Annotated in this window: 112 protein-coding genes, 1 tRNA gene and 2 pseudogenes (2 of these 115 only partly in view); 61 read left to right on the top strand and 54 right to left on the bottom strand. The window is 62.8% G+C overall.

All coding sequences use genetic code 11. The features are described 5' to 3' along the window. A protein-coding gene (locus tag AC1ROT_RS05520; RefSeq protein WP_492969665.1) for a hypothetical protein crosses the window boundary here: on the top strand, positions 1-770 show its 3' portion. 118 nt of this gene lie to the left of the window's left edge; only the last 770 of its 888 coding nucleotides appear in the window; its start codon lies off the left edge, out of view; it ends in the stop codon at positions 768-770. Between the two features lie 120 nt (positions 771-890). On the opposite strand, the gene AC1ROT_RS05515 is transcribed toward AC1ROT_RS05520, so the two are convergent. Beyond that, positions 891-1247 carry a response regulator gene (locus tag AC1ROT_RS05515; protein ID WP_492969666.1) on the bottom strand — a complete coding sequence of 119 codons (357 nt, stop codon included), beginning with the start codon at positions 1245-1247 and terminating at the stop codon, positions 891-893. Positions 1248-1529: 282 nt separating this feature from the next. Next, complete coding sequence (locus tag AC1ROT_RS05510) at positions 1530-2750, bottom strand: histidine kinase dimerization/phosphoacceptor domain -containing protein (RefSeq protein WP_492969667.1); 1221 nt, start codon at positions 2748-2750, stop codon at positions 1530-1532. A gap of 217 nt (positions 2751-2967) precedes the next feature. Here AC1ROT_RS05510 and AC1ROT_RS05505 point away from each other — a divergent pair, with 217 nt between their 5' ends. From AC1ROT_RS05505 to AC1ROT_RS05480, 6 genes are all read left to right on the top strand, one after another. Next, positions 2968-3564, top strand: a complete 597-nt coding sequence (locus tag AC1ROT_RS05505) for a hypothetical protein (RefSeq protein WP_492997657.1) — start codon at positions 2968-2970, stop codon at positions 3562-3564. Between the two features lie 347 nt (positions 3565-3911). Next, positions 3912-3988 (top strand) — tRNA-Arg (locus AC1ROT_RS05500). Between the two features lie 88 nt (positions 3989-4076). Next, the gene (locus AC1ROT_RS05495; RefSeq protein WP_492997655.1) at positions 4077-5162 is read left to right on the top strand and encodes a hypothetical protein; all 1086 of its coding nucleotides are present in this window, start codon (positions 4077-4079) and stop codon (positions 5160-5162) included. Positions 5163-5252: 90 nt separating this feature from the next. Beyond that, a complete protein-coding gene (rfbC, locus tag AC1ROT_RS05490) occupies positions 5253-5843 on the top strand; it encodes a dTDP-4-dehydrorhamnose 3,5-epimerase (protein ID WP_492969670.1) in 591 nt (196 codons plus the stop codon). Further along, the gene (rfbD, locus tag AC1ROT_RS05485) at positions 5827-6756 is read left to right on the top strand and encodes a dTDP-4-dehydrorhamnose reductase (RefSeq protein ID WP_492997654.1); all 930 of its coding nucleotides are present in this window, start codon (positions 5827-5829) and stop codon (positions 6754-6756) included. The genes rfbC and rfbD overlap by 17 nt, the downstream gene beginning before the upstream one ends. 20 nt (positions 6757-6776) lie before the next feature. Then, positions 6777-8279, top strand: a complete 1503-nt coding sequence (locus AC1ROT_RS05480; protein ID WP_492997652.1) for a class I SAM-dependent methyltransferase — start codon at positions 6777-6779, stop codon at positions 8277-8279. A 4-nt stretch (positions 8280-8283) separates the two neighbouring features. Here AC1ROT_RS05480 and AC1ROT_RS05475 read toward each other — a convergent pair whose 3' ends face one another. Together AC1ROT_RS05475 and AC1ROT_RS05470 are read right to left on the bottom strand one after the other, a co-directional pair. Next, positions 8284-9024 carry an acylneuraminate cytidylyltransferase family protein gene (locus tag AC1ROT_RS05475; protein WP_492997648.1) on the bottom strand — a complete coding sequence of 247 codons (741 nt, stop codon included), beginning with the start codon at positions 9022-9024 and terminating at the stop codon, positions 8284-8286. Next, positions 9021-10322 (bottom strand): surface carbohydrate biosynthesis protein, encoded by a 1302-nt coding sequence (locus AC1ROT_RS05470; protein ID WP_492969674.1) that lies wholly within the window; start codon positions 10320-10322, stop codon positions 9021-9023. Before AC1ROT_RS05470 ends, AC1ROT_RS05475 begins: the two co-directional genes overlap by 4 nt. 97 nt (positions 10323-10419) lie before the next feature. Between AC1ROT_RS05470 and AC1ROT_RS05465 the strand changes: the two genes are divergently transcribed. Further along, entirely contained in the window at positions 10420-11514 is a 1095-nt protein-coding gene (locus AC1ROT_RS05465) for a nucleotidyltransferase family protein (protein WP_492997646.1), read from the top strand. Between the two features lie 17 nt (positions 11515-11531). Here AC1ROT_RS05465 and AC1ROT_RS05460 read toward each other — a convergent pair whose 3' ends face one another. Next, positions 11532-13442: a methyl-accepting chemotaxis protein gene (locus tag AC1ROT_RS05460; protein ID WP_492997645.1), complete on the bottom strand. Its 1911-nt coding sequence runs from the start codon at positions 13440-13442 to the stop codon at positions 11532-11534. Between the two features lie 183 nt (positions 13443-13625). Between AC1ROT_RS05460 and AC1ROT_RS05455 the strand changes: the two genes are divergently transcribed. After that, on the top strand, positions 13626-14801 hold the full coding sequence (locus tag AC1ROT_RS05455) for a 3-hydroxybenzoate 6-monooxygenase (RefSeq protein ID WP_492997643.1): 1176 nt from the start codon (positions 13626-13628) through the stop codon (positions 14799-14801). Here the strand turns inward: AC1ROT_RS05455 and AC1ROT_RS05450 are convergent. The 3 genes from AC1ROT_RS05450 to AC1ROT_RS05440 all read right to left on the bottom strand — a co-directional run bounded on the left by AC1ROT_RS05450 (position 14798) and on the right by AC1ROT_RS05440 (position 17832). Beyond that, positions 14798-15661, bottom strand: a complete 864-nt coding sequence (locus tag AC1ROT_RS05450; RefSeq protein ID WP_492997641.1) for an MBL fold metallo-hydrolase — start codon at positions 15659-15661, stop codon at positions 14798-14800. The genes AC1ROT_RS05455 and AC1ROT_RS05450 overlap by 4 nt on opposite strands. A 37-nt stretch (positions 15662-15698) precedes the next feature. Next, positions 15699-16865: a YbfB/YjiJ family MFS transporter gene (locus AC1ROT_RS05445; RefSeq protein WP_492997640.1), complete on the bottom strand. Its 1167-nt coding sequence runs from the start codon at positions 16863-16865 to the stop codon at positions 15699-15701. Positions 16866-17007: 142 nt separating this feature from the next. Next, positions 17008-17832: an AsmA family protein gene (locus tag AC1ROT_RS05440; protein ID WP_492969680.1), complete on the bottom strand. Its 825-nt coding sequence runs from the start codon at positions 17830-17832 to the stop codon at positions 17008-17010. 158 nt (positions 17833-17990) lie between these two features. Here AC1ROT_RS05440 and AC1ROT_RS05435 point away from each other — a divergent pair, with 158 nt between their 5' ends. The 5 genes from AC1ROT_RS05435 to AC1ROT_RS05415 are packed head-to-tail and all read left to right on the top strand — an operon-like array spanning position 17991 to position 21801. Continuing rightward, positions 17991-18656, top strand: a complete 666-nt coding sequence (locus AC1ROT_RS05435) for an RraA family protein (protein ID WP_492997638.1) — start codon at positions 17991-17993, stop codon at positions 18654-18656. Continuing rightward, entirely contained in the window at positions 18643-18951 is a 309-nt protein-coding gene (locus tag AC1ROT_RS05430; protein WP_492969682.1) for a UxaA family hydrolase, read from the top strand. The genes AC1ROT_RS05435 and AC1ROT_RS05430 overlap by 14 nt, the downstream gene beginning before the upstream one ends. Then, positions 18948-20156 (top strand): UxaA family hydrolase, encoded by a 1209-nt coding sequence (locus AC1ROT_RS05425; RefSeq protein ID WP_492969683.1) that lies wholly within the window; start codon positions 18948-18950, stop codon positions 20154-20156. Before AC1ROT_RS05430 ends, AC1ROT_RS05425 begins: the two co-directional genes overlap by 4 nt. 22 nt (positions 20157-20178) lie before the next feature. Next, complete coding sequence (locus AC1ROT_RS05420; protein WP_492997636.1) at positions 20179-20928, top strand: SDR family oxidoreductase; 750 nt, start codon at positions 20179-20181, stop codon at positions 20926-20928. A gap of 24 nt (positions 20929-20952) precedes the next feature. Next, on the top strand, positions 20953-21801 hold the full coding sequence (locus AC1ROT_RS05415) for a fumarylacetoacetate hydrolase family protein (RefSeq protein WP_492969685.1): 849 nt from the start codon (positions 20953-20955) through the stop codon (positions 21799-21801). Here AC1ROT_RS05415 and AC1ROT_RS05410 read toward each other — a convergent pair whose 3' ends face one another. Next, positions 21802-22749 (bottom strand): sugar kinase, encoded by a 948-nt coding sequence (locus tag AC1ROT_RS05410; protein WP_492997634.1) that lies wholly within the window; start codon positions 22747-22749, stop codon positions 21802-21804. It abuts the gene before it with no gap. Positions 22750-22886: 137 nt separating this feature from the next. Here AC1ROT_RS05410 and AC1ROT_RS05405 point away from each other — a divergent pair, with 137 nt between their 5' ends. From AC1ROT_RS05405 to AC1ROT_RS05365, 9 genes are all read left to right on the top strand, one after another. Further along, on the top strand, positions 22887-23594 hold the full coding sequence (locus AC1ROT_RS05405) for a GntR family transcriptional regulator (RefSeq protein ID WP_492969687.1): 708 nt from the start codon (positions 22887-22889) through the stop codon (positions 23592-23594). 15 nt (positions 23595-23609) lie between these two features. Then, positions 23610-24509 carry a DMT family transporter gene (locus AC1ROT_RS05400; protein ID WP_492969688.1) on the top strand — a complete coding sequence of 300 codons (900 nt, stop codon included), beginning with the start codon at positions 23610-23612 and terminating at the stop codon, positions 24507-24509. 28 nt (positions 24510-24537) lie between these two features. Then, entirely contained in the window at positions 24538-26316 is a 1779-nt protein-coding gene (locus AC1ROT_RS05395; protein WP_492997633.1) for an IlvD/Edd family dehydratase, read from the top strand. A 219-nt stretch (positions 26317-26535) separates the two neighbouring features. Next, positions 26536-27906, top strand: a complete 1371-nt coding sequence (locus AC1ROT_RS05390; protein WP_492969690.1) for an ABC transporter substrate-binding protein — start codon at positions 26536-26538, stop codon at positions 27904-27906. Between the two features lie 101 nt (positions 27907-28007). Beyond that, complete coding sequence (locus AC1ROT_RS05385) at positions 28008-28805, top strand: carbohydrate ABC transporter permease (protein WP_492969691.1); 798 nt, start codon at positions 28008-28010, stop codon at positions 28803-28805. Continuing rightward, positions 28802-29644: a carbohydrate ABC transporter permease gene (locus AC1ROT_RS05380; protein ID WP_492969692.1), complete on the top strand. Its 843-nt coding sequence runs from the start codon at positions 28802-28804 to the stop codon at positions 29642-29644. The genes AC1ROT_RS05385 and AC1ROT_RS05380 overlap by 4 nt, the downstream gene beginning before the upstream one ends. Positions 29645-29684: 40 nt before the next feature. Next, on the top strand, positions 29685-30758 hold the full coding sequence (locus AC1ROT_RS05375; RefSeq protein ID WP_492969693.1) for an ABC transporter ATP-binding protein: 1074 nt from the start codon (positions 29685-29687) through the stop codon (positions 30756-30758). Positions 30759-30764: 6 nt separating this feature from the next. Further along, positions 30765-31661, top strand: a complete 897-nt coding sequence (locus tag AC1ROT_RS05370; protein WP_492997632.1) for a 2-dehydro-3-deoxygalactonokinase — start codon at positions 30765-30767, stop codon at positions 31659-31661. Continuing rightward, a complete protein-coding gene (locus AC1ROT_RS05365) occupies positions 31658-32290 on the top strand; it encodes a 2-dehydro-3-deoxy-6-phosphogalactonate aldolase (RefSeq protein WP_492969695.1) in 633 nt (210 codons plus the stop codon). Before AC1ROT_RS05370 ends, AC1ROT_RS05365 begins: the two co-directional genes overlap by 4 nt. On the opposite strand, the gene AC1ROT_RS05360 is transcribed toward AC1ROT_RS05365, so the two are convergent. Beyond that, the gene (locus AC1ROT_RS05360) at positions 32287-33348 is read right to left on the bottom strand and encodes a patatin-like phospholipase family protein (protein ID WP_492969696.1); all 1062 of its coding nucleotides are present in this window, start codon (positions 33346-33348) and stop codon (positions 32287-32289) included. The two genes, AC1ROT_RS05365 and AC1ROT_RS05360, sit on opposite strands and share 4 nt — an antisense overlap. A 34-nt stretch (positions 33349-33382) precedes the next feature. Here AC1ROT_RS05360 and AC1ROT_RS05355 point away from each other — a divergent pair, with 34 nt between their 5' ends. Further along, on the top strand, positions 33383-34288 hold the full coding sequence (locus tag AC1ROT_RS05355; RefSeq protein WP_492997631.1) for a methyltransferase domain-containing protein: 906 nt from the start codon (positions 33383-33385) through the stop codon (positions 34286-34288). Here the strand turns inward: AC1ROT_RS05355 and AC1ROT_RS05350 are convergent, their stop codons facing one another. Further along, positions 34289-34897 (bottom strand): TetR/AcrR family transcriptional regulator, encoded by a 609-nt coding sequence (locus AC1ROT_RS05350; protein WP_492997629.1) that lies wholly within the window; start codon positions 34895-34897, stop codon positions 34289-34291. Positions 34898-34971: 74 nt separating this feature from the next. Here AC1ROT_RS05350 and AC1ROT_RS05345 point away from each other — a divergent pair, with 74 nt between their 5' ends. Continuing rightward, positions 34972-35406 (top strand): VOC family protein, encoded by a 435-nt coding sequence (locus AC1ROT_RS05345; RefSeq protein ID WP_492997627.1) that lies wholly within the window; start codon positions 34972-34974, stop codon positions 35404-35406. Here AC1ROT_RS05345 and AC1ROT_RS05340 read toward each other — a convergent pair. The 5 genes from AC1ROT_RS05340 to AC1ROT_RS05320 form a co-directional block, all read right to left on the bottom strand. After that, positions 35403-35867, bottom strand: coding sequence for a (deoxy)nucleoside triphosphate pyrophosphohydrolase (locus AC1ROT_RS05340; RefSeq protein ID WP_492997626.1), 465 nt, complete (start codon positions 35865-35867; stop codon positions 35403-35405). The genes AC1ROT_RS05345 and AC1ROT_RS05340 overlap by 4 nt on opposite strands. Beyond that, positions 35848-37083 carry a bifunctional glutamate N-acetyltransferase/amino-acid acetyltransferase ArgJ gene (gene argJ / locus AC1ROT_RS05335; protein ID WP_492997624.1) on the bottom strand — a complete coding sequence of 412 codons (1236 nt, stop codon included), beginning with the start codon at positions 37081-37083 and terminating at the stop codon, positions 35848-35850. Before argJ ends, AC1ROT_RS05340 begins: the two co-directional genes overlap by 20 nt. 21 nt (positions 37084-37104) lie before the next feature. Further along, entirely contained in the window at positions 37105-37989 is an 885-nt protein-coding gene (locus AC1ROT_RS05330; protein WP_492997622.1) for a peptidylprolyl isomerase, read from the bottom strand. A gap of 77 nt (positions 37990-38066) precedes the next feature. Then, on the bottom strand, positions 38067-40544 hold the full coding sequence (locus tag AC1ROT_RS05325; RefSeq protein WP_492997620.1) for a patatin-like protein: 2478 nt from the start codon (positions 40542-40544) through the stop codon (positions 38067-38069). A 78-nt stretch (positions 40545-40622) separates the two neighbouring features. After that, positions 40623-41663 carry an alpha/beta hydrolase gene (locus AC1ROT_RS05320; protein WP_492997619.1) on the bottom strand — a complete coding sequence of 347 codons (1041 nt, stop codon included), beginning with the start codon at positions 41661-41663 and terminating at the stop codon, positions 40623-40625. Between AC1ROT_RS05320 and ribA the strand changes: the two genes are divergently transcribed. The 3 genes from ribA to AC1ROT_RS05305 all read left to right on the top strand — a co-directional run bounded on the left by ribA (position 41662) and on the right by AC1ROT_RS05305 (position 44569). Beyond that, the gene (gene ribA / locus AC1ROT_RS05315) at positions 41662-42774 is read left to right on the top strand and encodes a GTP cyclohydrolase II (protein ID WP_492997618.1); all 1113 of its coding nucleotides are present in this window, start codon (positions 41662-41664) and stop codon (positions 42772-42774) included. The genes AC1ROT_RS05320 and ribA overlap by 2 nt on opposite strands. A gap of 110 nt (positions 42775-42884) precedes the next feature. Continuing rightward, positions 42885-44021, top strand: coding sequence for a hypothetical protein (locus tag AC1ROT_RS05310; RefSeq protein ID WP_492997616.1), 1137 nt, complete (start codon positions 42885-42887; stop codon positions 44019-44021). Between the two features lie 38 nt (positions 44022-44059). Beyond that, positions 44060-44569: a L,D-transpeptidase family protein gene (locus AC1ROT_RS05305; protein WP_492997614.1), complete on the top strand. Its 510-nt coding sequence runs from the start codon at positions 44060-44062 to the stop codon at positions 44567-44569. Here the strand turns inward: AC1ROT_RS05305 and AC1ROT_RS05300 are convergent. Next, positions 44559-45503, bottom strand: coding sequence for an alpha/beta fold hydrolase (locus tag AC1ROT_RS05300; protein ID WP_492969711.1), 945 nt, complete (start codon positions 45501-45503; stop codon positions 44559-44561). The two genes, AC1ROT_RS05305 and AC1ROT_RS05300, sit on opposite strands and share 11 nt — an antisense overlap. Positions 45504-45643: 140 nt before the next feature. Here AC1ROT_RS05300 and AC1ROT_RS05295 point away from each other — a divergent pair, with 140 nt between their 5' ends. From AC1ROT_RS05295 to AC1ROT_RS05270, 6 genes are all read left to right on the top strand, one after another. Beyond that, positions 45644-46630 carry an NAD(P)H-dependent flavin oxidoreductase gene (locus tag AC1ROT_RS05295; RefSeq protein ID WP_492997612.1) on the top strand — a complete coding sequence of 329 codons (987 nt, stop codon included), beginning with the start codon at positions 45644-45646 and terminating at the stop codon, positions 46628-46630. Between the two features lie 70 nt (positions 46631-46700). Continuing rightward, on the top strand, positions 46701-48602 hold the full coding sequence (locus tag AC1ROT_RS05290; protein ID WP_492969713.1) for a propionyl-CoA synthetase: 1902 nt from the start codon (positions 46701-46703) through the stop codon (positions 48600-48602). Between the two features lie 3 nt (positions 48603-48605). Next, positions 48606-49985, top strand: a complete 1380-nt coding sequence (locus AC1ROT_RS05285) for an AmpG family muropeptide MFS transporter (protein WP_492997611.1) — start codon at positions 48606-48608, stop codon at positions 49983-49985. A gap of 176 nt (positions 49986-50161) precedes the next feature. Continuing rightward, entirely contained in the window at positions 50162-51031 is an 870-nt protein-coding gene (gene olsB, locus AC1ROT_RS05280) for a l-ornithine N(alpha)-acyltransferase (protein WP_492969715.1), read from the top strand. 96 nt (positions 51032-51127) lie between these two features. Then, a complete protein-coding gene (locus AC1ROT_RS05275; RefSeq protein WP_492997609.1) occupies positions 51128-52660 on the top strand; it encodes an acyl-CoA synthetase in 1533 nt (510 codons plus the stop codon). A gap of 1 nt (position 52661) precedes the next feature. Further along, complete coding sequence (locus tag AC1ROT_RS05270; RefSeq protein ID WP_492997607.1) at positions 52662-54218, top strand: acyl-CoA synthetase; 1557 nt, start codon at positions 52662-52664, stop codon at positions 54216-54218. Here the strand turns inward: AC1ROT_RS05270 and AC1ROT_RS05265 are convergent. Continuing rightward, positions 54215-55252 carry an NAD(P)/FAD-dependent oxidoreductase gene (locus AC1ROT_RS05265; RefSeq protein WP_492997605.1) on the bottom strand — a complete coding sequence of 346 codons (1038 nt, stop codon included), beginning with the start codon at positions 55250-55252 and terminating at the stop codon, positions 54215-54217. The genes AC1ROT_RS05270 and AC1ROT_RS05265 overlap by 4 nt on opposite strands. Before the next feature lie 345 nt (positions 55253-55597). Here AC1ROT_RS05265 and AC1ROT_RS05260 point away from each other — a divergent pair, with 345 nt between their 5' ends. Together AC1ROT_RS05260 and AC1ROT_RS05255 are read left to right on the top strand one after the other, a co-directional pair. Continuing rightward, complete coding sequence (locus AC1ROT_RS05260; RefSeq protein WP_492969719.1) at positions 55598-56080, top strand: PAS domain-containing protein; 483 nt, start codon at positions 55598-55600, stop codon at positions 56078-56080. A gap of 41 nt (positions 56081-56121) precedes the next feature. Beyond that, a complete protein-coding gene (locus AC1ROT_RS05255) occupies positions 56122-56607 on the top strand; it encodes a PAS domain-containing protein (RefSeq protein WP_492997603.1) in 486 nt (161 codons plus the stop codon). On the opposite strand, the gene AC1ROT_RS05250 is transcribed toward AC1ROT_RS05255, so the two are convergent. Together AC1ROT_RS05250 and AC1ROT_RS05245 are read right to left on the bottom strand one after the other, a co-directional pair. After that, the gene (locus AC1ROT_RS05250) at positions 56604-57524 is read right to left on the bottom strand and encodes a DMT family transporter (RefSeq protein WP_492997602.1); all 921 of its coding nucleotides are present in this window, start codon (positions 57522-57524) and stop codon (positions 56604-56606) included. The genes AC1ROT_RS05255 and AC1ROT_RS05250 overlap by 4 nt on opposite strands. Positions 57525-57740: 216 nt before the next feature. Next, the gene (locus tag AC1ROT_RS05245; protein ID WP_492997601.1) at positions 57741-58730 is read right to left on the bottom strand and encodes a zinc-dependent alcohol dehydrogenase family protein; all 990 of its coding nucleotides are present in this window, start codon (positions 58728-58730) and stop codon (positions 57741-57743) included. A gap of 224 nt (positions 58731-58954) precedes the next feature. Between AC1ROT_RS05245 and AC1ROT_RS05240 the strand changes: the two genes are divergently transcribed. Then, positions 58955-59836 carry a bile acid:sodium symporter family protein gene (locus AC1ROT_RS05240; protein ID WP_492997599.1) on the top strand — a complete coding sequence of 294 codons (882 nt, stop codon included), beginning with the start codon at positions 58955-58957 and terminating at the stop codon, positions 59834-59836. On the opposite strand, the pseudogene AC1ROT_RS05235 reads toward AC1ROT_RS05240, so the two are convergent. Next, a pseudogene (locus AC1ROT_RS05235) lies at positions 59833-60504 on the bottom strand (ATP-binding protein); the annotation flags it as partial. The gene AC1ROT_RS05240 and the pseudogene AC1ROT_RS05235 overlap by 4 nt on opposite strands. A gap of 131 nt (positions 60505-60635) precedes the next feature. Between AC1ROT_RS05235 and AC1ROT_RS05230 the strand changes: the two are divergent. The 5 genes from AC1ROT_RS05230 to AC1ROT_RS05210 all read left to right on the top strand — a co-directional run bounded on the left by AC1ROT_RS05230 (position 60636) and on the right by AC1ROT_RS05210 (position 65885). Continuing rightward, the gene (locus tag AC1ROT_RS05230) at positions 60636-61382 is read left to right on the top strand and encodes a hypothetical protein (RefSeq protein ID WP_492997597.1); all 747 of its coding nucleotides are present in this window, start codon (positions 60636-60638) and stop codon (positions 61380-61382) included. 95 nt (positions 61383-61477) lie between these two features. After that, positions 61478-62101: a TnsA endonuclease N-terminal domain-containing protein gene (locus AC1ROT_RS05225; protein ID WP_492997595.1), complete on the top strand. Its 624-nt coding sequence runs from the start codon at positions 61478-61480 to the stop codon at positions 62099-62101. After that, complete coding sequence (locus tag AC1ROT_RS05220; protein ID WP_492997593.1) at positions 62037-63914, top strand: TnsB C-terminal domain-containing protein; 1878 nt, start codon at positions 62037-62039, stop codon at positions 63912-63914. Before AC1ROT_RS05225 ends, AC1ROT_RS05220 begins: the two co-directional genes overlap by 65 nt. Beyond that, complete coding sequence (locus tag AC1ROT_RS05215; protein ID WP_492997592.1) at positions 63914-64822, top strand: TniB family NTP-binding protein; 909 nt, start codon at positions 63914-63916, stop codon at positions 64820-64822. The genes AC1ROT_RS05220 and AC1ROT_RS05215 overlap by 1 nt, the downstream gene beginning before the upstream one ends. A gap of 1 nt (position 64823) precedes the next feature. Continuing rightward, a complete protein-coding gene (locus AC1ROT_RS05210) occupies positions 64824-65885 on the top strand; it encodes a TniQ family protein (RefSeq protein ID WP_492997591.1) in 1062 nt (353 codons plus the stop codon). Here AC1ROT_RS05210 and AC1ROT_RS05205 read toward each other — a convergent pair. Further along, positions 65882-67642 (bottom strand): hypothetical protein, encoded by a 1761-nt coding sequence (locus tag AC1ROT_RS05205; protein ID WP_492997590.1) that lies wholly within the window; start codon positions 67640-67642, stop codon positions 65882-65884. The genes AC1ROT_RS05210 and AC1ROT_RS05205 overlap by 4 nt on opposite strands. Before the next feature lie 126 nt (positions 67643-67768). Here AC1ROT_RS05205 and AC1ROT_RS05200 point away from each other — a divergent pair, with 126 nt between their 5' ends. Further along, the gene (locus tag AC1ROT_RS05200) at positions 67769-68410 is read left to right on the top strand and encodes a hypothetical protein (protein WP_492997588.1); all 642 of its coding nucleotides are present in this window, start codon (positions 67769-67771) and stop codon (positions 68408-68410) included. 4 nt (positions 68411-68414) lie between these two features. On the opposite strand, the gene AC1ROT_RS05195 is transcribed toward AC1ROT_RS05200, so the two are convergent. From AC1ROT_RS05195 to AC1ROT_RS05160, 8 genes are all read right to left on the bottom strand, one after another. After that, positions 68415-68990: a hypothetical protein gene (locus AC1ROT_RS05195; RefSeq protein WP_492997587.1), complete on the bottom strand. Its 576-nt coding sequence runs from the start codon at positions 68988-68990 to the stop codon at positions 68415-68417. Then, a complete protein-coding gene (locus tag AC1ROT_RS05190; protein WP_492997586.1) occupies positions 68959-70299 on the bottom strand; it encodes a ubiquitin-activating E1 family protein in 1341 nt (446 codons plus the stop codon). Before AC1ROT_RS05190 ends, AC1ROT_RS05195 begins: the two co-directional genes overlap by 32 nt. Beyond that, positions 70296-70817 carry a hypothetical protein gene (locus AC1ROT_RS05185; protein WP_492997584.1) on the bottom strand — a complete coding sequence of 174 codons (522 nt, stop codon included), beginning with the start codon at positions 70815-70817 and terminating at the stop codon, positions 70296-70298. Before AC1ROT_RS05185 ends, AC1ROT_RS05190 begins: the two co-directional genes overlap by 4 nt. Further along, entirely contained in the window at positions 70759-71262 is a 504-nt protein-coding gene (locus AC1ROT_RS05180; RefSeq protein WP_492997583.1) for a DUF7665 family protein, read from the bottom strand. The genes AC1ROT_RS05185 and AC1ROT_RS05180 overlap by 59 nt, the downstream gene beginning before the upstream one ends. Then, on the bottom strand, positions 71255-71725 hold the full coding sequence (locus AC1ROT_RS05175) for a hypothetical protein (RefSeq protein ID WP_492997582.1): 471 nt from the start codon (positions 71723-71725) through the stop codon (positions 71255-71257). Before AC1ROT_RS05175 ends, AC1ROT_RS05180 begins: the two co-directional genes overlap by 8 nt. A gap of 60 nt (positions 71726-71785) precedes the next feature. Next, the gene (locus tag AC1ROT_RS05170) at positions 71786-72013 is read right to left on the bottom strand and encodes a DUF2188 domain-containing protein (protein ID WP_492997580.1); all 228 of its coding nucleotides are present in this window, start codon (positions 72011-72013) and stop codon (positions 71786-71788) included. Positions 72014-72157: 144 nt separating this feature from the next. After that, on the bottom strand, positions 72158-72841 hold the full coding sequence (locus AC1ROT_RS05165; protein ID WP_492997578.1) for an ImmA/IrrE family metallo-endopeptidase: 684 nt from the start codon (positions 72839-72841) through the stop codon (positions 72158-72160). Between the two features lies 1 nt (position 72842). Continuing rightward, positions 72843-73196, bottom strand: a complete 354-nt coding sequence (locus AC1ROT_RS05160) for a helix-turn-helix domain-containing protein (RefSeq protein ID WP_492997576.1) — start codon at positions 73194-73196, stop codon at positions 72843-72845. 140 nt (positions 73197-73336) lie between these two features. Here AC1ROT_RS05160 and AC1ROT_RS05155 point away from each other — a divergent pair, with 140 nt between their 5' ends. Beyond that, positions 73337-73549 carry a hypothetical protein gene (locus AC1ROT_RS05155; protein WP_492997574.1) on the top strand — a complete coding sequence of 71 codons (213 nt, stop codon included), beginning with the start codon at positions 73337-73339 and terminating at the stop codon, positions 73547-73549. Between the two features lie 649 nt (positions 73550-74198). Then, on the top strand, positions 74199-75800 hold the full coding sequence (locus AC1ROT_RS05150; RefSeq protein WP_492997572.1) for a hypothetical protein: 1602 nt from the start codon (positions 74199-74201) through the stop codon (positions 75798-75800). A gap of 127 nt (positions 75801-75927) precedes the next feature. On the opposite strand, the gene AC1ROT_RS05145 is transcribed toward AC1ROT_RS05150, so the two are convergent. The 16 genes from AC1ROT_RS05145 to AC1ROT_RS05070 form a co-directional block, all read right to left on the bottom strand. Beyond that, positions 75928-76212 (bottom strand): hypothetical protein, encoded by a 285-nt coding sequence (locus AC1ROT_RS05145; RefSeq protein WP_492997570.1) that lies wholly within the window; start codon positions 76210-76212, stop codon positions 75928-75930. 29 nt (positions 76213-76241) lie between these two features. Next, entirely contained in the window at positions 76242-76628 is a 387-nt protein-coding gene (locus AC1ROT_RS05140) for a hypothetical protein (RefSeq protein ID WP_492997569.1), read from the bottom strand. 149 nt (positions 76629-76777) lie between these two features. Next, positions 76778-77260 (bottom strand): DUF305 domain-containing protein, encoded by a 483-nt coding sequence (locus AC1ROT_RS05135; protein ID WP_492997568.1) that lies wholly within the window; start codon positions 77258-77260, stop codon positions 76778-76780. 31 nt (positions 77261-77291) lie between these two features. Continuing rightward, a complete protein-coding gene (locus AC1ROT_RS05130) occupies positions 77292-77738 on the bottom strand; it encodes a DUF411 domain-containing protein (RefSeq protein ID WP_492997567.1) in 447 nt (148 codons plus the stop codon). Positions 77739-77749: 11 nt separating this feature from the next. Beyond that, positions 77750-80866 carry an efflux RND transporter permease subunit gene (locus AC1ROT_RS05125; RefSeq protein ID WP_492997565.1) on the bottom strand — a complete coding sequence of 1039 codons (3117 nt, stop codon included), beginning with the start codon at positions 80864-80866 and terminating at the stop codon, positions 77750-77752. Next, complete coding sequence (locus tag AC1ROT_RS05120; RefSeq protein ID WP_492997563.1) at positions 80863-82194, bottom strand: efflux RND transporter periplasmic adaptor subunit; 1332 nt, start codon at positions 82192-82194, stop codon at positions 80863-80865. Before AC1ROT_RS05120 ends, AC1ROT_RS05125 begins: the two co-directional genes overlap by 4 nt. Continuing rightward, complete coding sequence (locus AC1ROT_RS05115) at positions 82191-83471, bottom strand: TolC family protein (RefSeq protein WP_492997561.1); 1281 nt, start codon at positions 83469-83471, stop codon at positions 82191-82193. The genes AC1ROT_RS05120 and AC1ROT_RS05115 overlap by 4 nt, the downstream gene beginning before the upstream one ends. Before the next feature lie 59 nt (positions 83472-83530). Further along, positions 83531-83899: a hypothetical protein gene (locus AC1ROT_RS05110; protein WP_492997559.1), complete on the bottom strand. Its 369-nt coding sequence runs from the start codon at positions 83897-83899 to the stop codon at positions 83531-83533. 75 nt (positions 83900-83974) lie between these two features. Continuing rightward, positions 83975-84493 carry a copper chaperone PCu(A)C domain-containing protein gene (locus tag AC1ROT_RS05105; RefSeq protein WP_492997557.1) on the bottom strand — a complete coding sequence of 173 codons (519 nt, stop codon included), beginning with the start codon at positions 84491-84493 and terminating at the stop codon, positions 83975-83977. Between the two features lie 94 nt (positions 84494-84587). Continuing rightward, entirely contained in the window at positions 84588-84887 is a 300-nt protein-coding gene (locus tag AC1ROT_RS05100) for a copper-binding protein (RefSeq protein WP_492997554.1), read from the bottom strand. 14 nt (positions 84888-84901) lie between these two features. Further along, a complete protein-coding gene (locus AC1ROT_RS05095) occupies positions 84902-85102 on the bottom strand; it encodes a hypothetical protein (RefSeq protein WP_492997553.1) in 201 nt (66 codons plus the stop codon). Between the two features lie 14 nt (positions 85103-85116). Next, positions 85117-85629, bottom strand: coding sequence for a cupredoxin domain-containing protein (locus AC1ROT_RS05090; protein WP_492997551.1), 513 nt, complete (start codon positions 85627-85629; stop codon positions 85117-85119). Positions 85630-85659: 30 nt separating this feature from the next. Further along, positions 85660-86958 (bottom strand): multicopper oxidase family protein, encoded by a 1299-nt coding sequence (locus AC1ROT_RS05085; RefSeq protein ID WP_492997550.1) that lies wholly within the window; start codon positions 86956-86958, stop codon positions 85660-85662. 18 nt (positions 86959-86976) lie between these two features. Then, positions 86977-88395, bottom strand: coding sequence for a TolC family protein (locus AC1ROT_RS05080; RefSeq protein ID WP_492997549.1), 1419 nt, complete (start codon positions 88393-88395; stop codon positions 86977-86979). Positions 88396-88403: 8 nt separating this feature from the next. Then, a complete protein-coding gene (locus AC1ROT_RS05075; RefSeq protein ID WP_492997547.1) occupies positions 88404-88688 on the bottom strand; it encodes a hypothetical protein in 285 nt (94 codons plus the stop codon). A gap of 113 nt (positions 88689-88801) precedes the next feature. Next, the gene (locus AC1ROT_RS05070; RefSeq protein ID WP_492997546.1) at positions 88802-89269 is read right to left on the bottom strand and encodes a hypothetical protein; all 468 of its coding nucleotides are present in this window, start codon (positions 89267-89269) and stop codon (positions 88802-88804) included. Positions 89270-89504: 235 nt separating this feature from the next. On the opposite strand from AC1ROT_RS05070, the gene AC1ROT_RS05065 reads away from it, so the two are divergent. Beyond that, entirely contained in the window at positions 89505-89816 is a 312-nt protein-coding gene (locus AC1ROT_RS05065; RefSeq protein WP_492997544.1) for a hypothetical protein, read from the top strand. Between the two features lie 50 nt (positions 89817-89866). Next, positions 89867-92227, top strand: a complete 2361-nt coding sequence (locus tag AC1ROT_RS05060; protein ID WP_492997542.1) for a heavy metal translocating P-type ATPase — start codon at positions 89867-89869, stop codon at positions 92225-92227. Between the two features lie 18 nt (positions 92228-92245). On the opposite strand, the gene AC1ROT_RS05055 is transcribed toward AC1ROT_RS05060, so the two are convergent. Next, on the bottom strand, positions 92246-92449 hold the full coding sequence (locus AC1ROT_RS05055) for a heavy-metal-associated domain-containing protein (protein WP_492997540.1): 204 nt from the start codon (positions 92447-92449) through the stop codon (positions 92246-92248). Between the two features lie 97 nt (positions 92450-92546). Beyond that, on the bottom strand, positions 92547-93812 hold the full coding sequence (locus AC1ROT_RS05050) for an adenylate/guanylate cyclase domain-containing protein (protein ID WP_492997539.1): 1266 nt from the start codon (positions 93810-93812) through the stop codon (positions 92547-92549). A 143-nt stretch (positions 93813-93955) separates the two neighbouring features. Between AC1ROT_RS05050 and dmeF the strand changes: the two genes are divergently transcribed. Continuing rightward, positions 93956-94900, top strand: coding sequence for a CDF family Co(II)/Ni(II) efflux transporter DmeF (gene dmeF / locus AC1ROT_RS05045; protein ID WP_492997537.1), 945 nt, complete (start codon positions 93956-93958; stop codon positions 94898-94900). A gap of 726 nt (positions 94901-95626) precedes the next feature. Here the strand turns inward: dmeF and AC1ROT_RS05040 are convergent. Further along, the gene (locus AC1ROT_RS05040; protein WP_492997536.1) at positions 95627-96061 is read right to left on the bottom strand and encodes a MerR family transcriptional regulator; all 435 of its coding nucleotides are present in this window, start codon (positions 96059-96061) and stop codon (positions 95627-95629) included. Between the two features lie 98 nt (positions 96062-96159). Here AC1ROT_RS05040 and AC1ROT_RS05035 point away from each other — a divergent pair, with 98 nt between their 5' ends. From AC1ROT_RS05035 to AC1ROT_RS04990, 10 genes are all read left to right on the top strand, one after another. Then, on the top strand, positions 96160-96930 hold the full coding sequence (locus AC1ROT_RS05035; protein ID WP_492997535.1) for a transglutaminase-like domain-containing protein: 771 nt from the start codon (positions 96160-96162) through the stop codon (positions 96928-96930). Between the two features lie 3 nt (positions 96931-96933). Beyond that, positions 96934-97806, top strand: coding sequence for a cation efflux transmembrane domain-containing protein (locus AC1ROT_RS05030; RefSeq protein ID WP_492997534.1), 873 nt, complete (start codon positions 96934-96936; stop codon positions 97804-97806). Then, the gene (gene lspA / locus AC1ROT_RS05025; protein WP_492997533.1) at positions 97803-98276 is read left to right on the top strand and encodes a signal peptidase II; all 474 of its coding nucleotides are present in this window, start codon (positions 97803-97805) and stop codon (positions 98274-98276) included. The genes AC1ROT_RS05030 and lspA overlap by 4 nt, the downstream gene beginning before the upstream one ends. Positions 98277-98381: 105 nt before the next feature. After that, the gene (locus tag AC1ROT_RS05020; protein WP_492997532.1) at positions 98382-98753 is read left to right on the top strand and encodes a hypothetical protein; all 372 of its coding nucleotides are present in this window, start codon (positions 98382-98384) and stop codon (positions 98751-98753) included. Positions 98754-98778: 25 nt separating this feature from the next. Then, positions 98779-99162, top strand: coding sequence for a hypothetical protein (locus AC1ROT_RS05015; RefSeq protein ID WP_492997531.1), 384 nt, complete (start codon positions 98779-98781; stop codon positions 99160-99162). Between the two features lie 65 nt (positions 99163-99227). Continuing rightward, positions 99228-100478: a TolC family protein gene (locus AC1ROT_RS05010; RefSeq protein ID WP_492997530.1), complete on the top strand. Its 1251-nt coding sequence runs from the start codon at positions 99228-99230 to the stop codon at positions 100476-100478. 16 nt (positions 100479-100494) lie between these two features. Further along, on the top strand, positions 100495-101706 hold the full coding sequence (locus AC1ROT_RS05005) for an efflux RND transporter periplasmic adaptor subunit (protein WP_492997528.1): 1212 nt from the start codon (positions 100495-100497) through the stop codon (positions 101704-101706). 23 nt (positions 101707-101729) lie between these two features. After that, positions 101730-104975, top strand: a complete 3246-nt coding sequence (locus tag AC1ROT_RS05000) for an efflux RND transporter permease subunit (RefSeq protein WP_492997526.1) — start codon at positions 101730-101732, stop codon at positions 104973-104975. A 10-nt stretch (positions 104976-104985) separates the two neighbouring features. Continuing rightward, a complete protein-coding gene (locus tag AC1ROT_RS04995) occupies positions 104986-105219 on the top strand; it encodes a hypothetical protein (protein ID WP_492997524.1) in 234 nt (77 codons plus the stop codon). Beyond that, positions 105206-105676, top strand: coding sequence for a copper chaperone PCu(A)C domain-containing protein (locus tag AC1ROT_RS04990; RefSeq protein WP_492997523.1), 471 nt, complete (start codon positions 105206-105208; stop codon positions 105674-105676). Before AC1ROT_RS04995 ends, AC1ROT_RS04990 begins: the two co-directional genes overlap by 14 nt. Before the next feature lie 155 nt (positions 105677-105831). Here the strand turns inward: AC1ROT_RS04990 and AC1ROT_RS04985 are convergent, their stop codons facing one another. From AC1ROT_RS04985 to AC1ROT_RS04970, 4 genes and pseudogenes are all read right to left on the bottom strand, one after another. After that, positions 105832-106590 carry an HAD domain-containing protein gene (locus AC1ROT_RS04985; protein ID WP_492997521.1) on the bottom strand — a complete coding sequence of 253 codons (759 nt, stop codon included), beginning with the start codon at positions 106588-106590 and terminating at the stop codon, positions 105832-105834. Positions 106591-106634: 44 nt separating this feature from the next. Continuing rightward, positions 106635-107213 carry a hypothetical protein gene (locus tag AC1ROT_RS04980; protein WP_492997519.1) on the bottom strand — a complete coding sequence of 193 codons (579 nt, stop codon included), beginning with the start codon at positions 107211-107213 and terminating at the stop codon, positions 106635-106637. 86 nt (positions 107214-107299) lie between these two features. Then, a pseudogene (locus AC1ROT_RS04975) lies at positions 107300-108148 on the bottom strand (YifB family Mg chelatase-like AAA ATPase); the annotation flags it as partial. Between the two features lie 141 nt (positions 108149-108289). Next, positions 108290-109039, bottom strand: coding sequence for a lipoprotein YafT (locus AC1ROT_RS04970; protein ID WP_492997517.1), 750 nt, complete (start codon positions 109037-109039; stop codon positions 108290-108292). A gap of 365 nt (positions 109040-109404) precedes the next feature. Here AC1ROT_RS04970 and AC1ROT_RS04965 point away from each other — a divergent pair, with 365 nt between their 5' ends. From AC1ROT_RS04965 to AC1ROT_RS04955, 3 genes are all read left to right on the top strand, one after another. Continuing rightward, on the top strand, positions 109405-109971 hold the full coding sequence (locus AC1ROT_RS04965) for a TMEM165/GDT1 family protein (protein WP_492997515.1): 567 nt from the start codon (positions 109405-109407) through the stop codon (positions 109969-109971). Positions 109972-110112: 141 nt separating this feature from the next. After that, positions 110113-111120 carry a Bug family tripartite tricarboxylate transporter substrate binding protein gene (locus AC1ROT_RS04960; RefSeq protein WP_492997513.1) on the top strand — a complete coding sequence of 336 codons (1008 nt, stop codon included), beginning with the start codon at positions 110113-110115 and terminating at the stop codon, positions 111118-111120. Positions 111121-111264: 144 nt separating this feature from the next. Further along, positions 111265-111801, top strand: coding sequence for a hypothetical protein (locus AC1ROT_RS04955; protein WP_492997512.1), 537 nt, complete (start codon positions 111265-111267; stop codon positions 111799-111801). A 19-nt stretch (positions 111802-111820) separates the two neighbouring features. Here AC1ROT_RS04955 and AC1ROT_RS04950 read toward each other — a convergent pair whose 3' ends face one another. After that, a protein-coding gene (locus AC1ROT_RS04950; RefSeq protein ID WP_492997510.1) for an LTA synthase family protein crosses the window boundary here: on the bottom strand, positions 111821-111880 show its 3' end. Its footprint extends 1899 nt past the window's final position; only the last 60 of its 1959 coding nucleotides appear in the window; its start codon lies off the right edge, out of view; it ends in the stop codon at positions 111821-111823.

The following is a 111880-nucleotide window of genomic DNA, read 5'->3' as shown; positions in this document are numbered from 1 at the left end:
AGTCCTGGCAGAGATACGCCGACCTCTGTGGCTTCGACCTGATCGTGGTGTCCGGCGCGCTGGACACCGGTACGCGGGCTGCGGCGCGTTCTCCGGCCTGGCAGAAATTGCTGATCCTCAATCAGGCCTGGTCGCAGCAGTATGAGCGCATCATCTGGCTCGACTCAGACATCATCATCGCGCCCAGGGCGATCAACATCATGGAGCAGGCCGGCCCGCCCGAGAAGATCAGCCTCTGTCCGGTCGGCGGCCAGATGTCCGATGCCGCCCGGGCCATTTACATCGAACATTTCCACAAGGTCCGCATCAATCCGGCTTTCGAGCGCGACATGTGGAAATGGGAGATGCACAATCTCTTCCAGGCCCATGGCATCGGTCCGCTGGACACCATGTTCAATACCGGCGTGATGGTGCTCTCGCCGGCGCATCACAATGCACTGTTCCTGGAATGCTACGAGGGTGAACATGTCGGGCGGCTTTACGAGCAGCCGCAGCTCTCGGCCTTCATCACGGCCCGCGACCTGGCGCATCCGATCAGCAGCCGATTCAACTGGGGCATCCAGGAGGCGCTGGTGCTCTATCTGCCCGAAACCATCGGGGTGAAGCAGATAGCCGAGGAAATTCGCGACGATGTGATGAAGCTGACGCGGTTTTTTATCCGGCGCGAACTGGCGAACAGCTATTTCCTGCACTTCTACGGGTCGATGGGCGTCCTGGCGCGGCTGACCCATGACGATGTGTTCGGCGGCGATCTGTACGGGAATGTATGACGCCACAGGGCGGCGTCGGCCTCGCGGGGCCGGTAGCCGACCTGGAAGACCTGTTCCTGGAGCTGACGCGCCGCGCGGCTCAGGCCATGCGGCGGCCTGGCATGCAGGCCGAAACCGCCGCTAAGCGGATTTGCGCAGGGCATTTTGAAAGCGCTGGTGCACGGCGTCCAGGTCATAGGGTTTGCGGATCATCGGATCGAGGCCATGCTCGCAATCCAGCGCGACACCGGAGGTGATGATCACCGGTACGGCTGGGTGATGCATCATGACCCATTGGGCCAGGCCGGCGCCATCCATGCTGCCGGGCATCTGCAGGTCGGTAAAGACCAGATCGATGATCTCGCTCTCGAACCAGAGCACCGCTTCGGCCGCGTCCTCGGCCTGCAGCACGGTATAGCCGCGGCTTTCCAGGTAATCGGCGGTGGTCAGGCGGATCAGCAGATCGTCTTCCACCAGCAGGATGGTTTGTGCGGTCACGGGCGGTGTTTCCACCTGCATGACGCTGAGTCCGCTGGTGGAGGGGAGACCGGTTTTGACAGATGCGGCCTGAGCCTGAGCGCGGTTTGCGACAATGCCCGCAGGCAATACAATACCTGCAGACAGTTTGGCTGTCCGCGCGGCAAAATCCATGATTTCTGGGGAAGTCACTGGCAATACTCCGGTGCCGGCTTCAGTTGCGTATACTGGCACGCATCAGCAACCCATGCACGGCCTTATGGTTCCGGTTTCGGCCAGCCGGGGCTGGTTGGTGGATTTTTGTCACAGGAATGGTGGAAGAGTGACGGAAGCGGGTGGCATTAGCTCGTGGCTGCGCACTTGGGCAAGGTCGCGCGGGAAGGCGATGGTCACCTTGGTGCCGCTGCCATTGTCCTGTGCGCCGAAGCTGATCTGGCCGCGCAGTTGCTTGACCAGCAGTCCGATCACCTTCATGCCGAAGCCACGGCTGGGCTGGTCGATCTGGCCTGCTGGCATGCCGGGGCCTTCATCCGATACCGACAGCGTATAGCCGCTTTGGGTATCGGCGAAATGCACCGCCACATTGCCCCTGCCGTATTTGATCGCATTGGTCACCAGCTCGTTGATGATCAGGCCGATGGCCACGATCCGCGCGGTGGGCAGTCTCACCTCGGCGCCACTGACCGCGATGGCGCCGCGGTTACTGGCCTGCAGCACGTTGGACAGATCGTCGCAGATGCGCTGCAGATACTGCGTCACATCGGCATGCTCGATGCCTTCGTTCAGGTAGATATGCTGATGCACGCGGGCGATGGCCGAGACGCGGCTGGCCGCCTGTTTCAGTTGTGACGACACGTCGTCGTCGCTTTTGCTGCGGCTCTGCATCGACAGCAGTCCGGCAACCAGCTGCAGGCTGTTCATCACCCGGTGGTCGATCTCGTTGGCCATGATGGCGGCCAGGCGCAGGGCCTTTTCCTTGTCGGCTGCCACCTCGGACAGGGCGGCGGCGGCCTGCCGCGCGGTTCTCCGCTGTTCCAGTTGGCTCATGGCGATCGCGGCCAGGCTGCCCAGGTTGGCGATCTGCCGGCGGGTCACGTCGCGCGGCTTGCGGTCCATGACACAGAGCGTGCCGATATTGGAGCCGTCCCCGGCCTGCAGCGGGATGCCGAGATAGAAGCGCAGGCCGAAGTCGCCAGTGACCAGCGGATGCGCCTCGGCGCGGGGGTCGGCGGCGGCATTCGCCACCAGCCAGGGGCGCTTTTGCAGGATGGCCGATACGCACAGGCCGGGATCGCGGCCGATCTCAGGCAGCGCCATGCCATGGCGCGATTTGAACCAGACGCGGCCCTCATCGACGATGCTGATCAGCGCGACCGGGGCGCGCAGCAGGTCGGCAGCCAGATCGGTGATGTGGTCGAACGAACTTTCGGGCGGGGTGTCCAGGATATCGTAATGCCGCACGGTGGCGATGCGGATCGCTTCCGATTGGGGGCTCGCGGTAAGCCGATGGAAAGACGACGTCATTGCATGCGTCTCGTGGCGGCTTGGGTTTTGGTCAAGGCGACACCCTACGCCCGAAACGCGCATCTTCAAAGGTGACTCTCCGTAAAAATTGTAGCGCATTGGAGGTAGTTACAATTTTAAGGTGTATGTGATTTGGGGGCATAGGACTGGACTTGACTATTTGTTCTCTTTTTGTATCATATTGTCTGAATACCGTCTGGGCCCCCTGTCTGCGGCCATGAAAGCCTTCGCCTTCGATCTGTACGCCCGTTACCCGGATGGCCGGCAGCAGCCGCTGCGCGGCCGGATCTCCGGTCCCGCAGCCGATGCCGCGCGCGGTTATGTCTGCGCCTGGACCTGCTCGCTGTTCGGCGGCGGCAGCTTTCATTCCGCCTATCCGGAATGGGCCTATGCGAAAGCCGTGTCCTTCATCCGCATCGAATGCGAGATGCAGCACGCAACGCTCTGCGATACCGAAGGCCGCGAGATCGCGTTGCAGCCGCCGACCGTCGACGGTTACGGCCTGCCCTGTTTCCCGGAGGCGCGCTTTCGTGGCCGCACGTTGCAGAACGGGGTCTGGACCGATTTCACGGCTGGCGTGCGACCGCCGGAACGCCGCCTGCCGCAAACCGGCATGACCGATATCTGGGGCTGTGAGGTCGCGTGTTCCCTGCTGGATATCCGGGGGCCGATTCTGTCCTCCTGGCCCGAGCATGGCTATGAACTGGCGTATCGCTTCCTGCGCCGCCTGCTGGAGCGCGAGGCGCCGGTCACCGCCATGAATGGCGCCGCCCTGCTGCTGCGGGCGCCGGTGCGGCCGCCGCGCCGGCACTGACTGATCGCCCAGGATGTAAAAGGCATCGCCTTGGACAGGGAGAACGCGAGCAACGCAGAATAAGACGGAATAAGCATCGGATAAGACCGGATAAGCCGGAATAAGGCGCAACAGGCGGCGGATAAGCCGGACCACGCCCGTAACAAGACGATATAAGCCCGGATCATGATCGCGCCGCCGGCCGGATCGCCACCCGCCCGGTCCTGCCTGCCCGGCCTTGCCGGGTGGCGGCGCCGCCCGGATTGCCCAAGGATTCCCGCAGGATGCCCGGGCTTATCGGCCCGCCGGCCCGTCTTGCCCGGGGCCGGCGGCTCCTGTATGGTCCGCGCCATCACGCCGGCCCCGGCGCACCCGTAGCTCAGCTGGATAGAGCGCTGCCCTCCGAAGGCAGAGGTCACAAGTTCGAATCTTGTCGGGTGCACCATTCCGCCGGCCTTCCGCACCGCCCCGCATTAACCCGATCGCTACCCGGTACGGGCGATGCTGCGGCAGGATCGCAACAGGACGGCGCCATGCGGGTGGTTTTCGCAGCGAATATCCCGCCCCAGCAGCCGGCGGAGCAGAGCGGCCATCTGGCCAGCGCGCGCTATCGCGGCCTGATCCCGGCGGCGGCCCTGCGCCAGGACGGCGTGCCGGCCACGGTGATCTCCTTCCTCGACCTGTTCAAACCGGATTTCGATCCCGCCATCGATCTGCTGGTGCTGCACCAGCCGAAAGACGACATCGTCCATTTCGCCAAGGTGATCTCGGTCTTCCTCGATCGCATGGAGGCGGTGCGGGCGCGCGGCGGCGTCATCCTGCTCGATGTCTCCGATTTCAAGTTCAGCGCCGAATATGCCGCCCGGCTGACCGAGAAGCTGGGCCGCGAGGGCGCCGAGACCTACCGCCTGATCCTCGACAACATCTTCGCCCGCAGCAGCGCCGTCACCGCGCCCACCGAGGCGCTGGCCGCCATGCTGCGCACCGTGCTGCGCGACAAGCTGCCGGTTTTCGTGGTCGACGATGTGGTGGAGGTGGAACAGCGCGCGCCGCGCTTCGCGCCCGGCCCGGTGCTCAAGCTGCTGTGGTTCGGCATGATGTCGTCGCATGCCGAGGCGATGCAGCGCTTCCTGAAATACGATCTGCCGCGCATCGATGCGCAGCAGTCGGTGCAACTGCAGCTGATCTGCGAACCGCTCAGTGCCGCGCCCGATGGCGTGCTGGTGCTGGAAGAGGGCGGCAAGACCCATCGCGTGACGGTGACGCCCTGGTCGGTGCCGGCTGTGCAGCAGGGGTTGGAGGATTGCGACATCGTGGTGCTGCCCTTCGATGTCGAGTCGCATCTCTCGCGCGGCAAGAGCAACAACCGCGCCCTGCAGGCGCTCTATGCCGGCCGCTACACGGTGGCGCATCCGATCGACAGCTACCTGCCGTTGGGGGAGTATGTCGGTCTCGACCGCGATCTGGCGGCGGCGGTGGCCACGGCGCTGGCCGATCCGGCTGCGGCGCTGGTGCGGATCGGGCGCGGCCAGGCCCATGTGGCGGCGCAGTACAGTCCCCAGGCCATCGGCCGGCGCTGGCTGGCCCTGGTCCGGCAGCTGCTGCCGCCCGCTTCTTAACCGCCGGACTTCTTAACGTATCGTCAGGTTTCGGCCGCTAGTCTGCCGGGGCCGGAACCCGGTCCGGCGCAGAAGGATACAGTCAAGCCGATGCGGATCATCGCCACCGACCTGCCCGATGTGTTCATCATCGAGATGCGCGCCTTCTCGGATGCCCGCGGCTTCATCAAGGAGCTGTGGAACGCACCGCGTTATCTCAACAACGGCCTCGGCGTCCCCTCGGTGCAGACGAATTTCTCCCGCTCCGGCAAGGGCGTGGTGCGCGGCCTGCATTTTCAGGAACCCCATGCCCAGGGCAAGCTGGTCACCGCGCTGGCCGGCGAAGTGTTCGACGTGGCCGTCGACATCCGCAAGGGCTCGCCGCATTTCGGCAAATGGACCGGCACCGTGCTGTCGGGCGACAACCATCGTCAGTTGTGGATTCCGCCGGGCTTCGCCCATGGTTTCGCCGTGCTCAGCGACAGCGCCGATTTCCTCTACCAGTGCACCGCGCCCTATGATCCGAACTGCGAGCATGCGATCCGCTGGGATGATCCCGCCATCGGCATCGACTGGAAGGTGAGCAACCCGGTCATTGCCGACAAGGACCGCGCCGCGCCGCTGCTGCGGGATGTGAAAGTCCTGCCGCCGTATTATCCGCTGCCGCCGCTGATCACGACGCAGAATGGCATCGGGGTCTGACAACACCGGGCGGCTGCGCGTCGCCGTCATCGGGCAGAGCGGCCAGCTCGCCCGTGCCCTGGCCGAGGCTGCAGCGGAGTCCGGCTGCGATGTCGTGTGCCTGGGTCGGCCGCAGCTCGATCTGGCGCATCCGGCCACGATATCGCCAGCGTTGGCGGCTGCCGATATCGTCATCAATACCGCGGCCTATACCGCCGTCGACAAGGCCGAGGCTGAACCCGATCTCGCTTTCCGCATCAACCGCGATGGCGCCGCCGCCGTGGCGCAGGCCTGCGCCGCTGCCGGCCTGCCGCTGATCCACGTCTCCACCGATTATGTCTTCGACGGCATGGCGACGCAGGCCTACCGCGAGAGCGATGCCTGCAACCCGCAGACGGCCTATGGCCGCTCCAAGCTGGCCGGCGAGCAGGCGGTGCTGCAGGCGTATCCCGCCGCGGTGATCGTTCGCACCGCCTGGCTGCACAGTCCCTATGGCAGCAACTTTGTCCGTACCATGCTGCGTCTGGCCGGCGAGCGCGACAGCTTGCGGGTGGTGGCCGACCAGCAGGGTTCGCCCACCTATGCGCCGGATCTCGCCGTGGCGTTGCTTGCCATGGCGCGGATGCGTGCGGTGGCGCCAGACGATCCACGGTTCGCCGGCCTGTTCCATCTGGCCGGCAGCGGCATGGCCAGTTGGCATGCCGTGGCGCAAGCAACCATGGAGGCCGCAGCGGCACTGGGCCAGCGTGCCGTGCCGGTGGCGCCGATCACGACGGCCGACTATCCGACGCCGGCACAGCGGCCGGCCTTCTCGGTTCTCGATACCGCAAAGGTGGCGCAGGTCTATGGCATTCGCCTGCCGCCCTGGCGCGACGGGCTGAATCGTGGCGTCGCCCGCCTGCTGGCGCCGGCTTCTGCCTTGCCTGCCTCATAACTCCATGCGATGAGCATCCGATGTCCGAGATCAAACTCTGCTGTCTGACCGTCACGCCGCTGCCCCGTCACCGGGCCGCCGGCGGCCTGCTGGCACTGACCGGCTTGACCGCGGAACGACTGGCCGCTGCAGCGCCCGCTGTCGTGGTGCTGCCGGCAGCCGTGCAGCCGGCCGTGCTGCAGGCCGCATCCTGGGCGCGACAGCAGGGCGCGCGGGTGCTGATCGATTGCCATGACGGGCAGCTGGAGACGCTGGTCCAGCCGGGCGTGCTGCGGACGCTGGCGGCGTCGGCCGATGGCTTCGCTGCGGCTTCGCCCGGGCTTGCCGCGCTGGTGCACCAGGAAACCGGACGGACGGCGTCTCTGGTCAGTGATCCCTGCAGTCTGCCGGCCCTGCCGCCACGCTTTGCCCCGCAGCCGGGCCAGCCCCTGCAACTGGTGTGGTTCGGTGATGCCGTCGACCTGCCCGAACTAGGCCCGCTGGCCAATGAACTGCTGGCCTATACGTCGCTGCGCCCGCTTGCTCTGACCATCCTCGGCACCTTGCCGGAGCCTCTGGCCGGCACGCTGCGCCGCATGCATGAAGTGACCGGCGGTCGCCTGACCGTGACGGTGCGCGAGGGCGACGACGCAGCCATTGCCGCGGCGCTGGACTCTTGCGACGCGGTGGTGCTGCCGGCATCGCCGGACGAACGCGGCCGTTTGCGCAGCGCAAGCCGCGCGGTGACGGCGATCCGCGCCGGCCGGCTGGTTGTCGCGGTGCCGCAGCCGGCCCTGCAGGCCTTCGATGGGGGTTTGTTGCTGGATGGCTCACTGGCCAATGCGCTGCGTCGGGCCGAGAAGGAGGCGCAGGCCATGGTGGCGCGCATCGCTGCCGGTCAGGCGCTGGTCGAAGCGCAGTGTTCGACTACGGCCGTGGCCGCGCAATGGCAGGCCGCTGCCGCTGCGGCGCTGGCGGCGGAACCGGTTGCCGTGCCGGCCGCGGTGGCGGTCATGTCCGGCGTGAAGCTCAATCTCGGCTGCGGCGACAAGATCCTGCCCGGCTATATCAATTGCGATGCGCTGGCCTCGCGCGGCCAGGGCGGCGCGGTGGATGTCCAGTGCAATATCACCCAGCCGCTGCCCTTTGCCGACAATGTCGCCGGCGAGGTCCTGGCTGTGCATGTGGTGGAGCATATCTGGCGCTGGCAGGTGGCCGATGTGCTGCGCGACTGGCGTCGCGTGCTGCAGCCCGGCGGCAAGATCGTGCTGGAATGCCCGAACCTGCTGAGCGCGGCGATGGAGCTGGTGAAGAACCCGATGCTGGCGGCCGGGCCCGGTCCGGAAGGTCAGCGCAGCATGTGGGTGTTCTACGGCGATCCGCGCTGGCGCGATCCGCTGATGAATCACTGCTGGGGCTATACGCCGCAGAGCCTGGCGGCCCTGCTGGTCGAGACCGGGTTTGTCGAGGTGCGGCAGGAACCGGCGCAGTTCAAGTTGCGCGAGCCGCGCGACATGCGCATCGTGGGCGTGAAGCCGGCGTAAGCCGTCAGGCCGGCCACTCGCCGGGGTCGATCAGGTTCTTGTCGACCAGGTAGCGCGCCAGGTGCAGGTCGATGGGACGGTCGATCGCCACCGAATGCAGATCATCCATGACCAGGCCGTAGCTGTTCGGCGGATCGCCGTAAATCTTGCCGGTGCGCTTGAAGGTCTGCCAGTCGAACAGGTAGAGGCTGCCGTTCATGGTGACTTCGTCCTTGAAGTCCTGGCGGCGCAGCGTGTGCATATTGGCGATACGGTCGACAATGGTGGCGATCGAACCGTCGGGGCCGATCGGCGCGACGAAGATCGATGGCATCGTCACCTGGCGCACACCGACCACCAGCGTCGCCTTGCGCGCCTTGTACAGCGCAATGGCCTTGGCGTAGTCCTCGGCACGGGCGAAGGGCGAAGCCGGCTCAAGCAGCAGGATGGCGTCATAGGAGGTGCCCTCCTCGCGTTCGAACCAGTCGATGGCATGCTGTACCACCTCGACCGCCTGGGTGGTGTCGCTGGCGAGTTCGGCCGGGCGCAGGAACGGGCATTCGACGCCATGACGGCGGGCTTCGGCCTGGATTTCCTCGGACTCAGTAGAGATCACCAGCCGGGTGCATTGGTTGCGCGCCGAGCGGGCCTTGTAGCCGATCAGCGACAGGCCGCCGACTTCCTGCAGGTTCTTGCGCGGCACGCCTTTGGACCCGGCGCGGGCAACAATCAGGCCGAGGATGCGCAGGTCGGGATCGCCGGTCATGCCGGATGCGCCGCCGTGGTTGCGGCCACGACGCTCTGCATGGCCGAGAGCGGCGCAATCAGTGCCATGTTCGGCGCCGGCATCAGCACACCGACGCCCTCAATGCCCAGCATCTTGGCGGCCGCATGCACGAACAGCTTGCATTCACGGTGGTTCAGCAGCGGCCAGCGGCGCTCCATCGACTTGTCAGCGCCAAAATTCTTGACCGAACGCATCGGCGTGAGGGCGAGATCGGCAAAGGTGCAGGCCGGCGGGTCGAGCGCATCGAATGCATCGAGCGTTTCCTGCACCACGAAGTTGTCGACGCCGAAGATATACTTGCGGATGATATCCAGGCTTTCCGGATAGGGCTGCTTGATCTGTTCCAGCGCATTCTCCGGGCCCAGGGCGGGCACCAGCGTGGAGCTGAACATCTGGTCGGCCTCGGCCATGAAGTTGCCGACCTGCTTGTCCAGCAGCAAGGCCTCCAGGCCGGTGGTGCAGTTGCCCTGCAGCACGGCGTCGGCGGCCAGCAGCCACGGCACGATCGGCCCGCTGTCTTCGACGAAAACCTTCGGCAGATGCTGCAGGCGGTCACGCCAGATCTGCGGATTCTCATGCGGGTGCGGTCGCACGATGACCGTTTTGCCTTCCGCCGACAGCTTTTCGCTGAGCAGGACGATGGTGGCGATGCCGATCTGCTCGCGCTCATGCTGTTCGGAGAAGTAGTCCCGCTGCATGTCGCGGGCCAGGCTGTTATAGCCGGCGCGTTCCTGTTCGACCGGGCGGAAGCTGCCACTCAGTCCGAACGAGGAGGTGATCAGGGTGAAGTCGCCGAACTGCTGCTTGATGGCCTGGACCGCCGGCATGTACAGCGCACGCGTATGCGGACGCAACAGCTCGATACGGGCATTGCCGATGGTCAGGACCTTGCCGAAGGGCATGGCCTTGGCCATCCGTGCATCCAGCGAGGTCGACGACAGATAGACGTCGACATGCTGCGCCGTGGCCTCGTTGTAATGAATCTTGGCGTAGTCGGCGCCGTAGTCGTTGTCTGCGATGTTGATGATTTCCTCACAGCTGCCGACGGTGCGGCTGCCGTGCTGATGGGCGAGGGCGTAATAATGCGCGCATTGCCGGCTCACGGTCTTGTGCCAGAAAATGCCGGCCGGCAGGTTGGGCAGATTGGCGCGCATGATCAGCTTCTGGGTGAGCATGCTGGTGTAGCCGCGGGCCGCCGCCGCCACGGCAAAGAACAGCCGCGCGTTCAATTCGCGCCGCTGCACCTCGCACGACATATAAATCGGTCTGATCTTCATCGGTGGGCGCGCGGCCTTTGGCGCTTTGTTAACGAAATCACAGCATTCTCGCGGGTATATATATAACAAGGTGTTAAAAAGACCAGCGGGTTTTGCGATGCGGGACGGTACAGGACAGCGGCGCGAATCCGGCAATGCACGGTCGCTCGACAACTGCCTTGCCGATCTGAGCGCCTCCATTCTCGACGTGATTCGCTGCCTGCATATCAACGGCCTGCGGATCGTGCTGATTCACGAAAATGGCTTCCTGCGCGGCACCGTCACCGACGGCGATATCCGGCGGGCGATCCTGGCCAACATCTCGCTGGAGACCGCCGCCCATACGATCATGAATGCGCAGCCGATGGTGATCGATTCTTCGGTCAACCATGTCCGTGCCCTGGAGACCATGCGGCGAAATGCCATCACGGTCCTACCGGTTGTCGATGGCGAAGGCCGTATCCTCGATCTGCTCGAGATGCGGCAGCTGCTCAGCGAGCAGTCCCATCGCAACTGGGTGGTGCTGATGGCAGGCGGACTGGGCACGCGGCTGCGTCCGCTGACCGAGACGATTCCGAAGCCGATGGTGGTGGTGGGCGGACGGCCGATTCTGGAAACCACCATCATCCAGTTCGCCGGCCAGGGTTTCCACGAACTGTTCGTATCGGTCAACTACAAGGCCGAGATCATCGAATCCTATTTCGGTAACGGACAACGCTACAACGCGGATATCCGATATCTGCGCGAGCCTTCCCGGCTGGGCACCGCCGGCGCCCTGTCGCTGCTGCCGCAGCGTCCGGAGCATCCGGTGATCGTCATGAATGGCGATATCCTGACGACGCTGTGGTTCCCGAGCCTGGTCGAGGCGCATGAGAAATCCGGCGCGCTGGCCACGGTGGCGCTGACCGAGCATACCTATACGGTGCCGTTCGGCGTGGTCTCGGTCGATGGCGCACGGGTCGCACGCATTGAGGAAAAGCCGTCGCAGAAGATGAAGGTCAATTCCGGCATCTATGTGCTGAGCCCGGAAGCCTGGGACTGGATCAAGCCTGGCGAGCTGCTCGACATGCCCAGCCTGCTGGCGCGCATGCTGGAGGCCGGTGCGCCGGTCGGCGCCTGGCAGATCGAGGGCTACTGGACCGATATCGGCCGCTACGAGGATCTCGGCATGGCCAATGCAAAATTCGGCGAAATTTTCGGCGGCATCGGCTGAGTATACTGCAGTCCGGCCTAGCGGTGCCCGGTATCGAAAAAACCGACCAGCTGCGCCAGCTGGTTTGCCTGCGTGGCAAGCTGCTGGGCTGAAGCCGAGGTTTCTTCCACCAGGGCGCCGTTGCGCTGCGTCATCTCGTCCATCTGGCCGACAGCGGTGTTGATCTGGTCCAGGCCGGTGGCCTGCTCGCGGCTGGCCGCCGTGATCTCGGCGACGATGTCGGAAACCTTCTTCACGGATTCCATGATGTCGGTGAGCGAGCGGCCGGCCTGACCGACCAGTTCGGCACCGGTCCTGACCTGGGTGCTGGACGTGCCGATCAGCGTCTTGATGTCCTTCGAGGCGCTGGCGGAACGCTGGGCGAGCCCGCGGACTTCCTGGGCCACCACGGCAAAGCCCTTGCCGGCTTCGCCGGCGCGGGCGGCTTCGACCGAGGCATTGAGCGCCAGCAGGTTGGTCTGGAAGGCGATCTCGTCGATCAGGCCGACGATGTCGGAAATCTTGCGCGCGCTCTCTTCGATGCCGCCCATGGCACCGACCACTTCCGTCATGATATGGCCGCCGCGTTCGGCGGCATTGCGGGCAGCCGAAGCCATCTGGTTGCCGGCCTCGGCATTGTCGGCATTCTGTTTCACCGTGGTGGTGATCTCGTGCATCGAGGCCGCGGTTTCCTCGATTGATGCGGCCTGGGATTCCGTGCGCTGGGCCAGATCCTGACTGGCGGTGGAAATCTCGGCCGAGGCGTTGCGGACCACCTGGGCGGTTTCGGCCAGGCGGGCGGCGAAGTCGCGCAGCTTGCCAGCCATGCTGTTGACGCTGTCCTTGAGCTGACCATAAACACCGCTGTAGCTGCCATCGACCGACCGTGTCAGCGTGCCGTTTGCCATGGCGCCGGTCACATCGGCCAGTTCGCGCGTCATCTGCTGCAGCGTTTCGGTCAGGGTGTTGAGCTGCTGGCTGATGGTCAGCAGGAAGCCATCCTTGCCGGCCTCGTCGAGACGGCCGGCGAGGTCGCCGCCCGCGACGCGCTCGCAAAGGTTCGAAATCTCGGCAATCGCCTGGCGCTCGCGCGCTTCCCGTGCGTTGCGCTCGCGTTCGGTTTCCGCCCGTTGCGCTGCCGCACTCGCCTCGGCGTTGCGTTTGTCGATGGCATTCTGGCGGAACACCAGCAGTGAGCGTCCGATCAGGCCAACCTCGTCGCGGCGGCCGTCATCGGCAATCTCGATGTTCAGGTCATCCTGGGCCAGGCGTTCCATCCCCGAGATCATGCGGCGCAGCGGGCGGCTGATCGCCGCCAGCGTGATCAGGATGGCAAGCCCGAGGCCGATGGCGCCGCCGATGCCCGACTGCACCAGCATGGCGGTGACGGCGCGGTCGCCATCCACGCGCGCCTTGGCGCTGAACTCGGTGATCTCCTTGGAGATCGCATCCTCCATCGGCCGGATGCGATTGCGAATCTCCTCGGCCTGCACCGCGCCGGCGGCGGCAACCTGCCGGCTGGCCTCGGCATTGCCCTGTTCGGCCGCCTGCAGCACGCTGCGATGCACGGCTTCATAGGCCTCGACTGCCTGGACCATAGCGGCCAGCCGCTGCTGCGCGTCCGCGCCATGCAGCAGGCCCTTCAGGTTGTCGATGCGCACGCCAAGCCGGCGCCGTTCATCGGCGGCCCTGGCGGCGACCTCGCTGCGTGCAGCCGGCGTCGTGGCATGTGGGATGCTCTCCACCATGCGGATCCAGCTCAAGGCGTTGGCGGTGCCGCGTCCGGCATTCTCGACCCGCTTGGCCTGCAGTTCCAGTTCAGCGATATCGGTGGAGAGTTCGTGCAGGCCGCGATAGCCGGTCCAGACGCTGGCGGCCATGGCGGCCAGCAGGACCAGGATGACGGTCATGATTTTCCAGAGAATGCCCCAACTCTTGAATGACAGCATGACAGCGCCCCCCATGCAGCAGACCGGTTTCTGGTGCGTATTGAATGCCTAAAGCGGTGGTCGGGGCTACCGGATTCTATTGGGGCTGGTGCTTACACGGTAAAAACCGCTTGACATTTCAATATAATCTGTGTACGGATTAAATGGCTGAGGCAAATATGCCCGGCAGGCAGGGGGGGATTTATGACACAGGTACAGGATCGTCCGGTCATCGTTGTTGGCGGCGGTATTGGCGGACTGGCATCCGCGCTGGCGCTGGCGCTCAAGGGCATCCGCAGCATCCTGCTGGAGCAGTCGGCTGAATTCCGTGAGGTCGGCGCCGGCATCCAGCTCGGTCCGAATGTGTTCAAGCGCTTCGATGCCCTGGGCATCCGCGCCGGCATCGATGCCAAGGCGGTGTTTCCCGACAACCTGATCATGCGCGATGCCCTGACCGGCGACGAGGTGACGCGCATGCCGCTGGGCGAGCAGGTGGTAAAGCGCTGGGGCACGCCTTATGCCGTCACCCATCGTGCCGACCTGCATGCCACGCTGGTGGAGGCCTGCCGCGCCCAGCCGCAGATCGAACTGCGCAACAATGCCAAGGTCGCCGCCTATACGGATACCGGCGAGGGCGTGACCGTAACGCTGGCCGATGGCGAGAGTCTTGCCGGCAGCGCGATGATCGCCTGCGACGGGCTGTGGTCTGCCGTGCGCGAGGATATCGTCGGCGATGGCAAGCCGCGCGTTTCCGGCCATGTCGCCTATCGCGCCGTGCTGCCGGCCGCAGACGTGCCGCAGGGCCAGTTCGAAAACAACGTGGTGCTCTGGGCCGGCCCGAAAACCCATCTGGTGCATTACCCGCTGCGCCGTGGCGAGCTGTACAATCTGGTCGCCGTGTTCCACTCAAACCGCTACGAGGAAGGCTGGAATGCGTTTGGCGATGTGGATGAGCTGAACGAGCGCTTCCAGAACCAGCAGCCGCAGGTGCACAAGCTGCTCGACAAGATTGAGTCCTGGCGCATGTGGGTGCTGTGCGACCGCGAGCCGGTGGCGAACTGGACCAAGGGCCGCATCACGCTGCTGGGCGATGCGGCGCATCCGATGCTGCAGTATCTGGCCCAGGGCGCCTGCATGGCCATCGAGGATGCAGTCTGCCTCGCCGATTGCCTTAGCCAGTCGCGCAGCGATCCGAACGAGGCTTTCCTCGCCTACCAGCAGGCGCGTTACCTGCGCACGGCGCGGGTGCAGGTGATGGCAAGGGTCTATGGCGATTTCTATCATGCGACCGGGCCGGTGCGCGAATTGCGCAACATGGCGCTGTCGGGCCGTACGACGGAGCAGGCCTATGCCGGGAATGACTGGCTGTATGGCGGCTAAAGCGTATCCAGCGGAATTTTAAGATAGCGCCGGCCATTCGTTTCGGGCGGCGGCAGATGGCCGGCGCGCATGTTGACCTGCACGGACGGCAACATCAGCTTCGGCATGTCCAGTTCGGCATCGCGCGCGGTCCGCATGGTCACGAAACTGTCTTCATCCACACCGTCGCGGATATGCACGTTCGACCGGCGCTGCTCGGCCACCGTGGTTTCCCAGCGATAATCGTCGCGGCCCGGCGCCTTGTAGTCATGACAGAGAAACAGCCGTGTCTGTGGCGGCAGCGCCAGGATGCGGCGGATCGAGCGATACAGTTGCCGGGCATCGCCGCCGGGGAAGTCGCAGCGCGCCGTGCCGTAATCGGGCATGAATAGCGTATCGCCGACAAACGCCGCGTCGCCGATCACATATGTGGCGCAGGCCGGTGTGTGGCCGGGCGTGTGCAGCACCTGCACGGGCAGGCTGCCGATCATGAAGGTGTCGCCATCCGCGAACAGGCGGTCGAACTGGCTGCCGTCGCAGGCGAAGTCCGCGCCGGCATTGAAGATGCGGGCAAAGGCGCCCTGGACCTGGGTCACATCGCTGCCGATGCCGAGGCGGCCGCCGCTACGCCGGCGCAGATAGGGCGCCGCCGACAGATGATCGGCATGCACATGGGTTTCCAGCACCCAGTCGGTCTGCAGGCCCTGTGCCGCCACATGCTTCAGGATGGCGTCGGCACTGGTCGTGGCGGTGCGGCCCGACGCGGCATCGAAATCCAGCACGCTGTCGATGATGGCACAGCGTTGCGTCGCGGGATCGGCGACCACGTAGCTGACCGTGTAGGTGGCGGAATCGAAGAAGGCATGAACGAGCGGATGCATGACGATATCCTGCGCGTCCGGGCTGATTCTTACAATCCTATTCTGTGGATTTTATGGGCGGGTTGCGGGCGAAAATCGTCAGCAGCATCGCCGCGAAAATACCGCCAGCCCCCAGGGCGAACAGCAGGTTGTAGGAATGCGTCTGCTCGAACAGGTAGGAAAACAGGTAGCCGACGCCGGCCGAAGCGCCGGCAAACCCGGCGGTGAGCCAGCCCCAGACCTGGCGATGGGCGGCAAAGCCGACCAGTTCGACCACGCGTCCGGACGCCAGCGCCGAGATGCCCGGCGTCATCGCACCGACGGTGACGGCCGAAATGCCCAGCGCGATCGGATGTTGCGACACCAGCGGGATGGCGATGGCGAAGCTCTTGATGGCGAGCACGCCGATGATGCTGCGATAGAAACCGAAGCGCTCGGCCACGAAGCCGACCAAGATCGGACCGCTCAGGGCACCGATGCCGAACAGCACCCAGGAGAGGCCGCCGGCGGCGACGCCGCGGCCAAGCCCGCGTGCCACGTAATCGGCCAGGAAAACCGTGTGCGGCACGAAGCCGGCGGAATCCAGCGTGTAGGCAGCCAGCAGCAGGGCGACCGGCAGGGTGAAGGCGCGCGCCGGCGCATCGCCGAGGGCCGGTGATGGCAGGGTGGCATCGCTGTCCCACTGTTTCCATGTCAGGGCCGCGATGATCAGCGCGAGAAGGCCCATGCCGGCCCAGATCGGCGCGGGGCCGAGGCCGGCCAGCGCCGGCACCAGCGTTCCGGCCGTGATGATGCCGGTGCCGACGCCGGTGAAGATGATGCCATTGGTGCGGCCGCGCTGGGCCAGCGGCGCGCGACTCAGGATCAGCGGAATCGCCGCCACCATCAGCAGGCCGCCGGTGAAGCCGGCGAGAAACCGCCAGGGCGCAAACCAGAAAAAACCCCAGGGCAGGGCGCAGACGATCAGGCTGACAGCCGTCAGCACCATGGAGATGCGCGTCAGGCGCGCCACCGGCACCAGCCGCGCCAAGGTGGCCGCCAGCAGGCTGCCAGCGACATAGCCGAACAGGTTGGTGGCGCCGAGATAACCGGCCTCGCCAGCGCTGAGCCAGTCGTTCTCGATCAGCACCGGCACCAGCGGCGTATAGCCGAAGCGGCCGAGACCTAGACCGAGCAACAGGGCGCCAAAGCCGGCCAGGGCGTTACGCACAACAGGATTGATCATGGGGAAAACACACCGGAAGCTGGCCAGAAAGCCGAAGCCTTATGCTAGCCCAGCGACCGGGTGTCGACGACCATCGCCGCTATAATATTTAGCGATGGCACATATGCATTTTATGGCACGTACGCATTATTGATGCAGCTATCTACTTGCCGAGCAGGCCTTTCAGCTTGTCCGTGGCCGAGCCAGTACCGCCGGTGCTGCCGCCCGTGCCGCTGCCGCCGAGCAGGCCGCCGGCCTGGTTCTTCAGCAGATCGCCCGCCTGCTTCTGCAGTTCGCCGGTGGCGACGCGGCTGGCCTGGGCGGTGATCGCGCCGATCACCTTGTCCGTCACTTCAGCCGGCGTGGCGCCACCCTTGTCCTTGCCGATATCCTTCAACTGGATGGTCGGCAGCGGCGCTGACAGCGTGCGGCCCTGCAGCGCGCTATGGGTAATGGCGATCCTGCCGTCGCGGATGATCAGGTTCTCAATGATGACTTTCTTTTCCGGCTGCTTGCTGGCGGCCTTATCCTTGTCCTCGGCGGCGCCGGCGGTCTTGTCGGGTTCTTTCTTGCCGCCACTGAACTTGGCCGCGTAGGACTGCACGTTCTTCTGCAGGGTTTCCAGATTGCCGCCAGCGGAGGCGTATTCATAGGAGATCGCCGGCTGCAGGATGGTGACATCCTTGATGATGATGGTGTTGGACTGCAGGCTTGCGATATCAAGCGCGATCTTGATGTCGCCCAGCGCAATCGCTTCGGGGCCATTGAAGCCTTTCGGGTTCTTCACCACCAGGCCGCTCAGCTCGCCGCTACCGCTGGTGGGCGCGAGCTTGACGCTTTTCAGGGTGACGCTGGCCTGGGTTGACTCGGTGCCGTAGCGCTCGATCACCGCCTTGACGATGCTGTCGAGGTTGGACGCGAAGTAATAGGCCGCACCGGCAATGGCGATCACGACGATGGCGACGGCGAGAGCGATTTTCTTGATCATGGCCTGTCCTCTTCTGGGCGGTTTCCTGCCGATGGTGATTATCCGCCGGTCGCTGCGGCGCGGCAAGAGATTGCCATGGCGGCCCCGTGCCAGCGACTAGGCAGGTGCCGGGAAAGCCGGTAAAGTCCGGCCAACTGATATATCAGATGGGAGAGAAAATGACCGAGACCCCGTCGACCGGCTCTCTGGCCGATCGTCTGAGCCGGTGCTACGCCTCGGCTGTCCATGATGTGCTGCGCGCCCAGGGCCATGATAACTGCCTGCTGCCGCACGAGATTCGCCCGATCGATCCGGCCCATACCCTGGCCGGTGAAATCTGGACGGTCAGCGGCCATATCGACCGCACCAGATCCGCCCACGAAACCCTGCTGGAATGGACCGGGGTGCTGTCCAAGGCACCCGGCGGCCGGGTGGTGATCTGCCAGCCCAACAACAAGGAAGTCGCGCTGATGGGCGAGCTGTCGGCCTCGGCGCTGCAGCTCAAAGGCGTGCGCGGCTATATCGTCGATGGCGGCTGCCGCGACGTGGCGATGATCGAGGGAATCGGTTTCCCGGTCTGGTGCAGCTTCTTCACGCCCTCCGATATCGTATCGCGCTGGGTGCCCGATCGCTTCGGTGCGCCGATCACCATCGGCACGGTGACGATCAGCAGCGGCGACTATGTGATTGCCGACCGCGATGGCGTGGTGATCGTGCCTGCCGCCATGGCGGAAGCGGTTGTCACCCGCACGGAAGAGGTGATGAGCACCGAAGGCGAAGTGCGTCGCCATATCATGGCCGGCATGGACCCGCAGGAGGCCTACAAGCGCTATGGCAAGTTCTGAGACCGATCCGCGCCTGCTGATCCTGGCATCCGGCGACAACATCGCCGTGGCGCGTCAGGAAATCGCGGCCGACACGGCGGTCGAAGTCGCCGGCCGTCGCGTGATCCTGCAGCGTGCACTCGGCTTCGGCCACAAGATCGCAATACGGGATATCGCCGCCGGCGAGAAGATCGTCAAATACGGCGCCCCGATCGGCCGTGCCACGGCGGCGATTGCACTGGGCGAGTATGTGCATAACCACAATGTCGCCAGCGATTACATGGCCAATACCGTGGCGGTGGAGGCAGCCCCATGACACAGACAGAGATGCGCGGCTGGCGTCGCGCCGACGGCCGCAAGGGTATCCGCAATTATGTCGCGGTAGCCTATCTGGTCGAATGCGCCCATCATGTGTCGAAAGAGATCGCCTGGCCCTATCGCGAGCAGGGCGCCCATGTGATCGGCTTTCCCGGCTGCTATCCCAATGCCTATGCGCTGAAGATGATGCAGCGGCTGTGCACCCATCCCAATGTGGGTGCGGTGCTGCTGATCTCGCTGGGCTGTGAGGGCTTCAACAAGAAACTGCTGGAGCGCACCATCAAGGACAGCGGCCGTCCGGTGGAGCTGCTGGCGATCCAGGAGCATGGCGGCACCCGCTCCACCATTGAAAAGGGTCGCGCCTGGGTCGAAGCGCAGCTCAAAAACCTGGCCGTACAGCCGACCGAACCGATGGATGTCTCCGAACTGGTGGTGGGCACCATCTGCGGCGGTTCCGATGCCACTTCGGGCCTGACCGCCAATCCGGCCATGGGGCGCGCTTTCGATTTCCTGGTTGCGGAAAAGGCGGCAGCGATCTTCGAGGAGACCGGCGAGCTGATCGGCATGGAAGGCTGGATGGCGGAACGTGCCGTCACGCCCGAACTGGGCATCGAGCTCAAGGCCTGCGTCGCCAAGGCGGCGCGCTATTACGAGACGCTGGGATATCCCAGCTTTGCGCCGGGCAATGCCGATGGCGGCCTGACCACCATCGAGGAAAAATCGCTGGGGGCCTATGCCAAGAGCGGTGCCTCGCCGATCAGCGGCATCATCAAGCCGGGCGATATTCCGCCGCGTGGCGGGCTCTATCTTCTGGATGTCGTGCCCGATGGCGAGGTGCGCTTCGGCTTTCCCAATATCAGCGACAATGCCGAGATCGCGGAACTGATTGCCTGCGGTTCGCATGTCATCCTGTTTTCGACCGGACGCGGTTCGGTGGTCGGTTCCGCCCTAGCGCCGGTGATCAAGGTCTGTGCCAATCCGCGGACCTATGCCCGCATGGCCGATGATATGGATGTCAATGCCGGCCGGATTCTCGACGGCACCGCCGATCTCGATACCGTCGGCCGCGAGATATTCGATCTGATCAAGCAGGTGGGCGCCGGTGCCGCCACCAAATCCGAGGGACTCGGGCACCAGGAATTCATCCTCACCTACAAGAGTTTCGAGCCCATCGGTCCGGCCTGCCTGCCGGCGGTGGCCTGATATCTGACAGCAGGAGAAGCGTATGCGTCTGGAAGGGAAAACAGCAGTCATCACGGCAGCGGCGCAAGGGATCGGTCGAGCCTCGGCCATCGCTTTTGCCCAGGAGGGCGCCAGGGTGATCGCTACGGATATCAACGAAGAAAAGCTGAAGCAGCTCGGCGCGCTGCCCAATATCCGCACCCGCAAGCTGGATGTCCTGGATGCCGACGCCATCGCCGCTTTCGCCAAGGAGATCGGCCCAGTCGACGCGCTGTTCAACTGCGCCGGCTTCGTGCATCACGGCACCATCCTGGAGACCGAAGAGAAAGACTGGGATTTCTCCTTCGACCTCAATGTGCGTGCCATGTATCGCATGGTGAAGGCCTTCCTGCCCGGCATGATCGCGGCGGGCAAGGGCGGTTCCATCGTCAACATGTCGTCGGCCTGCTCATCGGTGAAGGGCGCGCCGAACCGCTTTGTCTACGGCACGACCAAAGCGGCCGTGATCGGCCTGACCAAGTCGATTGCCGCCGACTTCATCAAGCAGGGCATCCGTTGCAATGCGATCTGCCCGGGCACCATCCAGACGCCGTCGCTGGACGATCGCATCGCCGCCCAGGCGGCAGCAGTCGGCGGTGTGGAGCAGGCGCGCGCCGGCTTCGTGTCGCGCCAGCCGCTTGGCCGGCTCGGCACGCCGGAGGAAATCGCGGCGCTGGCCGTCTATCTGTCCGCCGATGAGTCCGCCTTCACCACCGGTACGATCCATGTGATCGATGGCGGCTGGTCGATCTGATCGTTCTGCAAGGAGAAACGTGAGATGAAACTGTTGCGTTACGGCCCGGTGGGCCAGGAAAAGCCCGGCCTGCTCGATGCGGCGGGCACCATCCGAGACTTGTCCACCGTGGTGCCCGATATTGCCGGCAGCACATTGAGTCCCGCTGGACTGGACAAGCTCAAGTCGCTCGATCCGAAGGCTTTGCCTGTTGTATCCGGCAACCCGCGCATCGGGCCCTGCGTCAACCGTGTCGGCAAGTTCATCTGCATCGGCCTGAATTATTCCGACCATGCGGCCGAGACCGGCGCCACCGTGCCGCCGGAGCCAATCATTTTCATGAAGGCCACCTCGGCGATCATGGGACCGGATGACGACATCATCATCCCGAAGAACTCGCAGAAGACCGACTGGGAGGTCGAGCTTGGCGTCGTGATCGGTTCGGTGGCGCGCTATGTCAGCGAAGCCGATGCGATGAAGCATGTCGCTGGCTATTGCCTGATCAACGATGTCTCCGAGCGCGCGTTCCAGACCGAGCGGCACGGCCAGTGGACCAAGGGCAAGAGCTGCGACAGCTTCGGCCCGATCGGACCGTGGCTGGTAACGGCCGACGAAGTGCCGGATCCGCAGAACCTGACAATGTTCTGCGATGTGAACGGTAAGCGTTTCCAGAATGGCTCGACCAAAACCATGGTCTATGGCGTGCGTTATCTGGTCAGTTATCTCAGCCAGTTCATGTCGCTGCAGCCCGGCGATATCATCTCGACCGGCACGCCGCCGGGCGTTGGCCTGGGCCAGAAGCCGCCAGTCTATCTGCAAGACGGCGACAAGGTTCATCTCGGCATCCAGGGTCTGGGCGAGCAGCGCCAGACCGCGCGAGACTACAAGGCCTGATCAGAAGGGCTGCGGCACCGTACGGCCGATCGAGGTGAAGAAGGCCTCGACGGCGGTGCGGCGCGGGATCGGCGCCACAGCGCCGTAGCCGATGGTGGTGAGGGCTGCCGCGGCATTGGCGTAAGTTGCGGCCTGCAACGGGTCGGCGCCGCGGACCAGCTCTGCCAGGAAGGCGCCGTCGAAACAGTCGCCGGCGCCGGTGGCATCCACGGTCGATACGCGATGACCGGCCAGTCGCCAGCGACCTTCGGCGCTGGCGACAAGAACGCCATCGGCGCCGCATTTCAGCACCACCAGCGGGATGCCCATGGCGCGGTAGAAATCGAGGATCGCCACCGGATCGCTCAGGCCGCTGAGCGCTGTCGCATCCTCCAGGCTCGGCAAAGCAATATCGCTCAGACGCAACGCGGCATGGATCGCCTCGCGTGCCGTCTCGATCGGCCAGAGTTTGAGCCGCAGGTTGGTGTCGAAGGATACCTTGCGGCCGGCCTTGCGCATGCGCCCGATGGCTGCCATCGCCGTATCGCGCATGCTCTGGCTGACCGCCAGCGTGATGCCCGAGACATGCAGCAGCTTGGCGGCTTCCAGCGCGTCACCGGGCAGGTCGGCCGGTGTCATGCGGCTGGCGGCCGAGCCCTTGCGATAATAAGTGAAGGTATGGCCCTGTTCGCCATGGGTGACGAAATAGATCGCTGTCGGGGCATCGTCGCGCTGTGCAACCGTGCTGGTATCGACGCCCTCGGTACGCCAGAGACCGAGCAGCAGGTCGCCAAACGGATCATGTCCCAGTAAAGTGCAGTAGGCGCTCGCAGCGCCCTGCCGCGCTGCAGCAATCGCACAGTTCGAGGTATCGCCGCCAAAACCGCGCAGATACTGGTCACTGCCAGCGCCACCGGTCTGGTTGAACTCGACCATGGCCTCGCCAAGGCAGAGAATATCGAACGCCATCGCGTCAGCGCCTCCCTGTTGCTCCTTTCCTAGCTGACAGGGGCGACGGGAGCAAGTCATCTGACATATCAGATATTAACTTGAGGCGGTCCAGTGGCGCTGCTACGGTGCGATCTGGCAGGAAACAAGGTCTCGTCATGGCAAAAACCACCGCCGCCCGCACCACGCGGCTTGAGCGTCCGAAATCCCTCACCGAACTGGTCAAGGATCACGTCCGTTCGCGGATCACCAATGGCGAATTAATGATGGGCGAGGCGCTGTCGGAAAACGTGCTGGCGGCACAGCTGGGCATTTCCAAGACACCAGTTCGCGAGGCGCTGCTGCAGCTCAAACTGGAAGGTCTGGTGGATATCCAGCCGCAGCGTGGCAGTTTTGTATTCTCGCTGGCGCCGGAAGAGGCGGCCGAGATGTGCCAGTATCGCGTGATCCTGGAATCGGCGGCCCTGCGCGATGCCTTGGCCAACGATGAGCCCGGGCTGGTCGAGGCGCTGGAGCAGAATGTGCGCCGCATGGCCAAGGCGGTGCAGGATGGCGACATGCCGGCCTATCGCCGGCTGGATACGGAATACCATCTGCATATCCTGGCCCGGGCCAACAACCGCTTCCTGACCCAGGCGCATCAGCAGCTTGAGATGAAAATCCAGGCGTTGCGCGCCCGCGTTACCTCGAAAGAACGCACGGTGGGGGATTCGCTTGCCGAGCATCAGAATATCGTCAAGCTGCTGCGCGCCAAGGAACGCACCAAGGCGCTGAACCTGCTGGGTGTTCATATCCGGGCGGCCTCGCGCGATTACCAGATCATCCTGCAGGAGCAGGCGCGCGGCCGGGAGCGCAAGAGCGGCTGATCATGCGGGTGTATCATGGCTGAGCGCAGCCTGGGCGGAACTGCCGCAGGCATCGAGGCGGCCGGGCACTGGCGCGGCATCGCCTTCATGCTGCTGGGCACGGCGCTCTTCACCTTTAACGATGCTCTGGGCAAATGGATGATCGCCAGCGTGGCGGTCGGCCAGCTGCTGTTCATCCGGTCTGCGGCGGCGCTGGTCGTGCTGCTGCCGATGATTCACAAGGCCGGCTGGCGCGAGACCTTCGTGCTGGCGCAGCCGGGCCGTCAGGTGCTGCGGTTGCTGCTGATCGTGGCCGAGGTGGCCTGTTTCTACATGTCCGTCCGCTATCTGCCTCTGGCGGACGTGATGTCGGTTTACCAGGCCACGCCGCTGATCGTGACCGTTCTTGCCATCCCGTTGCTGGGGGAGACGGTCGGCTGGCGTCGCGGCCTGGCAGTCGGATTCGGGTTCATCGGCGTGCTGCTGGTGCTGCAGCCGGAAGGCGGCGTGTTCACCGCGCCGGCCCTGATCGCACTCGCCGGTTCTACAGCCTATGCGCTGATGATGGTCGTCACCCGGCAGCTTCGTGCCACCGGCGCGCTGTCGATGATCGTCTATCACACGCTGGCGGTCGGGGCCGCCGGCCTGCTGACCCTGCCCTGGGGCTGGGAAGCGATCGACCTGCAGGGTATCGCCTATCTGGTGCTGATCGGCGTGGTGGCGACGGCTGCGCATGCCTGCATCAACCAGGGCCTGCGGCTGACGCCGGCCGCCGTGGTGGTGCCCTACACCTATACCTCTCTGCTCTGGGCGATCCTGCTCGGCTGGATTTTCTTCGCCGACCTGCCCACGCCGCTGATGTTGCTGGGCGCCGCTATTATCGTCGCCAGCGGACTGTTCGTTCTGCATCGCGAGAGGCAGATCAAGAAGACGTAAAGTACGATTTGGTTCGAGGGAGCCCGACATGACCGAGAAGAAACGCCTGCGCAGCCGCGAATGGTTCGACAATCCCCATGATCCGGGCATGACCGCCCTGTATCTGGAGCGGTACCTGAATTTCGGCCTGACGCTGGCCGAGCTGCGTGGCGGCAAGCCGATCATCGGCATCGCCCAGTCAGGCAGCGACCTGTCGCCCTGCAACCGCCACCATATCGAGCTGGCCAAGCGTGTGCGCGAAGGCATCCGCGATGCCGGCGGCATTCCGTTCGAATTCCCGACCCATCCGATCCAGGAAACCGGCAAGCGGCCCACGGCGGCGCTGGACCGCAACCTGCTGTATCTGACGCTGGCCGAGCTGCTGTATTCCTATCCGATCGACGGCGTGGTGCTGACCACCGGCTGCGACAAGACCACGCCGGGCATGCTGATGGCGGCGGCCACCGTGGATATTCCGGCCATTGTGCTCTCGGGCGGTCCGATGCTGGATGGCTGGTACAAGGGCCAGCGCGCCGGTTCGGGCACCGTCGTGTGGTTCGCGCGCCAGGAGCTGGCGGCCGGCCGCATCAACTACGACCAGTTCCTCGAGATGGTGGCGTCCTCGGCGCCCAGCCCGGGTCACTGCAATACCATGGGCACGGCGCTGTCGATGAACAGCATGGCCGAGGCGCTGGGCATGTCGCTGCCCGGCTGCGCCTCGATCCCGGCGCCCTATCGCGAGCGCGCCCAGATGGCCTACGAGACCGGCCGCCGCGCCGTCGAGATCGTGCATGAGGATCTCAAGCCCTCGCAGATCATGACCCGCAAGGCCTTCGAGAATGCCATCGTGGCGGCCAGTGCGCTCGGCGCCTCCACCAACTGCCCGCCGCATCTGAACGCGATCGCCCGCCATATGGGTGTCGAACTGGATGTGACGGACTGGGACAAGGTCGGCTACGACATCCCGCTGCTGGTCAACCTGATGCCGGCCGGCGAGCATCTGGGCGAAGGCTTCCATCATGCCGGCGGTGTGCCGGTGGTGATGCGCGAGCTGCTGGAAGCCGGCAAGCTGCATGCCGATGCCCTGACCGTGAATGGCAAGAGCATGGGCGAGAATGTGAAGGCAGCGATCTGTGAAGACCGCAATGTGATCTGGCCCTATGCCAAGCCGATGCTGCCGGAAGCCGGTTTCGCTGTGCTTTCGGGAAGCCTGTTCGAGTCCGCCGTGATGAAGACCTCGGTGGTCTCGGCGGAATTCCGCAAGAAGTATCTGGAACGGCCTGGCGACCCGAATGCGTTCGAGGGCACCGCTATCGTCTTCGAAGGACCGGAGGATTATCACGCGCGGATCAACGATCCGGTCCTGCCCATCGATGAAAACAGCATTCTGGTGATTCGCAATACCGGTCCGATCGGCTATCCCGGCGCGGCCGAAGTGGTCAACATGCTGCCGCCCGACCGTCTAGTCAAACAGGGGATCAACCTGCTGCCCTGCATCGGGGATGGTCGCCAGAGCGGGACTTCGGGCAGTCCGTCGATTCTCAATGCATCGCCGGAAGCGGCCATTGGCGGCGGCCTCGCCCTGCTGCAGACCGGCGACAAAATCCGCATCGACCTGAACAAGCGCAGTGCCGACATCATGATTTCCAAAGACGAGCTGGATCGTCGGCGCAAGGCCTGGGTGCCGCCCAAACTCGTCAACCAGACGCCGTGGCAGGAGTTGCAGCGCAAGTATGTCGGCCAGTTGTCCACAGGCGGCTGCCTGGACTTCGCCACCGACTACCAGAAGATCGCCGAAACCTTCGGCGTGCCGCGGCATAACCATTGAGCCGCCGTTTGCAGCCCGGACACAGCTTCGCCACAGGTTGAACGTGTCTGGGCGGGACACCAGCCGAAAGTCGCGTGCGGATTTCGCACGAATGACACTTGGCAGGGCCGGGAGGGCTGGCTAAACTGATATATGAGATGCAACGTCGGCTAGCCGACGTTGCATTGAACGGCATAGCAGAACCCACAACGGGTCTGTGGTTCAGGGAGGACCGAGAAGATGCGTAAAGCATTAGGATTGATTCTGGCGACGACTGCTCTGGCCGGTATGGCGTCCTTCGCGACGCCTGCTGCGGCCCAGCAGCAGCTGACGGTTTGGTTTACCAAGGGTTTCTACGAAGCTGAAGACAAGGCGCTGTTCGCCTTCATCGAGCGTTTCGAAAAGAAGCATAATGCCAAGGTGCAGCTCAGCCTGTTCAGCACCGAGGACATGATCACCAAGACGGTCAGCGCCGTCGAAGCCGGCTCGCCGCCGGATGTGGGCTTCGGCACCACCTACGATTTCCGCACCACTGGCAAGTGGGCGAATGACAACAAGATCGAAGATCTGACCGACATCATCACGCCGATCAAGGACAAGTTCCTGCCCGGTACGCTGGAGACGGTGTGGCTGAACAATGCCACCACCAAGAAGCGCGCCTATTACGCCATGCCGGTGCAGCAGCAGACCATTCATACCTTCTACTGGAAGGACATGATCGAGGATGCCGGCTTCAAGGTTACAGACATCCCGACCGACTGGAAGGGCTACTGGGGCTTCTGGTGCGACAAGGTGCAGCCGGCCCTGCGTGCCAAGGGCAAGCGCGTTTACGGCATCGGCCATCCCAGCTCGATCGCCGCCAGCGACACCTTCTACAGCTTCCTGACCTTCGTGAACGCCTATGACGCGTCGCCGGTCGACAAGGACGGCAACCTGACGGTCGATAACCCGAAGGTGAAGCAGGGCCTGGTTAATGCGCTGAAGGATTACGCCGACGTCAACCTCAAGGGTTGCACGCCGCCGTCCTCGGTGACCTGGACCGATACAGACAACAACGTCAACTTCCACAACAAGACGACCGTGATGACGCATAACGCGACCATCTCGATCCCGTCGTCGCACCTGGACAATGCCAACAAGGGCGATGCCCAGGCGAAGATCAACTACGAGACGCTGATCCAGACCGCCGGCTGGCCGAAAAAGCCCGATGGCGGCACGCTGCCGAACCTCGCCGCGGTGAAGACCGCCGTGGTGTTCGCCGATGCCAAGCAGAAGGCGCTGGGCAAGCAGTTCCTCGCCATGCTGCTGGAAGACGAGAACCTCAATCCCTTCGTCGAAGGCGCGCTGGGCCGCTGGTTCACCGTGACCAAGGCGGGTGCGGAGCGTCCGTTCTGGACCGATGGCAAAGACCCGCACCGCAAGCAGGTCTACCAGCAGTTCATCAAGGAAGGCACGATCCCCTTCCAGTTCGTCTATGACTATCACTTCACCACGATCAACGCTGAGAATGTCTGGGGCCGTGCCATTGCGCGCGTCGCCGGCGACAAGATCAGCCCGGAACAGGCGGTCGATGAAATGATCGCCCGTATCAAGGTCCTGGTTAAGAGCTGACGCGTAACGGGAGGGCCGCGACGATGGTATCAATCGCGCAAGACGTCGCGCCCTCCCACCGCTCTGGCCGTTTATCGGCTGAGGCTACCTGGGGGATCATCATGCTGATCCCCTACATCGCCATTTTCCTGACCTTCGTGCTGTTCCCGGTCGGATACGGGATTTATCTTGGCACGGACGCGCGGGCCTATAACCGGATCTTCGACGACCCGATTTTCCTGCGCACGCTCGCCAACACCGTGATTTTCCTCGGGCTGGCAGTGAATATCAAACTGATGCTGGCTCTGCTGCTGTCCGGATTCTTCGTGCACGAGCGCCGCTGGATTCGCTGGATCAGCTTCATCTTCATCCTGCCCTGGGCGATCCCATCCATTCCCACCATCCTGTCCTTCCGCTGGATGCTGAATGCGGAGTGGGGCATGATCAATTCACTGATCTTCCAGTTCACTCTCCAGGATGGACCGGGCTGGCTGCTCGACCGCACCTATGGTCTGGGCTCGATCATCACCATCCATATCTGGAAATACCTGCCGTTCTGGACCCTGATCCTGGTCGCCGCCCGGCTGACCATCTCGAAAGATCTCTATGAATCGGCCGATGTGGATGGCGCCAGTGGCCTGCAGAAATTCCTCTACATCACCTTCCCCGGCGTGCGGAACATGTACATCACCTCCACGCTGCTTTCGACCATCTGGACGCTGGGCGATTTCAACTCGATCTACCTGCTGACCGGCGGCGGCCCGGCCGACTCCACACAGGTTCTGGCCACGCTCGGTATCCGCTATGCTTTCGGCATGAGTGAAATCCGCTCCGGCGTCGCGACCGTGATCGTGGCATTGCCGTTCATGGTGCCGATTGTGGTTCTGATGGTGCGTCGCCTGCGCGGAGACAACCAATGAATATCCGCAAGGCTTTCGATGAGGCGCGGCTGATGCTGGTCGCGGTCCTGATCCTGATCTGGACCCTGATTCCGATTTACCACCTCTTCGTCATGTCGATCACGCCCCAGGCCGAGGCCTTTGCCGGGGCGGTCTGGCCGAAAGCGCCAACACTCGACAATTACAAGACCGTGCTGACTCAGGGGCATTACTTTCTCGGCCATTTCTGGACCCAGCTCTGGAATTCCGCGCTGGTTGCCGTCGCGGTCGCCGTTCTGACCCTGGCGGTTGGCACCTGTGCCAGTTTCGCCATTAGCCGCCTGAAGGTGCGTTTCGGCGAAACCGTGTCGAATATGGCGCTGCTCACTTATCTGATCCCGGCCGCCTTCCTGGCCATCCCGATGTATACGACCATGGGACAGTACGGTCTGCTCGGCAGTCGCTGGTCGCTGATCCTCACCATGGTCACCTTCGCCAGCCCTTACGCGATCTGGATGCTGCGGCAATATGCCGACAAGCTGCCCTATGAGCTGGACGAGGCGGCCCGTATCGACGGCGCCAGTCCGATCCAGATTTTCTGGCTGATCTACCTGCCGCTGATGATGCCTTCGATGGTGGCCATCGGTACTTACGCGTTGCTGCTGGCCTGGAACGAGTATCTCTATGCCTTCCTGCTGCTGTCGGCGGAAACCGAGATCACGCTGTCGGTGGCGCTGGGACACTTCCTGAGCACCGACGACGCACCATGGAATCTGCTGATGGCGACCGGCATCATCTATGCGCTGCCGCCGGCCGCGGTTTATTACGCCTTCCGCCGCTACATGGTGGCGGGGCTCACTGCGGGGGCAGTGAAGTCCTGACGCGGAAGATAAAGACAAGAAGAGTAACAGGGAGTTAGACATGGCGAGTGTGAGTGTTGAGGCTGTGCGCAAGCGCTACGGCGCCCTGGAAGTCATCCACGGTATCGACATCAAGATTCCGGATGGCGAGTTCGTCGTTCTGGTCGGGCCTTCGGGCTGCGGCAAGTCGACGCTACTGCGCATGATTGCCGGGCTGGAAGAAATCACCGGCGGCCATATCCGCATCGGCGACAGGGTGGTCAACGACGTGGCGTCGAAAGACCGCGACATTGCCATGGTGTTTCAGAATTATGCGCTCTATCCGCATATGACAGTGCGCGAGAACATGGGCTTCTCGCTGAAGCTGCGGAAAGCCGAAAAGCCGATCATTGCCGAGCGGGTGGAGCGTGCGGCGCAGATTCTCAGCCTGGGGCAACTGCTGGATCGCTATCCCAAGCAGCTGTCGGGCGGCCAGCGGCAGCGCGTTGCCATGGGGCGCGCCATCGTCCGCAATCCGCAGGTCTTCCTGTTCGACGAACCGCTCAGCAACCTGGATGCCAAGCTGCGGGTGCAGATGCGCACCGAGATCAAGGCGCTGCATCAGCAGCTCCGGACGACGTCGATTTATGTCACCCACGATCAGATCGAAGCCATGACCATGGCCGACCGTATCGTGGTGATGCATGACGGCATCGTCGAGCAGGTCGGCACGCCGCTCGATCTTTACGACCGTCCGAATAACCTCTTTGTGGCCGGCTTTATCGGCTCGCCGGCGATCAATCTGATCCGGGGCACGCTGCGCCGCGATGGCGGCCGCAACTGGGTGGCGACCGAAGCGGGAATCGATCTGCCGCTGGATGGCGCGGCGGCGGGCCAGGATGGGCAGCCGGTGGTCTATGGCATCCGCCCCGAACATCTTTCGCCTTCCGATCACAGCGGCCTGCCGGTGACGATAGGCGTGGTCGAGCCCACGGGCGCCAACACCTTCGTCTATGCCGATCTGAGCGGTGCGCAGGTTTGCGGCGTTTTCAGCGAGCGGCGCAGCTTCAGCCCGGGCAGCACGGTGCATTTTGTGCCGCAGCAGGATCGGGTGCATCTCTTCGATGCCGGAACGGGCAAGCGCCTGGCGGCGTGATCGCCCGTGATCGCGGTCGACTGGGGCAGTAGCGGGTTCCGGGCCTACCGGCTTGGCTCTGACGGCAGCATTCTTGATATCCGCATGGCCGTGTCCGGCATCGCCAGTCTGACACCGACCGACTATGTCGCCGTGCTGCGCGATCAGATCGGCGATTGGCTGGATGCCGAGCCAGATGTACCGGTTCTGCTTTCCGGCATGGTCGGCAGCCGCCAGGGCTGGCGTGAAGCGCCTTACGCTGCCTGCCCGGCCAATCTGACTGATCTCGCTGCCAAGCTCTGCCAGGTCGAACTGGGGCACGGGCGTATGGCGCAGATCGTGCCCGGCCTGTCCTGTCGCACGCCCGCGGGCATTCCCGATGTGATGCGTGGCGAGGAGATGCAGATCTTCGGCCTGGATCATGCACAGGATGCCACCATCTGTTTGCCGGGCACCCATTCCAAGCATGTCCATGTGAAAGACGGTCGTATCGCCGGATTTGCCACGGCGATGACCGGGGAGATTTTCGCCCAGCTCAAAAGCCATGGCCTGATCGCCGCGATGCTGGCTCCTGAACAGACTGCGGACCCTGATACCGCGGCTGCGGCCTTTGCCGATGGCATCGCACGGTCGGGTCAGCCGGGCGGTTTGCTGCACCATCTTTTCGGTGTGCGCACACGGCGGCTGTTCAATGAAGTGTGCGCTGCAGCAGGTGCGGATTACCTGTCCGGCATCCTGATCGGCCACGAATTGCGCGGGACAGACTGGGTCGGTCGTGTGATGATTGTCGGAACCGGCGCTCTGGCGTCGCGTTACCGGAACGCCTTTGCCCTCCTTGGCATTGCAGCCGATATCGCGCCGGACCATGCGGCGGCCCGCGGTCTTTTCCGTCTGGGCCAGCTGCTGCAAGGGAGAATGCCATGATTGATTTCAATACCTGGCTGCGCAGCTGTCCCTTTATCGCCATCCTGCGTGGCGTCAAACCAGAAGAAGTGGTGGATATTGCCGCCGCATTGATCGAAACCGGCATCCGCATCATCGAAGTGCCGATGAATTCGCCCGAGCCGCTGACCAGCATCAAGGCGCTGGCCAAGCGCTATGGCGGCGAAGCGCTGATCGGCGCCGGCACCGTGGTCGATCCGGCCAATGTGAAGCGCATCTGCCAGGCCGGCGGCCAGCTGATCGTGGCGCCGCATGCCTGCGCGGATGTGGTGCACAAGGCCAAGGTGCTCGACATGGTGGCGGTGCCTGGCTTCGCCACGCCGACCGAAGCCTTCGCCATGATCCATGCCGGCGCCGATGCGCTGAAGCTGTTTCCGGCCGAGGCCTTTTCGCCGGCGGTGGTGAAAAGCCTGCGCGCCGTGCTGCCGCCCACCATGCCGATCCTGCCGGTCGGTGGCATCAATGCCGATAACATGGATGCCTGGTTCGAGGCCGGGGCGGCCGGTTTCGGCTTGGGCAGTTCGATTTATAAGCCCGGCTTTACGCCGCAGAAGGTGGCCAAGCGTGCCCGTGCCGTGATGCGCGTTCTGCAGCCGGCGAAGGCCGCCTAGAGGAACCTGGCGGTAATATCGGTGCTGGAGGCTTTGCCGACGACATCGAAATGCTTGCGCAGGAAGGTGCCGCCCTGCCGACGGCCCAGCGTGAACAGGCTTTGCAGGAAATCCCAGTCGACATTGTATTTGCTGGTGGCGCCGTAACGCGCCAGCTGTTCCTCGGCATCCACAGTGTGGATCAGCATGCGTTTGAGGCGGCCGCCATCATCGAACCCTGAGTCGAGCAGCTTGCTGACGAAGGCGATGGCGCGCATTTCGCGCACCAGACTGGAATTGAAGCTGAGGGTGTTGGCGCGATCGAGGATGGTCTGCGGCGTTTTCGGCACCTCGGGAATGCGCATCGGGTTGATCTGGACGATCAGGACATCGCGGCAATCGCAGTTGTAGATGATGGGATAGATCGGTGGATTGCCCATGAAACCGCCATCCCAGTAATAACTGCGGCCGATCTTCACGGCCTGGAACAGTTGCGGCAGACAGGCTGAGGCTAGCAGGGCGTCGAGGCTGAGTTCCTGATTCTGAAAAACCTTGATCTTGCCTTCCAGCACATCGGTGGCGCAGACGAACAGCTTGACCGCCGTGCAGTCCTGCAGCGCCTTGCAGTCTATGGTTGCTTCCAGAATATCGCGCAGCGGATTCTTGTTGTTCGGATTGCTCTGGTAGGGCGAGGCGAGCTTGGTGCTCAGCTCCATGAGCTGATAGCTGGGTGAATAATCGATGCCGCCGAATTTGAACCAGTGGTCGAGCAGGGTCGGACGGAATGGCGACAGGGCGGCGGCATCGGCGACCTGCCGCCAGAAGTCATGCAGGCTCTGGCGTGCCGCTTCCGGTCCGCCTTTCGCCAGTCCATGCGCCATCACGGCCGCATTCATGGCGCCGGCCGAAGTGCCGCTGATGCCCTCGAAGTCGAAGCAGTCTTCTTCAAGCAGTCGATCCAGGACACCCCAGGTGAAGGCGCCATGGGTGCCGCCGCCCTGAAGCGCCAGGTTCAGAGGCTTGCGCTTTACGGTCCGACGCGCTGCCGGTTTCTTGGCAATTTTTTCCGGTGCCGCCATGGCGAGGTCGTCATGCCCGTGTCAAAATGCAGCGATGTCCGACACTATGCAGGTCTTCGATCGCAGCGCCAAGCGGCGTCATCGCCAGCGGGTGGCCCGCAAGGGCGGGGATTACGATTTCCTGCGTGCTGCCGTGGCCGATCGCCTGCTCGATCGCCTGGATGATATCCGCCGCAGCTTTCCGCTGGCCCTTGTTCAGGGCTGCGATGCGGCCTGGCTGGAAGCGCGCCTGCAGGGACGCGGTGGCATCGAAACGCTGGTTGGCATGGATGCGGTCGCCGGCCAGCAAGCGCACCGGGGCCCGCATGTTGTCGGCGATGAGGAATTCCTGCCGTTCGCCGCGCAGAAATTCGACCTCGTGATCGCGCTGCTCAACCTGCACTGGATCAACGATCTGCCGGGTGCGCTGATCCAGATTCGCCGCGTGCTGAAACCCGATGGCCTTTTCCTTGGCGCCATGCTGGGGGGCTCGACTCTCACCGAGTTGCGGCAATCCTGGCTGGCGGCAGAATCCGAGCTGGAAGGGGGCGTCAGTCCGCGTGTTTCGCCGATGGCGGAAACACTGGATGCCGCTGCCCTGCTGCAGCGCGCCGGCTTTGCCCTGCCAGTCGCCGACAGCGAAGTGATCCCCGTGACATACGGCAATGCCTTTCGTCTGATGCAGGACCTGCGCGGCATGGGTGAGACCAATGCCGCGCTCGGCCGGCGCAAGGCCTTCACGCGCCGGGCCACCCTGCTGCGCATGGCAGAACTGTACCAGCAGACTTATGCGGATACCGAAGGCCGCATTCCGGCCAGCTTCGAGATGATCGCGCTGACCGGCTGGTCGCCTCATGACAGCCAGCAGAAGCCGTTGCGGCCGGGGCAGGCGACCACGCGCCTGTCGGATGCGCTCGGCACTGTGGCGCATCCGGTCGGCGGACCGCCCAAAGGCTACTGATCAGCCATCAGGCGTGAAAAGTAGCTCCAGGATGCGCTGCAGAACCGCATCGGCAGCCCTGCGGGCGGCGGCTTCATCCTTGGCTTCGGCCAGCCAGAGCGCGGCCTCGTTCATCGCACCGCTCAGCAGATAGGTGAGGGCTTCCGGCGGCAGCCGCTGACCGCGGGGCAGATCAGCCAGCGCCGCCTCAACGCCCTGCCGCAGAGAGCCCATGCCATGGCGGGCATCGATCTCGCGCCATTTCTGCCAGCCGATCACCGACGGGGCGTCGATCAGGTAGATCTGCCGTGCGCCGGGTTCGAGGCAGGCATCCATGAAGGCATGGCTGCCCTTCACCAGCGCCTCGAGCGGGGATTTCGCCCTGGCAGCGGCGCGTTCGATTTCGACCAGAACCTCCTGCGCCACCTGCTCGACCACCGCGGCAAACAGCGCCTGCTTGTCGGCGAAGTGATAGTACAGCGCGCCACGCGTGACATTGGCCTGCGCCACCACCTCTTCGGTGCCGGTGGCGGCATAGCCCTTCTCGGCAAACAGCGCGCGCGCGGTGGTCAGCAGGGCCGCCCGGGTCGCCGCGTGTTTTTCAGCCTTGCTCTGACGTTTTTCTTGCATACATACAGCCTGTATGTTTATATCCGGCTCGACCGGTCACGTCAACCCCCATTGCCATAACCCGGAGTGTCCTCATGAAACTCACCAGCTATTATCCCGTGATCTGCACGACCAAGCTCGCCCAGACCCGCGCGTTCTATGAAACCCATTTCGGCTTCGCGCCGGCCTTTGAAAGCGACTGGTATGTGCATCTCACCAGCCAGACCGATTCGCGCGTCCATCTTGCCATATTGGACCATACCCATCCGACCATTCCGGAAGGCTATCGCAAACCGGCGCAGGGCCTGCTGCTCAATTTCGAGGTCGAGGATGTGGATGCCGAATATGAACGCGCCCGTGCGGGCGGCCTAGATATCCGCCTGACGCTGCGCGATGAAGACTTCGGCCAGCGGCATTTCATCGTGGCCGACCCGAACGGGGTGCTGGTGGATGTGATCCGACCGATTCCGCCATCGGCTGAATTCGCTGCCCAGTATGCGCCCGACGTGCTGGACCGGATTTCAGGCTAGTCGAGCAGGTCGCGCAGCATGGCGACCAGTGGCAGGTCGGCCGGCGGCATCTCCAGCTCGCGCATCTTGATCGGGCGCAGCCATTTCATGGCCTGGCCCTCGCGCGGCTGCGGCTGGCCGGCCCAGCGCCGGCAGACATAAAGCGGCATCAGCAGGTGGAAGTCGTCATAGGCATGACTGGCGAAGGCGAACGGCGCCAGGCAGGCGGCGCTGATATCCAGATGCAGCTCTTCGTGCAGTTCGCGCACCAGGGCTGCTTCCGGCGTCTCGTTCTTTTCCACCTTGCCGCCGGGAAACTCCCACATGCCGGCCAGTTTCTTGCCGGGCGGGCGCTGGGTCAGCAGAACACGGCCGTCCTGATCGACCAGGGCGGCCGCGACGACCAGAACCACCGGCTTGGGTGCCAGCAACGCCGCAGCGTCGCCGGGGCAGAGCGGGTCGTCAGCTGCGATAGTCGGCATTGATGTCGATGTAGCCGTGCGTCAGGTCACAGGTCCAGACGCGCGCTGCACCCTTGCCGACGGCAACGTCGACATCGATCCGCACATCCTGGCTCTTGAAATGCTTGGTCGCCGCCGCGTCGTCATGATCGGGGCGCACCATGCCGTTCTTGGTCACGGCCTTGCCGCCGATCTTGATCACCAGCTTGTCGCGGTTGGCCGGCTCGGCCGACTTGCCCACCGCCATGATGATGCGGCCCCAGTTGGCGTCGGCGCCGGCAATCGCCGTCTTCACCAGCGGCGAATTGGCAATCGCCCGCGCCATGATGCGGGCGGAGGCATCGCTCTTGGCGCCGGTGACGTTGATGGTCACCAGCTTCTGCGCGCCTTCGCCATCGCGCGCGATCAGCTGCGCCAGCTCGCCCATCACATCGGTGAGCGCACGGCGGAAATCAGCCAGCCGCTTGTCGGACGCCTTGGCATGCGGCGCGTTGCCGGCCTTGCCGGTGGCGAACAGCAGCACAGTATCCGAGGTCGAGGTATCGCCATCGACAGTGAGGCAGTTGAAGCTCTGGTTGTTGGCCCCCTTGAGCAGGGCCTGCAATGTCTCGGCTGGCAGCTTGGCGTCGGTAACCAGGAAGGCCAGCATGGTCGCCATGTCGGGCGCGATCATCCCTGAGCCCTTGCAGAAGCCATTGATGGTCACCGTCTTGCCATCGATCTTGCAGGTGGCGGTGGCCAGCTTGGGGAAGGTGTCGGTGGTCATGATCGCCCGGGCGGCGGCCATCCAGCCATCGGTCTTCAACCCGCTTTTCAGTTTCGGCATCTGTGCCACGATCTTGTCGGCCGGCAGGATCTGGCCAATCACGCCGGTGGAGGCGAGATAGACTTCCGTCGCTTTGCAGCCGACAGCCTTGGCGGCACCGTCAGCCGTGGCTTTCACGGCCTGGGCGCCAGCCTTGCCGGTGAAGACATTGGCGATGCCGGCATTGACCACGAGGGCGCGGGCCGCGCCGTTGGGCAGCACCTTACGGCACCACTCCACCGGAGCGCCCGGCATCGAGGAGCGCGTGAACAGGCCGGCGGCCTGGGTGCCGGCGGCGAATTCGATCAGCAGCAGATCGTCGCGCCCCTTGTAGCGCATGCCCGAGAGGGCGGTGGCAAGCTGTGCACCGGCAATCGCGGGCAGGCTGGGCTGCTTCTGCGGTGCCAGCGGGGAAACCGGATGCGCGGCCATCGATATCGTCCTTACGTCGTCTTACGGTTTTTTCTTCGGTTCGGCCGGAGCGATCGTCGGCAGCTTGCTGCCCGGCGGTACCCAGTCATACTGCTCGACCTTGGCAGTCTTGCGCAGCTCGGCCACCATCTTCTCGACAACCTCGCCGGCCATCATCTCCTGGACCTGCGCGCGCACATCCTCGAATTTCGGCGGGTCGGATTTGCGGCGCGCCTCCACCTTGATGATGTGCCAGCCGAACTGGGTCTTGACCGGCGTCTCGGTCACCTGGCCAGGCTGCAGCTTGAAGGCGGCTTCGGCGAATTCCGGCACCATCTTGTCCTTGGTGAAGAAACCAAGGTCGCCGCCGCTGGCCGCGGTCGGACCGGTGGAGCGCTTCTTCGACACTTCGGTGAAATCGGCACCCTTTTTCACTTCGGCCAGCGCCGCCATGGCATCGGCCTCAGAGGCGGTCAGGATGTGACGGGCGTGAACTTCTTCCTGCGGCGGCTGCTGCTTGATGAGTTCGTCGTAGCGGGCGCGCAGCTTGGCATCGGTCACTTCAGCCTTCACCTTGCGGTCCAGATAGGCCTGCTGCAGCACCTGCTCGCGGGCTGACTGCAACTGCGCCTTCACGGTCGGATCGTCGCCCAGCTTGGCCTTCTCGGCGGCATCACCCAGCAGCTTGCGCGCCGTCAGTTCATTGATGATGCCGGGCAGGATCTGCTCCAGCGGAATCTGGGCCATCTGCGGCGGCAGCTGGCTGTAGAAGTCGATCACGGCCGAACGCATGATCGGCTGGCCGTTGACGCGCGCCACGACCGGATCGTCGGCAGTCTTCTTGGCGGCCGGCTGCGCCAGCACAACGGGGCTCAGCGCCAGCATGGCGGCAGCGATGATGAGGGCAGAACGGATCGAACGGGTCACGGCGAAGCTCGCTTGATGTGAGGAGGCGGCCGAGCATAGCGTTTTTCCATGCCCGGACAAGACGCGGAACCCGCGTTTCAGGCGGCTTTTCCGGCAGCGATGGCATCCAGTTCATGGCGGAGATCCGCGACCAGCGTGCGACTGACCGCCAGGTTGGCGGCCTCGCGATCCAGCACCAGGCGGAAGGCTTTCAGCTTGATATCGGTACGGTCGAAGGTTTCATCCTGATCGTGCCCCCTGCCGGCGTCGTAGACGATGTCGATCAGGCGGTCGACGGCATGCAGGCGGCCCCAGAGATAGTCATTCTCACGGTGCGCCCGGCTGAAGAAGCCGCCGAAACGGCCAAGGTTGACGCCCTTCAGCGTATTGCCCCGGCGGATCGCTACGGCATCCTCCGGGCTGATGCGGTCGATGCGGATTTCGTTGAACTCGCCCAGGTCGCGCCAGTTTGTGATGGTGAAGGTCAGGACGTCCCAGAACGGGAAGCCGATATACCCGACCAGCAGATCGCGTCGTGCCGCCACGCTCCAGTCTTCCGGTGCCAGCTCGGCCAGCAGGGCATCCAGCTGGTCGGTGCGGCGGTTCAGGTCGATATCCGCAGCCATCGCATCGACGATCGCATCGATGGACGAGAGATTTTGCTGCGCGAATTCCAGGGCGCGTTCGTCGATCCTTTCCGCCTGCTGGCGGTCGATGCGGCGAAACAGCAGGGTCTTGATGCGCTCTGTGGTGTCGGCGCTCAGGCAGGCGGCGGTATCGAAATGACGCAGCGTGCCCTGCGCTTCGTAGAGCGCGCGTTTCATCTGGTCGAGCTGGTCGGTCTTCAGGCCCCGATGTTCGGGCTCGTCCAGCTTGCCGTAAAGCTGGTTGAGGCGTTGGATCAGGAAGCTGACGCGGCGCTGGCGGAAGGCGACATCGAAGCGCAGCAGGAATCGCACCCAGCCGGGAAGGGTGTCGATGGAGGCGCCGGGCCGGGCTTTGGCGAAATGCGAGATGGTGTGGCAGACTTCGCGGTCTTCGGCCCAGTGCAGCAGAACCTGCCGTATCCACAGCGCCTCGGCCGAACGTTCGCCGTAGCCGCAGACGGCGCAGACCAGCGTTGTCACGAAATCCAGCACCGACCCGAGCTTGAGCCGCACATAGCCTTCATAGGCAAAGCCGGCCTCGCGTACGGCGCGCTCGCTGGCCTGCATGCGCCACAGCCGCACTTCCATTTCGCTTAAGGGCGCATCCAGATGTTGCGGCGCGCTTTCTTCCACCAGCCGGGCGATCTGCGGCTGGGTGGCATCGATGACGCCGCGCAGATGCCGGACCTGTTCGTTGAACTGGCTCACCCAGATCAACTCGTCGGCAATCGGTTCGTTGCGCGGAATGTCGCTCAGGGCGCCTTTCAAAACGCGGAAAAAACCCGGGAGGCGACCGGTCGGCGGCGGTGCAGGGCGCAGTGGCTGGGGATCGATGTAAACCAGGCGACGGTCGACTTCGCGATAGGCCGGGCGACCGCGGATCGCCTTCATGGCGGCGGCAAAGGGTTTGTTGGCCAGCACGCCGCCATCGACGAAGGAGGTCAGCTCCGGATCCAGCCCGGCTTTCAGGTAATCCTGGAAATTGGCGGCCACGAAAGCCGGCTTGGTTTCCCATTTCCGATTCTGCTGCGCCAGCAAACGGTCGACTTCGGCCAGCTGCGCCGGTGGAAAGGCGCCGGGAAAAGCCGAGGTGGCGCGACCGGCAAAGGCCAGCGCCGGTGCGTTGCTGCTGGTGAAGTCGGACTGCTCCTCGCCGCTGGCCCAGCGGCGATAGCCGAAATGCAGCACATGGCGGTGTTCGCGATCCTGCACATAGGGCGGGTCGTGGATCGGAATATGCTGCAGGAAGCCATAGAAGTCGGTCATGGTCACCGACAGGTCGAGCGCCAGCTGCGCCGGCATCAGCGATTCGCCGGGTTTGGCCGGATCGCCCATCGCCTCCAGGCCTGCGAGCAGCTGCCGCAGCAGATGCTGGTCGTCGAACGGCGGCTGGAACCAGCGCGACCGTGTGAACAGCGAGATTTTCTCGCGGACCTCGCCATCGCCAAGCAGCAACCGGCCAAAGCGCGAGCGGGCCGCCAGCCACAGCAACGGCCGCATGTAGGCCTTGCTGAACCGGCTGGCACGTTTGCTCGGATCGAGCAGGCGCGAGACATCGGCCTCGTGGAGCCAGAGATTGCGGAAATGGTCGATGCGCAGATCATGCGCGAGCGCGCGGCCAAGGATGATGCCGTTGATGGCACCGGCCGATGCGCCGGAGATCACGTCGACGACGACGCGAAGATCGACCTGCTTGCCGATTTCCTGCAGCAGTTCGAAATAGGCATGCTCGCTGTCGTATTCGGTGTCGCTGGGATGCACGTGGTCGGCGAAGCGTGCCGTTTCACGGGCCGGACCCTTGGGCAGGGCGTGATAGGCGCGCGATGCCCGCACGAGCTTGAGGATTTCCTTGGTGACGCCGTGCATGTAGATGGCCAGCGAGACACCGCCGAAGCACACCAATGCGAAGCGCAGTTCTTTTTCCTGCAAGCACAGCTCCCGTCCGGGCGAATCATCCTGTGCGATTCGCTCCTTACGCGTGGAGTCTGGCCTGTGTGGCGGGCCGGCTCAAGCGGCAGCTTCGGTCAGACTGGCGGCGACCGCGCGCAGGCAGGCATCGGCCTCCGGCATCAGGCCGGCGAAATTCGGCCAGGCATGCGGCAGGCCATGCCAGACCGTCAGTTGCACCACGGTGCCCGCCGTCCGGGCCCGTTCGGCCAGATGCAGGGAATCATCGCGCAGCAATTCGGAATCGCTGACATGCAGGATCATCGGCGGCAGACCGGCGAAATCGCCATGCAGGGGGGAGAGACCGGACTGGGCGGAATCGGCACTGGCAGCATAAAGCCCGGCGGCAAAGCGCAGCTGTGCGGCCGTGAACCAGGCGCAACGCCCGGCATTGTCCTGCAGGGCCGGCGCGGTGCAGGTGAGGTCGGTCCAGGGCGAGAAGAGTGCCGCTTTGGCGGGTAATGGCATGCCCTGCCGCCGGCAGGTCTGCATCAGGGCGAGCGCCAGACCGCCGCCGGCGGAGTCGCCAGCCAGCCAGAGCCGGTCGGCACGCAGGCCGAGGCCGAGCAGCCAGCGCCAGGCGGCTTCCGCATCCTGGAGGGCGGCAGGGTAGGGATGCTCCGGTGCCAGACGGTAGTCGGGGACAAAGACGCTGACCTGCAGCAGCAGGGCCAGCCGGGCGGTGATGGCACGATGGGTGGCAGGGCTGCCGGCGATATAGCCGCCGCCATGCAGATACAGCAGCGCCCGGCCGCGTCGGGGCTGGCGTGGATGCAGCCATTCCCCCGGCACCGGGCCGCGGACGCGTTCGGCCCGCACGCCGGGCGGCAGGCGGCTGCGGGTGAAGGCTCCCATCAGGGTGCGGATCAGCGGCAGATCGGCCGGGGTAACCTGACGCGGCTTGACCAGACGTCGCAGGAACCGTGCGATCAGGCGCGCCTGCAGGCTGGGCATGCGCGGGAGCGGGGCGGGCTGTTTCGGCGACACCTTCTCCTTGGGGTAACCGGCGTCACGGTCGGGCCGTTTCGGCCGCCAGGACAGCCCCGGCAGGCTCCGGTGCCTTGCCGGGCTGCGTCCAGAGTCGTACATCGGATCGGTCATGACCACGCTTTCCCATTCTGCTGCCGCCATTGCCGTCGACCGTGCCGGCCATGAACTGCGCCGCGGCCGCCCGGTTCTCCTGACCATGGCGGATGGTGCAGGCGTGCTGGTGCTGGCCGCCGAGACCCTGACCGAGGCCATGCTGGATGCCGTGCTGCCGCTCAGCGGGGAAGCGGCGCTGGTTCTGCCGGCGTCGCGTGCCGCCGTGCTGCATATCGGCCCGACCGGGCATGACATGATTCTGTTACCGCTGCATGACCTGCCGGTGGATGCGGTCGGCCGTGCTGCCCTGGTCCGCGATCTGGCCGATGCCAGCCGCGACCTCGCCGCACCGCTGCGCGGACCGTTCACTCGCATCAAGGCCGCACCCCCGCCCTCGGCGGCTCTGGCGGTCAAGCTGGCCAAGACGGCCTATCTGCTGCCGGCCGCGCTGCATCTGCCGATCGCGGCCAACACCGTGCTGCCGGCCGATATCCTCACGGTGCCCGGGGAGGCCGTGGGGGTTTATGACCTTGCCGCCGCCGAGACGCTTGCCCCGGTCAGCCGGGCGCGTCTGCCGGTCATCGATGCGGAAGACGCGCAGCTTTATGCGTTCCGCCCGGCCGATGGTCGTCAGGAGCATTTTGCCCTGGTGATCGGCGCCCCCGACCCGACCGGGCCGGTGCTGGCGCGCCTGCATTCGGAATGCTTCACCGGCGATCTGCTGGGGTCTTTACGCTGCGACTGCGGCGAGCAGCTGCGTGGTGCGGTGCGCACCATTGCCGAGGCCGGCGGGGGCATCCTGCTCTATCTGGCCCAGGAGGGCCGCGGTATCGGCCTGGTCAACAAGCTGCGCGCCTATCAGCTCCAGGATCAGGGTTTCGACACCGTTGATGCCAACCAGCGGCTGGGTTTCGATGCCGACGAGCGCTGGTTCCTGCCAGCGGCCCGGATGCTGCAGCGACTGGGCTACAACAGCGTGCGGCTGCTGACCAACAACCCGGAAAAAGTGAAGGGGCTGGAAGCCTGCGGCATCGCCGTGGCCGAGCGTGTGCCGCATAAATTCCCCTCCAATGCCCATAACGAGGCCTATCTGGCGGCCAAGCGCAAACGGTCCGGCCACTATCTCTGACGGCCCGGCAGGAATTGCCGGGGCTGGGCGCTGGTCCGGCTAACATATTGATCTGTAAGGGCCTGAATATGGCCCATGGCTTGCAACATGATGTCCGAGAAAGGACTGTCATGCCGAGCCCGATCCCCGCAACCGCCTACAACGCTGCCGCTGCATCCCAGCTCACGGCCCAGAAAGCCGTGTCAGGTGAGGACAAGGGCGGCAGCCCGATGTTTGGCAAGGACGGGTTCACCTTCGGTGACTTCCTCGACATCATCAATCCGCTGCAGCATATCCCGATCGTTTCGACGATTTACCGCGCTGTGACCGGCGACAAGATCGATCCCGGCGCGCGTATCATCGGTGGTGGCGTGTTCGGCGGTCCGATCGGACTGGTCGCGTCGATGATCAGCGGAATCGTTGAGGACGCGACCGGTAAGGATCCGGGCGAGCATGCCCTGGCCGCGCTCGGCATCGATATCGGTCCGAACCACAACAAGGACCTGCCGCAGACCATGCTGGCGGCGGCCCCCTCGACGCAGCCTGACAGCACGGTATCGCCCGATCTGGTGGCGGCCGCGCAGCCGCAGGTGATGGAAGCCCAGGCCGCACAGGCCCAGCCGATCCAGGACAAGAGCCAGGATCTGAAAATCGGCGTCAGAATGGATGAAGGCCGCGCGGCAGAGCGGGCACGCAAGACGACGGATAAAGATGCCGACAAGCCGGATACCCGCTCCGATGCCCCGATTGAACTGCCGGCCGATCTGTTCCAGGCCCTGAAGCAGACCGCCGCGGCCCAGCAGGCCGAAGCCAAATCGGCGGCCAGCAATGCTGCCACCGCCCTGCCGCTTCCCGCCGGTGCCGCCGCCCCGCTGCCGCGTGCTGCCGGACCGATGCAGACGAACACCGTGCCGTCGAACTCTGGGCCGACCAGCGCCATGCCGAACAATGCCATCCAGGCCGCTGACGGTCGCAACTGGTATCCGGCCTCTCCGATGGGCGGCGGCGGTGTGCCGACGCGCGGTGTCGGCACCCAGCCGGTCACCCAGCTCAATGCCACCTCGAAATTCGGTTCGGCGCGCAGCACGCCGTTCCCGGCCTCGCCGCAGGCCGCCACTGCAGCCTCGGCCACGACCATCCAGGCCGGCGACAGCAAGCAGAATGACTGGGCCAACCGCGCCACCGACGCCTATCAGAAGTATTTCGAGATGCAGGAACAGAAGAACCTGCGCAGCGGCATTACCCGCGGCGGCACCCCGGCCTTCTGAGTCTTGCATTGGCGGGTTGATTGCCGCCTGATTGCGGCATGAGCGACATTCTCGTCACCTCCGATGGATTTCTGGCCTATGGCGGCTTGCGGTTCCGCTGCGCCCTGGGCAAGGGCGGCGTGCGGGCGGAAGCCGACAAGCGCGAGGGCGACGGTGCCACGCCACTGGGCCGTTATCCCATTCGCCAGGTGCTGTATCGGGCAGACCGCATGGCGGCGCCGGATACGCGGTTGCCAGTGCAGGCGCTGACGCCGGCCGATGGCTGGTGCGACGATCCGAACGATCCTGACTACAACCGCTTTGTCGCTCTACCGCATGACGCCAGTCATGAAAAACTCTGGCGCGAGGATGCGGTCTACGACGTGATCGTGGTGCTGGGGCATAATGACGATCCGCCCGTACCGGGCCTGGGCAGTGCGATTTTCCTGCATGTGGCGCGGCCCGATTACAGCGGGACCGAAGGCTGCGTCGCCCTGACACTGCCCGATCTGCTGGCGCTGCTCGCGGCGCTGCCGGCGAAAGCCGCCCTGCGGATCGTCAGCGCCTGAGAGCGGCGCGCGCTGCCGCCCGGTCGATGGTATCCAGCACGATCTGCGACCGGGTGAAATGCAGCGGATGGCCGCCGCCTTGCACCTCGATCAGGTCTGCATTCGGCACAGCCGCCGCCAGTGGCCGGCTGTGGATGATGGGCGAGGCGGCATTGTCCTCGTCGCTCACCAGGATGAACAACGGCACGGTCAGGAACGGATAGCGCGGCGCCTGTTCGGCCAGGAAGGGCTTCAGCGTGCGGATGTCTTCCGCATTGGCATGATAGCTGTCGGGCCGCAGGCTTAAGGCGACCGGCGCCCTGGCATAGGCGGGCGCCACGGGTGCGGGCTTGAACACGCCTTCGATGCCACTGTCGACGATCAGATGGCCGGCGGGTGTCACCACGGTGTAGCGCAGCAGCGGGCCGACCAGCGGCACGGCGTCCAGGCGGTAGGAGAGTTCCACCGGCGTCGGCCAGGGATGGCTGGCCGTATTGATCAGCACCACCGCGCCGACATCGTCCGGGTATTGCAGCGCGTAAGACAGCACGACGGCGCCGCCGAAGGAAAACCCGAGCAGCACCGGTTTCCGGACATTCAGCGCCTGCAGGGCCGCATGCAGGTAGCGCGCCTGCTTGTCCGGGGTCACCGGCGCATCCTCGCCACGGTCGCTGTAGCCATGGCCCGGGCGGTCGATGGCGATGCTGCGATAGCGCTGTGCGGTCTGCGGCATGATGCTGATGGCGAAATCCTCGGCTGCCCCGAAGGCGCCATGGACCATCACCAGCGGCGGACCATCGGCCGGGCCCTGTTCGATCACATGCTGGCGGATGCCGCCGGCCTCGATCATGCGGCCGGCCGGCGGGAAATCGCGCTCGGCCTTGTGGCTCAGATGCTGGGTGGTGGCGCCCAGTCCGAACAGGGCGACGCCGGCGAGAATGAGAACTGTGATCATGGTGCCCGCTATATGTATTTCACTGTCTTATACGGGGAATCCGGTATCCCGGATGACTTCCGCAGCGTCAATCTGGCGCGATTGCGCGCCCTGTGCTGCCTGCTAATCTTGGCGGCAACAAATCCTATGGAGAGGAAGCCATGACCGTTCCCGCCGTCCTCAAGGGTCGCCTGTCGCTGCCGGTGATCGGCTCGCCGATGTTCATCGTCTCCGGGCCGGAGTTGGTGATCGCCCAGTGCAAGGCCGGTATCGTCGGATCCTTCCCGGCGCTGAACGCCCGCCCGGCCGAGATGCTGGAAGAATGGCTCAAGCGCATCACCACCGAACTGGACGACTACCGCGCCAAGCATCCGGACAAGCCGGTGGCGCCCTTTGCCGTCAACCAGATCGTGCACCAGTCCAACGACCGCCTGCAGCATGACGTGGAGATGTGCGTCAAGTACAAGGTGCCGATCGTCATCACCTCTCTGCGTGCACCCAACGAGGTGGTCGACGCCATCCATTCCTATGGCGGCATCGTGCTGCATGACGTGATCAACATCCGCCATGCCAAGAAAGCACTGGAAGCTGGTGTCGACGGCCTGATCCTGGTCTGCGCCGGCGCTGGCGGTCATGCCGGCACGCTCAGCCCGTTTGCACTGGTCTCCGAGGTGCGGCAGTTCTTCGATGGGCCGATTGCGCTGTCGGGGTCGATTACGCATGGCAGCCAGGTTCTGGCTGCGCAGGCCATGGGCGCTGATTTCGCCTATATCGGCACGCGCTTCATTGCCACCGAGGAAGCCAATGCCATGCCGGACTACAAGCAGATGCTGATCGATTCCGCTGCCGGCGACATCGTGTATTCCTCGCTGTTCACCGGCGTACACGGCAATTACCTGAAGAAGAGCATTGTCAAGGCCGGCATGGATCCGGATAACCTGCCGGAAGCCGACAAGACCGCGATGAGCTTCGGCTCGGGCGGCAGTTCGAAGTCCAAGGCCTGGCGCGACATCTGGGGCGCTGGCCAGGGCGTCGGTCTGATCGCGGATTCTCCGCCAGTGGGCGAGTTGGTTGCTCGCCTGAAGCGCGAATACGATGCGGCCAGGGCCGGCCTGCTGGGCGGGAGCGCGGCGCTGGCGGCGGAGTAGTAAACGGTTCTCGTCTGCGTTGACCATCTGCTAAGATCGGCGTCATAACAAAAGACGTCGGGAGAAGCAGATGGCCAAGCGCTACGAGGAAGTCTACGCCGCGGCGATGGCCGACCCGGAGGCCTTCTGGGCGCAGGCAGCCGAGGCGCTGCACTGGACCAAGCGCTGGGACAGCGTGTTGGATGCCAGCAACGCACCGTTCTTCCGCTGGTTTTCCGGTGGCGAATGCAACACCTGCTATAACGCGCTGGACCGCCATATCGAGGCCGGGCACGGTGATCGCGTCGCGCTGATCTATGATTCGCCGGTCACCAACACGGTGCGGCAGTTCACCAATACCCAGTTGCGCGACCGCGTGGCCAAACTGGCTGGTGCGCTCAAGGCCCATGGCGTGCAGAAGGGTGACCGCGTCATCATCTATATGGCGATGACGCCCGAAGCGGCCATGGCCATGCTGGCTTGTGCGCGTATCGGCGCCATCCATTCGGTGGTGTTCGGCGGGTTTGCGCCGCGCGAACTGGCAACACGCTTTGACGATGCAAAACCGAAGCTGGTGATTGCCTCATCCTGCGGGCTGGAGCCCGGGCGGGTGGTGGAATACAAACCGCTGCTCGACCAGGCCATCGATCTGGCGGCGCACAAACCCGAAACCTGCCTGATTTTCCAGCGCCCGATGTATCGGGCACCGCTGGTCGAGGGGCGCGATTTCGATTTCGATACGGAAGTCGATAAAGCCGAACCGGCGGATTGCGTGCCGGTCAAGGCGACCGATCCGCTGTACATTCTCTATACCTCGGGCACCACGGGCATCCCCAAGGGCGTCGTACGTCAGAATGGCGGTCATATGGTGGCGCTGCACTGGTCGATGAAAAACGTCTACGGCATGAATCCCGGCGACGTCTATTGGGCTGCGTCGGATGTCGGCTGGGTGGTCGGGCATTCCTATATCGTCTATGCGCCGCTGCTCTATGGCTGCACCACCGTGCTCTACGAGGGCAAGCCGGTCGGCACACCCGATGCCGGCGCCTACTGGCGGGTGATCCAGCAACATAAGGTGGCGGCGCTGTTTACGGCGCCGACAGCCTTCCGGGCGATCAAGAAGGAAGATCCGAAGGCCGCGCTGCTGAAGAACTATGACCTGTCGCATTTCCGCACCCTGTTCCTGGCCGGCGAACGTGCCGATCCCGATACGGTGAAATGGGCGGAAGACAATCTGAAGAAGCCGGTGATCGATCACTGGTGGCAGACCGAAACCGGTTGGCCGGTGGCGTCGAACTGCATGGGCATCGAGGTGCTGCCGGTCAAGCATGGCTCGCCGACGCGGATCGTCCCTGGCTACGACGTGCGCGTGATCGATGACGATGGCCAGCCGGTGAAGGCCGGCGATATCGGCAATATCGTGATCAAGCTGCCGTTGCCGCCGGGTTGCCTGCCGACGCTGTGGAACAACGACGAGGGCTTCCGCAAAAGCTATCTCAACCGCTTTCCGGGTTATTACAATACCGGCGATGCCGGTTTCATCGATGAGGATGGCTACATCTACATCATGAGCCGCACTGACGACATCATCAATGTCGCCGGCCATCGCCTGTCCACCGGTGGCATGGAAGAGGTGCTGGCTTCGCATCCCGATGTGGCGGAATGCGCCGTGGTCGGTGTCGCCGATCCGCTCAAGGGCCAGGTGCCGCTCGGCTTCGTGGTGCTGAAGGCCGGTGTGGTCAAACCGGAAGACCAGATCCAGCGCGAACTGGTTCAGCTGGTGCGCGAGAGAATCGGCCCGGTGGCAGCCTTCAAGCAGGCCGCCGTAGTGAAACGGTTGCCGAAAACCCGTTCGGGCAAGATACTGCGCGCCACGATGCAGAAAATTGCCGACGCGCAGGACTATCGCATGCCCGCCACGATCGACGATCCCGCCATCCTTGGCGAGATCAGCGAGGCCCTGCAGCCGCTCGGCTATGCCAGACGGGACTGACGGGTGAACCCACAGCGTCTGCGTGACGGGCTGGCCGCCTTTGCGGTCTATCGCGACCGCCGGGTCCTGGCCATTGTGGTTCTCGGTCTTGCCTCGGGCCTGCCGCTGGCATTGACCGGGCAGACGCTGCAGGCCTGGCTGAAGGATTCGAATGTCTCGCTGCAGTCGATCGGGCTGTTTGCCCTGGTCGGTGTGCCCTACACCCTGAAATTCCTCTGGGCGCCGCTGGTCGATCGCCTGCCGTTGCCCGGGCTGACGCGCTGGCTCGGGCGCCGGCGCGGCTGGCTGATTTTCGCGCAGGCCCTGCTGATGGCGGCGATTGTCGCCCTGGCGTTCAGCAATCCGGCGCATGCCCTGGCCGTCACGGCGCTCTGCGCTGTCGCGGTGGCCTTCGCCTCTGCCACCCAGGACATCGTGATCGATGCCTGGCGCGTCGAGATTCTGGAGGAGCGCCAGCTTGCCGCCGGCGCTGCCGCCATCGTCTTCGGCTACCGGGTTGGCATGCTGGTCTCGTCGGCCGGCGCGCTCTACCTGGCCGACCGTTTCGCCTGGCCGCTGGTTTATCTGGCGATGGCGGCCATCCTGCTGATCGGTGTCATCACCGTTCTGCTGGTGGCCGAGCCCAAGGCGCAGCCGCGCGGCGATGCCGAGCGCCGTTTCGCCGAGGCCCAGGCCTGGCTGCAGCAGCGTCCGCATCTGTCCGGCGGCACGGCGCGGCTGATGGCCTGGCTCTATGCCAGCGTCGCCGGCCCCTTCCTGCAGTTCATCAGCCGCCGTGGCTGGATCGGCATCCTGCTGTTCGTCATGCTGTTCAAGCTGGGCGACAGCCTGGCTGGCGTGCTGGCCACCAGCTTTTACCTCGATATCGGATTCACCAAGAGCGAGATCGCCGAGATCGGTAAACTCTATGGCTTCGGCGCCACCATGCTCGGGTTGTTCCTCGGTGGCTGGCTGATGCAGGCCGTCGGGCTGTACCGGGCGCTCTGGGTTTGCGGCATCCTGCAGATGGGGTCAAACCTGCTGTTTGCCGTTTTGGCCATGCGCGGCCATGACCTGTGGTTCCTGGCGCTCACCGTCGGCGTCGAAAACCTGGCCAGCGGCATGGGGACGGCAGCCCTGGTCGCCTATCTCTCGGCGCTCTGCGATGTGGCCTATACCGCCACCCAGTATGCCCTGCTGTCCTCCCTGACAGCGGTGGCGCGGACGGTCCTGTCCTCCTATGCCGGCTTCCTGGCCGAGGCCATGGGCTGGCCGGTCTTCTTCCTGCTCACCACCCTGGCGGCCCTGCCCGGGCTGATTCTGCTCGCCTGGCTGACCCGGCAGGGGGCGGCGACTCGGGTGGAGCCGGGACAGGGTAAACCTGCCCTGGCGGCCGAGGACTGATTCCGGCTCGCAAAACCCGCCAATTTTATGTCAGATTTATTTCGCCTATTCCCTACATATGGGCGCCGGCTTTACGCTGGCAGCTAGATGTTTCTCTCGGGAGTGGTTTTTAGTATATGTGTCATATATTTGACACGATTGCGTCATGGTGTGTGGCGATAGTCCGGAGCATGAATATGCAATTGCCTCTCCCCGTTCCATCGGCCCTGACGGCTACACGTCCGGCGCGCAGCGGCTGGCATTGCGTCTCGGCCGACGGACGTTTTGAGGTCCGGCTGACTCGCAGCCAGGACGACATCGCGGCAGCGCAGCGGCTGCGCTATCAGGTTTTTTACGAGGAAATGGCAGCCCAGCCTTCGCCGGAAATGGCGCGCCTCGGCCTCGACTTCGACCAGTTCGACCGGCTCTGCGATCACCTGATGGTTTTCGACCGCAGCCGCCCCGAAGGTGAACAGGTGGTTGGCACTTATCGCCTGCTGCGCCGGACCATGGCCGAAATGCATGGCGGTTTCTATTCGGCCTCGGAATACGATCTGCAGCCGATGCTGGATTACACCGGCCTTGGCGGCGGCCTGCTCGAACTGGGCCGGTCCTGCGTACATCGCGACTACCGCACCAATGCGACGATCCAGCTGCTCTGGCGCGGTATTTCCACCTATGTCGCCGATCATGGCATCAGCTTCATGTTCGGCTGCGCCTCTTTCCCCGGCACCGATCCGCAGCAGCATGCGGTGGCGCTCAGCTATCTGCATCACAACCACCTGCCGCCGCCGGAATGGCGCGTCCGCGCCCTGCCCGAGCGTTTCGTGTCGATGAACATGATGGCGTCCGATCAGGTCAGCCCACGCGCCGCCCTGCATGCGCTGCCGCCGCTGATCAAAGGCTACCTGCGACTCGGCGCCTATATCGGCGATGGCGCGGTGATCGACCATCAGTTCGGCACCACCGACGTGTTCATCCTGCTGCCGGTGGACCGGATCGCGCCGAAATACCAGAACCGCTTTTCGGCCGATGAAGGCCTGGTGCAGACCGAATATCACGCCTGATTTCGAGGCACTCTCGAATCTGACAGAGCGGCACCCATTGTGGGTGCCGCTTTTGTTTGCGTAACATCGCTCCTGAGGAAACAACCCGGGGCGACCATGAATCTGGCGCATCTGCTGCACCGCGCGGCGAAGGTATGGGGCGAGCGGCCGGCTCTCTCTGTCGGCGACACCGTCCGGCACAGCTATGCCGATTTTGGCGCCCGGGTGCCGCGGCTGGCAGCCGGCCTGATCGCTGCCGGCCGCCTGCAGCCGGGCGATCGTGTCGCCTTGGTGCTGAAGAACTGTCCGGAATACTGGGAGCTGATGCTTGCGCTCTGGCATGCCGGCCTCGCCGCCGTGCCGATCAATGCCAAACTGCATGCCCGCGAGGTCGCCTGGATTCTGGACAACAGCCAGGCGAAGCTGGTAGTCGCCTCGGCTGCGTTCGCCGAAGACCTCGCGCCACTTGCCAAAGACATCCCGACGCTGCAGCGGCTGATCGTCGCCGAGGATGCCGAATTCGCAGCACTCTATCGGGCGGAGCCGGTCACCATGGCGCCGGTTTCTCCCGGTGACTTGGCCTGGCTGTTCTATACATCGGGCACCACCGGCCGGCCCAAGGGGGCGATGCTGACCCATGCCAATATCTGGTCGGCGACGATGAACTATTTTGCCGATGTCGATCGTATCGATCCGCAGGACTGCATGATCCATTGCGCGCCGATCAGCCATGGCTCCGGCATGTATGGCGTGCCGCATCTGGCCCGCGGTGCCAACCAGATCGTGCCGGCATCGGGCGGTTTCGATCCGGCCGAGACGCTGGACCTGATCGCACGCTGGCCGGGCGCCAGCTTCTTCTTCGCCCCCACCATGGTGCATCGCCTGATCCATGCGCCGCAGATCGCCTCGGCCAATACGGACAACCTGAAGACCATCGTCTATGGCGGCGGGCCGATGTATGTGGCCGACCTGCAGGCGGCGCTGGCGGCGCTGGGCCCGAAGCTGGCGCAGATCTACGGCCAGGGCGAAGCGCCGATGACCATCACCGGCATGGACAAGCGGATGCATCTGGATGACGGCCATCCGCGCTACCTCCAGCGGCTGGGCTCGGCCGGCGTGGCCCGCACCGATGTGGAGGTGCGCGTGATAGATGCCGACGATAATCCGCTGCCGGCCGGCGAGATCGGTGAAATCATCTGCCGCGGTCCGGTGGTGATGGCTGGCTACTGGCGCAATCCGGATGCCTCCGCGCAGACCCTGCGCAATGGCTGGCTGCATACCGGTGATGTCGGCAGCTTCGATGAAGACGGCTACCTGACCCTGAAGGACCGCTCCAAGGACATGATCATTTCCGGCGGCAGCAACATCTACCCCCGCGAGGTGGAGGAGGTTCTGCTGCAGCATGCTGACGTCAGCGAGGTTTCCGTGGTCGGCAAGCCGCATGCCGATTGGGGCGAGGAGGTGATCGCCTTCGTGGTGCCGCGCGATGGTGCGCAGGTGACGCCCGAGGCGCTGGACCGCCTCTGCCTGGATCATATCGCCCGTTTCAAGCGGCCCAAGCAGTATCGCTTCGTGCCGGCCCTGCCGAAAAACAATTATGGCAAGGTGTTGAAGACCGAGCTGCGCAGCGTTCTGCAAAAGGAAGACTGAGTTGTCCGATCTCATCTACATCACGGAACATGCCCGCAAGACCCCGGAAAAGCCGGCGCTCATCATGGCCGAGACCGGTGCGGTGACCACCTTCGGCCAGCTGGAAGCCGCATCCAACCGCGCCGCCCAGCTGTTCCGCAGGCTGGGGCTTTTACCGCGCAGCCATATGGCGCTGGTGATCGAGAACCGGCCGGAATTCTTCGAGGTCTGTTTCGGCGCCGATCGTGCCGGCTTGTACTACACCCCGATCAGCACGCGGCTCAGTGCGCCCGAGATCGCGCATATCGTGAGCGATTCCGGGGCGCGTGTGCTGGTGATTACCGACGAGTTTCGCGAGATGGCCGCCGAGTTGCATCAGCTTTGCCCGGCTGTCGAGCGGTTCTACATGATCGGGGCCATGGTGGATGGCTATGAGAGCTGGGAAGCGGCCACAGCCGCGATGCCGGCGGTGCCGGTGGCCGACGGGCTGCAGGGCCGCGACATGCTGTATTCCTCGGGCACCACCGGCAAGCCCAAAGGCATCAAGCGCACGATCACCGGCGATCCGGTCGGTGCGCGCAGCTATTTCGTCGACAACGGCTACAGCCTCTACGGCTACGGGCCGGACATGGTCTATCTCTCGCCGGCACCGCTCTATCATGCCGCACCGCTGCGCTACTGCATGCTGGTCTCGAAGGTGGGCGGCACGCTGGTGATTATGGCGGGCTTCGATGCGGAAGCGTCGCTGAAGCTGATCGAGACATACAAGGTCACCCACTCCAACTGGGTGCCGACCATGTTCGTGCGCATGCTCAAGCTCCCGCCGGACGTGCGCATGCGCTACGACCTGTCGTCGCATCGCGTCGCCATTCATGGCGCCGGGCCGGTCTCGCAGGCAACCAAGCAGCAGATCATCGACTGGTGGGGTCCGATCCTGTTCGAATATTATGCCGCTTCCGAAGGCAACGGCATGACCTTCATCACCAGCGAAGAGTGGCTGACCCATAAGGGTTCGGTCGGTCGCGCCACCATCGGCGAGCTGCATATCGTCGATGACGAAAGCGGCGAGGAACTGCCGGCCGGCCAGTCGGGCCTGGTCTATTTCGCCAAGGGCCAGCCCTTCACCTATCACAACGACGACGGCAAGACGCAGCAGGCCTTCAATGACAGGGGCTGGAGCACGCTCGGCGATGTCGGGTATCTCGATGCCGAAGGCTATCTCTACCTGACCGACCGCAAGGCCTTCATGATCATTTCCGGCGGCGTGAATATCTATCCGCAGGAAGCCGAGAATGTGCTTATCGAGCACCCGAAGGTCGCCGATGTGGCGGTGATCGGCGTGCCGAACGAGGATTTCGGCGAAGAAGTGAAGGCGGTGGTGCAGCCGGTCGACATGAAGGATGCCGGGCCGGCGCTGGCGGAAGAACTGCTGGCCTTCTGCCGACAGCATCTGGCCTCGATCAAATGCCCGCGCTCGGTGGATTTCGAGGAAACCCTGCCACGGCACCCGACCGGCAAGCTGTACAAGCGGCTGATCAAGGATCGCTACTGGGGCAACCGCACCAGCCGCATCGTTTAAGGCTTCGCGGCCCCCGGCATGCCCTTCGAGGTCGAATATTCGAAATGCAGCGGCTGGCCATCATGCAGCAACGGGTAGATGGCATGGGCCGCTGAGGCCGCCTCGGCGAAGCCGGTCAGGATCAGCTTGAGCTTGCCGCGATAGGTCGCCACGTCGCCGATGGCGAAAATACCCGGCACCGAGGTCTGGCAGCTGGCCGGATCGACCGGCAGATGGTGACGGTCGAGGTCGATGCCCCAGCCGGCAATCGGGCCGAGATCGCTTTTCAGGCCGAAAAAGGCGAGCAGGGCGTCGGCCGGCAGGCGCTTCTCGTCGCCATCCAGCGACTTGATGCGCACGCCGGTCAGCACGTTGTTGCTGCCCTCCAGCGCATCGAGCTGATAGGGCACCACGATATCCAGGCCATGGCCGTTCAGTGCGCGCAGCTTGGCCACGCTGTCGGGTGCGGCGCGGAACTGGTCGCGGCGATGCACGAACCAGATTTGCTGTGCCACGCCATGCAGTGCCAGCGCCCAGTCGATGGCGGAATCGCCACCACCGGCAATCACGATGCGGCGACCGCGGAAATCGTCGGGCCGGCGCACCAGGTAATGCACGCCACTGCCGCCGGGCTGGCCTTCATATTCTTCGATGTTGCCGAGCGGCGGGCGGTTGGGACCGAAGGCGCCGGCGCCGGCGGCGATGATCACGGCGCCAGCCTCGATCGCGATGCCTTTGGAGGTGGTCAGCCGGAAGCCGCCCTTCTCCAGCCGCGCCAGCGCATCGACCCGCTGGCCCAGATGATAGACGGGGGCGAAGGGCGCGGCTTGCTGCTCCAGCTGCTCGACCAGACCGGCACCGGAAATCTTCGGGAAGCCGGGAATGTCGTAGATCGGCTTGTCGGGATACAGCGCACTGCACTGGCCGCCGATGGCGTCGAGCGCGTCCACCACATGACAGCGCAGACCGACCATGCCGCATTCGAAAATGGCGAACAGGCCGACTGGGCCGGCGCCGATCACGACAACATCAGTCTTGTGCAGCATGGACAGCATGAATCCGGAGAAACAAGGCGGAAATATGTAACGATTTCAGGCGTCCACCGCTAGCCGCCGCGGTCCTGGCCCGGCCTGCCCGGCGCCAAACCGGGCCAAACTTGTCCAAACCGAGCCAAACTTGTCCTGTTTTGGCCAAACCGGTCCAGCCCCAGCCTGGTTCCGCCAGCCCGCCCGGATCGCGGCGGCTGGCGACCTCAGCCCATATAGGGAACGGCGGTGCAGAATCCAGCCCCCCGCGGCCGCCGAGCGGGCCGTGTCATCATATCCACGTAACCGGAAAATCACTGCCCGGCGGCCCGTAAACTCTGTCGTTATGCAGGGTGACAAATACGGAATCCAGTCATGCTCATGCAGTTGAAACACCGGGTGTTCAGTTACGAAGATGCGGGCGGCAGCGCCACGATCGCCCATCCTCGCCTGCGCGCGCTGTTCGATTTGTGGGACGCCCGGCGCGGCACCCGACAGGCACCGCCGCGCAGCGATTTCTCGGTCGAGGACCTGCGTCCCTGGCTGGGGCATCTGATGATTCTCGACTGTCTCGATAACGACGATTTCCGCTACCGACTCTATGGCACCGACCTAACGATCCTGTTCGGCTTCGACCTGACCAACCGCGTGGTCAGCGAAACGGCCGAGATGATTGGCGACAAGCCGCTGCAGGAATACCGCCAGGTCTGCCGCATCGGCGCGCCGGTGCATGCCTCGCGCATCAGCCCCTCGGCGCGCGAGCATCTTCAGGTCGACAAACTGGCCCTGCCGCTGATGGAGGGCGGCGTGGTCACCAAGATTCTCGGTGCTCTCTATCGTTCGGATGATGCGGCGTGAACAGGGATGACTCGCGCAGAGACGGCGGAGGAGCAACCACGGTGTCCGAGATAGGCGGAGCGGATCGCGAGCCGCTGAACAGCGCCATCTGGAATCCGCAGCCCTCGGATTGCCAGGGCGAGGTGGCGCGTGAAATTCTTGATTACTGGCTGCACAAATGCCGCGGGCGCAAGATGCCGGCACGCGCCGATCTCGATCCGCTGGAGATGCGCCGGGCACTGGGCCAGATGGTGATGATCGAAATCCATCGCGAGCCGCTGCGATTCCGCACCCGGCTGGTCGGCACCGAGCAGGCCAAGAAGCGCGGCTTCGACTTCTCGGCCCGCTGGCTCGACGAACTGCCGGAAGATTATCGCGCTGTGGTGCTGCCGCGGGCGGAAGCCGTGGCGCTGCGCGGGGAAGCGGTCTGTTCGCGCATCCGGCGCAAGCTGGACAACCGCTGGATGGATTACGAGGCGCTGTGGCTGCCACTGGGCGCCGATGGCGATACCGCCACCATGATTATGGTCGTGCAGACCTTCTTCTAGAGCGCCGGTTTTTTCCGCGCCGGCAGCGACATCGCCGCCACTCCCACCAATACGAAAACCAGGCCGATCCCTAAGGTGGACGACAGCGTCTCGCCCAGGAACAGCACGCCGATGCCGACGCCGATCGGGATGCGCAGATAGGCCTGCGAGGTGGTCCCCACCGAGCCGAGCGTGCGCACCAGCCGGAAATAGATGGTGAAGGCCAAAGCCGTGGACAGCACCGACAGGCCGAGCAGCGCGCCGATGGAGGCCTCCGAGGGCGTGAGCGTCCAGGGCCGGTCGACGATCAGGCTGAGCGGCACCAGCATGACGGCGCCGCAGAGCATCGAGCCGGTGGCCGGCACCATGGAATCGAGATGCTTGAAGTTATGGCCGTAGATGGCGGCGGCGCCATAGAACAGCGAGGCCAGTAGCATGGCGAACTGGCCCCAGAGGTCGTTGCCGAGCTGGGTGAGCGCGCCGATGCCGATAATGAAGCAGATGCCGAGCATGCCGGTGACCGTGCCGAACAGCTTGCGCGCCGTCACGGCTTCATGGCGGGTGATCGCCCAAGTCAGCAGGAAGGCGAAGATCGGCGTGGTGGAGTTCAGGATCGTCGCCAGGCCGGCATCGATGCGGGTTTCGGCCCAGGCGATCAGTGTGAAGGGCAGCACCGAATTGAGGCAGGCCTGGATCGCCAGGCTGCGCCAGATACGCGGATCGCGCGGCAGCCGGATGCCACGCAGCCGCATCACCAGCAGCAGCACGGCGCCAGCGATCACCGTGCGGGCGGCGATCAGGGTGATCGGCGGAATGGTGGCGACGCCGACCTTGATGAAGGTGAAGGACGCGCCCCAGAGCGTGGCCAGCACCGCCAGCAGCAGGAATTCGATGGCCAGCGAACGGGGCTGGGCAGTGGTGGCAGTGTGGGCGGTCATTCTGGCGACTCGTGGCGGGAGCGAAACTGACAGCACCATGCCATGTCATCATCACCGGGTCAGCCGGCGATCCTACGGTACCGGCCGAAGTATTGTCGGGATGCAATCGGACGTGACTTGTGAGGCCATCGATGTTCAGACCCTCATCCCAACCCTCTCCCACAGGGTGGGAGAGGGAGAGCCCCGACGCGAAGCGGCGGGAGGGTGAGGGCAGCTTCAGCGCTTCGGCGTCACCAGGATCTTGCCCTTGCGGCTGTCACGGCCGGCATGGGCCAGCGCGTCCTTGATCTGCTCCAGCGGATAGGTGGCTTCCACCGCCACTGAGATCGTACCATCGGCGACATAGCCGGCCAGTTCGCCATAGACCTTGGCCATCTCGTCGGGTTTCGCCGTGGCGAACCAGCGCGCCAGCCAGAAGCCGCGCAAAGCGATATCGCGGAATACCACATCGCCCGGCGGCATGGCGCAGGGCTCGCCCGACATCATGCCGTAATTCACCACCGTGCCGCCTTCGGCCAGCGCCCGACCAATACGACCGGTGGCGGCGCCCGCCACTGCATCGATGCCGAGCTTCGGCCTCGCCTCGCCGGTGATCGCCGCCACGCGTTTCGCCAGGTCGGGCCCATCGACCAGGACTTCGTCGCCACCGGCTTTCTTCAGGTCAGCCACCTGATCCGCGCGCCGCACCACGCTGATGCTGCGCAGGCCCATGCGTTTGGCCAGCGCGATGACATTCTGGCCGACGCCGGAATTGCCGGCATTCTGGATCACCCAGTCGCCCGGCTGCAGCGTGACGAAGTTTTTCAGCATCAGCAGGGCGGTGGGCGGATTGACCGTGAGCATGGCGAGTTGCAGCGGATCGGCCTTGGGCAGCGGGAACAGCTTGGCCGCCTTGGCGATCAGGCTGCTGCGCCAGTTGCCGCGGCCGGCGAACAGCAGCAGCACGCGGTCGCCGGCTTTCAGATGCGTCACGCCATCGCCAACCTTGCGCACCAGCCCGACGCCTTCGCCGCCGGCCATCACCGGCAGCGGCGGCGGCGCGGCGCCGTATTTGCCTTCGAACTGCAGCAGATCGGCCGGGTTGATGGCGGAAGCCTCCACATCGATCAGCACCTCGCCCGCAGCCGGTTCGCCCGGATCGGGCAGGTCGATCAGTTCGACGACCTCATGGGCCTTGCCGAAGGTGGAAAAACGGACGGCTTTCATGGCGCGATCTCCCGGGGTTTCATGTCCGGACATTTATGGCGCAGATCGCGCGGGGCAAGCCAGCCCTTGGCGAACTCCGGAGTCCGGCTGACGCAACGTCAACATGGAAAGCTTATGATGGAATCCCCATGATGGAATCCTTGACGGGCATCGCCTAATCTCGGGCACGCGGTCAATCAAGCCGCCCAGGCAATGCCGCGTCAGCCGACAGGAGGAAACGGATCATGGACGGCGATATCGTAACCAGCATTCTGCTGCCGGGCATTCTGGCCTTCATCATGTTCTCGCTCGGCCTCGGCCTCACCGGCGCGGATTTCGTCCGCATCGTGCGGCAGCCGCGCGCGCTGCTGGTCGGCGTGGTCTGTCATTTCGTGCTGCTGCCGCTGATCTGCTTCGCGCTGCTCAAGCTGGTGGGCATGACCGGAACGTTTGCCATCGGCTTCATGATCCTGGCGGCCTGCCCAACCGGCACGACCTCGAACCTGCTCACCTATATCGCGCGCGGCGATGTGGCGCTGGCGGTCAGCTTCACTGCGGTGGCCAGCGTGGCGACGATCTTCACCCTGCCGCCGATCGTGATCTGGTCGATGCAGCATTTCGCCGGCAGCGCCGCCCAGGCGGCGGTCAGCGTGCCGGTCGGCCTGATGATGGGCCAGATTTTCCTGATGTTGGGCGTGCCGGTGGGCCTGGGCATGCTGGTGCGTCAGCGCTGGTCGGGCACTGCGCTCAAATGGGAGCCGCGGGCGACACGCCTTGCTGCCGTGCTGTTCATCCTGATCGTGCTGGGCGCCGTGGCCAAGAACTGGGCGCTCTTGCGCGACAATGCCGGCACGCTGGCGGGCTTCGCCATCCTGCTCAACCTGCTGATGCTGGCGGTCGGATTCGGGGTCGCGTGGCTGGCGAAGCTGTCGCGGCCGCAGGCGGTGACGCTCGGCATCGAAACCGCCGTGCAGAATGCCACGCTGGCCATCGTGATCGCCAGCAGCGTGCTGCAGGACGACGCGCTCGCCATCCCGGGCGGGCTCTACGGCGTGCTGATGTATGCCGGCGGACTGCTGTTTGCGTTTGGGATGCGGCGGGTGATCAGCGCGGTGCCGGCGCGCTAACGCACAAAGGCCAGCCTTCGATAGCTGAGCGCTTCCGCCACATGGCTGCGCTTCACGCTGTCGGCGCCATCGAGATCGGCCAGCGTGCGCGCCACACGCAGCACGCGGTGATAGCCGCGCGCGGTCAGGTGCATGGCCTCGGCCGCCTTGCCCAATAACTCGCGGCCGGGCGCATCGGGTGCGGCCACCTGTTCCAGCAGTTCGCCATCGGCCTCGGCATTGGTGCGGATGTTCTGTCCGCGATAGCGCGCGCGCTGGATGTCGCGCGCGGCGGCCACACGCGCGGCCACGGTGGCTGAGTCCTCGCGTGGCGGCGGCGCGGCGAGATCAGCCGCGGCCACCGCCGGCACATCCAGCGTGAGGTCGATGCGATCCAGCAAAGGCCCGCTCAGGCGCGCCTGGTAGTCGCCGGCGCATTTCGGCGCGCGGGCACAGGCCAGCGCCGCATCGTCCAGATGGCCGCAACGGCAGGGATTCATCGCCGCCACCAGCTGCACCCGGGCCGGATAGCTGACATGGGCATTGGCGCGTGCCACCACCGCCTGTCCGGTTTCCAGCGGCTGACGCAGGCTGTCGAGTGTCTGGCGGTTGAACTCGGGCAGCTCATCCAGAAACAGCACGCCGAGATGCGCCAGGCTGACTTCGCCCGGTTTGGCACGCAACCCGCCTGTCAATTCCAACGAAAAATGCGACTGACGGCACCCGATGAGTGGCAATCCCATAACAATTCCTGCGACTTCCGACATTAGAAAATGCGACCAGTTTTCATGTCACATCAAATAACGCGACTGGATACGCGATGATCAAAGGAATCGAACCAAACCGGACGATCGCTGGCCATCTGACCACCCGCTTTCGAGATCCAGTCAAACCCTATCGTACCGATCTGGAGCGGGATTGCCTGCAGTTGCTCCAGCTGGACCATAAGGTTTTGAAGGTCAGGACGATGTTGCCGACCTTCGATATAGCCGTTGGCTCTGGCTATCGGCAGTATACACCCAGCCTCTACGCCATCTGGCATCGCCCGCGCTACTGTCCTTGGGGCCGTCGGGAAATGTTCATCGAGGTCCGGAGCAGCGCCGAGCTGGCCGCGGATGGAGGCCGGGAAACGCATTTCTGGCGGGCCGTCCGGGAAACCGTAAATATCATGCAATGCGGCTTCGTGATTCTCACGGAGAAGGAAATCCGGGTCCGGCGCCTGAAGAACGCTGAATTCCTAAATAAGTATTGGGGGGCATTTCCTGCTGACGAACTTTTCGGCGCTATCATGAAGACGACCGAGTTTCGGAAAGTCCCCCTGACCATCGGGGATTTGAGGTCGATCATGGTTGCCTATGGTTGGGCCGAACAACAGGTGAGCGATGCTGTATATACGCTGATTGTGAAACAGTATTTGCTGGTTGATCTCAATCAGCCAGTTACAGACATGAGCCCTGTGCGGAATTCCAACGACCTCATTGGCACCTTCCCGGTGCCTTACTGGGAGCAGCCCTGGCGGCCGGACCCCGAGCCGGTCGTGCAGGCAGACGAGCTATGCCCCGGGTAATTCCGCTCGGCCGGCGCGCCCTGACTGGCTACCTGCCGACCAGGTTTGGAACTGAGGCAATAGCCTACGAATCCCGTCTCGAGCGAGACTGTCTGATGTTGCTGCAGTTCGATCACCGCCTGCAATCACTCAAGAGCCAGCCTATAACGATCCATTACGAATTGGCTGGTCGACGCCGGCGCTACACGCCCGACATCCTGGCAGGCTGGGCAGAGGCAGCCTGGTCACCCTGGCGGCACGCCCGAATGCTGTTTGAAGTCAAACCGGCCGCAGACCTTGTAAGAAATGCGGAGCAGTGGCGTGAAAAGTGGAAAACCATACATCGTTATGCAGACGAGCATGGCTACGGCTTCGCCATTCTTACCGAATCGGAGATTCGCATTCCGCGCCTGAAGAATGCAGAGCTCCTGCTGCCGTACTGGGACCGCCGACCCGAACCGGAATTGTCCGTCAGATTGCGGAACATCGTGCAAGACGCCGACGGCGAAGCTACCATGGGCCACATCACGCAGATGGCAAGCGAGGCGGGCTGGCCGGTCTCTGACGTGGTGGCTGGCCTGCGCCATCACCTCCTGCACCGGATATTCGCCGCCAACCTCGACCGGCCGATCGAAGAGGGAACCTGTCTCCGCTTGCCGGAGCAGGAGGCGGTAGATGGCGGATATCGATTTACGGCGGGGAAGCCTGGTATCAGTAAAGGGGCGCAAAGCTCGGATTGAGCGGATCGACAGCCTGGACACCCTGGTCCTGCGCTGGAGCGATACTCGAGCAATTGAATCCGTCCAGCGATCCGATATCGATCGCGCCGATAGCGACAAATTTGAGAAGCTCACCCAGGCAAACGCAAGCCTTGAACAGATCGAAGAGGCGGCACGCTGGCAGAAGGCGTTGCAGCCGATCATTGATGCCGGTCGTGCGAGGGCTGACCTTGTGGCACAAGCTGCTACAGAGCTTCAGGTGGATCGTGCGACCATCTTTCGGCGCCTGAAACGCTATCGGATGAATGACGGTGTCAGCCTCGACCTGTTGCCGGTCGGCGGACAGGGCGGGCCGGGGATCACGCGGCTGAAACCGGACGTTGAGGCGATCCTGACGGATGTCATCCAGAAGCATTATCTGAAGCGCAAGTCGCCGTCGGTGGCTGCCAGTTACGATGAACTCAAGATTCGGTGCCGGAACGCCGGCCTTGAGGCGATGACGCCTCACTACAATACGTTCCTCAACCGCATCAACGCGCTGCCTCGGTGGGAGCGCGTTGCTTCACGGGATGGGTTTGCCACCGCCCGCGACAAGATGAAACCGATTAGGGGCAAATACCCAGGCGGTGATCGTCCGCTTCATCATATCCAGATCGACCATTGCTTCTGTGACATTGAACTGGTGGATGACATTCATCGCATGCCGATTGGCAGGCCCTGGTTGACGCTGGCGATCGATGTCTACAGCCGCATGGTGGTCGGGTTCTTCCTGTCATTTGACAGCCCGAGCGCCTCGAGCGCCGGCATGTGCCTGATCAACGCCATGCTGCCCAAGGAGACATTCCTGGCGGAGCTGAGGCTGCAGTATTCCTGGCCGGTCTGGGGGAAGCCGGGGGTTATCCTAGCCGACAATGCCAAGGAATTCCGTGGCGAAATGCTAAAATCCGCCTGCCGAATCTACGGAATTGAACCGCGTTTCCGACCCGTGCGCACACCCAATTACGGCGGTCATATCGAGCGGCTGATCGGTACGGCGGCAGGCTGGCTCAAGCAGTTACCGGGCGCGACCTATTCGAGTCCTAAGGAACGTGGCGATCGCAATGCATCTGACACGGCCGCCATGACCTTGCGGGGGTTTGAGCGCTGGCTGGTGCTCAACTTCATCGGCCGATACCACGAAGAAATGCACTCGGAACTCGGCCAGTCTCCGCGCGCGCAGTGGGAAAGCTTCTTCTTCGGGCCCAAAGGCCAGAAGGAAGAGCTTCCGGCCTATATCAAGGATGAACGCCGCCTCAGGCTGGCATTCACGCCTTTCAAAGGGCGGACCGTGCAGCGCTATGGCCTGCAGATCGACCGAATTCACTACATGAGCGATGCCATCCGACATCTCATTCCGATGCCGGGAGAGGCTGCGCGGACATACAAGGTCCACATGGATCCGCGGGACATCAGTAAGGCCTGGCTATACGAGCCCGAGGCGGACGAATATTTCGAGGTGCCTTATCGGGACCAGACAAGGCCCGCCATCAGCAAGTGGGAGGCCAAGGCTGCAATCCGGTATCTGGAGGAGCGGTCCTTACCGGTCGATGAAGCTGCCATCTTTGATGCCCATCATCAGCTTGAGAAGATCGTATCCGAAGAGGTGGAATCGACTCGCAAGGCCAAGCAGTCGCGTCGACGTATGGCGCGGGCCAAGGATCATCAGGAGCGCAAGCGCATTCCGGAAGCATTGTCGAAGCCATCCAATGATCTGGGGGCCCAGGCGGAACAGTCTCAGCCTGAGAATGTCGTCAGGCTGCCGCGGCGGCTTAAACCCTTCCCCACGCGGTTCTGATGACTGAGCCCCGTCCTCTGGCGTCTGCAAGCCTCGAGCATCTCTCGCCCGGGCTGGAGGCCATGCTCGTGCTGCCACCCGAAAAGCGCATCCTTGAGCACTGGACACGTATATTCATCAGCTATCCGCGCGCTCAATCCTACTTGAAGGAAATGGAGGAGTTGCGGGATGGCTCGCACGGGCATCGTCCTCACAACATGCTGCTTTACAGCACGACCGGAAATGGCAAGACCGCGCTTTTACGGGAATTCCTCAACCTGAACCCTCGGCGCGACGATGCCGGCGAGGAATGGGCTCAGATCCCAGTCCTGTATATCCAGGCGCCGCCCAAACCGGACGAGAACCGCTTCTGGAACGCCGTACTGAACGCGCTGGGCCTCAATTACCGCCCGACCGAGGCGCTGGGCAACAAGGAGAGCCTGGCCTTGAAGGCCATGCGCGGCTGCGGACTGAAGCTGCTGATCATCGATGAGATCCATAACGTCCTGGTCGGGCATTACAACCAGCAACGGCTGTTTCTGACGGTCATCAAGAATCTCAGCAACGAGCTCCAGCTTCCGATCGTGGCCGCAGGCATCGTCGATGCGGTCCGCGCCATGGTGGCCGATGGCCAGCTCGCCAGCCGCTTCGACAAGCGGCATTTGCCGGACTGGAAACTGGATGATGATTTTCTGCAGTTGCTGGTAAGTTTCGAGAGCGTGATTCCGCTGGCCAAGCCCTCGAACCTGGCGGATGATCAACTGGCGATCCAGCTTCATGCCATGAGTGGCGGCATCATCGGTGAATTGAGCCGGTTGCTGAAGAAGGCGGCCTACGAGGCCGTGTCGAACGGCACCGAGCAGATCACCAGGAAGCTTCTGAACAGCCTCGATTGGCAAAGCCCGGGAGAGCGTAAACGCGGGGTCTGATATGACCCAGGACGCGCTTTGGCTGTATCATCCGAAACCGAAGCCCGGAGAAATCCTCTCCTCCTGGCTCTGTCGCCTCGCGCTCGGCAATGCGCCGCGTCTGCACACCTTCTGCCATCTTGTCTGGCCGAACCGCCAGATCTGGAACCGCGATGTCGACCAGGTCGCTGATCGTCTCTTTGTGGCCCGGATAGCCCAGGGCACCGGCACATCCTTTGCGGATGCTTGGGAGACGACACTGACGGCACTGGAAGGGCGCCTGTTCGGTGCACGCCATGGTTCCGCGGTACCGCGGCTGATCCTGCATGTTGGGGTATTCCATCGCGATCGCCGGCGCCGCGGGCAGCAGTTTTGTCCACTATGTCTATCGGCCGATGCCTATTTTCGAAAGACCTGGCGGATTGCCTGGGTGACGACCTGCCCGATCCATAATGTTCGCCTTCACGACTGCTGTCCTGGCTGCGGCACCCGGGTGGTCTTTCACCGGGCCAAGGCCATGCGCCTTTGTTACATGTGTCGGGCTGATCTGACCAAAGCGCCTGTTATCCAGGCAGATTCGATGGCAATTGGCTTCGAGCGCTACCTTGCCAATGTGTTGACTGAGGACTGCGGCGCCCTGGGCGAAGCGACTGTCCCCGCGTTGACCATATTCGACATTCTGCGTCACATCCTGAGGCTGCTGGCGCAGGACGCGCGGGGTGCGATGTTGCGAAGCGCGGTGGCGGAGCAGTTCGATCTGCCATTCCAGGCACAGAGTATGCCAGAAGATTTCGAGGATCAGGGAGTTGTCTGGCGGTATCACCTGATGATGCTGGCGAGCCGGCTGTTCACGAGCTGGCCAAAGACCTTTGTTGAGGTCTGCCGGGCATCTGCCTTCTGGTATAGCTGGGCCATCAAGGACGGGCATGACCTGCCATCGGAATTTATGGAGGTCGCGCAGGAATACCTCGCTCGCCCGCCATACAAGGAGAGCTGTATTCGAAAGCGCGACGCTCGTGCATGTCTTGAAAAGCAACGCCTGGCATCAAAGCCGTATCCTCGCTTCCGAGGTGCCCGACTTTAGGACTCCACAATAGATATGAGGCGAACGGACAAAGACCGCGCGGCATTTTTTAGGGAATCGCTTTCTGTATGCCGCCATGTGGAAAGATCGATTTTCTTTCCAACAAGAGACCATCTACCGGCTGCCAAGGTAAGTTGTGTTGCGACGTCAAATAAGCGGGTTGTTTGCCACTTCCCATCGTGGCTGGTGACGATGCCGGCGGACCTGAAATCCGATTGCCCATCCATCTCAGCATCGAACAGGTAGTGTGTGACATCATTTTTGATGATCTCGGCGATCAGGAATCGCCGGGGCCTGTTTCGTGCCAGGCTCCAATACCAATTGCGTCCGTTTAACGCTTTAACTTTCGGAAAGACCCATTCGACGCCGGTGTTCGTGTAGGGCGTCGGGACTAGCCGGGTTTCATAACCATATGGGCTGAGATGTTTTAGAATTTCCATAAGCTGGTCGAGCCGATCGGGAATCGCGCCGGAGGTCTCGGCCTGCAACGGTTTGACCGATAAGGCGCCGACGTCGGTCTGATGCCAGCCACCATCGGCCGTGGAGGCCAGGTATGTGGCCTCGTCAGGCACTTCGAGAGCCTGGATTATTGCGGCGCCGCCCGCCAGCGGCCGCTTGATGTCGATCCGTTCTACAAGGCGGTTGAAAAGCCAGTCACCTTCAACATTGAGCGCAAGCGCCCTGCGGCGCGATGGTGATTGCGCCTCGTAAACGAGTGGACCTGTGCGGCGCGGCTTCCGGTGGAAAATGACATCTTCGCCGCCATTTTGCCCTGCCGAGGTCTGGTCCTCATCGGGGAGCGTGACGAGGACGCGCGGCGGTTTCCACTGTTCGTCAATGTTACGCAAGCGCTGGATCAGCTTTACGCCGACCGAACCCGAGTGACTGTATCTCCTGTCTGCCCAGGCCGAGATGAAATCATAGTCCCATTGGGTTTCCTGCGGCAAAGCGAAGGGCATATCGGGATAGGCTGGCTTCTGACGGATATCCTGCGCCTGCAGGGATCGGAAAACCGACCGCCAGGCCTCCCTGCCCTGGGGGGCGGTGCAATAGCGCAGGATGGTGTAAAGTTCGCTGTCGGTCAGGCCTCGGCCCGCATCGACCCGGTACAGGTCGGGCGCAATCCAGGTCGACGTCTGGGGGCTGAAGATCGTCTCATGCTGGTTGTGAAGCCCCAGCAGACCATCGAAGACGCGTTTGGACAGCCGGCTGTTGACACACCAGAAGTAGCGGATCAGTTCCACCACTGGCAGGTAGACGCGGTTTTCGTCGCAAGGCTCCGGATAGGTCTGAGTAATTTCGAAGAGTTCGTAGAGCGGGCCGGTAACGGCGCCACCTGTCATGGTCTTCAGATCAGATCCGGCCAGGCGTTCATCAGGGGCAATGCAGCGAAGTGTGGCCGCCACTCGCCTGGTCAAAACCGCGTGCATCTGGCGTTGCAGATGTTCGCCCTGAAATATGCTGCCCCAGCCGATCGCCGGCAGAAGTCCGACGCCTACCGTGACCTTTGCGAATTCTTCCGGCAGAGCGATCAGGAATCCGTCGGCGTCACGACTGAGTTCAGCCAGGGTAATCTCGCACTGGGTCTCGGGCAGATGGCCATCCTGGAAGAACGGGCCAATTCCCGTTACCTGCAGGTAGCGTTGCTCATAGGCCTGCAGGTCCGGCAGCAGGAACTGGCCCTGTTGGGCCCGGCGGGATCGCCTTTTCTTCTGCGGTATGTGCTGCCCCCTGTTATACTGGAGATCGCCCGTCATGGTTCTGCTCGCTTGCCGGCTAAGGTTGATGACAATGGCTTTTGTCCCCAGGACGGCAGAATTGCGGCAGAAATTCGCCGCACCTTCTTCTGACTAAAGCTGTATGCGAGTTGAGGGCTAAGCGCGATGACCCGCATGAATGGTCTGCCTCGTATCCTCGACCTGAGACGCCCTGACCATGCCGCCGTCTATCGGCGGAACTCACATGCCTATAGGCGGGCAACAGGAGAGTTGTTCTTTCGGATCAATGTGCGGCCGGAGGTACATGGAGCGGAGCTTTTGCCTTTCCTGGCGCCATCGGGACGTCTCACTGGCCGCTGGGTTTTGAGCGAAGGCCCAGTTTACACCACCCTGCCGGGCACTTTCTTCATCGTCGAGCCAGATGGCGCGGCGCGCGACATTCAGACTGGACTGGGCCGGTTTGAAATTCTCGGCATGGAAGCTGCCGTTTTTCACGCTGGCGCAGATGAGGACAATATCGATCGAAGCTTCGATCGTTGCGGCCGTTTTATCTGCGCCACGGCCGAGCGGGCTATCTGTGACTGGATCTATTTTGCCATGCGTAACCCGGGTTATGGGGAGCACGGCTGGGGGCTGGGGCCGGCAGCGGATCAAATCGACCTGGCCGGGCTTTCGTTGACGCGCATGCGTCGCCTGGTCGAGGCCATGGGCATCGCTGCCAATTTCGAGCGCTGGTATGCGCGGTGGCAGCAGGTCCATCGGGACGAAGACGTTGCGTCCAAGTCCAGCAAGGCGCTCGGTTACTGACGAATCAGTCGCATTTCAGCTTTGCTTTGACCTTTTCGATATCGGCCTGCTCCATGCTGCCATAGACGGGCCGATTGCCATTGGACGCCTGCTGGCTGAAGAAATACTGGTCGGAGAATCGGTTCCCCTTGAGATCCTGATAGGTCGGGCACACCACGATATGCCTGAAGTCATCCGTGTTGGCGACCGGGATGCGGATCATGCGGCTGGTCTTGCCGGGGTTGATCAGGTTGTTGGTCTCGGCATGGTCGGCAAAGCGCTCTTCATACTTCTCATTGTAAGCGCGCATCGGCATGCGGAACTGGCTGGCCGGATGGGTGCCGGCATTCTCGAACGCCACGATCAGATGGAGCTTGCCGTCCAGGTCAATAAGGCTTTCCTCGACAATATCGATCCGCGGCCTGGCGGCGGCAGTATTCATATCGAGGACTTTCTCGGTGTTCGAATAAGCCATGTAGCTGACGAAGACGCCGGTCAGAGCAATGCCGGCCTGGACAAGAGGGAAGTATTTCATTGCCATTTCCTTATGATCGATAGAGTGGGTGAGATCAGACGGCGACCCTGAAGCCGCCCAGGCCATGCTCAGGCCTGGGATGCAGATCGCTGAACGAAGTCATGGCCGGGGCGCCGAGCTCCATCTGCAACAGGCTCATCGCGGGTTTGAGGCTGGCAAGCCGCATGGCTTGGGCAATCGTCAGCGCCGCGGTCGCGGCACCGACAAAGGGCACGGCGACACTTGCCTCGGCGAGGGTAAAGGTGCCGCAGCCGTCATGCTGGCGCTCGTGTTCCTGATAGGCCGGCAGGCGCATCACGGCGTCGACATCCTTGTCGTTGGCAGGATGGGTCCAGTAGCGCTCCGGGCTGCTGCCCTGGGGCAGGACGCGGACCTGGATGCCTTCGAAGTCAACCGGGCCATGGCCGACGCCGGCATCGATCATGTACGCAAAGCCCGCTTTCGCCAGCCCCATGCGAGGCACGACATTGTCCAGGCCGCAAATCAGCAGGGGTGCTTCATGCTCGGTGGGACGGAGATCGTCGTTGAAGCGGCGCTCGACCAGCCGGGCGGACCAGCCGGCGGCCTCGATCCAGTGCTGGGCCACCCGGGTCTTCATCCGGCCCAGGCTCTCCAGGCTGTTGATCAGGCCCGTATCGATATTCTCCTCATTCACCGTCTGATCGTCCTGCAGGACCAGCCGGCCTGCACCGGGGACGAAGGCGAGTGTCCAGAGGAAGGCCTGACCGAGATGGCCCAGGCCCACCAACCAGAGGTCATCGGGCATATACACCTGGTCGGGTCCGGTATCCGCCTGCGGGTTCCAAGGCTCCCAGAGCGACACTGTAACCTCGCGGCGGCCGGCTTTGGGATCTTTGCGCAGGGCGGCGAAAGCCTCGCGGACGGCCAGTGCCCCGGCAAACGCACCGGCCAGCGGATTGGCGCTACGGCCACAAGGGCGTGGATCCCAGCCCGGAGATAGGCCCGCCAGCCAGCCATCCCACCAGCAGCTGACAAAGGCCGGCTGGTCATCGGGAATGGGCATGGCGGCCGGAAGGCCGATGGCGATGCCATGTGTCATCCCCGGCGACGGGGTGGTGCTGATCGACGCGCCGAGCGCCCAGGCAACCTCGATCAAGCTCTTGCCGATCGGCAGCGGGCGCAGCAGGAGCACATCCTCTGTGAGCACCAGCGTGGCCTGCTGGAAGCATTTCATGGCAGTTGCGATCGCAGTCAGCGCGGCGGCCTGGCCGGCGGCGGTGCGGGCAAGGTCCGGGCTGAGCAGGACGCCGACATGGATCGTGGCCAGTTGGGCCTCGGCTTTCTCGAAATCCGGTCCTCCCGGCACATCGGTCAGCGCCTTGGCGATGCGGGAGCGACGGAGATGGATGGTCATCGCGATGCCTCCAATTTGAAGAAGCGCTGTCCGCTGGCGGTATGGGTGTGCCAGCGGCTATTGCCCAGGAATTCGTACATGCCGATGCCCCCCGGCAGCGTCTCGCGTCGGGCGAAGTGCGGAATGATCAGGGCATAGTGGCCCGCCCGCAACATGACCGGATTGTCCTGGTCGGACTGGCTCTGCAGGTAGCTGCCGGGATGGACATGCACGTCGGCCACTACACCGTAGCCGCGCTGGCGGCAGATCGCCCAAAGCCTCGAGAGCGCCGGGCTGGTGATATGCACGATGCCGGTGTCGAGGGCATGCGGATCGACATCGTCGTAGAAGACGAATTCAAGGATGCGTTTGGCCTGGCCTTCGGGACGGCCGAGCAGGAAGGCACCGCTTTCGCGGCGCCCGCCCAAAGTGCGGCGTTCCAGCTCACGAACGCCAGCCGCCCAGATCGCCGGATCGCATTTAAGCCGGCACGGGCTGCTGAAGAGCCATGTGCTGAGCCTGTTCAGCCATGAGAGCATGCAGATTCTCCATAATGAAGACGAGCGGGCGGTTGCGGTGCCAAGCCTGGTCGGGGCGCTTCTGCGTCCAGCCGTTATGCACGGCGGCATGGCGCTGCCAGGCGAGATAGATGCCACCATGCGTGCCGTGATCGCCCCAGTCCTTCAGCGCATTGGTGAAGCCGGGCGAGCCGGTCGGGGCCGGCGGGCGCTGGCCGAAGGTCGGCCCATCACCGAATGCCCAGCGCTCGACAAAAGGTGCTGTTGCCGGAAAGCCGCGGCATTCGAAGTGGAAGTCATGGGCAAAGACCTGGCCGCTGGCGAAGTCCTTGCCGATGACACGGACATAGAGGTCGGGGAACTGATAATGCTGGACGATCCAGCGCCCGTCCTCGATGCCCTGGAGGAAGCGCACCCCATCGAGATGCGCTTCCAGGGTTGCCTGATCGGGCGGCAGATCAGCCATTATTGAAGTCCTTGAGCGTCAGCGAGACGACGAGGCTGCAGCTCTTCTTGTCGGCATACTTGCCGATCGCATCGCCGCGCGGCAGCGGCTGATCCGCACCGGGCAGGATGAGGTTCGCCTTGCTGCGGGCGTCGGGGTCGAGCTTGAAGCCGTTGCGACCCACGGCCCACAGCAGGACGCGGTTGACAGTCGCCGCCGGCGTGAACTTCTTGGTCTTGGTCTCGTGCTCATACTGCACCGAGACCATGATCTTCTTGCAGCGGTGCAGGACCAGGACCACGGCCTTCTTGCCGAGGATCTCATCGCCCACATCGACATCGGTGTCGTGCTGGAAGATGTAGGCCTCGTCGAAGCCGGCCTTGGCCAGCACCGCCTTGCGGATGTCCTGGCCGGTCTCGGCTTCGACCTCGAGGAGGTCGGGGTTCGGCTGGTCCTCGATCTGAACTTCGATACGCGTCTTCATGGGAATCTCCTTGCTAGACGGGAAAAGAGTTGGGTGGGGCGTTCCGCTTCTGGCGTCGGATCAGCCCCGCGGCGGGAAATCGTCCTTGCCATGGCTGTCGCGCTCACGGATCTGACCGTTGCGGCCATGGACGAAGAGTTCGGTGCCCTGGCGCTGCGTGATCTCGCGGGCGCGGTCGATCGCCTCGGCCTGGGTCGGCAGGACGGCGGAGGCGCGTTCGGCCCCGGCGCCCTTCACGGCCCAGCCATCGGCGTGGGGCACAACATGCTGGTTACGTTTGTCGGTCATGGGCCTTGGCCCTCCATGTTCAAGCTTCAGAAAGAACGGCAAACTGCCGATCCGCTAATTAGCGTATTTTGTGGCCAAGCTTTTGTCAAGGCCATGGTTAACGGGCCTGAATGCCAGGAGCCAAATGCTAAGGAAAACTAGAAATTACTTAATAATATCAAGCTTTAAAAGCCGGACACGGGCGGCGTCCGCCGAGACTTGGAATGCGGTCCGCGCCCTGTCGATCATGCTGACGGCTTGGTCAGGAGTGACCGGTGCCTCCGTCGCCTGGCCGATTCCGGCTCGAAACTCTTCGGCAAGTTTGCGGCATCGAGTCCTCGGCATCAGGAAGGCGCCGCAGGCATAACCCGCCTGCCACTCCATCCAGTCGACCTGGGGCGCATTGATGATGCCCTCGCGCATGCAGATCTGCCGATCAACGCCGCGCTCGCGCCCTTCGGAACTGCTCTGGAACTTCTCATCCCACAGGTAAGCGTGAAAGCAGACGTGACCGTACTCGTGGGTCAGCGTTGTGCGCAGCCGGTTTTCCATCCGCGGATCTTCGGACAGCTTCCTGGAGATTTTTACGCGGGGCTTTCCATTGCGCCGAAATTCGGTGATGCCTTCGACTTCAGGGCCCCACTGCGTCAGGTCTGCGTATAGGTCGAGATCGTCAGTGTCGCGCTCGATGAGGCAGGTGATATCGTCCGTCGATATCGGAAATTCGACCTTGCCATAACGCTGCTTCAAATAATCGGTGACGATCCGTTCGCAGCTTTGATCAAGTTCAATCGGGTCATAGTGCGGCCGCATCTTGAAGCGGCCGGTCCTGTCAGGGACGGACTTCACGCTAGCTCCGATTGGACTTTGGTGCCGGCGAGCGGAAGGCCACCATCAGCTCGTTCAGTTCCTCCCGCGTATATTTGCGCTCGCGCACATAGTCTGGGAAGCGACCGGCAAGGTAATACAGCCACTCCGCTTCGACCTCGAGGACCGAGGCGAATTGACGAACGATATGGTCAGAGGTGGGGCTGCGACGATCATGCTCGATGTCATTCAGATACTGCGGCGAGATTGCTTCGCCATCTTCACGAATGATGCGCGCCGCGAGCTCTTTCTGGCTCCAGCCTTTCTCCTTGCGGAATTTGCTGATGGCGCGGCCGAATGTGGAGACGTCATCGGCTTGACGTGAAGTCGAAGGCATTGGGCACCTGAATAAACGGGAGTTCAGCGGATATGCTGATTAGCGTAGTCCGAATTTCGGGATTGTCAACCGCTGTTTCTTTATTTATGTAATTCCTCTTTTCTTTATTTATTGCAGCGACATGACGGTCGCCGGGGCCAATGGGCAAGAGCATTCGTGGGAAGAAGGCGGACGGCGGCTCGGCCGGCGCGACGCGCACGCGCGGTTCATCGCCTGACGACAAGGCCATGAATTTCAAGGTCTCAATCGAGTTCCATACCGAGTTCAAGACCTTTGCCGCCACGCATCGTCGGTCGATGACGGAGCTGCTCAGAGAAGGCTTCGATCTCTTGAAAAAGCGCTACCCGACATGACCTCAGCGGCGAAGTCTGCACACTGAAGTGAAGCGTGAAAAATTCTCAACCGCGTTGGTCTTGATACGGCAGGGCGTGCACTTCATTTGTTCTCCGCTGACCACAGCGTTGGCTTGTGTCCGGAGCATGTTGCTCAGCCGGAGTCGGCGGTCGACTGCCAGGGCGCAAGCTCAAAATGGCTGTGATTAGCGCGGGGTTACGCTTTTTTTTGCTGCAGGGCTTGACCACATGTGCAACAAACAAGGTGTTACACCGGAGGAGAACGACATATTGAGAGGAGATTCGTGAATCCCCTCAACATGTTGTGGTGATCTAAAATCGAATCGGAGAGAGTGAGACAGATATGCACCCGAAACGCGTTGGCCAACCTCTTCCTCTTCAGACGGAAGAAGCGCTGGCCTCCGAACACGGGCAGGCACCAGGCCTGGGCTGGGAGGTCAGTGACGATGCGCGCGAAGCCATCGAGGAAATCGAAGCAAATCGTCGTGACGCTGAATACCATAGTATTGCGGTAAGGATCGGATAGCGACGACGTGCTGAGCATTGTGATGATCGGTTAGCATTGCGACCGATCTCTGGTAGAAAGGCAGCCGAGAGGCTGCCTTTTTCCATCTACGGAACGCACTGATTTCAGACTGTCCTGCTGACGATGGCGATCACAACAACAAAACTAGAAAACGACGCCGAGTGGGAAGATCTGCACCTGAGCATCGATCGACGCAAAAAGATCCTTGCTGTCGATTCCATCCTCAAATCCGCCAGAGATACCGGTGCGATCGCGGCCATCATCGAGGAGGAATATCTCGATCGAGATTTCACGGCCGAGTTCTCCACCTTCTATTCAAAGGTATTCAAGCGCCATACGAAAATCTGTCGGCGCGTGCATTTCTTCTCGGCTGCGATTGATCAGATCATCGCCCTTCCAGATCCCCGAGACATCGCCAATGGCCTTGAGGGGCTGTGCAACGAGGGCCAGTATATCGGATATATCGTCCTGCGCCCGATCGATCATGCGCCGCTTGGACGGGTCATATTGAAATGCCAGAAGACCTTGCCGGATATGCAATGCGATCTTCTGGTCAGGACAAAGCATGAAGCGCACCTGTTGGGCGCCAAACTTGCCGTCGAGGCATTGGCATACACACAGCAGGATCGGCGTACCGGCGCCTGTGCCCAGGCCTCGATCTGGATGGCGGGCCGGCATTTTCATCACGAGCATCATGGGCCCTGGAGGTCGGTGCCCGACATCACGGAAGCCGCAACGAGGGTCATTGATCAGGTAACGTCATCGCATGTTCCAGCCGGATCGGGCGGTTTGACGATTGAAGGCATGGTCCGGACGCTGCGGGAAATGGACCGCATTCCTTTGCTGTACCGCGCCTCGGTTGCCAATGGCCGGCCGATCTGGCCTGCCCAGCTGCGGCCGGAAACAATTATCCAGCGCTATGTCGATTCCGGCATCCCGGTCATTGTTGTCCTTGCTCCTTGGGAGAACGGCATGACGGAAGCGCATGCAGTCATCGCGACCGGCATGGTGCGATGCGTCCTGCCTGACAGGTATCCGCTTCCCGAAAGAGCCACGCGCGCAGAATATTGCGAATACTTTCTCGTGAATGACGATCAGCGCGGCGTAAACCTGCTGATGCCGCGAGGGAATGGGCAGCCATACGCCAATACGCCTTATACGCTCAGCAATATCATGTATCTCATCGTCCCGTTGCCGGAGAAAGTGTACATCCCGGCCGAGGCGGCCGAGCGCATCGCCTGGGACATGGTGAATTCCTACAATCGGGACTGGGCTGCAATCAAAGCCGAGAATGCAGATGGTCTTGGCCAATCGGCCGGATTGGGGGATCGGTTCTGCCAGGATTTTGTAAACCACCGGCTTATCGCGCGGACCTATCTGACATACGGGTGGCGTTACAAGAACCGGATTCTTGCCAACACAATGACGCCGGAGTTTCGTGCGTTCATCTATCAGCACGATCTGCCGCGGCTGGTCTGGGTTACGGAATTCGGAAGTTTTGATTCATTCAATCACCTTGCCGATAGCGACGCCTCCATTCTCGGCCATGCCGTCATAGATGCGACGTCCAGCAATCTGTGGGAAAGCAGCCGCTCCATATTCCATGCCCCTGGTTATGCGTCGCGGTGGTTTCCGATGCAGGGTGATCCCTACGGGCCTTATGATCAGGCGAAGCGCATTTGCCGCGACGATCAGCCTTATAAAATAAAGATTCGCGGACAATAGGTCGCGTTTCGCCAGTATCGTGACGGCTCTCCAGGTCGAACGAAATCCGAGGGCCAAGCCGCAAGCGACAGCGGGACCAGTTCTGCCCCGCGCTTTGATCAGCCTGGCACTTGGATGAAAACGCGTGTCAGTTCACCTGCTTCAGCCCGCTCCAGCTGCGGCCTTTGGCTTCCGTCACCAGAATACCGTATTTCCGCTTCGTTGCCGCCGCCGCGGACTTGGCCTTGGCCAACACATCTGAGCGAGTGATCTCGCCTTCGTAATTGTATTCCGCCGGCGGAAGCTCATAGACCGTCCCATCGTCGCTGACGATGATGGTCGAGAAACCTTCTTCATCCATCTTTTCATGTAGCAGGAGATAGTCGTCGTCATCGGCGTCATGCAGGATGACGCGCGTGGTGAATGAAGCCATGGTCGCTCCTATCGTTGGGATACTGTCGCTCAGGCGGCCTGTGCCGGTGCACTGATCTTGAAGTAACGCGGCCCCTTCTTGGCGTAGCCGACGGATGCCCCGAGCCGGATAACGACGATATTGTCGTTGCCGTCGCAGGCGTCAGCGATGGTTGAGAAGACCCGTAGCAGCAGTTTCCCAGACCGTATCAGCCAGGTGGTCGTGGTGAGGTGAACCGCGTCCTTGTCGAGCGAGTGGATGGCGTCGATGACCTCGGATCGGGCCTGCGAATAATCTGCTTCCCTGTTGAGGTCGTAGGTCACGACGTAATTGGTGATAATCTCGGATGCCTGACGGGCACGAGTTTCGATCGCGGTGAGTTTTTTAAGCTGCTCCTCACTCAAGGCCACAGCTTTTCCGATGGCCGATGTCGCCATGTTTTCCCCATTGCCTGCCTGATCTTGCCTGCGCAGGCGTTGCCTGTCCGGGCGAAGTTAACTCCGGTGGATGGGGGTCACAATTGATTTTTCGGCAGAAGATCACCCATCATAAGAACGTATGCGGGTCTGCCGTGGCGGCGCCAATGTCAGGCGGCGCGTTTCGAAAGCCGGAGCAGGATGCGCTCCATCTGGTCGATCTCCTCCTGCTGGCTCTTGATGATCTGCTGACACAGATCGGCCAGTTCCGCATCCGTAATTGCGGCCTCACGGCACATCAGGATGGCGCCCGAATGATGCGGGATCATGGAGCGCACGAATTCGGCATTTCCGACGGCTGCCTGTGTGCGCATGCCGACATAGCTGCCGATGAATACAAGTGCGGCCACGGCAACGATCGTCCAATTCAGACGCTGTATGGGGAACATCGAGCGCATGGCGACAAGCATGACGAGAGCCATGGGGGCGACCATCATCAGGGTCATGTAGACGTTGTTGAGGTTAAAATGGAAATTCGAAAGCGAATTGATCATGGTATACATGACCAGGTACATGATGACGAAATCGACCGCCAGTTCGGCGGCGAAGCGTAAGTAGTGGGATTTATGCATCTCGTGCGAATGATGCGCCATGGCATGTCTCCAGGACCGTGATCAGACCGGTCTATGAATAACGGGCATAGACCGTCGCCGTTCCGCCCTTGGCAAACAGCAAAACCTCATAAGCGTCCGTCTCTCCGGTCTCCATGCCGGGCGAGCCTTCGGGCATACCGGGCACCGTCAGGCCGAGTGCGTCCGGCCGCTCCAGCAGCAGCCGCTTGATGTCGTCTGCCGGGACATGGCCTTCGATCACATAACCGCCAACCCGGGCGGTATGGCAGGAGGAAAGCTCCGGCGTGAGCCCGGCATTGAGCTTTTCCTGGTTGAGGACGGCCATTGGGACGTCCTTGGCCGTGACCTGGAAACCGGCCTTGCGCAGATGGGTGATCCAGGCGTTGCAGCAGCCACAGCTCGAGGTTTTCAGCACATGGATGGCCTCCATCGCCCGGACCGGGACGATGGGAAGTACCGTGGCTGAAAGGGTCAGCATCAGAAAAGCGCGACGGTTCATGGTGGTCTCCTTCACATCTTTGGAATGTTGCGTTGCTTGATCAGGGCATAGATCGCGGGGATAACGATCAGGGTAAGCAAGGTGGACGACACCATGCCGCCGATCATAGGCACGGCGATGCGTTGCATGACTTCCGAGCCAGTCCCAGTGATCCACAGGATCGGCAGCAGGCCCGCCATGATGGTGATCACTGTCATGGCCTTTGGTCGCACGCGGTCGACGGCGCCCTCGACAATCGCCGCCCGCAGGTCTTCTTTCGTAAAGGCACGCTCTTCGGTGCGACAGAGCGCCTGCCGGTCGCGCAGCGCGTGGTCGAGGTAGATCAGCATGATCACCCCGGTTTCGGCGGCGACGCCAGCCAGCGCAATGAAGCCGACGGCGACTGCCACGCTGAAGTTGAACCCCATCCAGTCCATCAGCCAGAGCCCGCCGATCAGGGCAAAGGGCAGGCTCAGCATCACGATCAGGGTTTCGGTCATGCGCCGGAAATTGAGGTAGAGCAGCAGCATGATGACGAAGAGCGTCGCCGGTACGACGACGCTGAGGCGCTGCTTGGCCCGCTCCAGATACTCATACTGGCCGCTCCAGGCGAGCGTCACACCCTTGGGCAACTGCACCTCGCGGGCCAGCAGCGCCTGGGCGTCGGCGACATATGAACCTATATCGCGGCCCTGCATGTCGATAAAGACATAGACCGCGAGCTGGGCATTCTCGGTGCGGATCCCGGTCGGCCCCTGTTCCAGCCTGGTGCTGGCCAGTTGCCCGAGTGGCACCATGGCGCCATTGGGCAACGGCACCAGGACTTCGCGGGCGATGGCCTGGGGGCTGGACCGCAATTCGCGCGGGTAGCGGATGATCACGCCATAGCGCTCCCGGCCCTCCACTGTGCTGGTGACCAGTTCGCCGCCCAGCGCCATGGCGATGACATTCTGTAAGGTGTCGACGGTCACACCATGCCGCGCGAGCGCCAGGCGGTCTGGCTCGATGGTGAGGTAGTAGCCGCCGATCACGCGCTCGGCAAAGGCGCTCGACGTGCCCTGGACTTTGCGCAGGCTGGTCTCGATCTTCCTGGCAAGGCCGTCGAGTTCGGCGAGGTCTGGCCCGAACAGTTTGATGCCAAGCGTGGTGCGGATACCAGTCGAGAGCATGTCGGTGCGCATCTTGATCGGCATGGTCCAGGCATTCGAGACGCCGGGGATCTGCAGCGCCTGATCCATCTCCCGGATCAGGCTGTCGACGGTCACGCCCGGCCGCCATTCCGACTGCGGTTTCAGGTTGATCACGGTCTCGAACATCTCGGTCGGCGCCGGATCGGTCGCCGAATTGATCCGGCCCGCCTTGCCGAAGACGCTTTCCACCTCCTGGAAGCTCTTGATGATCTTGTTCTGGGTCTGCAGAAGTTCGGCCGCCTTGGCGATCGAAAGTCCCGGCAGAGTGACCGGCATATACTGGATAGTGCCTTCATTCAGGTTCGGCATGAATTCCGTGCCGATGCGGGACAACGGAATCCAGCTCAAGCCCAGAGCCAGAATGGCGATCGCGATCGTCAGTCCCTTGGCGCGGAGCACCAGGTCGATCACCGGCCGGTAGGCTGCGATGAGCAGCCGGTTCACCGGGTTGCGGTGCTCAGGAACGATCCTGCCGCGGATCAGCAACACCATCAGCGCCGGCACGAGTGTCACCGAGAGCAGGGCTGCGCCCGCCATGGCAAAGGTCTTGGTATAGACCAGCGGCTTAAACAGCCGGCCTTCCTGCGCTTCGAGCGCGAAGATCGGTATGAAGGATACCGTGATGATCAGCAAGCTGAAGAAAAGCGACGGACCGACCTCGACGGCTGCCTCGGTCAGTACCTTGACCCTGTCGGCATCCGGGCCGGCCCGTTCCAGTCGCTTATGGGCATTCTCGATCATCACGATGGCGGCATCGACCATGGCGCCGACGGCGATCGCAATGCCGCCCAGGCTCATGATGTTGGACGTGATGCCGAATGTCTCCATCAGGATAATCGCGATCAGGATACCGACCGGCAGGGTGACGATGGCGACAAGCGCGCTGCGGACATGCAGCAGGAAGATGAAGCAGACGAGCGCCACCACGACCGATTCCTCGATCAGGGTGGATTTGAGCGTGGCAACTGCCCGCCGGATCAGTTCCGAGCGGTCGTAGACCGTCACGATGTCGACGCCCTCGGGCAGGCTCGCCTTCATTTCATGGATGCGCGCCTTGACCCCGTCGATCACGGCAAGCGCATTCTGGCCAGCCCGCTGGATGACGGTGCCGCTCACCACCTCGCCTTCGCCATTCAGCTCGGTGATGCCGCGGCGCTCGTCCGGCCCCAGCTCGATGCGGGCCACATCAGACAGCCGTACCGGCGTGCCACCTTCAGCTTTCAGGACAATCTGGCCGATATCGGCGAGGCTGCGCAGGTAGCCGCGACCGCGCACCATGAATTCAGTTTCGGCCATCTCGATCACCCGGCCGCCGACATCCCGGTTGCTCTGCCGGATCGCTTCGGCGACCCGTTCAAGCGGTATGTTGAAGGCCTGCAGTTTGCGGGGATCGACCACGACCTGATACTGCTTGACGAAACCGCCGGCGGACGCGATCTCAGCCACGCCGTCCGATTTGGCGAGCTGGTAGCGGATATTCCAGTCCTGAAAGCTGCGCAACTCGGCCAGCGTCTTCTGCGCTCCGGTGACGGCATACTGGTAGACCCAGCCGACACCGGTCGCATCCGGGCCCAAGGCCGGCGTGATCCCAGCGGGAAGCCGTTTGGTGGCGAAGTTCAGGTATTCCAGTACCCGGCTGCGGGCCCAGTAGAGGTCGGTGCCTTCCTCAAAAATCACATAGACAAAGGACACACCGAAGTAAGAGAAGCCGCGCACCACCTTGGAGCGGGGCACATTCAGCATGGCTGAAGTGAGCGGATAGGTGACCTGGTCCTCGACCACCTGCGGTGCCTGGCCCGGATACTCGGTGTAGACGATCACCTGGGTGTCGGAGAGGTCGGGAATGGCATCGAGCGGCAGGCGGCTCAGTGCAACCAGGCCAGCCGCACTCAGGAACAGGGTCGCAAACAGCACCAGGAAGATGTTGCGGGTCGACCAGCGGATCAGGGCGGCAATCATTTCGGCGTCTCCTGACCCGACTGTCCTGCCGGCGGCGGCGCAAAGGATTGCAGGGCAGCTTTCAGGTTGGCTTCGGCGTCGAGCAGGAAGTTCGCCTGCACCACCACGGCCTCGCCCTCATCCAGCCCGTCGCGCACCTCGACATAGCCGTCGCCGCGTGCGCCCAGCCTGACCTCGCGGGGATCGAAGCGGCCCATGCCGATATCGACGATGACGATCTGACGCCGACCGCTGTCGATCACCGCACTATCGGGTATGGCAAGTGTCTCTTCGGTGGTCGCCTGGGTATTCAGCAGCACCGAGGCGTACATTTCGGCCTTGAGCGCGCCATCCGCGTTGGGCACCTCGATCCGCACCCGGGCGGTGCGGGTCTCGCGGTTCACCGTCGGATAGACGAAAGCGACCTTGCCGGCGAACTTACGATTTGGATAGGCGTTCACCGCGATCTCGACCGGCTGGCCCGGCTTGATCAGACCCAGATCCTGCTCGAACACCTCGGCCTGCAGCCAGAGCTGGCTGTCATCCACCAGGCGGTAAAGCCGCTCGCCCGGCATGATGCGCATGCCCTCGACCACGGCCTTGTCCATCACGAGGCCCTGCATGGGGGCGGCAATGGCGAATTGCCGGCTGACCTGGCCGCTACGCAGCAGGCGGTCCTGGACGGCTTTGGGCAGGTCGAGATTGCGCAGGCGGGAAAGCGCGCCTTGAACGAGGCGATCTGCATCATTGCGCGCAGCTTGGTCATTTGTAGGGGTTTCATCGCGCAGGCGTGCGGCCAGCAGGTATTCCTCCTGGGCCTGTACCATGGCCGGGCTGTAGACCAGCATCATGGTCTGGCCGGCCTTGACCGGCTCGCCAGTGGCGTTGACAAGTAGCTTCTCGATCCAGGCTTCGTATTTGAGGGTCACATCGACCTGGCGGCGTTCGTCAAACTGGAAGCTTGCGGTCGCGCGCACCGGCTGCGACAGCATGCGGCTGCGGGCTTCTTCCGTGCGGACGCCGAGCAGCTGGATCTTCTGCGGGCTCAGTTTGATGCCGCGATCGAGCCCTTCTTCCTCGCCCTCGTAGACCGGGATGTAATCCATGCCCATCCAGTCTTTTTTCGGGGCCGGCGAGACGTCGGGCAGGCCCATCGGGTTGCGGTAATAGAGCAGCTTCTTTTCAGCCTTCGGTGCTTCTCCGGCTGGCTGGGCCGATGTCATGGCTGACATGGTCGCGTCCTTGCCACGAAATACCCCCGGCAGGCCGTGCGTTCCCAAGACATAGCCACCAGCGCCAGCCAGTGCCGCGATCGCGACGCCAGCCAGGATGAATTGAGGGCGGATCATAGGTCACCTCCGACCAGACGTTCGATTTCGGCCAGCAGCCGGCGTTGTTCGGCCTGGGCACGGATGCCATCCAGTTCGACCTCGCGCAGCCGGCTCTGCGCCTGCACCAGGTCGGCGAAACCGCCGCTGCCCTGCTCATAGGCGCGCAACTGGGCGGTCAGCGCCGCACGCGCCTGGGACAGAATGCTGCCGCTGCTCAAATTCTCGATGCGCTGCTGGGCCTCCAGACCGGCCAGCATCTCGCGCAAAGTCGAGGCCAATTCGAGTTCAATCGCCAGGCGCCGGACCCGGACGGCGCTCTGCTCGGCAATCGCCTCGTTCTTCTTGGCATCCCGCAGACCGCCGCGCAGGGGAATGTTCAGAGTGACGTAGGCCTCGTAGGCCCGCACCCCGAAATCCTGCTCGATCGTACCCACGCCGAGCGAGACATCGGGCACCCAGTCGGCATCGGCAAGGCGTCGCCTGGTGTCGGCGCCGGTGCCGCGAGCGACCAACTGGCGGAATTGCGGGCTGCGGTCGAAGGCTTCCGCCATGAGGTTCTCGAACTGCAACCGCTCCGGCCTTGGCATCGGCGCCAGCCCGAACGGGGGCTGCAACATGGCGCTCGTATCTCGACCCAGCAGGCCGTTCAGGCGGGCATCGAGCTGGCGGATATCGCCCTGCAGGCGCGCAATTTCGATTTCCAGCCGGTTGCGGGCCAGGCGGCTGTTGAGCGCGCCTTCCTGACCGATCCGCCCTTGTGCATAGCCGCGGTCGGCCGCCTCTACGGTGCGATCCAGCAGGCCGCGTTGCTCAGTGAGAATGCGCAAACCTGCCTGGGCGAGATAGCGCTGCGCCTGCACGCCCTTGATCCGCGCGACCAGTTCATTGGCGACCTGATCCTGGCGCGCCTGCGCGTCCGCCGTGTCGGCATCTGCGATGCTGCGGCGCAAGTCGCGTTTGCCACCCAATGGGAAGCTCTGCTCCAGCATGTATTTGCGATAGCCAAGCTGATTGGGCAGCGGGCCGGACGAGCGCGTGTTGTCGTTGAATTCGACCCGGAAGGTCGGATCCGCGAGGCTGTCGGCGGCCGAGGCTCTAGCCGCCGCCATGTCGCGCTCAAGCGCTGCGACCGCGATATCGGGATGCTGGTTGCGGGCCGTCGCCAGCAGCAAGGACAGCTCGCCACCCAAAGCAGGCTGTCCCAGCGTCGGCTGCGCCAGGACCGGGATACCGGCGGTGGCAATCAGCAGCAGCATGGTGCCAATGGCACCACGGCATACAAAAGGTTTGAACATGGAAAATGCTCCGTCTCCAGACGTCGGACATGGCCCGGCAGGCCGGGCCGTGGGTCAGGTCAGGAGCGGAGGATCGGCGGATCGTAAAGCGGCGGCGGCAGCCAGTCGGCGATGCCGCGGTCGGCGAATGAAGGTTCAGCCACAACATTAAGCCGGGTCATGGCTGATTGCGGGGGTAGGCTCACGCCCGGAATAGCGATGCAGCCAACCTTGCATTTCGACAGATCGGCAGTGCCATCGAGACCGGCCTGATCGGCTTCGTCGCAGCAATCGTGACCTGATGCCGAGGCCTGAATGGTTTCCGACTGGGCCGCGCCAGCATCATTGGCCGGCGCACAATTGGCGCTCATCGGCGCCAGCGGGCCCAGCAGGAGCCCAATGGCGACCAGAAGACGGAGTGCTTTGGCCAAACCGGCGGTCATGTGCATAGTCTACACCGACTCCGCCTGCTTCCGAACGGCAAAGTGACGCAGGCCCGCCAGGTATTATGGGACCGGTGGCCATCAATGGTCATGATGCGCCCCGACATCGCCGATAACATCGACCCATTGCCCGGCGTTGAAAATGAGACGCAAGGGAACATGCATGCCGTTGCGCAGCGTCTCGCGCAGCCCGGTCAACTCGACCCACATATGAGATGTGGCGAAATCCAGAACCTGCTCCGGCTTCACGCCGAGCGAGTCCAATTGCAACTGACGCCCATCGCCGGCATTGAACATGATCCGGCTGCCGGACGCGACCGGCGTGTCTACCCGCAGCAGGTGGATGATGCTGCCTGTATTGTTATGGATGCTGAATTTCAGGACCGCACTTGTGCCGTTCCGCGGCTCGATCAGAGCGTGGTCGACATCGATCTGGGGGCCGAATTCGGTATGGGCGCGAACTGCTGGCGGGAGCAGCAGCACAAGAGCGAACAGCATGAGCGCCCAGGTAGCGTGACGCCAAGATACGTGATGATGGTCACGCCAGGCCTTCATGCGGCTGGTCACTTGAAATGGAGCAGAATTAAGCTTTAACGGCATGGGCGCGATGTCCAGCAAAACCTCCCCTGACCGAGTGGTGGACCGAAGGACCCACAACGGCGCCATCCGGACCAGGGGAGGCCTCTGCCGGCCCCTATTTCTTGGGCTCGACCGAGGTCACGACCATGGCACCACTGTCCTTGGTCACGGTAAAATTGACCGTCTCGCCGACCTTGGCCTTGTCCAGCAGGCTCGGATCCTTCACCTGGAAGACCATGGTCATGCCAGGCATATCCATAGCTTCGATCGGGCCGTGCTTGATGGTGATCTTGCTCGCGTCCCTATCGACTTTTCGGATCTCGCCTTCGCCCTTACCCGTCATCTGGGCAAAAGCGTCAAGGCCAGCTCCACCAAGAGCCAGAAACACGGCGGCGGCGAGGATAAGCTTCTTCATGATGCAACTCCTTTTCAGTTTGACTGTTCAACGCGCCAGCGGTTCGAGCGCTCGTCGTAGGCTGCCACTCGATCCGCGATGCATTGGCGGTACTCTGCCGTGCCGGCCCGGCCGACCTTCGCGCAGGCAGCCTCATCCACCGGGAAGGGTGGATTCGACTGCGCGGCGCATCCGGCCAGGACCAGAAGAATCACGACGGCACTGATGTTGGACATGATGACCTTCCTGATCAGCGGACGATGATCTTGCCCTTCATGCCACCCTGCATGTGGCCAGGAACCAGGCAGCCGTAATCGAAGGTGCCTGCCTTGGTGAACTTCCACAGGATGGTCTTGGTTTTGCCCGGATCGACGGTGACCGCATTGGGATCGTCATGTTCCATCTCCGGGTTTTTCTCCATCACCTTGGCATGCTCAACCAGCTCATCCATGGTGCCGAGCGTCATCTCATGCTTGAGCTGGCCGCTGTTTTTGACCACGAACTTGACCGTCTCGCCGCGCGAGACCATCACGGTCGCGGGGCTGAAGCGCATCTCGTCCGTCATGTTGACATTGATGACCCGGGCGTTGGCCTTCGGATCGCCAGGCTCGCCCAAGGCCGCGGCATGGCCATCGTAGGCCCCCTTCTTGTCGTTGTGACCGTGGCCGCCGCTATGGCCAGGCGCTGCGGAGACGGCGACGGCCGCCAGACTGAGCGTGCCGCTGACCAGCATGAGCATCATTTTGCGATGATTCGAGAGCATTGAGTTTTCCTTCTGCTGAGTTACGGCTCTTCAGCCGCGCTTGTTGACGTCGCCGTTGTATTTGTAGGCAACCGTACCGGGCGGGTTCTTGTACCAGCCGGGATCCTTGTAATCGCCGCGGGCCAGGCCTTCGCGGACCTTCACGACAGTGAACATGCCGCCCATCTCGATCGGCCCGAAGGGACCGGTGCCGGTCATCATCGGCAGCGTGTTGTCCGGCAGCGGCATTTCCATTTCGCCCATATCCGCCATGCCGCGCTCACCCATGGTCATGTAGTCGGGAATGAGCGAGACCATGCGCTTGGAGATGCCGCGATGATCGACGCCGATCATGGTTGGCACATCATGGCCCATGGCATTCATGGTGTGATGCGACTTGTGGCAGTGGAAAGCCCAGTCGCCCGGGTTGGTGGCATCGAACTCAAACGCCCGCATGGCACCCACCGGGCAGTCGATGGTGACTTCCGGCCAGCGTGCCGATGGTTGTACCCAGCCGCCATCGGTGCAGGTGACGGCAAAATCGTAGCCATGCATGTGGATTGGATGGTTGGTCATGGTCAGGTTGCCAAACCGGATGCGCACCCGGTCGCCCATCCGCACCGGCAGGGTGTCGATGCCGGGGAAGACACGGCTGTTCCAGGTCCAGAGATTGAAATTGGTCATCTCTGCGACCTTGGGCGTCGCCGCACCTGGCTCGATGTCGTAGGCGCTCATCAGGAAGACGAAATCGCGATCGACCCGGTACTGGTTGGGGTCGCGCGGATGCACGATGAACATGCCCATCATGCCCATGGCCATCTGCACCATCTCGTCCGCATGCGGGTGGTACATGAAGGTGCCGGACTTTTTGAGCTGGAACTCGTAAACAAAAGTCTCGCCCGGCTTGATCTGCGGCTGGCTCAAGCCGCCGACACCGTCCATGCCGCTGGGCAGGATCTGGCCATGCCAGTGGATGGTGGTGTGCTCCGGCAGTTTGTTGGTGACGAACAGCCGGACCCAGTCGCCTTCGACGGCTTCGATCGTCGGGCCGGGCGACTGGCCGTTATAGCCCCAGAGATTGGCTTTCATGCCGGGCGCCAGTTCACGCACGACCGGCTCGGCGACCAGGTGGAATTCCTTCCACTGGCCGTTCATGCGCCAGGGCGCTGACCAGCCGTTCAGGGTCACGACCGGATTGAACGGCCGGCCGGTGCTGGGCAGCGGCGGCGGCTCGGTCTTGGGGCCGGCCGGATAGGCCGGTTCCGGCAGGGCGGCGAGCGCCGAGCGGCTGACGGCCGCCGCGGCGATGCCGGTGGCGGCAGCTGAGAAGAGATTGCGTCGGGTAAACATGGTCATGTCTCCAAGGGTTCAGTGACCGCCGCCGGCGCGGGCAGCGGCAACAGCGCCGCCACCGGCCGGTGGGCCGGCTTCGACGGGCGCGATGGTGACGAAAGTGAGATCGGTATCGGCGATCCAGAAATCGCGCTGTGCTTCCAGTGCCGAGGTGACATCGGCGATCTGGTCGCGGGCGTCCGACAGCAGCTCGAACACGCTGATCAGCATGCCGTTGTAACGCTGCACCATCTCCTCGGACGCCTTCTGGCGCAGCGGGATGACCTCGTCCTGATAGTGCTTGGCGAGTTCATAGTTGGTCTGGTAGCCGAGCCAGGCCTCACGCGCAGCCGAGCGGGCATTCACCGCCGTATCGGCCAGGCGATGCACTGCCTGCAGGTAATACTGCTCGGCCTTGGTCGCCTTGGCGTCGCCGAAGTCGAACAGTGGAACCTGGAAGCTGATCTCGTAGCCGGTCTGGTCCTTGGCCTCGCTCTGGCTGTTCCGCTGGAAACCGACTTCGAGGACATTCACGAAGCGGGTCGCATTGGTCAGGCCATAGGACTTCTGCAGGGCCGAGACGTCAGCCTTGGCCATCTGGATATCGAGGCGTTCGGTGATGGCCTTGGCTTCGATATTCTCCACGCTGCGCGGGCGGCCAGGCAAAGTGGGCAGCCGATCCGGCAGTTTGTAGGCCATATCCTTGCCCCACAGACCCATCAGGCGGCCGAGCCGCTCGCGGGCGGCCGTGGCCATGACCCGGCTCTTGGCCAGGCGGGCTGTGGCATCGGCATAGAAGATCTGCTCGCGGATATAGTCGAGCGTGTTCCAGTTGCCGACCGAGCGCATGCGGCGCGCCAGTTCGGCCTGGGTTTCGGCGCTCTCGCGCACCTGGGCAACGTATTTGGCGGTCTGCTCGGCTGCCACAGCCTCATACCAGGCCCGTTTGGTCTGGGCCGCCAGAGACAGGACTTCGGTGGCGGTGTTGAGCTTGGTCCGTTCGAACCGCCGGCTTTCGATGCTGGCCGTGATCGGCAACACCAGCAGGCTGAGCGCATCGATACCGATCGAGCGCTCGATCTCGATCTCCTGGCCGCGTCGCAGGCGGGCGAAGCTGAAACCGGGATTCTCCGGCCGCCAGGAACTGGTCAGATCGGCAGCGCCGATGCCGAGCTCGGAGAAGTTGCCTTGCAGTCGACGATTGTTCAGGAGGGCGACCTGGACCGCGTCATCGGCACTCAGCGGCTTGGCCAGAAGGTCGTCGATGGTCTTGCGGACCTGGGCCTCATCCTCTTCGGACTTGATCCAGACCGGTTTCTTGCCGATCCGCTGTTCCGTGGTGGATGCGACCTCCTCGAAGGCACGGTTGGCGACCGGACCGGCACAGGCGCCCAGCAGGGCGACAAGAGCAACGCTCGCGGTGAGGCGGCGCATGGTGATGGCTTGGCTCATCATGACGGGCCTCACTTGCCGTGTCCGGCATGGCCGCCGGCCGCCGGCGACGCATCGGTCGCAGCCTTGGCCGGCATCTCATCGGTGCTGTCCGACTTGATGGCACCCATATGGCCGCCGACATCGCGCACGGTGTCATTGGCTTTGCGCCAATCGGTCTTGCCCTCGAATTGCGGGCGCTTATAGCCGCTGAAGGCGGATTGATAGGGAAGCGGGGCGGTCGGTGCGTTCGGGTCGAGAACACCGGTCGGCGGCTCTGCAGCCCAGGCAGCTTGCGCTGCAAGGCTGATGGTCATGCCCAGAAGGGCTGACCGAAAGCTCAAGGAAGACATGGAAAAGCCTCATCAAGTTGAACGACGAAAGGATGATCGACCGCAGGTAGTGCTGCGGGACGATCTTCAGGCGTCGATCAGACTCGAGGAGGCTCGGAAGGAAGTGCGGGCGTGAGGCTTGCGGGCGACTGGGTCACCGGCAGTGCATAGCCCGCATAGTAGGCGACGAAGGCCGTCAGTGGCCGCTCGCCGAAGGCAAACAGGCCGCAGAGCGCGCAGTCCTTGCACAGGATGCAGCCCTGATCGCAATTGCCAGGTGCGCTGTCGCCGCCGGTAGCCATGGCATCGTGATCATGCGGCAGGCCCTTTTCATGGGCAGTGGTCGCATCGATCTTCGAAATCTTGACACTCTGATGGTCGTGGCCGGCCGTCGAGACCTGGTCTGCAGGATCATGCACGGCCGATCCGGAGACCATGGCCGCCATCATCGTGCTCGATGTCGCAGCCATTGCCATGCTGTGCGAAAGCGAGGACACGGTTCCGGCAAACAGAATCGCAAACAACGCCAGCGCGGCGGCAAGGCGCCGCCACGGCGAAAGCGTCATCTGGGGCTGACCGGACATCATGAGAGGCACGATACAACCTTCCAGCATGGCAAGGTCAAGGCCGGAACGAGGGGTTACCAATATTTGAGCAGGCGCTGCTTGGCCGTCGATTCACGGCGCTTCGCATTTGAAAAACCTGAGTTTTCCGATATCCTGACCGTTAAGGACCCAATCTGCGAACTGCCCGGTCATCGACCGGAGCAGATATTTGCCTGCGATATTGCGGAGGCTGATCGTGTCGATCCGGGTTCTCATCCTGCTGATGCCAATACTTTTTGCCGCCTGTGCAGCAGGCACCCCATCCAGATTCGACGATCTGATCGGCTTGCCCAGGGCGGATATCATCTCGCGTTACGGAGCGCCGGATGCTGAGACCTGGGTCAATGACCGGCAGGTGCTGACCTATATCATGGATGAGCATCGTCTTCCCTCGGCAAGGTCGCGACCACCGTCGCCGCGTTTACATCAGTGCCGGGTGCAGATGGAATTTGATCGCACAAGTACCCTGCGCAGCATTCGTGAATCCGGCAATTGCCACGACGACTGACTGAATTCTTGGGATTGAATATTTCAGCGACTGACCGAGACGAGCAAAAAATGAACGATATCACCCGCCACGACCATTCGAGCCACGACCATCATCATGGCCATCAGCATGGCACGCCGGACACAGTGAAAGATCCGGTCTGTGGCATGCAGGTCGATCCGGCAAAAACCGCCCATCGGGCAGAGCATGACGGTCAGTCGTATTTCTTCTGCTCGAGCGGCTGTAAATCCAAGTTCATTGCCGATCCAGTCAGCAACACAATCGGGCAGGCAAAGCCAGCCGTGCCGCCGGCTGCGGCGGGCACCATCTATACCTGCCCGATGCACCCCCAGATCCGCCAGTCCGGACCCGGCTCATGCCCGATCTGCGGCATGGCGCTCGAGCCGGAAATGGTCACGGCCGACAGCGGCCCCAATCCCGAACTGATCGATATGACCAGACGGTTCTGGGTCGGGCTGGGACTGACCGTCCCCGTTTTCATGCTCGAGATGGGTGGACATCTCTTGAACCTGCATGTTGTCGGGCCGCAGATGTCGAACTGGATCCAACTGGTCTTGGCAACACCAGTCGTGCTGTGGGCGGGTTGGCCTTTCTTCCAGCGCGGCGCGGTATCGATCGCAACCCGTCAGCTGAATATGTTCACTCTGATCGCCATGGGGACAGGCATTGCCTGGGTCTACAGTCTGGTTGCAACCATTCATCCTGGTCTCTTTCCGCCGGCTTTCCGCGGGCCCGATGGCGCCGTCGCGGTCTATTTTGAGGCAGCAGCCGTCATCACTGTGCTGGTCCTGCTTGGCCAGGTTCTCGAATTGCGGGCGCGTGAGCAGACATCGGGCGCGATCAAGGCGCTGCTGGACCTGACACCGAAGACGGCCAGGCGCATTACGGCCGACGGCTCGGATGAGGACATTCCGGCTGAATTTATCCAGATCGGCGATCGTTTGCGCGTCAGACCCGGCGAAAAAGTGCCGGTCGATGGCGAAGTGTTGGAGGGCCGCTGTGCCGTGGATGAATCCATGGTCACCGGTGAATCGATGCCCGTCACCAAGGAAGCCGGCAGCAAGGTGATCGCGGGTACCATGAACCAGACCGGGTCATTCGTCATGCGCGCTGACAAGGTCGGCCATGACACCATGCTGTCCCGGATCGTCCAGATGGTGGCGCAGGCCCAGCGCAGCCGGGCGCCGATCCAGCGCCTTGCCGACGATGTCGCCGGCTGGTTTGTGCCGGCTGTCATCCTCGTGGCGATCCTCGCCTTTGCCGCCTGGGCCGTCTGGGGTCCGGAGCCGCGGCTCACCTTCGGACTGGTTGCCGCTGTATCCGTCCTGATTATCGCCTGTCCCTGCGCGCTTGGCCTGGCGACGCCAATGTCGATCATGGTCGGGGTCGGGCGGGGCGCCCAGCTCGGCGTCCTGATCAAGAATGCAGAAGCGCTCGAGCGGATGGAAAAGGTCGATACCATTGTGGTCGACAAGACCGGGACGCTGACCGAAGGTAAGCCAAAGCTCACCGAGATCCGCACAACAGCCCAGATTGGCCAGGACAAGCTGCTGTATTTCGCAGCCAGCCTCGAACGCAGCAGCGAGCATCCTCTCGCTCAGGCTATCGTACAACTGGCGGCCGAACGCGGCATGGCGCTCGGGACGGCAACCGAGTTCGACAGCCCGGTCGGCAAAGGCGTGGTCGGACGGATCGATGGCCATCAGGTCATCATCGGCAATGCGGACTTCCTGCGCAGCCACGGCCTGCCGGCGGAGCGGTTCAGCCACCAGGCCGATGAACTCCGCCAGGACGGCGCAACCGCCATCTATCTTGGCATCGACCAGGAGGTGGCCGGTATCCTGGCGATATCCGATCCGGTCAAGCAGACGACGCCGGCAGCGCTTGCCGCCCTGCGCGAAGATGGCATCCATGTCGTCATGCTGACGGGCGACAACCGCATCACGGCCGAAGCCGTGGCGCGGCGCCTCGGGATCGAAGAGGTAGAGGCCGATGTGCTGCCAGACCGCAAGAGCGCCGTCGTCGAGCGCCTACGCCGCGAAGGCCGGGTGGTGGCAATGGCCGGCGATGGCGTGAACGACGCCCCCGCGCTTGCGGCCGCCGATGTCGGCATTGCCATGGGGACCGGGACGGATGTGGCCATCGAAAGTGCCGGCGTCACCCTGCTGAAGGGCGATCTTCAGGGCATCGTGAAGGCCCGTCACCTGTCGGCGGCGACCATGCGCAACATCCGACAGAACCTGTTCTTCGCCTTCATCTACAATGCAGCGGGTGTTCCGATCGCGGCCGGGGTGCTTTACCCGGCCTTCGGGTTGCTTCTGTCCCCCGTCATTGCTGCGGCCGCCATGGCACTGTCGTCGGTAAGTGTGATTGCCAACGCTTTGCGACTGCGTGCCGTCCGCATCAAATGAACGGAACCTGTCGGGAGGTCAGGCCGACGCTGCCTGTGGCGTGAAGCCAGCATTTTCGATGGCCTTGCGAACCGCATCGTCAGACACTGAGCCACGCACGGAAACGCGCTTGTTCGGGCGATCGACGACGATGTCATCGACGCCAGGCAAAGCGGCAACCACCTTGCGGATACTGGCCTCGCAATGACCACAGGTCATGTCGGGAACGGTAAAGTCAGTCATCGGGTATCTCCTTGGCTGCTCAAGCCTTACGGCCTTCCTGCGTGGGAAGGTCAAGGCATGTCTGCCGGAGACGAGACTGAAGCTGCTCCCAGGCTCGTCAGCCTGAAAGCTTATGTACTGGCATCGGTTTAGGGTGGCCTGGAAGCGGTTGCGGCGGCAGCGCCACAAGCCTGACATCGTGGTAACCTGCCGCCTCGACAAGCGGAGTCGAGAGAACCAGCGGTGTCTCCAGGGCACGCGGTAATCGCGCGAGACGGCTTGCGACATTCACCGTGTCGCCAATGACGGTATATTCCAGGTGTGTCCCGTCGCTGATCACGCCTGCAAACACATCCCCGAAGTGTCCGCCAATCGCGATACGAATGGGCGGCTTGCCCAGCTTTATGCGTTCCCGGGACCAGGCCTCGATTTCATCGACCATCGACAGGGCGCAGAGTATGGCCCGCTTTGCATCGTCCGGCGCCTGTCGTGGTGCGCCGAAGACCGCCATGACCGCGTCGCCGATGTATTTATCGACCACGCCGCCATTGGCCAATACCGGCCTGGAAATCCGCTCCCTGAAGTCCGAAACGAACTTGGCAAGCTCACCTGGATCCATCGCTTCCGCCATGGCGGTGAAGCCTTGCAAGTCGGCAAACAGCACCGCGGCGCGGATGCGATCGCCAAACTCCGTTGTTCCAGATGGTCTGTTCATCAGCTCTTCAGCGACGTCGCGGGAAAAGTAGCGAGACAAGGTGGCGGCCCGACTGGTGCTGACGTAGACATTGGCAATCAGTCGCCTGGTTCGTGCGGTCGTTACCGCGAGAATGCCCATGGTCAGCAGAAAAATGATGATCGGAAACACCCTGAAATGCATCAGATGCTCTGCTGCATCCGTGTGGAAGCCGGATTCGTCGACGTTGCTGACCATGGAGGCGATCAGGATTACTGCCGCCAGAATGCCGGCTGCAAACACCACTAGCCAAGGATTGTAGCGCAGCGAAGCGTGCAAAAAGACCACGACAAGCAGGCCCGAAATCGGCAGCGTGAATGCGTCTATGGGTGCAATGCCAAATTCCGCACCGATCATGACGATTGCGATGGTCAGGGTAATGATGTCGAAACCGACAAGGAAATAGGGCAGGACGACAGGATGATATTTCCTCCAGGCCGCCACCAGGCCCGCAATGGTTCCCAGGCCGTAAACCAGCACGGCCAGCTCCAGTGGTCGGTGATCCGCTTCCTGCGTGCGCGCCGTGAAAACTGCGGCAAGCAGCGTCACCAGGATGATGGCGCGAATGATCGATGCGATCCGCTCGCTTTCAAGGTCGGATGCCCTGAAGGCTTGTGTGAGGTTTTGCGGAAGGGTTTTGTCCTGGGCCATTGTTCTTTTCAACAGACGGTCTATTTGGCCCACTGATTAGCATTAGACCCGGTTAAATTCATGTGTGTTTGTGTTATCCGTCCTCTGAAGGCATTCTATGGAACGGAGTAGCCCTGACGCCATGAGCCGCAGAATTGTACCAGATGCTGTCCAACGCCGGAGGTTTCATGCATACGCATTCCCTGTCTGACTGGCAGCACGACCATGTTTTCCTCGGTGTCGGCCATGACCGGAACGAGCGCCGGACGTGGATCGTGGTTGGCGTGACCGCCGTGATGATGGTTGGCGAAATTGCCGCGGGCCTGATGTTCGGTTCCATGGCGCTTCTGGCGGATGGCATCCATATGGCAACCCATGCCGGTGCGCTCGCCATTGCGGCCGCGGCATATGCATTTGCCCGACGCCATGCCGGCGACAGGCGTTTCACCTTTGGAACGGGGAAGATCGGTGAGTTGGCCGGGTTCTCAAGCGCGCTGATTCTGGCCGTCATAGCAGTGCTGATCGGATATGAATCCGCCCTTCGCCTGACTGCGCCGACACCAATCAGGTTCGATGAATCGATCGCGATCGCGGCGCTTGGTTTAGTCGTCAACCTGCTCAGCGCTTGGCTCCTGCATCGGGATGAAGAAACCGATGCACATGACCACGATCATGATCACCACCATCACGACCATAATCTTCGGGCGTCCTATCTGCATGTGCTGGCCGATGCCCTGACATCGGTCATGGCCATCCTTGCTTTGCTGGCGGGACGGTTTTTCGGCTGGCTCTGGATGGACCCGGTAGTGGGGCTATTGGGCGCGATTGTGATCGCCCGCTGGGCCTGGAGTCTCATGCGCGTTTCTGGTGCGGTGCTTGTCGATGCCGTGCCGGCAGGGGACACCGCCATGCAGATTCGCCAAATGCTCGAGCAAGACGGCGACCGGGTGAGCGACCTCCATCTGTGGCGGGTAGGCCCAGGGCACCTGGCTGTCATTGTAGCCCTGGTATCCGATCACCCGCTGGAACCGGACGTTTACCGGGGGAAGCTCTTGCAGATTCCGCATATGTCGCATGTCACGGTCGAGGTGCATCGCTGCGGAACTTAAATTATGCAATTATTTCAGTAGTTTGTTGTTTCTTGGTCTTTCCGGTGATCCGCGTATAAGCGTATTGCCAGATGGCTACATGCGATATACCGTTAGCTACGGTACACAACAGGGAAGTCTCCTTCCCCACCAGTAATGGGCCTCGCAGCGCGCCAACGCTTCGAGGCCCAGCCTGTTTTCAGGGCCCAGCCGGTTTCGAGGGCTCTGTATTGGACGGCGTCTTGCTTGAGGTTTGGGCTGCGCCGTGACGCAGCCCGCCCCCGCCTTACGGCATTACTGCAGAAGCGTAATCAGATCGATCACCAGCTGCAGGGTCGCCACGAGCAACGTGACGAAATGGTACAACAACAGTTCGGTTCTCCTTTCCGCCATTCTGAATAGCGGGCACCAGCGCCAACTGGCGTTCCGCTCAACCCCTCTGTACCCCCGGCGCACGGGCCGTTTGGCTGCTGTCGCAACCCAGAGCCTTCAAGATCGGCAATGGCTGAGATCAATATATTCTAGGACCGTGCAAGTCCAAATTGGCCATATGGCCGAAGTCAGAAATTATCCACCGATTCTTTTCCGTGGATAAATTGGCCTTGATCTCCAGCGCTTTAGGCTGGGAAAGCCACAGGCCAGCGAGATTTTCTACCGAGTATTACCGCCGGCCGGTGCCTGCCTTTGGCAGACCTTCGGTTTTGTAAACCGAAGGTGCGGGACTGCAATTCTCCCCGGAGATCGAACTTACACCCGGTCATGACGGCAATGGGCATGTCCAAAGTCCGCCAGCGTCTCAATGATGCGGCATTCAGCGACTTTGCCGGAGCCACATTCACCAACCATCCGCTTCAGCTCTTTGCGCAAGGCCTTGAGCTGCGAGATGCGTCGCTCGACGTTTTCGAGATGTTGCTGCGCGATTGCATTGACCGCATCGCAACTCTGGTCCGGCTCGTCTGAGATGCGGATGATTTCCCGGATATCCCCGAGCGAAAAGCCAAGATCCCGGCTGTGCCTGATGAATTGCAGGCGCCGGAGATGATTGGCGCCATATCGGCGCTGATTGCCTGCCGTCCTGGGAGGCTCTGGTAGCAAGCCTTCCTCTTCATAGTGACGGACAATCTGGACAGAGCAGCCGCTCTGGTCAGCAAGCTGTCCAATCGTAAGTAATTGATTTTCCATGTTGTGAACTCGTCTATGGCAGGTGAAATCACCGCTTGAACCTACAATAGTTGTAGGCTGTACGGTATCCGAAGTGAAATCAAATCAACAGGCGCACCATGCTTGCGACCGACATTGCTTTCCGCGGCCACCAGCCCGTAACGCCCAACGAAGCCGAATGCGTGTGCGAATTGCTGAAGCGCACGCTGTTGCTCGACTTCGACCACCCAAGCATCACGGCCTTGATTGCCGAGCGCGGCTGGCGTGACATGGTTCGCGAAGACCGCGTGCAGGCAATTTATGAGTTCGTCCGTGACGAAATCCTGTTCGGCTACAACACCGACGACGATATTCCGGCGTCAGCCGTGCTGGCTGACGGCTACGGTCAATGCAACACCAAGGCGACCCTCTTCATGGCGCTGCTGCGCGCGGTCGGCATTTCCTGCCGATTCCACGGCTTCACCATTCACAAGCGTCTTCAGAAAGGCGCCGTCACCGGCCTCTTCTATCTGCTGGCGCCCGTCAACATCCTGCATAGCTGGGTCGAGGTACAACTCGATGGCCGGTGGCTGAATCTAGAAGGTCTCATTCTCGACACCACATATCTTCGTCAGCTTCAGGCCCGTTATCCTGATTGCTCCGGAAGCTTCTGCGGATACGGCGTGTCCACCGATGATTTCCGTAATCCGAAGACGGCATGGACGGGTCGAGATACCTATATCCAGGATAAAGGCATCAATCACGATTTCGGCCTATTCAATACCCCTGACGAGTTTTACGCCAAGGTCGGTACGAATATCAGGGGCTGGAAACGATGGTTCTACATCCACTACATCCGGCACGTGATGAACCGGAATGTCACCCGCATCCGCAACGCAATCATCAGGTAAATCATGTCCGCCACGGCTGCACCGAAGGTCTCTGACATCCAATACCGTGTCACCGGCATGGATTGCTCCAGTTGCGCCGCCAAGATTGAGGGCGCCACCAGAAAGATATCTGGGGTCAACGAGGTCAAGGTATCAATCGCGTCGCAGGTCATGACGCTCGATGTCGCGGAACCCGCCGTACAGTTGCCAGAAATCGAGAGGGCGGTGACAGGTCTGGGCTATCACCTTCAGCGTCTGGATACCGAAACGGATGGCGAAAACGGTGAGCTGCCGAAAGACATGTCGCATGTTGCACCAGCTTATCGGCGCGCGCTCTGGATTGTTGTGCTGCTGAATGTTGGCTACGGCATCGTCGAAGCGATGGGCGGTTTCTGGTCTGGTTCTCAAGCACTGAAGGCCGATGCGCTCGATTTCCTGGGCGATGGTCTCATCACATTCCTCGGGCTACTGGCTATAGGGTGGAGTTTGGCGTGGCGTGCGCGTTCGGCTCTCATCCAGGGCCTGTTTCTTGGCGCACTGGGGCTCGCAGTCCTTGCCAATACGGCCTATCGGGTTCTGGTCTTGCATACGCCGGAAGCTGAGTTGATGGGCTTGTTCGGCCTTATCGCACTTGCCGTAAATGTCACGGCTGCCGCTGTCCTGGTGCCGCATCGTGCGGGCGATGCCAATGTCAGAGCTGTTTGGCTATTCAGCCGGAATGATGCCATCGGCAATGCCGCCGTTCTCGTTGCTGCTGGCGTGGTCGCCTGGACGGATTCGGCATGGCCGGATCTGGTCGTTGCCATCGTTATCGCAGGACTGTTCCTGCAATCGGCCTGGTCGATTGTGCGGGATGCGCGAAGTGACTTGGCCAGAGCAGGTAAAACATCGCCGTGACGCCGCGTATTGCAGGATTTGTATGGGGCACCGCCGCGCTCCTCCTGGATCAGGCAAGTAAGGCAATGGCCCTTGCCGCGGGCTCAGGTGATTCCACCTGGGCCATTCAGTTGACCCCATTCTTCAATCTGATCCTGGTGCGCAATGACGGCGTCAGCTTTGGCCTGCTCGGCGGCCATATACCTTGGTGGGCACTGTCGCTGTTTGCTCTCGTGGTCATCGCTTACCTCCTGTGGTGGCTCTGGCGAGAAGCCTCTTGGATCACATCCACGGGGCTTGGGCTTATCATTGGCGGTGCCGTCGGCAATGTTCTGGATAGATATCGGCACGGGGCCGTGACCGACTTTCTGGATTTCCATGCCTTCGGCTGGCACTGGCCCGCTTTCAATCTGGCGGACGTCGCCATTTTCTGCGGTGTCGCCTGTATTCTTTGGGATGGTATTCACCCTCGGTCGCAAGAGCGGATGTAACAGTATTACGGCGGCGAAGCGTCGCAGCAGCCTGACAACGCCGTGACTTGCCAGCGTAATCTTCCGTCGCTAGTTCTGTATGTCCCTCAAACATGGAGGTGTCGAATGAGGAAACTGAGTGCATTGGTCGCCGCAGGCCTGTTCGCTTTCGCCGTTTCGGCGCAGGCGGACGAGGCGAAATACGGTGGCCAGGTCAAGAAAATCGGTTCTTACGAAGGCGAGCTGGTCGTCAAGGGTAGTGACGTCCATCTCTATGTCATCAAGGACCATAAGCCGATGAACCCTACAGCCTCGATGTCGGCCAATGTGCGTCTCTTCGTGAACAACGCCGAGAGCACGGTCGAGTTGAAGCCGCAGGGCGACAAGCTGGTTGGCAAGGCTTCGGCCCCGGCCACCGGTAATGTTCGGGCCATGACAACCCTTGCCGATGGTGGTAAGGAAGTTGGCAAGGCGCAGTACAATCTGAACGTCAAGTAAGCGTATCCCCAGGCATACGGAAGCAATGAAAATCAGCATTTTCAGGCACTTTTCGACAGGTCGGCGTCTCGCCCTCATTGTCACTGTGCTTGGCATGCTTTTCTGCGCGACTGTGGGGGCCTGGCATCTAGAGCATCCGGTTATGGCCGCCGGTTTAAATGACCAAACGACGGTATCGGCATTCCAGTCGGGCGATAGTGCGTCGCAGATCGATATCGAGAAATCCAAGCCAGGTGCCAATGGAAGCCAGGACTGTGCTTCCCATTGTGAACAGCATGGTCGTGGCCTGCCGCATTCCGTGGCCAGCCTGAATCATTCCATGCCCACGGCGCCCAAGCTCCTGGCCCTTCGCGACAACGGTTTTGCCGTTGCGCAGCCTGACGGCCTCCTGGAACCTCCCAAAGCCTGATCCTTCGACTCTGAACACGACCTGGTGCGTCCGCACCGGGAAACCTGTGTCTGTCCGAGGATTCCATGCGCTTCTATAGCCCTCCCGCGCTCGCACTCTGCGTGGCGCTGACCTCCACTGCCCCTATGACTGTCTGGGCGCAGACGGTCGAAATTCGCACGCTCGACGATGCCCTGCGCATTGCCGAGGCCAATTCGCCCCGCATCCGTGCAGCCGACGCCCGGCGCGAAGGCGCGACCGGTGACCGCATGCAAGCCGGTGCATGGCCGAACCCGGAGCTATTTGTTGACGCCGAGAACTTCGCGGGCAGCAAGGAGTATCGCGGCACCAACAACATTGAGCTGACGGCGGGTCTGTCCCAGCGCATCGAGATCGGCGGCAAGCGGCAGGCGCGCATTGATGCGGCCGAAGCCGGATTGACGCTTGCCGCTCACGACCGCACCGCTGACCAACTCGCCCTGCGAGACGAAGTCGCCAAGGCTTACATCAACGCACTCTATGCCGCGCGCCTAGTTGCCCTGGAGGATGACCGACTGAAGAACGCCCAGTCGTTGGCAGGCGCCATCCGCGAGCGTGTCCAGAATGGCCGTGAGTCTCCCGTCCAGTCGCGCAAGACCGATATCACCCTGGCGGCTGCTCAGGTTGCCAGTCAGAAAGCTCAGCGCGAGCTTCAGGGCAATCGTGCTGCCTTGACCGCCTTGCTGGGTGTGCCGAATGTCGCGCTGGCGGTGAATTCCGGCTGGTTCGACCGCATCGGCAATGTGCCGGATGTCAGTCCAGATGAAGCGGCGCTGGCCGAGAATCCAGATTTTGCACGGCTGAGTGCAACAATCGCTCAGGCCCGTGCTGGCGTGGATCGCGAGCGCGCGGCCGGTGTGCCGGACCCGACGGTCCGAGCCGGTATGCGCCGGTACAACGAGGACGGCGGCAATGCCCTGGTGGTGGGACTGTCCATTCCCATCCCGGTCTTCGACCAGAATAGCGGCAACATCCTTCGTGCTCGCCAAGACTTAAACCGGGCCGAGGCTGAGGCCGACGCAATGCGACTGACGCTGCTGGGCAACCTCGCGCGAGCCCGACAGACATTGCTGGCCGCGCACAGCGAAGCCGAAGCCATGGGCAAGACGATTATCCCAGCCGCCGATGAAGCCGCGGCCGCGGCCCGTGAAGGCTACTCCGCTGGCAAATTCGGTTTTCTGGACCTGCTGGATGCTCAGCGCACCCAGTTCGACGTCAAAGCCCAACATGCCACTGCCCTGCGCGACTACCACCTGGCCCGCATCGAGCTGATGCGCCTTGTCGGCCGCACCTACTGACCTCCCGGAGAACACCATGCGCAATACCATCATCGCCCTGATTGTGGGCATCGCCCTGGGCATCGGCGGCTCGGTCGTAGCCGTGAAGACCGGCCTGATTGGCGGTCATCATGACGAAGCAGCCGGAGGGCATGGCAAAAGTGGCGGGCATGGTCACGGCCACGGCGAAGGCGAGGAAGAAGGCGACCCGCTCAAGCTCACGGCCGAGCAGATCCAGCAGTCCGGCATCACTGTTGCCGAGGCTACCGAGGGCGACCTGGTCCGCACCACGACCTTCCCGGGTACCGTCACGGCGAATCCCGACCGCATGGCCATCGTGGCGGCCAAGGCTTCTGGCGTCGTCATCGACCTGAAGAAACGTCTGGGCGATACGGTGGCCAAGGGCGAGCTGCTGGCGACCATCGAGAGCCGGGAAATCGCTGAGGTGAAGGGTGAGCTGCTGGCAGCCCAGCGCACGGAAGCGTTGGCTCGAAACACTCACGACCGGGAAAAGAACCTGTGGGAGAAGAAAATCTCGTCCGAGCAGGATTTCCTGACGGCCCGGACCGCGCTGGAAGAGGCCCGTATCCGCGTCGACTTGGCACGCCAGAAGCTGGCGGCACTGGGTCTCAACCCCGCTGACCTCGCTCGTATGAACGGCAGCGGCTCGGGTTTGCAAATCCTCGAAATCCGCAGCCCGATTGCGGGTCGCGTGGTCGAGCGCCGCGGAGCCATTGGCGCCTCCGTACCCGCCGAGACCGAACTCTTCACCATTGCCGACCTATCGGCCGTCTGGGTCGAAGCGTCAGTGGCGCCGGGCGACTTGGCCTTCGTCAAGGAAGGCGATGCCGTCAACATCGAAGGTCAGGCCAACCCAGCCAAGGGCAAAGTCGTCTTCGTCAGCCCCGTCATCGACCGTGAGACCCGGCTGGCCAAGGTCCTTGTCGAAATCCCCAATGACGGCGGCAACTGGCGTCCCGGCGACTTTGCTTCCATGACGGTGAACAGCTCGTCCGAGAAGGCTGGCATCCTGGTGCCAAAAGCCTCCATCCAGCGCATCAAGAAGGATCAGGTCGTATTCGTCCGTACCGATGAAGGCTTTGAGAAACGCGAGGTGGTCCTTGGTCGCGCCGATGGTCGCCAGGTCGAAATCCGCTTCGGAGTCGATGCGGGCGAATCCGTCGCAGTCGAGAACTCTTTTGTCCTGAAGGCTCAGCTTGAGAAGGCTGAAGCCGAGCACGCCCACTGATTGCCGCAGGCGGAACCAGAACAATGATTGAGCATATTCTTCGCCTGTCGATCCGGCAGAGGCTGGTCGTCCTCATCCTGGTGGTCGGCGTCTGTATCCTGGGCATTCAGTCCCTGCTGAAGCTTCCCATCGATGCCGTACCCGACATCACCAACAACCAGGTGCAAATCAATGCCCTGGCGCCTGCGCTGTCGCCGACGGAAATCGAGAAGCAGGTCACATACCCCATTGAGAACGCCTTGGCCGGTATTCCTGGCCTGGAAAGCACCCGTTCGCTGTCTCGTAATGGCTTCGCGCAGGTCACGGCCATATTTTCGGAGAAGACCAGCGTCTACTTCGCCCGCCAGCAGGTGAGTGAGCGGCTGACCGAGGTGAAGGAAGGTCTGCCTGAAGGCGTGGAACCGCGCCTTGGTCCGATTACAACCGGCCTTGGCGAAGTCTATATGTGGCTGATCCGCTACAAGGAGCCGCGTACCCCATCGGTTGATGGTCAGCCCGGCTGGCAGGCGAACGGCAATTTCCGCACGCCCGAGGGTGAAATCCTCGACACAGAGATGAAGCAGGTCACTTACCTGCGCACGGTGCAGGACTGGCTGGTCAAGCCGCAACTCCGCAGTGTGCAGGGCGTGGCGGGTATCGACTCCATCGGCGGCTATACCAAGGAATTCCATATCCAGCCTAAGCTGGACCGCCTGGTTGCCCAGGGCCTGACGCTCACAGATCTGTCCACTGCCATTCAGCGCAATAACACGGCCATTGGTGCCGGATTCATGGAGCAGAATGGCGAAGGCCTGGTGGTCCGCTCCTATGGTCGTCTGGAAAACATCGACGACATCGGCGCGGTCGTCGTCACCACCCGCGATGGCGTCCCGGTCTATGTTCGTGACGTCGCCACCATCGACATCGGCCATGAGCTACGCACGGGTTCCGGCAGCTCTGGCGGCAAGGAAGTCGTGGTCGGCACCGCGATGATGCTGATCGGCGGGAACAGCCGCACGGTTGCCGAGAGTGTCGACAAGAAATTGAGTCAGATTAACGCCTCCCTCCCGCCCGGCGTGGAAGCAGCCCCGGTGCTGAACCGCACAAAGCTGGTAGATGCCACGGTCGCCACGGTCGAGAAGAATCTGGCAGAGGGCGCGCTGCTGGTCGTCGTGGTGCTGTTCCTGTTCCTTGGGAATATCAGAGCCGCTCTGATTACCGCCGCCGTCATTCCCATTACGATGCTGATGACCGCCACCGGCATGCTCAAAGGGCATATCAGCGCCAACCTGATGAGCCTGGGTGCGTTGGACTTCGGCCTGATTGTCGATGGCGCCGTCATCATCGCCGAGAACTGCCTGCGTCACCTGGCGGACAAGCAGCATGAGCTGAAGCGGGTGCTGACCCGGCGGGAGCGTATGCTAGAGGTGATGGTCGCCTCTAAAGAGATGATTCAGCCGTCCGTCTTCGGCCAGGCCATCATCATCATCGTCTATGTGCCGATGCTCACTTTCACGGGCGTCGAAGGCAAGATGTTCGAGCCGATGGCGCTCACAGTCATCATCGCGCTGGCCTGTGCCTTCGTGCTGTCCCTGACCTTTGTTCCGGCCATGATTGCCTTGTTTGTCAGTGGGCCAGTCAAGGAGAAAGAAAGCCGCTTCATGCTGGCTGCCCAGACTCGGTATCGGGCCATCCTGGAAAAGGTGGTCCATATGCCGGGCCGGGTGGGTATCGCCGCGGCTGGGTTGTTCGTTGCCTCGCTTCTGGTGATGACCCAGCTTGGGCAGGAATTCATCCCGCAGCTGGATGAGAAGGACATCGCCATGCACGCGATGCGCATCCCCAGCACCTCGTTGGACCAGTCGTCCAGGATGCAGCTTCTCGTCGAGAAGGCCGTATCCGGCTTCCCCGAAGTCGTGACCGTCTTTGCCAAGACGGGCACTGCCGAGGTGGCTGCCGACCCGATGCCGCCCAACGTGTCGGACACCTTTATCATCCTAAAGCCGCAGAAGGAGTGGCCGAACCCGAGCAAGACGAAGGCCGAACTGGTTGCCGAGATCGAGCGTGCCGTGAAGCAGGTGCCGGGTAACAACTATGAGTTCACCCAGCCCATCCAGATGCGCTTCAACGAACTGATTGCAGGCGTCCGGTCGGACATCGCGGTGAAGGTCTATGGCGATGATTTCGACACTCTGCTGGAAACAGCGAATGCTGTCGCTTCGGTCATGCGCGGTGTTCCGGGCGCCAGCGACGTCAAGGTCGAACAGGCCGCCGGTCTGCCGTATCTCGACATCAACCTGAAGAAGCGCGAGATCGCCCGTCGCGGCCTGTCGGTGGCCGACGTGCAGGATGTCATTGCCACCGCCATCGGCGGCAATGAAGTAGGCGTACTGTTCGAGGGCGATAAACGCTTCGACATCGTCGTCCGCTTGTCTGATGCGGCGCGCAGCGATCTAGAGGTGCTGCGGAACCTCCCAGTGCCAGTGATCCTGCCCAACAGCAACCAGGCGATCACCGTCCCGTTGCGCCAGCTTGCTGATATCGCCATTAGCGAAGGCCCGAACCAGATAAGCCGCGAAAATGGGAAGCGGCGGGTGGTCGTCCAGGCCAATGTGCGTGGTCGAGATATCGGCTCGGTGGTGCAGGACGCCCAGGCGCGCATTGCTTCACAGATACAGTTGCCGTCCGGCTACTGGCTGGGCTGGGGCGGGCAGTATGAGAACTTGTTGGCCGCCCGCGACACCCTGGTCCTGGTGGTGCCGCTGTGCTTTGCCGCCATCTTCTTCCTGCTGTTCATGGCGCTCGGAAGCGTCCGGGACTCGCTGATTGTCTACAGCGGTATCCCGTTTGCCCTGGTCGGCGGCATCCTAGCACTGGCTTTGCGCGGCATGCCGATCTCGGTTTCCGCCATCGTCGGCTTCATCGCGCTGAGCGGCATTGCCGTACTGAACGGCCTGGTGATGGTGACGCGGTTCCAGCAGGAACTGGCTGAGGGCGTGGACAAGATTGCCGCTGTCCTGGAAGGGGCGGAAATCCGCCTCCGCCCGGTGCTGATCACAGCGCTGGTGGCGTCGCTCGGCTTTGTGCCGATGGCGATTGCCACCGGTACTGGCGCCGAGGTCCAGCGGCCAATCGCCACCGTCGTCATCGGCGGCCTGATTAGCTCCACCGTACTGACGCTGCTAGTGCTGCCGGCGCTCTATGCGCAGTTCGGTGCAGGCCGGCGGCAGAAAGAGGAAGAACTGGACGATACCAGTACGCACACCCCACACCCTCATCCGGCAGAATAAGGAGGTCACCATGAACACCACCGCAACTGTCATTCTGCTTGGCGCCGTCCTGGGACTGTCCGGCTGCGGTTGGAGCCAGGAGCAGTATCACGCCAGTATCCGTAAGGAATGTACTGAGCGCGGCCTGGTGGTAGGCACACCCGCTTTCCAGGAATGCTTCGCCAAAGAGTTACATGCGGATCATGCGAAAGAGCCAGGGGCGAGGGGTGTCCGAAATCACGGCTGGAAGCATGATCTGGAGTAAAAGTTTGGAGACAGAAATGATCCGTACAGCACTACTTCTTTTGGGTGTGGCGACCTTTGTCGGCGTGATGACTCCTCAGGCTCAGGCTCATCAAGAAGAAATTGGGTTGGTAATCATCGCCCATCCCTATGTCGAACCCGCACGCGCTGGAGACGATACTTTCGTGCGGCTGCGCATTGAGAATCTTGGATCAAGCACACGACAGGTTATCGGTGTTCACAGCGATGTCGCTCGCAATAGTGCCATCGAGGTGCAGGTTGAACCGATAAGATTTGTTCCCATTGGCTCTTTGCCTGTTCGTGCTGGAGAAATCCTGGATCTCGAATATTCAGCTCGTGTCCGACTTGTCCAACTCAAGCGAGACTTGGTGTACGGAGAAACCATTCAGGCATGTCTCGATTTCGCCGATGGTCGGAAGAAGGACCTCACCCTCACGGTGGGGCAGTTTGAGCTTTGAGAAGGCGGCTGTCGAACGTGTCAGCGTCCGATGGCCGAGGCGGCAGGGCTGCAACCCCGCCGTCACCTCGGGAGCGGAGCTTGGAGGGTCCGACTCCGCTCCCTCTGTTTTCAGTATTCTTAACGAAGGTTGAGATGTCTCGTGAGATCGCGGCCCTAAAAGAACTCATGGGCTTTACTGCCAATCCTGATCAGCTGATATTCGGAAGTTCTCAAGCGGATGCATCCGGCGGGAGCGGGGCCGAAGTCATTTTCCGCAAGCGGAAATTCAAAGCGACGATTGCGCACGCCATGACCAGAAATGACTATTTCTCCCAATGGCCCCTTCGCCATGTTGCCGGTCAGCTTTCCCTCTTTTCTCTCGAGGTCTGATACTTCGAATCCGCCTCCAAGAGCTGCTGAAGCGGAGCAGAAATCACCCCACCGTATGCCGTCGCAATACGAGACAAGGATGCCCCCGGCCAATGTTGTAATGCTCTGATCGTCGTCGATGGCGGCGAACGCTTGGATATCTTCATCGCGCTGTGCGGCGGCGTCCAACCAGGCGGATATCTCTTGCGCGCGCGTGGCTCCAGAACCTCCGTTTGTATTCCAATGAGCATGCAGGAAGGAGGCTGATATGCCGTTCTCTTCCAAAATGTACTTCACATTGGCTAGGCCAGCTTTTTGCCAATTTGATGATATGACCAACTGAGCGCCATGTCCGCGAAGCAATTTTAGGATAAGGCTTACACCGAGTTCATCGAAGTATCTGATCGCCTCACTGCCTCGCGGCGCTCTGATTATCTTCCAATCAATAGGTTCCGGGAGCGGAGGTACCGCATGGGCTTCCTGGTTGCGCGGGTGTAGCCGTGCGCGGTGAGATAACAGCGGGCCGTCTACGTCGAGGAAGACTATTTTCGAGGAGTTAGTCATTTGTGCTCCTCACCTTCAGCATTGGTCGTACGTTGAGCAGAGGATTATCCCACTTCTATTCTCTTGCCGGTTTTCGCCTCAAGATGGTTGAGGTAGTCATTGAGCCGGAGTGTAACAAAATGCTCCGTATGGGCCACGGCTTCCAGAAAATCTGGAATCTCATCAGTCGGAATGGCCATGGTCGCGAGATGGCGGACAATCACGCGTGCGGGCTCTTCCTTTACAGCAAGAGTTAACCTCACCAAGTCGGATTTATCTGTATGTGCCGCTATCGTGTTGCGAAGCTCGATTAAACGTAAATGTACATCCATTCCATCCGTTGACCCTTGATAGACCTGTTTTGGGTCCAGTTTTGGAATGCCAGATCCAGAGGAGGCATAGCAGCGGCCATATGCCATAAGAGCGGCCACAAAGAAGGCTTTATGCTGAAGGATATTATCTAGGTCACCCATTGCTATCGGATGATCCAAAACCCATTGGAAATTTGTGCGGGCTTCGACGATGTGCATCAGCACATGGGTCCAAAGATTTAGCCGTTCGTAGCCAGAAGGGTCGAGCGTAAATCCTTCACCGGTAAGCGGCGCCATATGCTGCAGATAAGTTTTTCCATCAATAGCGTCCATCGCTGTTCCACAAGTTATTATATATCAATAGTTTACTGTGGCATCAGTCGCATGAATTGGTGTGAATCGCATTATTCCTTGTGATTCACACCGCCGCCGATCAGCGCTGCCATCGACGCAGAGTGATGCGGCGATCTGTAGGGCCGTTTGCGGGTGAGCCGGCCATCGGCGATCTGGCCGGCCAGCGAGGCGATCATGCTAACTTCCAGAATCTCGGATGAGTCCAGCGGCGGCAGGATGCCGGGCAGGCGCTGGGCCAGCATCGACTTGCCCGATCCCGGCGGGCCGATGAACAGCAGGTTGTGCGCGCCGGCGGCGGCGATTTCGAGCGCGCGCTTGGCGCCCTCCTGGCCCTTGATGTCGCGCAGGTCGGGCGTGGCGGCGGTGTCCTCGGCGATGCGCGCCACCGGCGGGCTCAGCACCTGCGCGCCCTTGAAGTGGTTGATCAGCGCCAGCAGCGAGGGCGCCGCCAGCACGCGGGCGGCATCGCCGGCCCAGGCCGCTTCGCCACCCTGCGCCTGCGGGCAGATCACGCCGCGATCCTCGGCATGGGCGGCCAGCGCCGCCGGCAGGATGCCGGTGACCGGGCCCACGGCGCCGTCGAGGCCGAGTTCGCCGAGTGCCACGAAACCATCGAGCGCATCGCTGGGCAGCACGCCCATGGCGGCGAGCAGGGCCAGGGCGATCGGCAGGTCGTAATGGCTGCCTTCCTTGGGCAGATCGGCGGGCGCGAGATTGACGGTGATGCGGCGCGGCGGCAGCGCCAGGCCGATGGCGCCGAGCGCACCGCGCACGCGTTCGCGGCTTTCGCCCACGGCTTTATCGGCGAGGCCGACGACAGCGAAGGCGGGCAGGCCGTTGGCCAGCTGCACCTGCACATCCACCGGCATCACCTCGATGCCCTGGAAGGCGACGGTGCGGCAGCGGGCGACCATGCGAACTCCCCCGTTTATTCTTTGTTCGCCGTCACTCAAGCATGTCCGGTTGTGGCCGGCAACTGATGTTCGTCCGGTGAGAATATGGGTGTATGCGGCAACGCCGGCAGCCGCCGCATAAGGCTGCCGGCGCTGGCGGAATCAGCGGCTGTAGCGCTGCACCAGGGTTTCGGTCGCGGCCTTGTAGGCCTTGGTTTTCAGCAGCGCGACCTGCTGCTGGTCGGAGACGGCGCGGCGGCGTTCGGCGCTGCTGGCCTCGTCGACGAAGGGCTCGGGCGTGAAGGTGTCCCACTGGCCGCTGGCAACGTCGATGACGGCGACCATCAGGCGGATGCGCATGAGCTGCGACTGGTCGGGGATCGAACCGCCGATGATCGGCAGCCAGGACACGACTTTGCCGCCCGAGCCTTCGGTGGCCGATTCCAGCACACCCCAGTAGACGACGATGGTCTGGTAGCCGCCCTGGGCGGCGGCGAGCCGGAAGACCTGCGCGTATTTCGCCGCTTCCGCATTGGCGCTGCCCTGCATCGGCACGCCGGTGAAGGCGGCGACGGTATAATAGCGCTCCAGCGCCGCCACCATATCGTGGTCGGGGAAGGCGGCGCCCGACTGCACCACCATCACGGCAGAGCCCTTGCGCGCGGCGATCGGCTGCTTGGCGGCCAGCGCCTTGCGGATATCGTCATCCGAAATCGGTTTGTCGGTCTCGATACCGAGCACGTCATAGGCGGTCAGTTCACCGCGGTAGAAGGGGTTGGATTGGGCGCGGCGGCCGCCCTCGGCACGGTAGCCGGAATCGGAGATCGAGCGGGTTTCGCAACCGGTCAGAGCTAGCAGCACCAGCGCAAGGGCGAACAGGGCGCTGCGCGGCAGCGTCCGGAGCGTGAACATGGGGTGGTCCTTTCCTGTCAGTGCGTTTATGGGTCGCATCGCGGCGACAGGTGCACTCTAGGGTGGCAGTTATGGCGGAAATGCGGCTGTGACACCCTGCCGCTTGGCAGAGCCCGCCGGTCGCGCTACACATCGGCCACACCCTTTGGGGAGTAGCCGTCCGCCGGTCTTTGCGAAGACCTGAGCGGGGGCAGCGTCAACAGACTAGGCGAGCGGAGACCAGCCCTCTCGCCTTGGCGCTGCCGGACCGGAATCAGCATCTGGTATGGCGAGACCTTAGGCTTGACCTGTCGACACCCGGACCGGGCGGCGACGGGACAGCCTATGGCCTCATCTGCCGCCCGGTCCCCTGTGTGCACGCCCTCATGCTCACCGCCTTCTTCACCACCACCTGCCTCGTCGCCATTGCCGAGATCGGCGACAAGACCCAGCTGCTGTCGCTGCTGCTGGCGGCGCGCTTCCGCCGGCCGCTGCCGATCCTCGCCGGCATTCTTGTCGCCACTGTGGCCAACCATCTGCTGGCCGCCGCGCTCGGCGTCTGGATCCAGGACCAGTTCGATGCTCGCGTGATGCGCTGGATCCTGGCGGCGTCCTTCGCCGCCATGGCAGTGTGGACCCTGATCCCCGACAAGCTGGATGACGCGGATGCGCCAAAGCCCGGCCGCTGGGGCGCTTTTGCTACGACCCTGGTGGCGTTCTTCGTGGCCGAGATCGGCGACAAGACCCAGCTCGCCACCACGGCGCTGGCGGCGCGCTACGATGCGGTGCTGCTGGTCACGGTCGGCAGCACGCTGGGCCTGCTGCTGGCCAATGTGCCGGTCGTGCTGCTGGGCGAGCGGCTGATGCGGCGGCTGCCGCTGCGGCCGGTGCGCTTCGTGGCGGCGGCGGCCTTTGCCCTGCTGGCGCTGGCGGTGCTCCTGGCGGCTGACTGAAACATGGGCATGCGGCAGTGCAAAACGGTTGCGGCTCCAACGAAATTGTTGGTCTGCGACCGTTTTGCCGTTAAGACTCCTGGTCCTGAGGAAACGCGCGACAGCCGGAGCAAACCGGCTCGCTTAGAAGGGAGAGACACGATGCGGCGCATTCTGGCCCATACAACGCCGGTTCTGGCAACGGCAGTTCTGGCGACGGCGGTTCTGGCCGGCCTGACCTTCACCATCCATGGCGCGCAGGCCCAGGCCTGGCCCGACAAACCCATCACCCTGGTCGTGCCCTTCCCGGCCGGCGGCGGCACCGATGCCTTCGCCCGCCCGCTCGCCGCCCATCTGGGCAACAAGCTCGGCAAGCAGGTGATTATCGATAACCGCGGCGGCGCCGGCGGCACGGTCGGTGCCGGCGTGGCGGCGCGCGCGGCGCCCGATGGTTACACCTACTTTGTCGGCGGCGCGCATCATGCCATCGCGCCTTCGGTCTATCCGAAGCTGGACTACGACATCGAGAAGGATTTCGTGCCGGTGGCTGTGATCGCACAGCCGCCGCAGGTGGTGGTGATCAACACCAGCCGCACCTCGGCCACCACGCTGAAGCAGCTGGTCGACGAAGCCAAGGCCAAGCCGGGCAAGCTGTCCTACGGTTCGGCCGGTAATGGCACTTCGCATCATCTGGCCGGCGAGCTGTTCAAGATCCTGACCAAGACCGACATCACCCATGTGCCGTATCGTGGCGCTGGTCCGGCCATGCAGGATCTGGTCGGCGGCCAGGGCATCGAGATGATCTTCGACGGTCTCGGTTCGTCGGCCGGCCAGATCAAGGCCGGTCGCATCAAGGCGCTGGCGGTGGCGGCCGCCCAGCGTTCGCCGGCTTTCCCCGATGTGCCGACGGCGGCCGAAGCCGGCGTGCCCGGCTACGAGGTCTCGACCTGGTACGGCATCTGGGCCCCCAAGGGTACGCCGGCGCCGATCGTCGAACGCATGACCAAGGAAGTACAGGCCGCGATGGCCACGCCGGAACTGGTGGAAATCTGGAAGAACAACGGCTCTGCCGTGCCGAATATCGCCGGTGCGGCCTTCGCCAGCTTCCTCACCGCCGAGATCAAGCGCTGGGGCGAGGTGGCCAAGGCGTCCGGCGCCCGCATCGACTGATCCGATCCTCGCGGATTCCCGCGACCCAACACGACCGGTCGCCCTCGGGCGGCCGGTTTTTTTTTATGACGGTTCGGTATCGGCCTGTGGCCGGACGGGGGCCGGATTGGTTACACTTCGTCTTCTTCGCAGGCCGCAGCATCCATGACCAAGATCAACGGCAAACGCTACAAGAAAGCAGAGATCGAAACGCTGCTCGATGCGCTTAAGCGCCAGACCCGGCGTGCGCACAAGATTGCCGAGGATGCGATCGCCCGCATCGGCAAGGCCTCTTACGAACCCTATTATGAATATCGCACGGCGCTGATGGAGATCGAGGGCGTGCTGGTGCTGATCGAAGACCGCATGGAGAATGCGGAAGCCGATGCGCTGGCGCAGCTCAAGGACTACCACGGCTCGCTGATCGTCGATCTGCTGCGCATGAAGATCGATGTGGTGCTGCGGGTTTTTCCGGCGCTGGAGAATGCAGAGGTGCTGCCGGTCGGCACCCAGAAGGTGTTCCTGTCCACCATCTGGGAACTGCGCGAGACGGTGGAGCGCATCGACCGCGAACAGATCCAGGGTATCCTGGACGACGATGCGCGCAAGCGGCTGCTGGTGGCCGAAACCATCCTGCGCGAGGTGTCAGACCGCGCACCGGCCCTGATGGAACTGGCCGAGAAAGAAGCGAAGACCGCCTGACACCGGTCCGGCCGGGCCATCAGGGCGCCGACAGTTCGTGATACTGCCGGGCGTAGAACATGCGGTGCGCGGTCTGGGT

The organism is Ferrovibrio sp. GW821-FHT12E11 (assembly GCF_058806975.1).
The sequence above is the reverse complement of the archived record's forward strand: the minus strand, read 5'-3'. Positions and strand labels throughout refer to the sequence as shown.

What these genes read in the sequence shown, in the direction of transcription:
- AC1ROT_RS05510 (WP_492969667.1), bottom strand. Translation starts at nt 2,750, where the DNA reads ATGACGTCGTCTTTCCATCGGCTTACCGCGAGCCCCCAATCGGAAGCG.
- AC1ROT_RS05505 (WP_492997657.1), top strand. Translation starts at nt 2,968, where the DNA reads ATGAAAGCCTTCGCCTTCGATCTGTACGCCCGTTACCCGGATGGCCGG.
- AC1ROT_RS05495 (WP_492997655.1), top strand. Translation starts at nt 4,077, where the DNA reads ATGCGGGTGGTTTTCGCAGCGAATATCCCGCCCCAGCAGCCGGCGGAG.
- rfbC (WP_492969670.1), top strand. Translation starts at nt 5,253, where the DNA reads ATGCGGATCATCGCCACCGACCTGCCCGATGTGTTCATCATCGAGATG.
- rfbD (WP_492997654.1), top strand. Translation starts at nt 5,827, where the DNA reads ATGGCATCGGGGTCTGACAACACCGGGCGGCTGCGCGTCGCCGTCATC.
- AC1ROT_RS05480 (WP_492997652.1), top strand. Translation starts at nt 6,777, where the DNA reads ATGTCCGAGATCAAACTCTGCTGTCTGACCGTCACGCCGCTGCCCCGT.
- AC1ROT_RS05475 (WP_492997648.1), bottom strand. Translation starts at nt 9,024, where the DNA reads ATGACCGGCGATCCCGACCTGCGCATCCTCGGCCTGATTGTTGCCCGC.
- AC1ROT_RS05470 (WP_492969674.1), bottom strand. Translation starts at nt 10,322, where the DNA reads ATGAAGATCAGACCGATTTATATGTCGTGCGAGGTGCAGCGGCGCGAA.
- AC1ROT_RS05465 (WP_492997646.1), top strand. Translation starts at nt 10,420, where the DNA reads ATGCGGGACGGTACAGGACAGCGGCGCGAATCCGGCAATGCACGGTCG.
- AC1ROT_RS05460 (WP_492997645.1), bottom strand. Translation starts at nt 13,442, where the DNA reads ATGCTGTCATTCAAGAGTTGGGGCATTCTCTGGAAAATCATGACCGTC.
- AC1ROT_RS05455 (WP_492997643.1), top strand. Translation starts at nt 13,626, where the DNA reads ATGACACAGGTACAGGATCGTCCGGTCATCGTTGTTGGCGGCGGTATT.
- AC1ROT_RS05450 (WP_492997641.1), bottom strand. Translation starts at nt 15,661, where the DNA reads ATGCATCCGCTCGTTCATGCCTTCTTCGATTCCGCCACCTACACGGTC.
- AC1ROT_RS05445 (WP_492997640.1), bottom strand. Translation starts at nt 16,865, where the DNA reads ATGATCAATCCTGTTGTGCGTAACGCCCTGGCCGGCTTTGGCGCCCTG.
- AC1ROT_RS05440 (WP_492969680.1), bottom strand. Translation starts at nt 17,832, where the DNA reads ATGATCAAGAAAATCGCTCTCGCCGTCGCCATCGTCGTGATCGCCATT.
- AC1ROT_RS05435 (WP_492997638.1), top strand. Translation starts at nt 17,991, where the DNA reads ATGACCGAGACCCCGTCGACCGGCTCTCTGGCCGATCGTCTGAGCCGG.
- AC1ROT_RS05430 (WP_492969682.1), top strand. Translation starts at nt 18,643, where the DNA reads ATGGCAAGTTCTGAGACCGATCCGCGCCTGCTGATCCTGGCATCCGGC.
- AC1ROT_RS05425 (WP_492969683.1), top strand. Translation starts at nt 18,948, where the DNA reads ATGACACAGACAGAGATGCGCGGCTGGCGTCGCGCCGACGGCCGCAAG.
- AC1ROT_RS05420 (WP_492997636.1), top strand. Translation starts at nt 20,179, where the DNA reads ATGCGTCTGGAAGGGAAAACAGCAGTCATCACGGCAGCGGCGCAAGGG.
- AC1ROT_RS05415 (WP_492969685.1), top strand. Translation starts at nt 20,953, where the DNA reads ATGAAACTGTTGCGTTACGGCCCGGTGGGCCAGGAAAAGCCCGGCCTG.
- AC1ROT_RS05410 (WP_492997634.1), bottom strand. Translation starts at nt 22,749, where the DNA reads ATGGCGTTCGATATTCTCTGCCTTGGCGAGGCCATGGTCGAGTTCAAC.
- AC1ROT_RS05405 (WP_492969687.1), top strand. Translation starts at nt 22,887, where the DNA reads ATGGCAAAAACCACCGCCGCCCGCACCACGCGGCTTGAGCGTCCGAAA.
- AC1ROT_RS05400 (WP_492969688.1), top strand. Translation starts at nt 23,610, where the DNA reads ATGGCTGAGCGCAGCCTGGGCGGAACTGCCGCAGGCATCGAGGCGGCC.
- AC1ROT_RS05395 (WP_492997633.1), top strand. Translation starts at nt 24,538, where the DNA reads ATGACCGAGAAGAAACGCCTGCGCAGCCGCGAATGGTTCGACAATCCC.
- AC1ROT_RS05390 (WP_492969690.1), top strand. Translation starts at nt 26,536, where the DNA reads ATGCGTAAAGCATTAGGATTGATTCTGGCGACGACTGCTCTGGCCGGT.
- AC1ROT_RS05385 (WP_492969691.1), top strand. Translation starts at nt 28,008, where the DNA reads ATGCTGATCCCCTACATCGCCATTTTCCTGACCTTCGTGCTGTTCCCG.
- AC1ROT_RS05380 (WP_492969692.1), top strand. Translation starts at nt 28,802, where the DNA reads ATGAATATCCGCAAGGCTTTCGATGAGGCGCGGCTGATGCTGGTCGCG.
- AC1ROT_RS05375 (WP_492969693.1), top strand. Translation starts at nt 29,685, where the DNA reads ATGGCGAGTGTGAGTGTTGAGGCTGTGCGCAAGCGCTACGGCGCCCTG.
- AC1ROT_RS05365 (WP_492969695.1), top strand. Translation starts at nt 31,658, where the DNA reads ATGATTGATTTCAATACCTGGCTGCGCAGCTGTCCCTTTATCGCCATC.
- AC1ROT_RS05360 (WP_492969696.1), bottom strand. Translation starts at nt 33,348, where the DNA reads ATGGCGGCACCGGAAAAAATTGCCAAGAAACCGGCAGCGCGTCGGACC.
- AC1ROT_RS05355 (WP_492997631.1), top strand. Translation starts at nt 33,383, where the DNA reads ATGTCCGACACTATGCAGGTCTTCGATCGCAGCGCCAAGCGGCGTCAT.
- AC1ROT_RS05350 (WP_492997629.1), bottom strand. Translation starts at nt 34,897, where the DNA reads ATGCAAGAAAAACGTCAGAGCAAGGCTGAAAAACACGCGGCGACCCGG.
- AC1ROT_RS05345 (WP_492997627.1), top strand. Translation starts at nt 34,972, where the DNA reads ATGAAACTCACCAGCTATTATCCCGTGATCTGCACGACCAAGCTCGCC.
- AC1ROT_RS05340 (WP_492997626.1), bottom strand. Translation starts at nt 35,867, where the DNA reads ATGCCGACTATCGCAGCTGACGACCCGCTCTGCCCCGGCGACGCTGCG.
- argJ (WP_492997624.1), bottom strand. Translation starts at nt 37,083, where the DNA reads ATGGCCGCGCATCCGGTTTCCCCGCTGGCACCGCAGAAGCAGCCCAGC.
- ribA (WP_492997618.1), top strand. Translation starts at nt 41,662, where the DNA reads ATGACCACGCTTTCCCATTCTGCTGCCGCCATTGCCGTCGACCGTGCC.
- AC1ROT_RS05320 (WP_492997619.1), bottom strand. Translation starts at nt 41,663, where the DNA reads ATGACCGATCCGATGTACGACTCTGGACGCAGCCCGGCAAGGCACCGG.
- AC1ROT_RS05310 (WP_492997616.1), top strand. Translation starts at nt 42,885, where the DNA reads ATGCCGAGCCCGATCCCCGCAACCGCCTACAACGCTGCCGCTGCATCC.
- AC1ROT_RS05305 (WP_492997614.1), top strand. Translation starts at nt 44,060, where the DNA reads ATGAGCGACATTCTCGTCACCTCCGATGGATTTCTGGCCTATGGCGGC.
- AC1ROT_RS05300 (WP_492969711.1), bottom strand. Translation starts at nt 45,503, where the DNA reads ATGATCACAGTTCTCATTCTCGCCGGCGTCGCCCTGTTCGGACTGGGC.
- AC1ROT_RS05295 (WP_492997612.1), top strand. Translation starts at nt 45,644, where the DNA reads ATGACCGTTCCCGCCGTCCTCAAGGGTCGCCTGTCGCTGCCGGTGATC.
- AC1ROT_RS05290 (WP_492969713.1), top strand. Translation starts at nt 46,701, where the DNA reads ATGGCCAAGCGCTACGAGGAAGTCTACGCCGCGGCGATGGCCGACCCG.
- olsB (WP_492969715.1), top strand. Translation starts at nt 50,162, where the DNA reads ATGCAATTGCCTCTCCCCGTTCCATCGGCCCTGACGGCTACACGTCCG.
- AC1ROT_RS05275 (WP_492997609.1), top strand. Translation starts at nt 51,128, where the DNA reads ATGAATCTGGCGCATCTGCTGCACCGCGCGGCGAAGGTATGGGGCGAG.
- AC1ROT_RS05265 (WP_492997605.1), bottom strand. Translation starts at nt 55,252, where the DNA reads ATGCTGTCCATGCTGCACAAGACTGATGTTGTCGTGATCGGCGCCGGC.
- AC1ROT_RS05260 (WP_492969719.1), top strand. Translation starts at nt 55,598, where the DNA reads ATGCTCATGCAGTTGAAACACCGGGTGTTCAGTTACGAAGATGCGGGC.
- AC1ROT_RS05250 (WP_492997602.1), bottom strand. Translation starts at nt 57,524, where the DNA reads ATGACCGCCCACACTGCCACCACTGCCCAGCCCCGTTCGCTGGCCATC.
- AC1ROT_RS05245 (WP_492997601.1), bottom strand. Translation starts at nt 58,730, where the DNA reads ATGAAAGCCGTCCGTTTTTCCACCTTCGGCAAGGCCCATGAGGTCGTC.
- AC1ROT_RS05240 (WP_492997599.1), top strand. Translation starts at nt 58,955, where the DNA reads ATGGACGGCGATATCGTAACCAGCATTCTGCTGCCGGGCATTCTGGCC.
- AC1ROT_RS05230 (WP_492997597.1), top strand. Translation starts at nt 60,636, where the DNA reads ATGATCAAAGGAATCGAACCAAACCGGACGATCGCTGGCCATCTGACC.
- AC1ROT_RS05225 (WP_492997595.1), top strand. Translation starts at nt 61,478, where the DNA reads ATGTTGCTGCAGTTCGATCACCGCCTGCAATCACTCAAGAGCCAGCCT.
- AC1ROT_RS05220 (WP_492997593.1), top strand. Translation starts at nt 62,037, where the DNA reads ATGGCGGATATCGATTTACGGCGGGGAAGCCTGGTATCAGTAAAGGGG.
- AC1ROT_RS05215 (WP_492997592.1), top strand. Translation starts at nt 63,914, where the DNA reads ATGACTGAGCCCCGTCCTCTGGCGTCTGCAAGCCTCGAGCATCTCTCG.
- AC1ROT_RS05210 (WP_492997591.1), top strand. Translation starts at nt 64,824, where the DNA reads ATGACCCAGGACGCGCTTTGGCTGTATCATCCGAAACCGAAGCCCGGA.
- AC1ROT_RS05205 (WP_492997590.1), bottom strand. Translation starts at nt 67,642, where the DNA reads ATGACGGGCGATCTCCAGTATAACAGGGGGCAGCACATACCGCAGAAG.
- AC1ROT_RS05200 (WP_492997588.1), top strand. Translation starts at nt 67,769, where the DNA reads ATGACCCGCATGAATGGTCTGCCTCGTATCCTCGACCTGAGACGCCCT.
- AC1ROT_RS05195 (WP_492997587.1), bottom strand. Translation starts at nt 68,990, where the DNA reads ATGGCCTGGGCGGCTTCAGGGTCGCCGTCTGATCTCACCCACTCTATC.
- AC1ROT_RS05190 (WP_492997586.1), bottom strand. Translation starts at nt 70,299, where the DNA reads ATGACCATCCATCTCCGTCGCTCCCGCATCGCCAAGGCGCTGACCGAT.
- AC1ROT_RS05185 (WP_492997584.1), bottom strand. Translation starts at nt 70,817, where the DNA reads ATGCTCTCATGGCTGAACAGGCTCAGCACATGGCTCTTCAGCAGCCCG.
- AC1ROT_RS05180 (WP_492997583.1), bottom strand. Translation starts at nt 71,262, where the DNA reads ATGGCTGATCTGCCGCCCGATCAGGCAACCCTGGAAGCGCATCTCGAT.
- AC1ROT_RS05175 (WP_492997582.1), bottom strand. Translation starts at nt 71,725, where the DNA reads ATGAAGACGCGTATCGAAGTTCAGATCGAGGACCAGCCGAACCCCGAC.
- AC1ROT_RS05170 (WP_492997580.1), bottom strand. Translation starts at nt 72,013, where the DNA reads ATGACCGACAAACGTAACCAGCATGTTGTGCCCCACGCCGATGGCTGG.
- AC1ROT_RS05160 (WP_492997576.1), bottom strand. Translation starts at nt 73,196, where the DNA reads ATGCCTTCGACTTCACGTCAAGCCGATGACGTCTCCACATTCGGCCGC.
- AC1ROT_RS05155 (WP_492997574.1), top strand. Translation starts at nt 73,337, where the DNA reads ATGGGCAAGAGCATTCGTGGGAAGAAGGCGGACGGCGGCTCGGCCGGC.
- AC1ROT_RS05150 (WP_492997572.1), top strand. Translation starts at nt 74,199, where the DNA reads ATGGCGATCACAACAACAAAACTAGAAAACGACGCCGAGTGGGAAGAT.
- AC1ROT_RS05145 (WP_492997570.1), bottom strand. Translation starts at nt 76,212, where the DNA reads ATGGCTTCATTCACCACGCGCGTCATCCTGCATGACGCCGATGACGAC.
- AC1ROT_RS05140 (WP_492997569.1), bottom strand. Translation starts at nt 76,628, where the DNA reads ATGGCGACATCGGCCATCGGAAAAGCTGTGGCCTTGAGTGAGGAGCAG.
- AC1ROT_RS05135 (WP_492997568.1), bottom strand. Translation starts at nt 77,260, where the DNA reads ATGGCGCATCATTCGCACGAGATGCATAAATCCCACTACTTACGCTTC.
- AC1ROT_RS05130 (WP_492997567.1), bottom strand. Translation starts at nt 77,738, where the DNA reads ATGAACCGTCGCGCTTTTCTGATGCTGACCCTTTCAGCCACGGTACTT.
- AC1ROT_RS05125 (WP_492997565.1), bottom strand. Translation starts at nt 80,866, where the DNA reads ATGATTGCCGCCCTGATCCGCTGGTCGACCCGCAACATCTTCCTGGTG.
- AC1ROT_RS05120 (WP_492997563.1), bottom strand. Translation starts at nt 82,194, where the DNA reads ATGATCCGCCCTCAATTCATCCTGGCTGGCGTCGCGATCGCGGCACTG.
- AC1ROT_RS05115 (WP_492997561.1), bottom strand. Translation starts at nt 83,471, where the DNA reads ATGTTCAAACCTTTTGTATGCCGTGGTGCCATTGGCACCATGCTGCTG.
- AC1ROT_RS05110 (WP_492997559.1), bottom strand. Translation starts at nt 83,899, where the DNA reads ATGCACATGACCGCCGGTTTGGCCAAAGCACTCCGTCTTCTGGTCGCC.
- AC1ROT_RS05105 (WP_492997557.1), bottom strand. Translation starts at nt 84,493, where the DNA reads ATGCCGTTAAAGCTTAATTCTGCTCCATTTCAAGTGACCAGCCGCATG.
- AC1ROT_RS05100 (WP_492997554.1), bottom strand. Translation starts at nt 84,887, where the DNA reads ATGAAGAAGCTTATCCTCGCCGCCGCCGTGTTTCTGGCTCTTGGTGGA.
- AC1ROT_RS05095 (WP_492997553.1), bottom strand. Translation starts at nt 85,102, where the DNA reads ATGTCCAACATCAGTGCCGTCGTGATTCTTCTGGTCCTGGCCGGATGC.
- AC1ROT_RS05090 (WP_492997551.1), bottom strand. Translation starts at nt 85,629, where the DNA reads ATGCTCTCGAATCATCGCAAAATGATGCTCATGCTGGTCAGCGGCACG.
- AC1ROT_RS05085 (WP_492997550.1), bottom strand. Translation starts at nt 86,958, where the DNA reads ATGTTTACCCGACGCAATCTCTTCTCAGCTGCCGCCACCGGCATCGCC.
- AC1ROT_RS05080 (WP_492997549.1), bottom strand. Translation starts at nt 88,395, where the DNA reads ATGATGAGCCAAGCCATCACCATGCGCCGCCTCACCGCGAGCGTTGCT.
- AC1ROT_RS05075 (WP_492997547.1), bottom strand. Translation starts at nt 88,688, where the DNA reads ATGACCATCAGCCTTGCAGCGCAAGCTGCCTGGGCTGCAGAGCCGCCG.
- AC1ROT_RS05070 (WP_492997546.1), bottom strand. Translation starts at nt 89,269, where the DNA reads ATGACGCTTTCGCCGTGGCGGCGCCTTGCCGCCGCGCTGGCGTTGTTT.
- AC1ROT_RS05060 (WP_492997542.1), top strand. Translation starts at nt 89,867, where the DNA reads ATGAACGATATCACCCGCCACGACCATTCGAGCCACGACCATCATCAT.
- AC1ROT_RS05055 (WP_492997540.1), bottom strand. Translation starts at nt 92,449, where the DNA reads ATGACTGACTTTACCGTTCCCGACATGACCTGTGGTCATTGCGAGGCC.
- AC1ROT_RS05050 (WP_492997539.1), bottom strand. Translation starts at nt 93,812, where the DNA reads ATGGCCCAGGACAAAACCCTTCCGCAAAACCTCACACAAGCCTTCAGG.
- dmeF (WP_492997537.1), top strand. Translation starts at nt 93,956, where the DNA reads ATGCTGTCCAACGCCGGAGGTTTCATGCATACGCATTCCCTGTCTGAC.
- AC1ROT_RS05040 (WP_492997536.1), bottom strand. Translation starts at nt 96,061, where the DNA reads ATGGAAAATCAATTACTTACGATTGGACAGCTTGCTGACCAGAGCGGC.
- AC1ROT_RS05035 (WP_492997535.1), top strand. Translation starts at nt 96,160, where the DNA reads ATGCTTGCGACCGACATTGCTTTCCGCGGCCACCAGCCCGTAACGCCC.
- AC1ROT_RS05030 (WP_492997534.1), top strand. Translation starts at nt 96,934, where the DNA reads ATGTCCGCCACGGCTGCACCGAAGGTCTCTGACATCCAATACCGTGTC.
- AC1ROT_RS05020 (WP_492997532.1), top strand. Translation starts at nt 98,382, where the DNA reads ATGAGGAAACTGAGTGCATTGGTCGCCGCAGGCCTGTTCGCTTTCGCC.
- AC1ROT_RS05015 (WP_492997531.1), top strand. Translation starts at nt 98,779, where the DNA reads ATGAAAATCAGCATTTTCAGGCACTTTTCGACAGGTCGGCGTCTCGCC.
- AC1ROT_RS05010 (WP_492997530.1), top strand. Translation starts at nt 99,228, where the DNA reads ATGCGCTTCTATAGCCCTCCCGCGCTCGCACTCTGCGTGGCGCTGACC.
- AC1ROT_RS05005 (WP_492997528.1), top strand. Translation starts at nt 100,495, where the DNA reads ATGCGCAATACCATCATCGCCCTGATTGTGGGCATCGCCCTGGGCATC.
- AC1ROT_RS05000 (WP_492997526.1), top strand. Translation starts at nt 101,730, where the DNA reads ATGATTGAGCATATTCTTCGCCTGTCGATCCGGCAGAGGCTGGTCGTC.
- AC1ROT_RS04995 (WP_492997524.1), top strand. Translation starts at nt 104,986, where the DNA reads ATGAACACCACCGCAACTGTCATTCTGCTTGGCGCCGTCCTGGGACTG.
- AC1ROT_RS04990 (WP_492997523.1), top strand. Translation starts at nt 105,206, where the DNA reads ATGATCTGGAGTAAAAGTTTGGAGACAGAAATGATCCGTACAGCACTA.
- AC1ROT_RS04985 (WP_492997521.1), bottom strand. Translation starts at nt 106,590, where the DNA reads ATGACTAACTCCTCGAAAATAGTCTTCCTCGACGTAGACGGCCCGCTG.
- AC1ROT_RS04980 (WP_492997519.1), bottom strand. Translation starts at nt 107,213, where the DNA reads ATGGACGCTATTGATGGAAAAACTTATCTGCAGCATATGGCGCCGCTT.
- AC1ROT_RS04970 (WP_492997517.1), bottom strand. Translation starts at nt 109,039, where the DNA reads ATGTTCACGCTCCGGACGCTGCCGCGCAGCGCCCTGTTCGCCCTTGCG.
- AC1ROT_RS04965 (WP_492997515.1), top strand. Translation starts at nt 109,405, where the DNA reads ATGCTCACCGCCTTCTTCACCACCACCTGCCTCGTCGCCATTGCCGAG.
- AC1ROT_RS04960 (WP_492997513.1), top strand. Translation starts at nt 110,113, where the DNA reads ATGCGGCGCATTCTGGCCCATACAACGCCGGTTCTGGCAACGGCAGTT.
- AC1ROT_RS04955 (WP_492997512.1), top strand. Translation starts at nt 111,265, where the DNA reads ATGACCAAGATCAACGGCAAACGCTACAAGAAAGCAGAGATCGAAACG.